This window comes from Marinobacterium lacunae, assembly GCF_000705555.1.
Taxonomy (GTDB): Bacteria; Pseudomonadota; Gammaproteobacteria; order Pseudomonadales; family Balneatricaceae; genus Marinobacterium_D; species Marinobacterium_D lacunae.
The window spans coordinates 57,672-171,382 of record NZ_JMQN01000011.1 but is presented as its reverse complement, the minus strand read 5'-3'; the positions used below and the strand labels follow the sequence as shown (position 1 = coordinate 171,382).

The following is a 113,711-nucleotide window of genomic DNA, read 5'->3' as shown; positions in this document are numbered from 1 at the left end:
CCGCTGCCTTTACGTGCTCCCGCCAGGTTGCCGTCAGGCATGCACGGCTCATAGATCAGGCCGATGTGGCAGCGGGTTGCGGCATCGTCTATCAGCGGGGCTGATCCAGGGGATCCGATCTCTTCGTCGGGGTTAAACAGGATTTCCCATCCGATATCGTTGGCAAAGGGGCTGCGCTCGAGTGCTTCGAGCGCTTTCAGCATTACCACTAGCCCCCCCTTGAGATCGGCAACGCCTGGGCCATTTAAGGTGTCGTTATCGAGCCAGCGTACTGTCTGAAAGGGGTGGTCGGCACTGAATACGGTGTCCAGATGGCCACAAAGAAACACCTGAATGGGGGCAGTAGGGCGTTTGTATATGCGTAGGGCGTTTCCCAGAGGTTGGGTGTGGGGTATGCCTTTTTCCGTGACCGCGGTGTAGGGCGATACGGCAATGCTTTCGCTAATTCCGCCAAGGCCTTCGGCGAGAATGCGAACCCTCTGATTGACGCAGTTCACGCCCTCCGTATTGAGACTGCCGGAGTTGATCTCGGCAAGTTCAATCGTGTGTTTCAGCATGGTCTCGCGCTGGGTGTCGATCCAGGCGAGCCAAGGTGCGTATCGCGGATCCTGTATCATCGGCCGATTGCTCCGGTTGCTGGGGCTATCAGGCTAAGTATTGTTGAATCCTTTAAAAAGCGGTAGGCAGGTATAGAGGGGGCCGTGCGCCGGATAGAGCACGGCTTGCTCAAGAGCTTTTATTGGTTGTTTGGTTTCAGTGTTTCGATTGCTCGCTCCAGACGATCCATTCCCTGCTGTATATCGTCTTCCGGGATGATCAACGAGGGGGTGAAGCGCAATACGTTAGGGCCGGCGATAAGAAGCATTAGGCCCTGTTCGCGGGCAGCGGCAAGAACGTCACCGCCTCTGCCCTGCCAGCGCGGCGAAAGCTCGGCACCAAGCAGCAGGCCTTTGCCGCGAATCTGGCTAAAGCAGTGGTGCTGTGCATTGATGGCTTCGAGTCGCTCAACGATCAGATCGTGTCTTCGTTGCACACCGTCAAGCGTTTCGGGAGTGTCGACCACATCGAGTACCGCCTTGGCAACCGAGCAGCCAAGCGGGTTGCCGCCGTAAGTTGTACCGTGTGAGCCAACGCCGAAGCTGGCGCCGACCTTTTTGGTGGTCAGCATCGCACCGATGGGGAAGCCTCCCCCGAGCCCTTTGGCGCTGGTCAGAATATCGGGCGTAACGCCGAGTGATTCATACGCGTACAGCGCCCCTGATCTGCCGACACCGGTTTGGACTTCGTCGAAAATCAATAATGCCTGATGTTCATCGCAGAGCGTACGCACGGCCTTGGCAAACTCGGGGTCGGCAGGAATAACGCCACCTTCACCTTGGATCGGTTCCATCACTACTGCGCATGTGTGCTCGGATATGGCAGCGCGCAGAGCTTCGATATCGTTGAATGGAACATGGCTGATGCCAGCGGGCACCGGCTCGAAACCCTCTCGGTACTTCGCTTGGCCGCCGACTGAAACAGTAAACAGGGTGCGGCCGTGGAAGGCTTGGTGAAAAGCGATGATTTCGTGCTTGTCGCCGCTGAAATTGTCGTGGGCGTATTTGCGTGCCAGTTTAAACGCTGCTTCGTTGGCTTCTGCGCCTGAGTTGCAGAAAAACACCTGTTCGGCGAAGGTGCGACCGGTCATCTTCTTGGCTAGCTCGAGCGCGGGTTCGTTTGTGAAAACGTTGCTCAGGTGCCAGACCTTGTCGGCCTGTGTCTTCAGTGCGTTTAGCAGTGCGGGATGGCAATGGCCGAGTGCGTTGACGGCGATGCCGGCCGCGAAATCGATATATTCACGTCCCTCCTGATCCCACAGGCGTGATCCTTTGCCACGCACCGGGATGATGGCCGGTGGGTTGTAGTTGGGCACCATTACAGCGTCAAAGGTGGCGCGGTTGACGGTGTTGTCGCTCATCTAATCTCTCCTGATGTATTAAGCAGGCCTCTATTCGTCCGCGAACGGCCTGTAAATGGGGCGCAGCCAGGCGGCGTCTTTATGGCAGAGACTATAAGGCAGTTGCTTTAGGAATGGGATAGAAAAGGCGTTGCTGGCGTGCAAGATAGTGTGCCAAGGCAACTCAGGAGTTGTGCATGTGAAAGCTATAACAAGAAATGGTCGGGGTGACAGGATTTGAACCTACGACCCCTGCCTCCCGAAGACAGTGCTCTACCAGGCTGAGCTACACCCCGACGTCCGTTGCTCCAATGAGATAGGAGGCAACACTGGTATCCACTTGAGCAACTTATGTTTTGCTAGGATTGGGTGTCCAAGTCGTTCAAGTGAGCGCGAATTATAAGGACTTATCTTTTTCTGTCAATAAGATGCGCAAGATTTTATTTATTGCAGGGAGTGGGGAGGAAGTCTGAGAGTAGAGCGTGCAAAGTCTGGAAGTTGAGCGCAATGATGTGTGAAGAATAGGGAGCGGGTGAAAGATATGCAGACGCTTGGTTGATTGATCGAATCGGTTTTTACAGCCGATGTAGGAGTGGTAATCCGTTATCGGAAAAACTCCTGAAATGTAATGGTCGGGGTGACAGGATTTGAACCTACGACCCCTGCCTCCCGAAGACAGTGCTCTACCAGGCTGAGCTACACCCCGACTCAAAGTGGAATTTCCAAGAAGGATCTTCCTGTCGTTGGGCTGTGGGTAGATACCCCTGTGCCTAAACGACGGGGCGCATTATAGTGAGGCGTTTTGAGCGTGCCAATAGGGATGAGTAAAAAATATGAAATCCTGGTTGGTTGCGGTTTCAAACCGTCAAAGGTAAAGCTAGATAAAACTGAGTTGTCCTTGGAGGGCGTTATGTTGCTGGGCGTCGTGGTGCTGTTGGGGTGTCAGCTGCTCGGAGAGTTGATGGTTGTTGCGCTGGGACTTCCTGTGCCGGGGCCTGTGATCGGTATGCTGTTGCTTGCGACGGTGCTGCTGATAATCAAACGCAAGGTGCCGGATGCATTGCGTAGAGTATCCGAGAATCTTCTTGGCCACCTTGCGCTGCTTTTTGTCCCCGCGGGAGTGGGGTTAATGTCCCATTTTCATCTGCTGCAGAGGGAGTGGTTGATACTGTTGGTGACGCTGGTGGTAAGTACCGCTGTGACCCTGGCCGTTACAGCATGGGTGCTCGGCTGGCTGATGCGGAATTTGGGAGGGGGTGAGTCGTGACCGACTTTTGGGTCTATTTCTCGGCTAAACCTCTACTATGGATTGTGCTGACGGTTGCAACATATATGTTCAGTTGTTGGCTTAATAAGCGTGTGGGGAGGAGTGCGTTGTTGCATCCGGTGCTGGTCTCCATGGCAGTTTTGATCGCACTGTTGGCGTTGACCGAGACCCGTTATGAGACATATTTCTCGGGTGCTCAGTTTATCCACTTCCTATTGGGTCCTGCGACGGTAGCCTTGGCGATCCCACTGTGCGATTACTTTGATCGAATCAGGCGCTTGTGGTTGCCGATACTGGTGGCGTTGCTTGTCGGTTCAAGTGTGGCGATCGTCAGCGCGACGGGGATCGCCTGGCTGCTCGGTGCTGACTCAGGCACCATTCTCACGCTCGCGCCCAAGTCGGTTACCTCGCCTATTGCCATCGGGATTGTGGAAAAGATAGGCGGTTATCCCTCCATGGCGGCGGGTCTTGTGCTGATTACCGGCGTGCTCGGTTGTCTAATGTCGCCCTACGTCTTTCGTCTATTGAAAGTACGTGATGAAGCGGTCAAGGGGTTTTCCATGGGGTTGTCTGCTCATGGTCTGGGAACTGCCCAAGCGCTTGGAATCAGTAGCCTAGCAGGCGCCTTTGCTGGAATGGCCATGGCTGTTAACGGTGTCGTAACGGCGTTTTTGGTACCGCTTTTGCTATCACTTGCTGGTATCTGAGCTGTTGTCACCGAATTGATAAAAATGTTGCACAGCAGTAAAGTTCGCAGCTGCAAATTTTGAGCATATTTTGTACCGAGGAAGCTAAGCCGCGATGACACCGCTTGAGCGTTATAAACAGGACCTGCTTAGGGATGACTTTTCATACGACCCAACCCAGGAAATGGCGGTCGGACATCTTCAGCGACTGTATGATGATCTGGTAGCGCTCGAAAAAGCTCCGCGTCCCGGCTTTATTCAGCGTCTGGGTGGAAAGTTGCGGCGGGATAAGGCTGAGCCGGTCAAAGGGCTCTATTTCTGGGGCGGAGTTGGCCGCGGAAAGACTTATCTGATGGATACCTTCTACGACAGTCTCCCGTTTGAGCGCAAAATGCGTACGCACTTCCATCGCTTTATGCAAAGGGTGCATCAGGAGCTGCGTTTGCTTGACGGTACCAAGAACCCGTTGGTCGAGATCGGCCGCAAATATGCTGACGAAACGCGTATCATCTGTTTCGACGAATTTTTTGTCTCCGATATTACCGATGCGATGATACTTGGCGGTTTAATGGAGCAGTTGTTTGCCAATGGCGTCGCCCTTGTGGCGACCTCCAATATCGTGCCGGATGGCCTGTATAAGGATGGCCTTCAGCGAGCACGCTTCTTGCCGGCTATTGACTTGATCAAGCGCTACACGGAAGTGGTCAATGTTGACGGTGGTATCGATTACCGTCTGCGCACACTTGAACAGGCAGAACTCTATCACTGGCCGCTTGACGGTAGCGCCGATGAGAGCCTTAACAAAAGCTTTGAGGGCTTGGCGCCTGATCTGAACGAAGTGGTTGAGGGTGAAGTGCTGGAAGTGAACGGGCGGGGTATTTCGACCCGTCGTATGTGCGAAGACATCGTCTGGTTTGATTTTGATGCGCTTTGCAACGGTCCGCGATCACAGAATGACTACATTGAGCTGTCCAAGATTTTTCATGCGGTCGTGCTGAGTAATGTGCCTCAGTTGGGGCGTAGCAATGATGACGCAGCTCGCCGATTCATCAATATGGTCGACGAATTTTATGATAGCGGTGTCAAACTGATCATATCGGCGGCCGTGCCCATTCATGAGATTTACACCGAGGGCCGGCTGGAGTTCGAGATTCAGCGTACGCAGAGCCGTTTGCTGGAGATGCAGTCCCACGATTATCTCGTGCGCGAACACCGTGCTGGATAAGCTGATTTTTGATGAGCGTTATGCTGGATTTTGGTATGGCGCTTGTCTATAATTCGCGCTCCTCTGCAAGGGGTAGAGGATAGTGTACGTTGTTGCTGCAGTTTTTCCGGTTATTCCGGGGGGGGCGCAACCAATAACTATAAGGTAAGTCGGAACCGCGGCTGTCCGGGTTCGAGACTTAAGGTCAAGGTATAGAAACAATGAGCACAACTGTTAGCGCTAAGCCAGCCGAAGTAAAACGCGACTGGTACGTTGTTGACGCCGAGGGTAAAACTCTGGGTCGTCTGGCGACTGAAATCGCACGCCGTCTGCGTGGTAAGCATAAGCCGGAATACACTCCGCACGTTGATACCGGTGACTACATCGTTGTCGTCAACGCTGAGAAGGTCAACGTGACCGGCAACAAGCGTAATGCCAAAATGTACTACCGTCACTCCGGTTTCCCGGGTGGCCTGAAGGAAGCCAACTTCAACAAGATGGTTCAGACCTTCCCTGAGCGCACCATCGAGCTCGCCGTTAAAGGCATGCTGCCGAAGGGTCCGCTGGGTCGCGCCATGTACACCAAGTTGAAAGTGTACGCTGGTGCCGAACACCCGCATCAGGCTCAGCAGCCGAAAGAACTGGATATCTAAGGGGAAGGCGAAAAATGGCTACTACTCAGTATTACGGCACTGGCCGTCGCAAAACGTCTACCGCGCGCGTCTTCCTGCGCCCGGGTACAGGCAAAATCACTATCAATCAGCGTTCCATCGAAGAGTACTTCGGTCGCGAAACTGCGCGCATGATCGTCATGCAGCCGCTGGAGCTGACTGAAACCAAAGAGAAGTTCGATGTGTACGTGACTGTCGCTGGTGGCGGCGGTTTCGGTCAGGCGGGTGCAATCCGTCACGGCATCACTCGTGCTCTGATGGAATACGACGAGACTCTGCGTCCGTCTCTGCGCAAGGCTGGTTACGTTACTCGCGATGCTCGTGAGGTTGAACGTAAGAAAGTCGGTCTGCGTAAAGCACGTAAGCGTCCGCAGTTCTCCAAGCGTTAATCTTTCTCTGCGGCTTTATTGCCGCAGCGCAAAAGATTGTGCGAAAGAAAGCCTGCAGCCCTTGTGGTTGCAGGCTTTTTTGTGTTCTGGCGCTGCCGGTTAAGCGGTTGATAATTGGTCGTGTAAGGGGATTTTACCTTGTATCTATGGGGTAATTTCTTTAAGATTTCCGCCATTTGAAAAATCCGGTTTCGTGGTTTTCATGACTGAAAGGACGTGCTGTCTTTTGTGTGTGTGTGCGAAAGCGGTTCGTCGATTGAGGGGAGATGAAGTTAATGAGCAATGACGGCGTGAATAAGGGTCGGCGCCGGCTTCTAATAGGCGCTACGTCTGCCGTTGGGGCAGTAGGCGCTGTAGGAGCAGCTGTCCCATTCGTGGCTTCCTGGAATCCGAGTGCCAAGGCTAAGGCTGCTGGCGCACCTGCAAAGGCGGATATCAGTAAGCTGGAACTCGGGCAGCAGATGATCGCTGAGTGGCGTGGTAAGCCGGTTTGGATTGTGCGTCGTGGTCCCGAGGCGCTTGCCAACCTGGAGAAGCTCAACGATAAGCTGGCTGATCCCAACTCTGAGAAGCCGGAGCAGCCGGATTACATTCCGCACACCCCGGCTCGGTCTCTGCGTCCCGAGTATGCGGTAATGGTTGGTATCTGTACTCACCTGGGCTGCTCTCCGTCTTATCGCCCGGAAGTGGCGCCGGAAGATCTGGGTCCTGAGTGGCTGGGTGGTTTCCACTGTCCGTGTCACGGCTCCAAGTTCGATCTTTCAGGTCGTGTTTACAAGGGCGTTCCCGCCCCGACAAACTTGGTGATTCCGCCGCACAAGTACGAAGACGATAACACCCTTGTTATTGGTGTCGATCAGGAGGCTGTGTAATGGCTGGCTATCGCAATAAAGGAAATCCCGGCTTCATGGGCTGGATCGACGACCGCTTCCCCGCGACAGCAATGTGGGAAGATCATCTCTCCAAATACTATGCACCGAAGAACTTCAACTTCTGGTATTTCTTCGGTTCTCTGGCTCTGCTGGTGTTGGTTAACCAGATCCTGACTGGCATCTGGCTGACTATGAGCTACAACCCGAGTGCTGAAGGTGCATTCGCCTCTGTTGAATACATCATGCGTGATGTTGAGTACGGCTGGATTCTTCGCTACCTGCATTCCACCGGCGCATCTGCGTTCTTCGTTGTTGTCTATCTGCATATGTTCCGCGGCATGATGTACGGTTCTTACCGTAACCCGCGTGAGCTGGTGTGGATCTTCGGTATGACAATTTATCTGGCGCTGATGGCAGAGGCCTTCATGGGCTACCTGCTGCCTTGGGGGCAGATGTCTTACTGGGGTGCGCAGGTAATTGTATCCCTGTTTGGTGCTATTCCGGCTATCGGTCCTGACCTGCAGCAGTGGATTCGTGGTGACTACCTGATCTCCGGCATTACCCTGAACCGCTTCTTTGCTCTGCACGTTATCGCACTGCCGATCGTACTGCTGGCGCTGGTCGTGCTGCACATTATTGCCCTGCACGAAGTGGGCTCCAACAACCCGGATGGCGTCGAAATCAAAGAGAAGAAGGATGAGAATGGCGTACCGCTGGACGGTATTCCTTTCCACCCGTACTACACCGTTAAAGATATTGTCGGTGTCGTCGTCTTCCTGTTTGTATTCTGTACCGTTGTGTTCTTTTTCCCGGAAGGTGGTGGTTACTTCCTCGAGAAGCCTAACTTCGAGCCTGCAAACGCGCTTAAGACGCCTGCACATATTGCGCCGGTATGGTACTTCACACCTTTCTACGCAATGCTGCGTGCGGTTACCTACCCGCTGTTCGGTGTTGATGCGAAGTTCTGGGGTGTTGTGGTGATGGGTGCGGCGATCGCGATCCTGTTCGTACTGCCCTGGCTGGATCGTAGTCCGGTTAAGTCCATCCGTTACAAGGGTCTGCTGAGCAAGCTGTGGCTGCTTATCTTTGCGGTCAGCTTCGTGATCCTGGGTGTACTGGGTGCGATCCCTGCTACCGAAGGTCGTACCACTGTGGCTCAGATCTGTACCGTCCTCTATTTCGCGTTCTTTATTCTGATGCCGTTCTACACACGGATGGAAAGGACTAAACCGGTTCCGGAGAGGGTTACAGGCTAATGAAAAAGTATCTTGTCGCTTTGATGATGGCGCTGGCGCCGTTGACTGCCGGTGCAGCGGGCAGCTCTGTACCGCTTGATTCGATGCAGGTCGATCTGGAAAACACGGCATCGCTGCAGCGTGGTATGGCGGCTTTCGTCAACCGCTGCATGGGGTGCCATACCGCGCAGTATCAGCGCTTCGAGCGTGCTGCCAATGATCTTGGTATTCCGAACGAGCTGGTTGAACAGTACTTGATCTTCGATCAGAACAAGAAGATCGGTGAGCACATGACCAATGCCATGCCAGCGGAGAGTTCCAAGGTATGGTTTGGTAACCCGCCGCCTGACTTGACGCTTGAATCACGCCTGCGTGGACCGGACTGGGTTTACACCTACCTGCGTAGCTTCTACAAGGATGAAGCGCGTCCTTGGGGTGTGAATAACGTGGTGTTCCCGGACGTCGGCATGCCCAACGTGCTTGAAGATTTGCAGGGTGTAGTGGTAAATCACTGTACACCGGAGGAGATGCATAGCGAGCATGGCAAAATCGATCCTCTGACTGGTCAGGAGATGGGTGGTTGCATGTCCGTCGAACCGAAGAGTGGTTCGATGAGCGAAGAGGAATTTGATCAGTACGTTTACGATCTGGTTAACTTCATGGCGTACATGGCAGAGCCCTCGAAGATGGTCTCTGGTAAGATTGGTACCTATGTTCTGATCTTCCTGGTGATTCTCTTCGTCTTCGCCTTCGCGCTGAAGAAAGAGTACTGGAAAGACATTCACTAACCACTCAGGTGTGTGTGAATGCTAAAACTACGCGGTTCGTAAGGGCCGCGTAGATTTTTTGTTTCTGCATCTGACTTTTTATGGGGATTTGTAAATGGGAGTTGTGGCTAAACGTTCTTCCATGACCTTTTATTCGAATGGTGATGACCATTACAGCCATCGTGTTCGTATCGTGTTGGCGGAGAAAGGTGTGGCAGTCGATATTGTTGACTGCAAGGAGAGCGAACTGCCGGAGGATGTGGCGGCGCTTAATCCTTACAACAGTTTGCCGACCCTGCTGGATCGTGAGCTCGTACTGTATGAACCGAATGTGATGATGGAGTACCTTGACGAGCGATTCCCGCATCCGCCTCTGCTTCCGGTATACCCCGTTGCACGCGCAGAAAGTCGATTGTTCATGCATCGTATCCAACGCGACTGGTGTGCTCAGGCTGATGTGATTCTCGGTGGCAAGGCGTCTGCCGAGCAGATCGAAAGCGCGCGTAAAGACCTGCGTGACAGTCTGGTGGCGGTGTCTCCAATCTTTACCGAGAAGCCGTTCTTCATGAGCGAAGAGTTCAGCTTGGTGGACTGCTGCATCGCACCGTTGCTGTGGCGTTTGCCGGTAATGGGTATCGAGTTGCCGGAAGCGCAATGTAAGCCGCTGGTCGGTTACATGAAGCGCTTGTTCGAGCGGGAGTCTTTCCAGGAAAGCCTTTCCGAAGCGGAACGAGAGATGCGCGACTGATCGCTTGGCGGTCAGAGTGCTCAAGGGATGAAGCGTCAGCTTCGTCCCTTTTTTATTAGGAGGTTTTGGTTATGTCTGTAACGCCCAGTCGCCCCTATCTGTTGCGCGCCCTTTACCAGTGGGTGAGCGACAACAATTTTACCCCGCATATTGTCGTTGATGCCGGCGTAAAAGGGGTGAGTGTTCCGCAAGAGTATGTTCAGGATGGCCAGATTACCCTGAATATTGCCATGGGGGCTGTACGTGACCTGCTGATAGACGACTCGGGAGTGAGCTTCAACGCGCGCTTCGGTGGGGTTCCGATGAACGTGTTCGTGCCAATTGCAGCAGTGCTGGCTATCTACGCACGTGAAAATGGTATGGGTATGGGGTTTGGGATGGAGCCGGGGGCGGATCTGTTGCTGGTGGATAACACTGAGCCACCCGAACCGCCAGAGCCAAGTCCGACGGGCGGGCGTCCCTCACTTCGAGTTGTGAAATAGCTCAGTCGATATACTCGAATACTTTAACGATCTTGCGCACGCCGGCTACGCTGCGCACGATCGCAACCGCGGTTTCGGCTTCACTGCGTTTTACCAATCCCATCATGTATACCACGCCATTTTCGGTGACAACCTTGATACGGCTGCCTGATACGTTCTTGTCGGCCAGAAGCTGAAGTTTTACGCGGCTGGTTAGATAGACGTCGTTGGTCCGCACAATGGTTGATGTCGGGCCTGCGACTTCAAGCTCGTTATGTATCTTGCGGACTTCGCGGGTGGCGCTGGTTATCCGTTCCGCTTCCTGTCGGATGCTGTCGTTGGGAACTTGTCCGGTCAGTAGAACCTGGCCATTGAAGCTGGTGACGTTGACGTGGGATTGTGCCAGTGCCGTTGAGCCTTTGCTGATGTTGACCAAAACCTTGGTCTCGATCATCTCATCTTCGACATAGTTGCCAAACGTACGGCTGCCGCGGTCTTCCTGGATAGGTTCTTCTCGTGTAGCGCTGACCAGACTTGCACAACCATTCAGCAGGCTGGCGGAGAGTACCAGTGCAGCGGGTAGGGCTATTTTTTTCACGTTCAGGCTCCAAACAGTTGGTAGTCGATCAAGTCGCACAGGCAATGCAGTACCAGCAGCTGGGCGTCGTACACCAATGCTTCATCGTCGCTAGGTACGCAGATTTCGATCTCATCACGGGCCAGTAGGGCTGTCATGTTGCCGCCATCGCCTCCGGTGAGCGCGATCACTTGCATCTCGCGGTCGTGGGCAGCCTGTATCGCCTGAACCAGACTCGTGCCCCGGCCATCTGGTGAGATGGCCAGCAGGATGTCGCCCGGTTGGCCCAGTGCGCGAATCTGCTTGGCATACACTTCGGCAAAACTGCTGTCCTCGGTGATGGCGCTCATGGCTGCGCTGTCGGCATTCAGGGCAAGCGCAGGCAGGCCAGGACGTTCATGCCTGAACCGGCTCAGCAGTAGCGCTGTAAAATGCTGTGACAGGGCGCCGGCACCGCCGTTGCCTACGCACAGGATCTTGCTTTCATTGACCAGGCAATGCAGCAGTAGTTCACCGGCCTCAGCGATCAGCGGCGTGTAGTGCTCGATGGTCTGAGCGTTGATCTCCATCGAGTTGTGAAACTGGCTGACAATTCGGTCTTCAAGTTCCATTAATTGATATATCCGGTGGTCTTGGACGAAAGGGGCCTTTATACCATATTGAGTGTGACTCAGCCGAGTCCGCTTCAAAATGATTTGTCGGCAAGACGCGCTGCATTACTCAAGGGCGAAAAGCATCTCTGAACCAGGCTGGCGGTTTGCCGCCCGGTTCATCGTCAAAGGCGATGACATCGAAACGGCATGGCTGGTTGTCCCACTGTGGGTGCCTAATCATAAGGTAGCGTGCGGCCTGTATCAGTTTGCGTTGCTTGCGATAGTCCACCGACTGCGCTGCTCCGCCGTAGCGGCTGTTTTTACGCTTTCGTACCTCGACAAAAACGATAGTGTCTTGATCCTGCATGACGATATCGATCTCGCCCATTCGGCAGTAAGCGTTCCTGAGTATTGTTCTGAGGCCTTGTTGATTGAGAAAGCGCTCTGCCGCTTTTTCGGCATCCTTGCCGGATTGTTTGCGATCCATCGCGTGCTCCTTAAGGGGTTGGTTGTACTCCGGGATCGGCTGTTTCCGGGAGTAGGGCGGGCGTTTGGTTTTCGGCGTCAGGCAAAAGCTGTGGCACGCCATTGTCAAAGACAGCCCAGGGTAACTCACGAATAACGCGCTGTTGTGACGAGAGCATCAGGCGCCCGGTCTCACCGTCAATGTAGGCCTGCGAGTTACTACTGAGGCCCGGGAGAAACGGATAGAGGTTGTAGGCGTCAATGCCAAGCGCGTACAGGCGGCCGAACCTGCCGTCGACGTCATTGCGCGAAGCGCGCAACGCGACATGGGCAGGGCTTGCCGGGTTAAGTGTCCATGGCAGATCGATAAAATGGATGCCGTTAAGGTCTACATCCCTGACCGGGTCGGGTGTGCCTTCGTACAGGTGAGAGGTCGCGTAGACGGGCAGGTTGCCAGCGAAGTGGAATGCCAGCATGGGTTTTATTTGACGGGCTTCCTGCGGCAGGGCGGTCATCAGGATGGCATCGATGTCGTCCCTTGGGTGTTCTTCGAACTCCAGACGCTGTCCGATGATCCGTCGTACCTCTTTGGCGCGGGCTTGGCTGCGGTTTGTCAGCAGCATGCCACCGATCTGTCCGGACAGCTCTTCGTTAGGCTGGTAGTTCAGTTGGGTGGCAACGGTGCCGCCAAGTGCATTGAAAGTTTGGCGGAAGGTGTCCGCCAGCCTCTCCCCCCACTCGGCCTGCGGCACGATGATGGCAACACGATGGTGTCCGTCTTGCCAGGCTCGCTGGGCAACGAGGGTTGCCTCCTGTTCAGATGCAAGATCGAGGTGATAGATGCCGGGAGAGGTCGTATTGGCCTGGTTCAGTGCGAGTATTGGCGCCGGCATGGCTGGGCTCTGACTCAGTTGGGCCACGTAGTCGCGTGACAAGGGGCCAACGACCAGATCCAGTTGCTGATTTGCTATCACGGTGGCCAGCTGTCCCGGTGTGGTGATAACGGTGCTGTCGATGGAAATGATGTCCGGATGCTGGTTGTGGGCGCCGCCGGCCATGACGGCTGCAAAAAATCCCTCGCTAATAGCGCGTGCAGGTTCTGCCAGATTGCCGCTGAGCGGCAACAGTAAACCGATCCGACGCACATCGAGAGGGGCAAGGGTGTGTCCAGCTAGGCCCTGCGGAGGCTGGGAGTACGCCGGATGCGACTCCCAGAGCGTCTTCCATTGCGCCAGAGCACTGCCGCCGACGGTCATGTCTACGCCGCTGCGAACCTGTTGGGCTAGCTCGAACCAACCCTGTTCGTAATAGTTGTTACCGGGTGTCCGGACCGCATCGCTGATCTCGTCATCTGAACTTTGCTTGAGGATCTGCCAGATCTGATTATGGATCTCTTGGCGTACATCCGGGGCGGTCTGAAGCTGGGCCGCCGCGATCAGTTCTCGCGCCGCCGCAATGGGTTGCATCTGCTGTACATAGGCTTGAGCCCTTAGCTCACCCAGTTCCGCTTGCTGGGGGGCAGGAAGCGAGGGAGGCAAAATCGCGCGATCCAGATAGCCCAGAGCGCGGGAGCTTTCTTGCACGCCCAGTGCCTGCGTGGCTCTCATGCGGGCAATGTCAAAAGCCAGGGCTGGCGGCAGAGACCGGGTATCAATCTGGTCGAGCAGTGCGCGGGCCTGCGCTTCGTTGCCCTGCTTGAACATCAGTTGTGCCGCCTGGTATTTCAGCTCGGCCGCCTGAATAGTGGGAGCGTTGTTCGCGGCTGCCAGAAGCTGATCAATTTGGCCACCGCGTTGCTGGGGAGCCTGAGTGGTGGTGGTTGGCGCTGCGCAGCCCCCCAAAATCGATATAAGCAGGATGCACAGAGGCAGTCTTGTTCTATTCATCATATACTCGGACACCCGGATGTATGGATGGAAAAAGATGTCGGAACCCGTTCTTTATATTGTGGCGACGCCCATAGGTAACCTTGGTGATTTGTCGCCAAGAGCTCAGGAAGTGTTGGCCGGCGCGGATCTTATCGCGGCGGAGGATACACGTCACACAGGTCGCCTGCTCGCGCACTTTAACATTAAAGCCGCGATGATTTCAGTGCATGATCATAACGAGCGTCAGCGTGCCGATCTGGTCATTCGCCATCTGCAGGAAGGGGATCAGGTTGTCCTGGTGTCCGATGCGGGTACGCCGTTGATATCTGATCCGGGATTCTTTCTGGTGCGGGCTGTGCGTGAAGCCGGTTTTAAGGTGTCTCCGGTGCCGGGGTGCTGTGCCTTTATCGCCGCGCTCAGCGTTTCAGGGCTGCCGTCGGACCGTTTTCTTTTCGAGGGTTTTTTACCTTCAAAAAGTGGTGCCAGGCGTCAGAGGCTTGAGGCGTTGCGTAATGAAACGCCCACTTTGGTGTTCTATGAGTCCACGCACCGTATTGCGTCGAGCCTTGATGACATGAGCAGCGTTTTCGGTGCAGAACGATACGCTGTGGTGGCGAGAGAGCTGACGAAAACGTTCGAAACCGTGCGCGGGGGGACGCTCGCTGAGTTGATCGATTGGATGGGGGCGGATGCCAACCAGCAAAAAGGCGAGTTTGTTGTATTGGTGCATGGTGCGCAGTCACAGGGTCCAGTTGATCTGGATCCAGAGGCCTTGCGTATCGTGCGTCTGTTGAATGAAGAGTTGCCTCCCAAAAAGGCGGCGGCCGTCGCTGAAAAAATTACGGGCGTCAAAAAGAGCAAGCTCTATCAGGTGTTGATTGAGCAGGCGTAAGTCTGGCGATTGCTCGTAATTGCTTGCTATGGGGCGCGCAGCCGTTATACTGCGCGCCGGGAGTCTGCCAGACAATCGCTGCTGCGTTCGCGCAGGGGAGGAAAGTCCGGGCTCTGCAGGGCAGGGTGCCAGATAACGTCTGGGCGGCGTGAGCCGACGGAAAGTGCAACAGAAAGTATACCGCCTAAGCAGTCTTCGGATTGCCGGTAAGGTTGAAATGGTGCGGTAAGAGCGCACCGCGTGGGTGGTAACACTCCACGGCGATGGAAAACCCCACCCGGAGCAAGACCAAATAGGGACCCTTAAGGCGTGGCCCGCGCTGGGTCCGGGTAGGTTGCTGGAGGCCTGTGGTGACGCAGGTCCTAGATGAATGATTGTCCACGACAAAACCCGGCTTATCGGCAGACTCCCTTCCTATCTGCCTTCAGCTAATCATCAACAGCCTTAAGTGCCTGTTGAGGTTGGTCTTTATTCGCGAATCATCCGGGTTGCATTAAGTACCCAGTTGAGCGCTTCCTGCTCAGCGTTACTCAGTGTGCTGTCGTCGAAGGAGCCGCTGAGCTTATCCCAGCGTGCTTCCAGACACGCCTCGCTCTCATTGATCAGCAGGCCCAGGTCGCCCTCGCGATGCAGAATGGCACTGCGCAACGTCTGGCTTAGTGGCAGATGCTCGATGATTGCATCCAGGGGCATGGCAAAAAGGGCATCAAGACCGGACAGCAGTCCTGCCATGAAAGCGGTGTCCGGGCGTATGCGCTGACTGGCAATCGCCAATTGTTCGCACATAGCCGCGCGGGTCAGTAGCTGCCGGGGCAGCTCGGGGGGCTGGGTTTCTTGCGGGGCGGTGAGGCTGATCAGAATTGTCCAGCGGCGAAGTTCCTCAAGTCCAAGCAGAGTGATCGCTTCAGATATGCTTGATACTTCGCGTCGAAGTGCAAACTGGGCCGAATTCAGCAGGCGCAAAATTTTTACGCAGAGCTGAGGATCCTGATTGATCACCTTTTCCAGTTCGGTTACCGAGATCTCCTCGTTGTTCAAGGCGGCTAGCAGCTCAAGCAGAATCATCCTGTTTGAGGATAGCTGGCGCCCCGAGACAAGCTGAGGGCGACTTAGGAAGAATCCTTGGAACAGCTTAAAACCGAGGTCTCTGCACTTTTCGAACTCCTCGGTGGTTTCCACCTTTTCGGCCAGCAATGTAGCAGAGTAGTAGGTGATTTTCTCGACCTGCTGTTCCAGCCCCTCCAGCCCGAGCTGACGAACATCCAGTTTTACGATGTGGGCCAGTTCCAGCATTGGTTCATAGCCTGGCTTTAGCACGAAGTCATCAAGCGCGAGCTTGAAGCCGGCTTTTCGCAGTGTTTTCAAGCGTGCGATGACGGGTGGCGAGGGCGGTACATCTTCCAGGATTTCGAGAACCAGATGCTCGCGTGGCAAGGATGGGAGTTGATTGTCGAGAAGCAGGCGTTCGCCAAAATTGATAAAGGCGGGCAGCAGTCGGTAACTTCCAGAGTCGAACACGCTGGTGTAGGTGTTCAGCAGGACCTCGCAGGTTGCTCGACATTCATCGTCAGAGGAGAGCACTGCCCGCGTGAAGTCTGGGGCGCTGCGATAGAGTAACTCGTAGCCGACAACTGTGAGATTGCGATCGAAGATCGGTTGGCGGGCAAGCAGTACGTCGAGTTTCATCTTGTCTATCATAGTCCGTTTCAGATAGAGGGGATTCTGATGTAATTCGGAGACGGATTCCAGAGTTCCTATTTATGCAACTGGCACCCAAGGAAAAAAATTCTTGAATTTGCCTACAATGATAGCGGGTTGCCAATCTTCTTGGTTACCAGTTTTTAGTTGAGTTCTCGAAGCGTCGGTTCAGAGAAGCCTCTTGGTTGTCAGGAAATTAACCAAAGCTTCACTTGGTTGAACGCTGATGCGAATCGATTGTCCACTGCATACTCTGGCAATTCTTGCTAGAGTTTAAAACGGACGTTTAGCTGGAGGTGTCCGATGGAACTTAAAAAACTTGCGGTATCTGTTTTAACCATTATGGGATTGTCCGTTGCGCCTGTGCTTGTTGATCAATTACCACAGATTGATCTGGGAGCTCAGGTGTACGCGAAAGGCGGCGACGGTGGTAATGGCGGTGGAAACGGCGGCGGCAATGGAGGCGGCAATGGAGGCGGCAATGGGGGTGGCAATGGAGGTGGAAACGGCGGCGGCAACGGCAGCGGGCAAGGTGGCGCGAGTGCTGCCGGTGGGCCGGGGCACGGTAATGCCTTTGGTCATGACAAGAGCGCGGCGGCCGGTGCACATGGGCTGGGCAATAATCGCGGGGCTCTGGCCAGTGCGATGGGGGCGTTGAATGCCGCTCATGCTTCGGCTACTGCTCGGGCTCATGCTGCTCCTAACTCACGTGTCGGCATGATCGCGGCTTATGAAGCTACGGTGCAGGCTGGTATCGATTTGGCGGCTGATATTGATGCGTTGGCCGAGGCGGTTGCCCAAGCTGAGCAGGCGTTGTCTCAAGCTCAGGATGACCTGACGGCCTCGCAGGAGAGTCTCGCATCTGCGCAGGACGATCTGACAGCGGCTCAGGATAATCTGGCCCAGGCGGAAACCGATCTGCAGTCAGCTGTGGATGCCCAGAATGCACTGGATGAGACAGCTACCGAGCAGGAGGTTGCTGATGCTCAGACAGCGGTCGATGATGCTCAGGCTGCCGTGACATCTGCTGAAACAGCTGTATCTGAAGCTGAAACTGCAGTTGCCGAGGCTGAAACATCGGTAGCCGAAGCGGAAGTGAGCGTGGCTGAAGCCGAAACGACTGCTGGGCAGGCGTCAGATGATTTGGCGGAGGCTGAAAGCATGCTGGGCGGTCAGGCGCAAAGCGAAGTGACCGCCTTGGCAGAAGCGGCCAATAAGTCGCTCTCGCCGGAGGTGGTGGCCGAAGTGAACAGTCTGTTGGGAATCACCTCATCAGTTGAAGATGAGGTGGCTGACCTGACTGCCGGCTCCGGCACCTGATACCCGGGTAGCGGGCAGTTAGATTTTTTCCGGCTGTCGGCGTAGCGCCTCGATGACCTCGGTGATCGGGGCGTTTCTTTTCATGAACTGCGAAGTGGCGTTGGCTGTTCTTTCGCCCCAAACCCCGTCGGTCGGCCCTGGGTTGTAGCCCAGTTTGCTCAGGCGGGTCTGTATAAAGCGAATCTGATAGCGCTTTTTAAGTGCGGTCAAATCGCTGGTGATGGCGGTAAACGAGTAGCGTCTTGGCTGTTGCTTGATCTGTTCCAGGAGTTCTTTTGCGCGCAGGCTGCCATTATTTGAGGCGATGCTGAGCCATCGAAGGCCCTGTGCTCGATTTTTGACGCTGCCGATACCTGTCAAATAGCTGGTTCCCAGCAGATACTGGGCTTCGGAATATCCGCGTTCCGCCGCTTGTCCTATCCAGTGGATACCCCATGAAGGCTCAGCCTGAGTTCCATAGCCGTTAAAGTAGATCTCCCCGAGATAGTGCATGGCTTCACGGTGGCCCTGGTATGCGGCCAGCTCCAGCCATTTTTTGGCCTCTGGGTAATCCTGGGCGGTACCGCGTCCCAGGTAGTAGCCCATTCCGAGCATGTATTGCGAATCTGCATGCCCTGCTTTTGCCGCATCTTCAAAGTAGCGAAGGCCCCGGGCGTAATCCTGTGAGGCATCAGCGCCGGTCGTGAAGTGGAGTCCCATCAGGTATTGAGAGTCTACATCCCCGTCACTGGCTTTTTCGGCGAGTTCCCGGGTTGAGTCGGTCGAGCCGATCAGCTGCAGTTGGGAGCATCCGCCCAGCATCAGGGTGCCGGTCAGTGCCAGAGCTAGGGTGAGTCTCATCTTGCGATCTCTCCTTGTGTTGGTTCGTGAACATCTGACGGCAGGTTAAGCCGTACACGAAGCTCTTTGAAGGCTCAGTCAAACAATAGTTTCAATTTTTTAACGGTTTGTATCGTTGCTGTGAGTGAAGTGTTTCATGCGTGCAAAAAATAACGGGCAGCGTGTGCTGTCCAGTGTTTCAAATGCGAGACAAAAAGCCTCATGTCTTAAGGAATCAAGCTGTTGCGATTCGCTTTTGGGGGCGGTGTATGAATGGCATTCAGTCACGCAGCAGACTCATGTTTCGCAACCCTGAGCTCGCTTGATTTGACTGGTCTTCCTACCTATAGTGTCGCATAGTGGTTGAAAGTGGGTAAAAGTGGGTAATTTTGGGGAGTCCCGATGGGGATCATGTTCCGCGGAGTCAATCCGATCAATCTCGATGGCAAGGGGCGCCTGGCGATTCCTGCACGCTATCGTGAGTCGATTTCGGATCACTGCGACGGACGCATGGTGGCGACCATCGACACGGAGTCAAAGTGCCTGCTGCTTTACCCACAGCCGGAATGGGATGAGATCCAGGCCAAGATAGAGGCTCTGCCAAGCTTCAATCCTGCAGCAAGACGAATTCAGCGACTGTTGATCGGTCATGCTACGGATTTGGATATGGATGCGGCGGGCCGTCTGTTAATGCCGGCTCCTTTGCGGGAGTACGCTGGGCTGGACAAAAAAATTGTCCTGCTCGGACAGGGGCGAAAATTCGAAATCTGGAGCGAAGAGCTCTGGAATATGACGCGGGATGAGTATTTGCAGGATGTAGAAGCCGGCATGACGATTCCCGAAGATATGCAAACACTTTCACTGTAGAAGAAGGGGCCTGGCATCATGCCGCAAGCGTTCAGCCACACAACGGTACTGCTGGAGGAGGCTGTAACGGCTCTTGTCGCGGATCCTGACGGGTTCTATGTCGATGGGACCTTCGGGCGCGGCGGTCACTCCGAGCATATACTGCGACGGCTTGGTGAGAACGGCCGTCTGATGGCTATCGACAAGGATCCTACAGCGATCCGTCATGCCCAGACGCGTTTTGCCGATGAGTCGCGATTCCAGATTCGCCACGGCTCCTTCGCGCAGTTGCAGCAGTTTGTCGAAGACGCGGGCATGTCTGGCAAGGTGTCGGGCATTTTGCTTGATCTGGGTGTTAGCTCCCCACAGTTAGATGATCCCGATAGAGGCTTCAGCTTCCTGAACGATGGTCCGCTGGATATGCGCATGGATACCAGTTCTGGAGAGAGTGCCGCGGACTGGATAAACCGTGCGGGTGAAGCCGAGATCGCGGATGTGCTTTACACCTACGGAGAGGAAAGATTCTCCCGTCGGATGGCCAAAGCGATCGTGAATGCCCGTCAGGAGGAACCAATCACACGGACAGCGCGTCTGGCATCGATTATTTCGGAAGCGAACCCTCGGTGGGAAAAAGGTAAGCATCCGGCGACGCGTGCTTTCCAAGGCATACGCATCCACATCAATCGTGAGCTTGACGATATAGAGCAGGTCCTTGAGCAGTCATTAAACGTGCTGGCTGTCGGAGGGCGTCTGGTGGTTATCAGTTTCCATTCGCTTGAGGATCGCTTGGTCAAGCGGTTTATCCGCAAGCATGTGAAAGGGGATGAGCATTTGCCGCCCGGTATTCCGGTGACCGAGGATATGCTCAGGCAACGCCTGAAGTCCGAAGGAAAAGCTGTGAAAGCCTCGGCCCAGGAAGTGGATGCGAACCCGCGTGCGCGCAGTGCGGTCATGAGAGTGGCGGTGAAAAAGGCATGAAACTGATCCGGCAGCAGCTGGAGCGGGTGAGGGTGCTGCTCCAGCGTCTGAAGGTGGAACCCGACGCTTCGTCAAAGGTTACGCCTGAGCGGGCTGAAACGGGACGGTTGTTGGGTGCGACAGAGTTGGCGCGTCCGGCAGGCGTGCTCTTCCTGATGGTCGCACTGGTTTTGGTGTCTGCGCTGATGGTGATCTATTCGGCCTATGAATACAGAAATCTGTTTAACCAGCATCAGGTGCTGAGCTCCCAGGGCGATGACCTCCAGGTTGAGTGGGGGCAATTGCTGCTGGAAGAGAGTGCGTGGAGCGCCAATAACCGTGTTGAGATGCAAGCTGAGAAAAAGTTGAAGATGAGAATCCCTGAGACTCAGGGAATAGAGATCGTACGCAATGAGCCGCGATAATTCCAAAGCGACCAGCAAAGGTGAACAGGTGGTACAGGCGATGGCCGCACGTGGCTGGCGGCTGTGGCTTGTGTTCGCTCTGTTGGTGCTGATTGCCGGCGTTATTCTGGCGAAAATGTTGTCCCTTTCAACCGAGGATCAGGCGTTTTTGCGCAGTCAGGGCGACGCCCGAACGCTGCGAACCATGTTGCTGCCGGCGCATCGAGGGTTGATTACCGATCGTAACGGCGAGCCTCTTGCCGTCAGTGCACCTGTTGCCACTATCTGGGCTGATCCAAAAATGGCTGACCTGCAAAACCCCCGCTTGCGGCAGCTCGCGCAGTTGCTCGATATGTCGCGGGAAGAGCTGCTGCGTGAGCTGGGTAGCGATCGGGAGCGCCGCTTCCTCTATCTCAAGCGCCAGGTCACACCGGAACTGGCCGAGAGTGTGTCGGCGCTCGATATCGGAGGGATTCATGTCGATCAGGAGTACAAACGGTACTATCCGGCGGCTGAGGTCACAACGCATCTGGTTGGCTTCACCAGTGTCGATGGCGAAGGGCAGGAGGGCTTGGAGCTGGCATTCAACGATTGGCTGCGTGGAGAGCCTGGCCGCAAGCTGGTAATGAAGGATCGGAGCGGGCGTACCATCAAACATATTCGTTCGCTTGCGCCCGCCGAGCCTGGAAAGGATCTGGCCTTGAGTATCGATTTGCGGCTGCAGTATCTGGCCTATCGTGAGCTCAAGGATGCGGTGAACACGCATCGCGCGGATTCGGGCTCAGTGGTCGTTATGGATGTCCGTACCGGTGAGGTACTGGCCATGGTGAATCAGCCCTCTTACAACCCCAATGATCGCAGCAATCTATTGACATCCGCCCTTCGCAACAGGGCCATGACGGACGTCTTTGAGCCGGGTTCAACCATGAAGCCGCTGACAGTGGCGACTGCTCTGATGACAGAGCGTTATAAACCGGAAACTGAGGTGGATGTGTCGCCGGGGTACATTCGTGTGCGCAGTGCGACCATACGTGATCACCGCAATTATGGCGTCCTGGATCTGACCGGCATCATCACCAAGTCGAGCAACGTGGGGGTGACCAGGCTTGCGCTGGATATGCCGCCAGACGCGATTCGAAACCTGATGCATAACGTGGGCCTGGGAGAGGTCAGCGGAACCGGATTTCCGGGTGAACGCAGCGGCACGCTGCCGTTTCTGAGTGAACGACAGACGGTTGAACGGGCCACGTTGTCATATGGTTACGGGTTGTCGGTAACGGCGCTTCAGTTGGCGCACTCTTATGTGCCTTTGGCGGCCGGAGGCGTGCAGAAGCCTGTTTCACTGCTGCGCGTCGACAGAGATGATCAGTTGGAAACCAAGCGGGTAATGCCCAAGCTGGTGGCCGATGAGGTGCTGGCGATGATGGAAACCGTTATCAGCCCGAAAGGGACAGGGCGGCAGGCGGCCGTGACGGGCTACAGGGTTGCGGGCAAAACCGGTACGGCACACAAAGCCAGCGGCGGTGGGTATGCGTCTGATCGATACACCTCCGTATTTGCCGGAATCGCGCCTGTCTCTCATCCGCGCATTGCAGTGGCGGTGATGGTGGATAACCCAAAAGGGCAGGAGTACTACGGCGGCGAAGTAGCTGCGCCGGTTTTTTCAAGGGTTACGGCCGATGCACTTAGGCTGCTCAATGTGCCCCCGGACAAATGGCCGGAATCGGATAAGCAGCAGGTGGTGACTAAATGATGACTGCCGCAGGAATTCAACTCAGTCAGTTACTCCCTCAGGTGCCGCAACGTCTTGCGGCGCTGCGCGTTTCAGGAATCTGTATCGACAGCCGCCGCGTGCAGCCGGGGGATCTGTTCTTCGCACGGTCAGGCGTCAATCATCGCGGCGTTGATTACATTGATCAGGCGGCAGCGAATGGTGCGGTTGTCGCTGTGGCAGATGAGAGTGAAATCGCCGAAGACGAACTACACCTGTTTGAAATACCTGTGTTGCGGGTTGCGGGGCTTAAGTCGCTTGTGGGATATGCCGCGAGTCGTTTCTTTGGGGAGCCCAGTCGAGAGATGCGGATTGTCGGTATTACCGGCACAAATGGAAAAACCTCTTGCGCACATTACTTAGCACAAGCGATGACGCATTGCGGCGTGCCGACCGCCCTGATCGGCACCGTCGGGAACGGCTTTCCGGGGCGCTTGAGAGAAGCAACCCATACAACGCCGGACCCTATAAGTCTGCATGCCGAGCTGGCACGGCTTCGTGATCAGGGCGCGCAAGCGGTTGTGATGGAGGTATCGAGTCACGCCCTTGATCAGGCACGTGTTGCCGGGGTGCAGTTTGATGCCGCTGCCTATACCAACCTGACACACGATCATCTTGATTATCATGGCGATATGGTGGGTTATGCCAAGGCCAAGGCGCGTCTTTTTACCGATTATGGAGCGCCTCTGCAGGTGCTGAATGCCGATGATCCAGAAGGTGAACGGCTGTTGGCACAGCCTTGCCCGGCGGGCGGAGAACGTATCGGCTTTTCGGTTTCCAATCCGTCCGCTCAGGTGTTCGCTCAAAACCTCGTACTGGGGCCGCAAGGCATGATGTTTGAACTGCATACCCCCTGGGGCGAGGTGGTCGTTACAGCACCGTTGTTGGGGCGTTTTAACGTCTCCAACCTGCTATTGGTCGCCTCGTTGATGGGGGGGATGGGGTACGAGTTGAGCAATATATCGACGGCATTGGCGCAGCTGGAGCCTGTAACCGGTCGCATGGAAAGGTTCGGTGCGCAGGGTGCCCCCACGGTTATCGTCGACTACGCCCATACACCTGATGCTCTGGATAAAGCGATTCAGGCGGCACGTGCTCATATGGTGGGTGATAGTCGCCTATGGGTCGTGTTTGGCTGCGGTGGTGATCGCGATAATGCCAAACGTTCGGTCATGGGAGAAATAGCGGCGCAGGGTGCTGACGAAATTGTTTTAACCAGCGATAATCCGCGCTCCGAAAACCCTCGCAGCATTATTCAGATGATTCAGCAAGGTATCCCAGCAGAGCGGGCCGCTCACGTAGAGCCGGACCGGGCGCAGGCTATTGCGTTCGCGGTGGCTCAGGCGTCCGCTGCCGATATGGTATTGGTGGCCGGTAAGGGGCATGAGACCTACCAGGAAATAAACGGTGTGCGTTCGGCGTTCAGTGATCAGGCGCATGTGAAGGACGCACTGATGAAACGATCCGGTTCAGAGGAGGCGCGTAGATGATGACCGATTTCAGTCTCGGCGCGCTGGTCGATCTGTTGGATGCGCGGGCTGTTAATGCAGATCAGGCAAAGCGGTGCTCGAGAGTGAGCACCGACACCCGCAATATAAGCAAAGGCGATCTTTTTGTAGCACTTAGAGGGCAGAGGTTTGATGCCCACGATTATGTCGGCGACGCCATAGGGAAGGGGGCTGTGGCAGCCGTGGTCGATCACGAGATCGATAGCGAGCTGCCTCAGTTGGTTGTCGCCGACACCTTAAAGGCGCTGGGAACTCTGGGGTGGAATAACCGCCAGGGGTTTTCCGGTCCGTTGATAGCCGTTACCGGGAGTAGCGGCAAGACAAGCGTGAAAGAGATGCTGGCATCGATGTTCGCAACGCTGGGTCCGACGCTGGCCACCAGGGGCAATCTCAATAATGAAATAGGTGTTCCGCTGACACTGCTTGAACTGCAGCAGGAGCACGAGTTTGCCGTGGTTGAACTGGGTGCCAGCGCGGTTGGTGAGATCGCGAGGACAACCCGACTCGCTCAACCGAAGGTGGCAGTGTTGACCAATGCGCTGGGCGCCCATTTGGAGGGTTTTGGCAGCCTTCAGAATATCGTCACGGCTAAAGGCGAGATTTTCGAAGGGCTCGTTGACGGAGGTGTCGGTGTGGTGAATGCCGACGATCCCAATGCATCTTATTGGCTGGAGAAGCTGCACTCGCTGGGGCATAGCGCCTGCCGGTTTTCAATCGACGGACGGGAAGCGGAACTTCAGGCCCGGAACCTGACTCTGACCGACGCCGGTACCTGGCGTTGCGAGTTGCACTACCGCAACCGGGCTGTGCAGTTGCAACTGGGTGTAATGGGACGCCACAACATCGCCAATGCGGCTGCGGCCGCGGCGGCCTGGGTTTCGGCCGGTTTTCCGCTTGAGGATGCGATCAAAGGGCTGGAGGCTTTCTCGGCGGTGCCGGGCCGGTTGTGCCCAATCAGCTTGCAGCAGGGGGCTTTGCTGATTGATGACAGCTATAACGCGAACCCAGGGTCAGTCAAGGCTGCAATTGATGTGTTGGCGTCTCTGCCAGGTCCGCGCACCCTGTTGCTGGGGGATATGGCCGAGTTGGGCGACGATGCGGCGGCGCTTCATGCCGATGTGGGGCGCCATGCTGCCGCACGGGGAATAGAGCAGCTGATGACTATTGGTGTTCTGTCTCAGCAAGCGGCGCTGGCTGCTGCCGAGAATGGATCCGCGGCGCGTCACTTTACCGACTTCGATGAGTATCTGGCGGCACTTAAAGAACTGGATCTGGGTGCGGGAACCTTGCTGGCCAAGGGATCTCGCAGCGCAGGTATGGAACGGGCTGTAAATGCCCTGAAAGGCGGGCAGCACCCGCGTAATGAGGAAATCTGACACATGCTGCTTTTACTGACCGAGCTCCTGTCGCACTTCTATAGTGGGTTTGCCGTTTTCGGCTACATCACGCTGCGCGGCATATTGGGGGTGTTGACGGCGCTCGGCCTGTCGCTGTTTATCGGCCCGCGGTTGATTGAGCAGCTCAAGGCAAAACAGATTGGTCAGGCGGTACGTAATGATGGCCCGCAGAGCCACTTGAGTAAGGCCGGTACCCCGACCATGGGCGGTGCGCTGATTATCCTGTCGATTGCTATCAGCACCCTGTTGTGGGCCGATTTGAGTAACCGCTATGTGTGGATAACGCTCGCCGTGTTGCTGATTTTCGGTGCTGTCGGCTGGGTTGATGACTGGCGCAAGGTGGTCGAAAAGAACCCGAGAGGACTGCCGGCTCGCTGGAAATATTTCTGGCAGTCCATCGGCGGCTTTGGGGCGGCTCTGCTGCTCTACTTTACGGCTCAAAGCCCTGTGGAGACCGAGCTTATTCTGCCTTTTGTTAAGGACTTTTCGTTGCAGCTGGGCCTCGGTTTCATCGTGTTCACCTACTTCGTCATTGTCGGCAGCTCCAACGCGGTGAATCTCACGGATGGGTTGGATGGGCTGGCAATCATGCCGACAGTCATGGTGGGCGGTGCGCTGGCCGTATTCGCTTACCTGAGTGGGCATGTTCAGTTTGCCAACTATCTCAATATCCCATACGTGGCCGGTGCAGGGGAGCTGATCATCTTTTGCGGTGCAATCGTGGGGGCGGGTCTTGGCTTTCTGTGGTTCAACACCTATCCGGCACAGGTGTTCATGGGCGATGTCGGTGCGTTGGCACTTGGTGCTGCGCTGGGCGTCGTGGCCGTGATCGTGCGTCAGGAGCTGGTGCTTGTGATCATGGGCGGTGTGTTCGTAATGGAAACCGTGTCGGTGATATTGCAGGTGGCATCGTTCAAATTGACAGGCCGCCGCATTTTTCGCATGGCGCCTATTCACCATCACTTCGAGCTGAAGGGATGGCCGGAGCCACGGGTTATTGTGCGCTTCTGGATTATAACCGTGGTGCTGGTGTTGATAGGTCTGGCGACCCTGAAGATTCGATAGGAAGGACACTAAGGTCATGAGTTTGATCGCGACAGATAAAAGCCGTGTAGTGATCGGTCTGGGCAAGACCGGGCTTGCTTGTGCACGCTATCTGGCGCGGCAGGGCCTGCCGTTCTTTGTCTGTGACACGCGGGAGAACCCTCCTGCAGCGGATGCCTTCCGGATGGAGTTCCCTAACGTACCTCTGTACTGCGGAGCGCTCGATGCGGAGCGTTTGAGTCGCTGCAATGAAATTATTCTCAGCCCCGGTGTTGCCCAAGCGGATCCGGCCATCCAGCAGACTGTTGCCAGCGGTGTGCGTTTAAGCGGTGACATCGACCTGTTTTGTGCCCAGGCTCGGGCACCCATCGTTGCGATTACAGGCTCCAATGCCAAGAGTACGGTCACGACCTTGGTTGGCAAAATGGCTGAAGCGGCGGGTGTGCGTGTACAGGTCGGCGGAAATCTCGGCACTCCGGTGCTGGACTTGCTGGACGAGCAGGCAGAGTTGTATGTGCTTGAGCTGTCGAGTTTTCAGCTGGAGACAACCAACGATCTGCGGGCCGCGGCCGCAACCGTTCTGAACGTGAGTCCTGATCATCTGGATCGGTACGATTCGATGCAGGCGTACTACATGGCCAAACACCGCGTCTACCGCGGGTGTGCCGTAGCTGTAGAAAACCGGGACGACGCACTGACTCGGCCGCTGTTACCCACAGGCGTAAAGCGGGTTGAATTTGGACTGGGCAAACCGGATCTCAAACAGTTTGGCGTGATTGATCACCAGGGTTCGAGCTGGCTCGCCAAGGGGCTGACACCGCTGATCGATAGTCGAGAGATGAAAATCCGCGGCAGTCATAACCAGGCTAATGCGCTCGCGGCGCTGGCGCTTGGTGAGGCAGTCGGGTTGCCGATGGAGGCGATGCTTGAGGCGCTACGCCAGTTCGGCGGGCTGGAGCATCGTTGCCAGTGGATTGCCGATCGCTGCGAGCGCAGCTGGTTTAACGACTCCAAGGGAACCAATGTGGGGGCGACGCTTGCCGCATTGAACGGGCTGGGCAACACCCTGGAAGCAGGGGCTCGCATCCTGCTGATCGCCGGTGGCGAAGGCAAGGGGCAGCGGTTTGACGAGCTCAATGCTCCGATGTCGGCCTACGGACGTGCGCTGATACTGATCGGGCGTGACGGTCCGCAGATTGCCGCTGCTGTTGGCTCGGTCGAACATCATTACGCGGCGGACATGAAGCAGGCTGTTGAGCTGGCCGCCAGTTACGGGCAACCGGGGGATGTTGTGCTGCTTTCGCCGGCCTGTGCAAGCTTCGATATGTTCACCGGTTATCCCGCCCGGGGGCAGGCGTTTGTTGACGCCGTGGAGGGGTTGCGATGCGACTGAGTCTCTCCATACCTCGACCCAAAATTACCAGCGAGTTTGCCGACCGCTTCATGGGCCGTGTCGGAGCCGGAGCAGTGCCCAAGGGTATTTTGCCGTTCGATCCCTGGCTTCTATTGGCAACCGTTGCATTGGTATTGGTCGGGTTCGTGATGATCACCTCCGCGTCGATGGATGTGGCGGCGAAAGACTTTGGTTCTGCGGGTTTCTTCATCGTCCGCCATGGCAGCTTCATGCTGTTGGCGCTGGTCGGTGCGGCGATTACCGTCAGAGTGCCAATCTATGTGTGGGAGAGATACAGCGTTCCGCTGCTTTTTGTTGGATTGTTGTTGCTGATTGTCGTTCTGATTCCGGGTATCGGGCGTGAAGTAAACGGCAGTCGGCGTTGGATCGGTTTGGGGCCGCTCAATCTGCAGGCTTCGGAAATAGCCAAAGTTTGTATGGTGTTGTTCATGGGCGGGTATCTGGTACGCCGTCTTAGCGAGGTGCGAAGCAGCTGGTGGGGGGTAATAAAACCGGCATTTCCGCTCGCGCTGTATATGTTCGTACTGATCATGGAACCCGATTACGGTGCCACGGTCGTATTGGTCGGCACCGTCATGGGAATGATATTTCTCGGGGGGATGCGTCCGCTGCAGTTCTTTATTCTTGTCGGTGTGGCCGGGTCTCTTGTCGCGGCTTTGGCCGGTTCTCAGTCCTACCGAATGGAGCGTCTGAAAAGCTTTACCGACCCTTGGGCGGACCCCTTCGGTAGCGGGTATCAGTTGTCCCAGGCTCAAATCGCTTTCGGTCGTGGCGATTGGTTCGGTACAGGGCTGGGTAACAGCGTACAGAAGCTCTTTTACCTGCCTGAAGCGCATACCGATTTTGTGTATTCGGTATTGGCCGAAGAGTTTGGCCTAATCGGAGCGCTGATCGTCTGTGGTCTATACGCGTTGCTGGTAGCGCGGATGTTCCTGATCGGGCGTCAGGCGGAAAAACAGAAGCAGTTCTTCATGGCCTACATCAGCTATGGCTTCGGTTTCATTATTGCCGGTCAGGCGATGATCAACATCGGCGTGAACGTCGGGGCGTTGCCGACCAAGGGCTTGACTCTACCGCTGCTGAGCTACGGCGGCAGTAGCTTGCTGGTCTGCTGTGGGATGATCGCCATTGTGCAGCGCATAGATTATGAGCTCAAGCGTCTTCGGCTGGGTAAGCCGGTACCGGGCCCCGTGAAAAAGGTGAAGACTAAAGTGCACGGCGAGGGGGGCGACAATGACTAAGCCGCGCCGTGTGCTGATTATGGCTGGGGGAACCGGTGGTCATGTGTTCCCGGCATTGGCAACCGCCGACGCGCTCAGGGCGCGGGGTGTCGAGGTCGAATGGTTGGGGACGGCTGCCGGAATAGAGGCTGATGTGGTACCGCGTGCCGGTATCACGTTGCACTGCATCGACGTGCGTGGTGTGCGTGGAAAGGGACGTTTGAAGCAGCTGTTGGCGCCGTTTGGGTTGTTGCTTGCGATTTGGCAGGCGTTCGGGGTGATGCGACACGTCAAGCCTGATGCTGTGCTCGGTATGGGGGGCTTCGCTTCCGGCCCCGGCGGCCTGGTGGCATGGCTCACTGGAAAGCCTCTTGTTATCCACGAGCAAAATGCGGTTGCGGGTACCACAAACCGGATTCTGGCGAGGTTTGCAAAGCAGATACTTCAGGCGTTTCCCGGTGCCTTTAAAGGCCAAGACAAGGGATCGGTTGTCGGCAACCCGGTGCGAGGCCCCATTCTGAAACTTGCTCAGCCGGAGCAGCGGTACGCGAACCGCGAGGGCGCATTGAGGTTGCTGGTGGTTGGAGGGAGTCTTGGAGCCAAGGCGATCAACGATCTGGTTCCAGAGGCGTTGTCCATTTTACCGCCGTCGGAGCGACCGGAGGTTTGGCACCAGACCGGGAAGCGCAATATTGATGAAGTGCGCAAGCGCTATGAGGCGTTCGGTGTAGAGGGGCGTGTGGTTCCCTTCATCGAACATATGGATGAAGCCTACGGTTGGGCAGACCTCGTGCTCTGTCGAGCCGGAGCGTTGACGGTCAGCGAGATCGCCATCGCTGGCGTGGCTTCGATTCTGGTTCCGCTTCCTCATGCTATCGACGACCACCAAACGGCCAATGCCGGATTTTTGAGTGAGTCCGATGCTGGTGTTCGGGTGGCGCAAAAGGATCTGGATGCCGAGAAGCTGGTGCAGCTGCTCAAGACCCTTGGCGATCGTGGAAACCTATTGAATATGGCCAGTGCTGCTCGTGCGCTGGCTGAACCTGAGGCCAGTGAACGTGTGGCTCAGGTTTGTTTGGAGGTCATGAAGTGAAGGCTGATAGCGCAGCGATCAAAGAGTATGAAGTGCCTGAGATGCGGCGCATTAGACAGATCCACTTTGTCGGGATCGGTGGCGTTGGCATGTGCGGCATAGCCGAGGTGCTGCTCAATCAGGGGTATCGCATCAGCGGATCCGACATGCGCGCATCGGCCGTCACCGCTCATCTTGAAAAGCTTGGGGCCAAGGTGTTCATTGGTCATGCCGCCGAAAACATTCGTGGTGTTGATGTGGTGGTGACCTCCTCTGCGGTAAATGAGGACAACCCGGAAGTGGCGGCCGCGCGTGAGCAGCTGACCCCGGTTGTTCGTCGTGCAGAGATGCTGGCAGAGTTGATGCGTTATCGTCACGGCATAGCGGTGGCAGGTACTCACGGTAAGACCACGACCACCAGTCTGGTGGCGTCCATTCTGGCAGAGGCCGGAAAGGATCCTACCTTTGTGATCGGTGGTCGCTTGACCAGTGCTGGCACGAATGCCCAGCTTGGTGGCAGCCGTTACTTGGTCGCCGAAGCTGACGAGAGCGATGCATCGTTTCTGCATCTGCAGCCGATGGTGGCAATCGTGACCAACATCGATGCCGATCACATGGATACCTATGAAGGCGACTTCAACAAGCTGAAGCAGACGTTTGTCAGTTTCCTGCACAATCTGCCGTTTTATGGATTGGCAGTGATGTGCATAGACGATCCAGTCGTACGTGAGTTGTTGCCTGAAGTGGGGCGGCCGGTGCTGACCTATGGCTTTGATGAGGCGGCTGATTATCGTGCGATCGAGCTGAAACAGGACGGTTTTCGCAGCCGGTTCCGGGTTATCCGTCCCGAAGGGCATGCCGATCTCGATGTGTCTCTCAACATGCCCGGGCGGCACAATGTGCTCAACGCCTTGGCGGCGATCGCTGTCGCCACCGACGAAGGCGTTGACGATCTCTCTATCTGTCGCGCGCTTGAGGGTTTTCAGGGCGTGGGACGCCGCTTTCAGGTGCTGGGTGAGGTGCCGGTGGATGGCGGTACCGCAACACTGGTGGACGATTATGGACATCATCCCCGCGAGGTGCAGGCTGTCATTCGCGCGGTTCGCGATGGTTGGCCGGGACGCCGTTTGGTGATGGTGTATCAGCCACATCGCTATACGCGAACCCGGGATCTTTACGAAGACTTTGTTCAGGTGCTTCAGGGCGTCGATCAGCTGGTGATGCTTGATGTGTACGCGGCAGGCGAAGCACCCATTCCGGGAGCGGATAGCCGAAGCCTGTGTCGCAGCATTCGTCAGCGCGGTAAAGAGCCCGTATTTATCGAGGACACGGCGGAACTCGCCGATGCACTGCGTAACCTTTTGCAGCCGGGCGACCTGCTTTTGACGCAGGGCGCCGGAAACGTGACGGCAATTTCCCACGATCTGGCACAGCAGGATCTGAGTAGCAGCGGGGCTGGCAATGGCTAATTTCACACTAGGAGCAGCAGAAGCGGCAACCTTGGGTCGAGTGGCGGTCATTTATGGCGGCCTGTCGGCTGAGCGCTCTGTATCGCTCAAAAGCGGGGCGGAGGTGCTTAAGGGCTTACGGGTTGCAGGCGTCGACGCTTTCGGTATCGATCTTGGTGTTGACGGGCAGGATCCACTGGCCCAATTGATGGCCGCTGATTTTGATCGTGCTTTCCTGATCCTGCACGGCCGCGGTGGTGAGGATGGCACCATTCAGGGCGTGCTCGAAATGATGGGTAAACCCTATACCGGCAGCGGTGTCGCCGCCTCAGCAGTGGGCATGGATAAGCTGCGCACCAAGCAGCTTTGGTCCGGTGGTGGGCTTTCGACGCCGGCCTTTGCAGTGATCGGAATGGAGAGCGACTTGAACACTGTCGCGGCCACATTGGGTTTCCCGATCATGATCAAGCCGATTCACGAGGGCTCCAGTATCGGTATGGCGAAGGTTCGGGATCAGGCTCAACTGGAAGCTGCTGTAGACGAGGCCAGGAAATTCGATTCGGTTGTTTTGGCTGAGCGCTGGATCAGTGGTCCTGAATATACGGTGGGGGTGCTCGACGGTAAGGCACTACCGATTATTCGCCTGGAAACGCCGCATGATTTTTACGACTTCAATGCCAAGTACGAAGCGAATGATACGCGCTACCTGTTTGACACTCAGCTCAGTAGTGAAGAGGAGGTTGAGCTGAAGGTGCTGGTCGAGGAAGCATTCGCGATGGTCGGGTGCCGCGGTTGGGGCCGAATCGACGTGATGCTGGATGAACAGGGGCAGTTTCAATTGCTGGAGGTGAATACGGCGCCAGGCATGACCGATCACAGTCTGGTGCCGATGGCCGCACGTGAGGCCGGTATCGCGTTTGAGCAGCTGGTTGTTGAGATCTTGCGTACAGCGACGCTTGATAGCGTCAAACCGGGAAGTGAGGGATAGCCTTCATGCTAATGACGTTGCCGTGGAGAAACCGAACTTCGGAGCCGGTGGAAACCGAGCCGAAGCGAGGTGCTGCGCGCGCGTCAGGTAGTGAGGCGCGTGAGCCGGATGCCGACTGGTATTGGCGACCGCTGGTATTGATTACGTTACTGGTGGTGTTCGCAGGTATTGCATCCTCTGCCGGACGGGATCTTTGGCGTTGGCTGGACAGACCCGTGGCGGAGATACAGATCGCCGGTGCTGTGCGTCATCTGGACAAACAGGCGATTGCTCAGGCGCTGGCGGCAAACGTGGATAGCACCTTGCTCGAGCTAGACCTTAAGCGGCTGCGCGATCAGGTGATCAGCGATCCGTGGGTGCATGATGCGGGCATCAGTCGTCAGTGGCCTCCGGCGCTCAGAGTCGATGTTGTTGAGGAAGTGCCGGTCGCACGTTGGGGAGACAAGGGCTTGTTGAACCATCAGGGCGATATCTTCTGGCCTGAGTTAAAGCCCGAGTACGCGAGTCTGCCGAAGTTGAGTGGACCTGCACATGAAACGGTGAAGATTATGGAACAGTTCCATGACCTGACCCCGATGTTTGCGGCAAACGGTCTCAAGCTTGCAGGGTTGACGCTGGAGCCTCGCGGGGCTTGGACAATTGATTTGAGCAACGGAATTCGCGTTGTCGCAGGAAGGGATCGACTGATACCGCGGTTGAAACGTTTTTTGACCGTATACCAGCTCAGACTCTCGGAACGAGCCGCTGAGATTGAGCAGATCGATATACGTTACACCAATGGCATCGCCGTCAAATGGCGTGCCGAAGAGACGAGTGAAAATGCAGGATAGAGGGTCAATGGGCCAAAGTAATATGATCGTCGCGCTGGATATCGGGACGTCCAAGGTGGTTTGCCTGGTGGGCGAGATCACCGAGAGCGGGGCGATCGAAATTGTCGGTGTCGGGTCACATCCCTCGCGAGGCCTGAAGCGGGGCGTTGTCGTGAATATCGAGTCCACCGTGCACTCGATTCAACGCGCGGTGGAAGAGGCTGAGCTGATGGCAGGCTGCAAGATCCATTCGGTGACCGTAGGCATAGCCGGAAGCCATATCAGCAGCCACAACTCCCACGGCATCGTTGCGGTGAAAGATCGCGAAGTGTCGGAATACGACCTTGAGCGTGTGATCGATGCGGCGCGTGCCGTTGCCATACCGGCGGATCAGAAAATTCTTCACATCCTGCCTCAGGAATACCTGATCGACCATCAGGAGGGGATCCGGGAACCCCTGGGTATGTCGGGTGTCCGTCTTGAAGCCAAAGTGCATCTGGTCTGTGGGGCAATCAACGCAGTACAGAATATCGAAAAGTGCATCCGTCGGTGCGGGCTCGAGGTGGACGCAGTCGTTCTTGAACAGCTGGCATCGAGTTACTCAGTGTTGACCGATGACGAAAAGGATTTGGGTGTCTGCATTGTCGATATTGGGGGTGGCACCACCGATATCGCGGTCTTTACCGGTGGTGCGATTCGCCATACGGCGGTTATCCCGGTTGCTGGTGATCAGGTGACCAACGATATCGCCATGGCGTTGCGCACGCCGACGATCAATGCCGAACAGCTCAAGATCAAGTACGCCTGCGCGCTGGCGCAGCTGGCGCGCCCGGAAGAGACGATCAAGGTCCCCAGCGTGGGTGACCGGCCGGCACGGGACCTCTCTCGTCAGGCGCTGGCCGAGGTGGTTGAGCCTCGTTACGAAGAGCTCTTCACTTTGGTGCAGGCCGAGCTGCGCCGCTCCGGCTTTGAAGATCTGGTGGCCGCGGGCGTCGTGCTGACAGGCGGCACATCGAAAATGGAGGGCGCGGTCGAGCTGGCTGAGGAGATATTCCATATGCCGGTGAGACTGGCGCGGCCTCAGGGGGTGCGAGGAATGGAGGATCTGCTGGGTAATCCGATTTATGCGACGGGAATAGGGCTTTTGCACTACGCCCGCGCCGATCATGGCCCGGCAGCTCCGGAATTAATACAACGGGAGGCGGATGTGACGAAAACGGTACGTACGGGGCCGGGCTTTTTGCACCGCATCAAGACCTGGTTGCAGGGTAACTTCTGAATTTTTGCACTAGCAGATGTCAGGCGCCGGAAGGTAGTCGCAGGCACTGACGGGGAGGATAAACGATGGAATTTGAACTGATCGAGAACGTCCAGCAGAACGCTGTAATTAAGGTTGTGGGTGTTGGCGGTGGCGGCGGTAATGCCGTGCAGCACATGGTTGATAATGTGGTCGAAGGGGTCGAGTTTATCTGTGCCAACACAGATGCTCAGGCGCTGAACCGCATGGCGTCACAAACCTCACTTCATATCGGTGGTGAACTCACCAAAGGCCTCGGCGCGGGTGCCAATCCGGAAGTGGGGCGCACCGCGGCCCTGGAGGATCGTGATCGCATCGCCGAGACCCTTAACGGTGCGGACATGGTCTTCATCACCGCTGGCATGGGTGGAGGTACCGGTACGGGGGCTGCTCCCATTGTCGCTGAAGTGGCGCGTGAACTTGGCATTCTGACGGTTGCCGTCGTCACCAAGCCCTTCCCCTTCGAGGGACGCAAGCGCATGAAAATCGCTGAGGAAGGGATCCGCGAACTGCGTGAGAACGTCGACTCGCTGATTATTATTCCCAACGAAAAGCTCATGCAGGTGCTGGGTAAAAACTGTTCTCTGATCAATGCGTTCAGCGCTGCGAATAACGTACTCAAAGGTGCGGTACAGGGTATAGCTGATCTGATTACGCGTCCGGGTATGATCAACGTCGACTTCGCAGACGTGCGCACTGTGATGTCCGAGATGGGTATGGCGATGATGGGTACAGCGGTCGCGCGTGGAGACAACCGTGCGCAGGAAGCGGCCGAAGCGGCCATCCGCAGTCCGTTGCTTGAGGATATCGATCTCAAGGGTGCCAGCGGTGTGCTGGTCAATATCGCGGCTGGCGAAGATCTGAGTCTGGGCGAGTTTACCGAGGTCGGTAACATCGTCGAGGAGTATGCGTCCGAAGATGCAACGATTGTGATCGGCACTGTCATCGATCCGGAACTGGGCGACGATATCAAGGTCACTGTAGTGGCCACGGGGTTGGATCGGGACAACGATCAGGAACTCCGCGTCGTACACTCCAAGGCTTCAAACGGTCGCAAGGCTGACGGTTCGCTGGATCTGGATCAGATCGAGCTGCCGACCATCCTGCGCCGTCAGCGCGAAGAGGCACTACTGGACAAGCCTGTCGAGAGAAAATCGGCAGATGCCAGCCGTACTGATAGCGACTACGGACTTTTGGATATACCCACTTTCCTGCGTCGGCAGGCGGATTGAGCCGTTTCAGCGCAGACAGGGCAGTGTGCAATAGGGGGGAGTTGGCCGTTGATTGATGGCGGCCAAATTCTCCGTGGTTATCTTGTGGTTGGCCTATCACAATTTTGTTAAGATGGGCCGTTATTTGACCGACTATTTTCACGGCAGGACGGATGATCAGACAGCGCACCCTGAAAAACAGCATTAAAGCCACCGGTATCGGTTTGCATACTGGGCAAAAGGTTTACCTGACGCTCAAGCCTGCTGACGAAAATACCGGGATTGTATTTCGCCGCACGGACCTGGATCCGGTCGCCGAGATAAAGGCGCATGCGCTGAATGTGGTGGATACCACTCTGTCGACAAACCTCTCCACAAATGGGGTTCGCGTCGCGACAGTCGAGCATCTTTTGTCGGCACTGGCGGGTCTGGGTATTGATAATGTGATTATCGAGCTCAGTGCCGAAGAGGTGCCTATCATGGATGGCAGTGCAGCGCCGTTCGTGTTTCTGGTTCAGTCGGCCGGTATTCTTGAACAGGATGCGCCCAAGCAGTTCATCCGGATCAAGAAAGAGGTCAGCGTAAGCAACGATGGCAAGACAGCAAGCTTCAAGCCGTTTAACGGTTTCAAGGTTGGCTTTCGCATCGATTTCGATCATCCGGCATTTATCAGCCGCAACAAGGAAGCGTCGCTGGATTTCTCCAGCACCTCTTTTGTAAAAGAGGTAAGCCGTGCGCGTACCTTTGGCTTCATGCGTGATATCGAATACCTGCGTTCACAGAATCTGGTACTTGGGGGCAGTTTCGACAACGCTATCGTGGTCGACGACTACCGCGTGCTGAATGACGAAGGTCTGCGCTATGACGATGAGTTCGTCAAGCACAAGATTCTTGATGCGGTGGGTGACCTCTACCTGCTGGGCAAGAGCCTGATTGGCGAGTTTTATGGCTATAAGTCAGGCCACTATCTGAACAATATGCTGTTGCGTAAGCTGCTCGAAACCGAGGACTCTTACGAAGTCGTCACCTTCGAGGACAGCGAAGAGATGGCTCCCATCTCTTATCAGCGCCCTGCTGCGGCGGTCTGACGAGCGATCAGCTGTTAGTGGAAACGGGATTCGCAGACGGGGCCTAACTCAAGTTCGGCCCCGTTTTCTTTTGCCTGAAGTCAAAAGCAGGCTGTCTCGGTTGCGTCACAGTTTTTTATTCAACACTTGGCATTCTAATATCCGGCCCAATATAGGTAGAATGTCCCGTTAATCCAGTCATGCAGACTCTGCTCGGGATGAGCCCGATCCGCTTTGCATTCAACCGGTTAAAAGTCGAATTATGCTGACATCACTACTCAAGAAAGTATTCGGAAGTAAAAACGAACGCGAACTGAAACGGATGGGGCGGATCGTTAAGCAGATCAATGCGCTCGAGCCGGAGTATGAAAAACTCTCTGATGAAGAACTCAAGGCGCTGACTGGAAGCTTCCGGAAACGTTTTGAGGACGGTGAGTCGCTGGATCAGTTGCTGCCGGAAGCCTTTGCCAATGCGCGAGAAGTGTCCAAGCGTGTGATGGGCATGCGCCACTTTGATGTTCAGATGATCGGTGGTATGTCATTGCATGACGGCAAGGTTGCAGAGATGCGCACCGGTGAGGGTAAAACGCTGGTGGCAACGCTGGCGGTATACCTGAACGCATTGCCGGGCAAGGGCGTTCATGTGGTCACCGTGAACGACTACCTCGCCAGCCGTGATGCCGAGTGGATGCGTCCGCTTTATGAAGCCCTGGGTCTTACGGTCGGCGTGATCCTTTCTGGCCAGAGTCAGGAGGAAAAGCGAGCTGCGTACAATTGTGATATCACCTACGGTACCAATAACGAATTCGGCTTCGACTACCTTCGCGATAACATGGCTTTCAGCGTTAGCGACAAGGTTCAGCGCGAATTCAACTACGCGGTTGTCGACGAAGTGGACTCCATCCTGATCGACGAAGCGCGTACGCCGTTGATCATCTCGGGCCCTGCCGAGGATAGCTCAGCGACCTATCAGGCGATCAATCAACTGATACCGCGTCTCAAGCAGTTCCACGGTGAAATAGACCCGAAAGACACCGAGCAGGTGGTTGAAGAGCATTTCGCGGTCGATGAAAAGAACCGCAGCGTCGAACTCACCGAGGCCGGTCATCAGCTGGTGGAAGACCTGCTGATCGAGGCCGGTCTGCTGCAAGAGGGCGAGAGCCTGTATGCGCCGCAAAACCTTAACCTTCTGCACCATGTGCTGGCAGGGCTGCGCGCCCATTATCTATTCCAGCGCGACAAGGATTACATCGTTCAGAATGGTCAGGTGGTGATCGTCGACGAGCACACCGGGCGTATCATGCCCGGACGTCGCTGGTCTGAAGGTCTGCATCAGGCCGTAGAAGCGAAAGAGGGTGTGGGTATCCAGCAGGAGAGTCAGACGCTGGCATCCACCACCTTCCAGAACTACTTCCGTTTGTACGAAAAGCTCTCCGGTATGACCGGTACCGCTGATACTGAGGCGTTCGAATTGCGTCAGATCTACGGTCTGGACGTGGTCGTGATTCCGACCAATCGACCGGTAGCGCGTATCGATTACAACGATCTGGTCTATCTGACCATGGAGGAGAAGTACCAGGCGATCGTCAAGGAGATCCGCCACTGCCAGGAAAACAATCGACCTGTGCTGGTGGGTACGGCATCGGTGGAGTCCTCTGAGTTGATCTCCGCGCTGCTCAAGCGAGAAGGCATTGCCCACAACGTGCTCAACGCCAAGAATCATGGCCGTGAAGCGGAGATTATCGCTGAAGCAGGGCGTCCGGGGGCGGTCACTATCGCGACCAACATGGCGGGACGCGGTACCGATATCAAGCTAGGCGGTAAGCTAGAGGCTGAACTTGAAGCGCTTGAGGATAGTGATTCTCAGGCTCAGGTGGATGAAGCGACTCAGGAGTGGCGCAAGCGCCACGATATCGTAATTGAGGCCGGTGGTTTGCATATCATCGGTACCGAACGTCATGAGTCACGCCGCATCGATAACCAGCTGCGTGGTCGTGCGGGGCGTCAGGGCGATCCAGGGTCATCCCGTTTCTTCCTCTCGCTCGAGGACGATCTGATGCGTATCTTCGCCTCCGATCGCGTGCGCCAGTTCATGCAGGCACTCGGCATGGAGAAGGGCGAAGCAATCGAGCACAAGATGGTCAGCAACGCGATCGAAAAAGCCCAGCGTAAAGTAGAAGGACGCAACTTCGATATTCGTAAAACGCTGCTTGAGTATGACGACGTATCCAACGACCAGCGTTCAGTGGTCTACGATCAGCGTAATCAGCTGATGGCGACCGATGATATATCCGACACTGTCGAAGCGGTCCGCACCGAAGTGATCGACAAGCTGATCGACGAATTCGTGCCGCCGCAGAGTCTGGAAGAGACCTGGGATATCGCTGGGCTGGAGAAGTCTCTTGAGGCTGACTTCGCCGTGAAGCTTCCCGTGCGGCAGTGGTTGGATGAGGACGACTCACTTCATGAGGAGCCGCTGCGGGAACGCATTCATGAGGCGATCGTGGGAGCGTATCGTGCCAAGGAGGAGCTTGTCGGCGCCGAAACCATGCGCATGTTCGAGAAACAGGTGATGTTGCAGGTGATCGACACACTCTGGAAAGAGCACCTGCAAACCATGGATCTGTTGCGTCAGGGGATTCATCTGCGCGGTTATGCCCAGAAAAATCCCAAGCAGGAGTACAAGCGCGAAGCATTCAACCTGTTCCAGAACCTGCTTGAGAATATCAAGCGCGACGTAATCCGTATTCTCAGCCATGTTCAGGTCCGTCAGCCTGAGGATGTCGAAGCGATGGAGCGTGAGCGTCGCGAGCAGGCCGAGCGTCAAAAGATGGATTTCCAGCATGCTCAGACGTCGGCAGTAGCCGATGAGCAGGGTGGGCAGGCGCAAGCCGCGGCTGCCGCCGAAGAATCAGGTGTAAGCACCGTTGTGCGCGACCAGCCAAAGGTGGGACGCAACGACCCCTGCCCCTGTGGCTCTGGTAAGAAATACAAACAGTGTCACGGCCGTCTCTGACCGCCGTGCACGGTTTTTTCACTACATTCTAAAGCAGCTCCGGCTGCTTTTTTGCCCTGAGAGGTATAGTTAGATGGCTGTAGGTCCCGATACTCTTCCTGAATTGAAACCTGTCGAGGGTTTTCGCATTGGTGTCGCCAGTGCCGGTATCAAAAAGCCGGGACGCCGCGATGTTGTGCTGATGGAGCTTTGTGAAGGCGCATCAGTCGCGGGCGTGTTTACCAAAAATGCCTTCTGTGCAGCGCCCGTCACTCTGTCCAAAAAGCACCTGGCGGCCGGCCCTGTTCGCTATCTCCTGGTGAATACCGGAAACGCAAATGCCGGTACCGGTGAAAAGGGTATGGCGGATGCGATTCGTTGTTGCGATGCTGTGGCGGCTAAGACGGGTGTTGATCGTGAAGCGGTGCTGCCTTTCTCGACCGGTGTCATCGGTGAGCCTCTGCCTGTGGATAAGATTGTTTCTGCACTTGATGCAGCCAAGGCTGACTTGAACGAGGAAAACTGGCTTAACGCTGCTCACGGCATTATGACCACCGATACGCGTGCAAAAGCGGCATGCGAGCAGTTCGAGTATCAGGGCAAAACGGTTACCTTGACCGGTATCTCCAAGGGTGCCGGCATGATTATGCCCAATATGGCGACCATGCTTGGATACGTCGCTACCGATGCGGCAGTGGAGCAATCACAGCTTCAGCAGTGGTTGTCTGAAGCGGCTGACAGGTCATTCAACCGCATCACCATCGACGGCGATACCTCCACCAACGACTCCTGTATTTTGGTGGCCACCGGACGAAGCGGTGTGCAGGTAGCGGCCGATAACGTTGAGCTGTCCGAGTTGTTTGTGTCTGCATTGAACCGAATCATGCTGACTCTGGCTCAGGCGATTGTGCGTGACGGTGAGGGTGCGACCAAGTTTGTCGAGGTGCGTGTCGAGCAGGCCGCAAGCGTTGACGAGGCGTTGCAGGTTGCTTATACCATTGCGCACTCTCCATTGGTCAAGACTGCGCTCTACGCCTCTGATCCGAACTGGGGACGTATTTTGGCCTGTGTCGGACGTGCGGGCGTGGAAAATCTCGACCTCGATGCACTGGAAATCTATCTGAACGATGTCTGTATCGTCGAAAAGGGTGGCCGTGCGGTGAGCTATACCGAGGAGCAGGGCCAGAAGGTCATGGATGGTGAAGAGATTCTGATCCATGTCGTGCTCAAGCGAGGTGATGTACGCGAGTCTGTCTGGACGACAGATCTGTCTACAGAGTATGTACACATCAATGCGGATTACCGCAGCTGATTGTTATGCCTGAGATGAAGTTGGTCCATGTCGCCGCGGCGATCATTGTCGACTCAGAAGGTCGTGTATTGATCGCCCGCCGCGATGCATCGCAGCATCAGGGCGGCCTGTGGGAGTTTCCCGGCGGCAAGGTTGAAAAGGGCGAAGCCGTTGAGAGCGCGCTTGCCCGGGAGCTGGATGAAGAGCTGGGTATTCAGGTCGAGAGTGCCCGTCCCCAGATCCGTATCACTCACCACTATGCTGACAAATCGGTTCTGCTGGATGTATGGCGCGTCGAGCGGTTTAGCGGCGAAGCTCATGGCCGGGAGGGGCAGCCCATACGTTGGGTGGCGCCTTCTGCGCTGGTCGATTTCGAGTTTCCAGCTGCAAATACGCCGATTGTCAGCGCCGCACGTCTGCCGGATCGGCTATTTATCACTGGTAATATCGCTGAACTTGGCGCTTCTTCCGATCAGTATGAAGCCGAGCTGGTAAGACGGATACGGCAACTGCCTGCTGATAGTCTGGTCATGTTGAGAGCGCCTGAGCTGGACGATGAGGCGTTTTCTCGTTGCTACTATCGCCTGCTCGATGTGTGTGAGGAGTGCGGTATAGCGCTGGTGCTGAATAGCTCTCTGGAACTGGCAAATACGCTGGGTGCTGACCGCTTACACTTGAGTGCACGTCGATTGAAATCGCTGCATACGCGGTCGCAGTTTTTCGGTCGTTGGCTCAGTGCATCCTGCCACAACCAGGAGGAACTGGATCGGGCAGCGCAGCTGGGGGCTGATTTTGTCACCCTGTCGCCTGTCGCTCCCACAGCCTCTCATCCGGGAGCACCAGTGTTAGGGTGGAATCAGTTCTGGCAGTTAACGGAGCAGTCCACAATGCCGATATACGCCCTTGGTGGCCTGTCCGATGAGGATCTTCAGGAAGCGTGGAATCATGGCGCTCAGGGCGTGGCGTCTATCTCTTCCTGGTGGGGCAGGTTTTAATGAGCGGCGTTTTGAAGGTAGGGCTGACAGGTGGTATAGGTAGTGGAAAAAGTGCGGCCGCTCGCCTGTTTGCCGAGATGGGGGTGCCCATTGTCGATGCTGACGTCGTGGCGCGAGAGGTGGTAGAGCCGGGCTCGGCAGCACTTTCGAGCATTGCCGACCATTTCGGTGCTGAACTGCTTTTGGATAATGGACAGCTCAATCGTGCCCGGCTGCGTGAGATTATCTTTGATGACGCCGAACAGAAGCGGTGGCTTGAAGCGCTGCTGCACCCGTTGATTCGGCAGCGTATCGTTGAGCAGTTATCGCAACAGGGGCATGACTACCTGATCCTGGTATCGCCACTGTTGATCGAGAGTGGTCAGTCGCAATTGGTTGATCTGATTGTGGTCGTTGATGTTGATGAGCAAACCCAGTTACAAAGAACCATCTCCAGGGACGGGGTCGACCGTCAACAGGTAGAGCGTATACTGGCGGCTCAGATGCCAAGACAGGAGCGGTGTGACCGCGCTGACTATCTGATCGACAATGGCGGTGATTTTGATCAGCTCAGGGCTCAGGTTGAGAGTGTGCATAAAGCCTTGCTTCAGAAGGCTGGAGATAAAATATGAGTGCTAAGTCAAAACCGATGGCCAAGGCCGTCGATTGTCCGCAGTGTGGTAAGCCCTCGCTGTACAGCCCCGAAAATCCCTTTCGTCCGTTCTGCAGCAAGCGCTGTCGGCTGATCGATCTCGGGGAGTGGGCCAGCGAAGGTTATCAGATCCCGGTAGAGCCCAGTATGGATGACTACAGTACGGGGCTGGACCTGGAAGAGCAGGTCTTCACGCCCAAGTTGCACTGAATCTAGGATGCACTGATTGCATTCAGATCAGCAGCATTCCCAGATACCAGTTATTGATCGGCTCTCCCCAGATCAATGCGATCCAGCCCGCTATCGCCAGATAGGGTCCGAAAGGCAGCGGGTTGGACGCTTGATGGCGTTTTGCAGCCATCAGTGTTAACGCGAGCACCACGCCGACAACGGAGGAGAGCAGAATTGTCAGGGGCAATACCTCGACACCTCCCCATGCGCCGATTGCGGCCAGCAGTTTGAAGTCGCCGTATCCCATACCCTCTTTGCCGGTGAGCAGCTTAAAGGCCCAGTACACACTCCATAACACCAGATAGCCGGCTGCGGCACCGAATACGGCATGTTCCAGCGAGGTAAAGGTGTCTTGGGTATTCAGCAGTAAACCAAGCCATAGCAACGGCAGTGTCAGGCGATCGGGCAGTAGCTGGTGGTCAATATCGATAAAGGTCAGCGCGATAAATGTCCATGTCAGGACTAGCAGGCCTGCGCCCTGCCAGCCCAACCCGAAATGCCAGCCGATGAAGCCACCGACTAGCCCCGTCAGCAACTCAATAGCAGGGTAGCGCAGGGATATGCTATTACCGCAACCGCTGCACCTGCCTTTAAGCATGATATAGCTGAGTATAGGAATATTTTCATACCAGCGAATCAGATGCCCGCAATGGTTGCAGCGCGAGGCGGGGGTCGCAAGGTTGAACGGTTCACTGTCGGAACCGGTGCCTTCAGCGGTCTGAGCTTTCCATTCCAACTCCATCATCACCGGTAAACGGTAGATGACGACGTTTAGAAAGCTGCCGACCATGAGGGATAAAATCAGGGCTGTCACGAAGGTGACAGCCCCGGGAAATGAAAGGATATCGATCAGTGAAGACAAGCTGACTTGAGCCTCTTAAACAACGTTACCCAGCTGGAAGATCGGCAGGTACATCGCGATTACCAAGCCGCCAACGAGAACGCCGAGAATCGCCATGATCATAGGCTCCAGTAGACTGGAGAGGTTATCGACAGCATTATCGACCGCTTCCTCGTAGAAGCTGGCAACCTTGTCAAGCATCATATCGAGAGAACCGGCTTCCTCCCCTATGGAAACCATTTGCACCACCATGACGGGGAATACACCGGTCATAGTTATGGCGTTTGTCAGAGATTGACCGGTGGAGACCCCGTTTCGTATCTGTAAGGTGGCGTTTCGGTATACCACGTTGCCCGCGGCACCTGCGGTAGAGTCCAGTGCCTGCACCAAGGGGACACCTGCTGCGAAGGTGGTGGCAAGGGTACGTGCAAAGCGGGCGATAATGGCCTCTTTAATAATGGGTCCGATAATAGGGATTTTGAGCATCGTTCGATCGACAAAGTCGGAAAACTTCTCCGATTTCTGGCGTGCCTTTATAAAAGCCACGGTTGCCGCAATCATCCCTAGCAGTACGAAAAACCAATACTGCTGTGCTATTTCAGAGAGTCCAATCACCCAGAGTGTAAAGGCAGGCAGTTCAGCACCGAAGCTACTGAAAACATCATCGAATACGGGGACTACCTTAACCAGCAGGATTGCGGTGACGATGATTGCTACGATGACAACGGCGGTCGGGTAGGTAAGCGCCTTCTTTATCTTAGCCTTGAGTGATTCAATCTTCTCTTTGTAGGTGGCAACGCGATCAAGCATGGTTTCCAGCTGACCGGAGGCTTCACCCGCTTGAACCAGGCTGCAGAACAGATCGTCAAAGTGTTCAGGGTGGCGGGACAGAGCGGTTGAGAAGTCGGTACCGCTGCTGACATCACTGCGGATTTTACCGATCATCTCCTTGAGTTTTACTTTTTCGGCGCCGTTACCCACGATTTCGAGGCCCTGAATCAGTGGCACACCCGCTTTCATCATGGTGGCCATCTGGCGGGTGAAAAATGCGATATCCAGTGCTTTGATTGGCTTGTTTCGTCCACCGCCGAACAAGCCGGCACGATCCTTGGCAACCTTCGACGGGCTGATGCCCTGTTTTCGCAGCAGAGTCTTGGCAGCTGAAATGCTCTCAGCATCTATTTTGCCTTTGCTCTTGTTGCCGCTTTTGTCTTTTCCCTGCCAGGCAAAGGTAATGCGCTTAGCTTCCTTGGTTTTCGTTGCCATAGTCGGTTGCCTTTTAATCTGCTTGGCTCGGTGATACTTGGTGTTTAGGGTTAAACCTTGATGACCCTGTTCATCTCTTCAAGGCTGGTAAGGCCATTGGCGACCTTCATCAGCCCTGACTGTCGTAGGGTTCTAAACCCCTGTTCACGTGCAACACGCAGTATATCCAGTGAGTTACCGTTTTCCATGATGCACTCGGCAATCTCGGTTGTCATCACCAGCATCTCGTAGATACCGACGCGGCCCTTGTAGCCGCGGTTGCATTTCACGCATCCGTCATGGTTCGCTTCGAACAGCTGGAGCGACTTGATCTGATCGGGCGTGAACCCCTCCTCTATCAGTGATGCCTCGGGAATAGATGCAGGTTTCTTGCACGCTTCACACAGACGTCTGGCTAGACGTTGCGCGATGATGAGGCTGACAGAGGTTGCGATGTTGAAGGAGGGCACACCCATGTTGCGCAGCCGGGTCAATGTCTCCGGGGCACTGTTGGTGTGCAGCGTTGATAACACCATATGGCCGGTTTGAGCCGCCTTGATCGCTATCTCGGCGGTTTCCAGATCTCGAATCTCACCCACCATGACCACATCCGGGTCCTGACGCAGGAAGGAGCGCAGCGCCTCGGCAAATGTCAGCCCCACCTTCGGGTTAACATGAACCTGGTTGATCCCCTCCATATTGATCTCGACCGGATCTTCGGCGGTGGATATGTTGCGCTCCTCGGTATTGAGAATGTTAAGGCCAGTGTAAAGGGTCACGGTTTTACCGGAACCCGTCGGGCCTGTTACCAGCACCATCCCCTGAGGGCGTTGCAGGGTGGCCATGTAAATCTCGCGCTGATCGGGCTCGAAGCCCAGTGCATCGACTCCGATGGTGGCGCTAGTCGGGTCAAGAATACGCAGTACGATCTTCTCGCCCCAAAGCGTTGGCAGGGTGTTGACACGGAAGTCGATTGAGCGCTTCTCCGAGACCTTCAGCTTGATACGACCATCCTGCGGCACCCGTCGCTCGGCGATATCCATATTGGACATAACCTTGAGTCGAGCAGAGAGTCTGGATGCCAGGTTGGTTGGTGGTTTACTGACCTCCTGCAGAATACCGTCGATACGGCAGCGGATACGATAGGTTTTCTCGTAGGGCTCAAAGTGGATATCGGATGCGCCATTCTTGATGGCGTCGAGCAAAACCTTGTTGATGAAGCGGACGATAGGTGCATCGGAGGCCGCTTCCTCTGCTGATTCTTCGTCCTTCTTTCGGCTGGTATCCTCAGTCTCGATATTGTCGAGATCCGCATCGTCTAGCTCTTCAAGCGCCTCGGATCCACCGTCCAGAAAAGCTTCGATGCGGCGGGCGAGTTTATCCTCCTCGACGATCACCGCTTCAGTGGTGATGCCGGTGTGGAACTTTATCTCATCGAGGGCCTGAAGGTTGGTTGGATCGGCGATTGCGACAAACAACCGGTTTTCACGCTGCATCAACGGCAATACGCGATGCGCCGAGATAAGGTTTTCGGCGATCAGCCCCTGGGGGATCGCATCAGCGCTGAAAGCATCGAGGTCGAGCAACGGCAGTCCGAACTCCTCCGACGCGGCGCAGGCGGCACGGTGTGCGCTGACAAGGCGTTGGGAGATGATGAAGCTGACAAAACTTTTATTGGCGTCACGGGCCTGATTAAGCGCGTCCATCGCCACTTCTGCCGAGAACGCACCGTCGTTGACCAAGCGTTTGGCGAGACCGCTAAGTGGTTGAAATCCTTTTGACAAGAGCCGTACCTTAAGTCTTTGCAAACAGGCCGAGGATAGGGTATGAGTCAATACTCTATAGTAGCCCCATGACTCTGGCAAATCCCATGAGCCAACTATTGTTCGCGGTCAATCAGTATGAGTGAAATTCTTGATTGGAGAGCCTTACGTCTCTTCAGTCTTTACCGGGTTATTCTCAGTGGATTACTGGTTTCACTGCAGGTTCTACCGGGAACCGGCGTTTTGCCACAGATATGGCAGCCCGACCTTTTCGGAGCGGCTTCGCTTCTGTATTTCGTATTCGCCATTGGCTCTGGCTTCAGCATCAGCCGTTGGGATGAGTTGCATTCAAAGCAGTTTTGCGTCCAGCTGGTTGTTGACCTGATTGCGCTCTCCTTTTTGGGTTTTTCCAGCGGCGACCCAACCGGCATATACGCCATTTTGATGCTGGTGCCCGTCTGCTTTGCCGGGTTCTGGCAGCCCGGAACCATGACTCAGTTATACGCGGCGATCGCGATTCTTGGCATGTTGGCCGGTGCGTTGGTGCACCAATGGCTGGGCGCGGAGCCCTATTCACTTGCTGAGCTGGGGGCACTATCGGCCACCCAGTTGGCCATCGCCCTGGTCAGTGGTGTGTTGGGGCGCAACGTGGCCGATACGCATCGCCTTGTGGGTCGAAGGGAGCTTGATCTTGCAAGCCTCACCGAACTCAACATGTTTATCGTGCAGCGCATGGAAGAGGGGGTAATCGTTGTCGATGACGAAGACGTCATACGCATGATGAATCCCGCGGCAGGCATATTGCTCGGTGTTTCGTTCAGCGAGTATATGCACACGCCGCTTGTTGAATTGTCGCGGGCGTTGTCGGTTGTGCTGCGTGACTGGCGAGAGGGCAGGGCAATTGAAGCGGAGGTGATGTCGCCTTTGCGAATACAGATAACCGCAACGGGCCCTGGGCGTGATCAGCGCGCGATGCTGATGATCGAGGACACAGGTGAACAAAACACCAGAATTCAGCGGGAAAAACTCGCCGCGCTCGGGCGCTTGACGGCGAGTCTTGCCCACGAAATTCGCAACCCGATAGGGGCAATCAGCCAGTCGGCTCAGTTGCTGGCCGAAACGCCCGAATTAGGAGGGCAGGAGAGTAAGTTGATTGCGATTATTCAAGGACAGTCGCAGCGGATGAACCGACTGATTGAAGAGATCCTGACCCTGTCCAGACGTAAAACGCCCATATGGACCGATCTGCCTTTGGGGGATTGGTTATATAAGCTACAAGATGAGTGGCGTCTGAGCTGGCCGGATCTGTATTCAAGACTCACGTTGAGTATTGACGGTGAAGGTGTGCCGATACAGGTGCGTGCCGATCCTGATCATCTGCGTCAATTGCTGACATTGCTGCTCGATAATGCGATCAAGCACGGTATACCTGAACAGGGCGATGCGCGTATCACGATCAGTGTTTCCCGTTCGGGGACAGCGTCAACACCCTGCATAGAGGTGTGCGATAACGGTCCGGGGATCGACAGTGAACTTGAACCACGAATTTACGAGCCGTTCTTTTCAACCCGTCATGGCGGCTCTGGTTTGGGATTGTATCTGGCGAGGGAGCTATGCGAAGCGAACTATTGTGAATTGCGTTATAGTGCGGTTAAAACCGGTGGTAGCTGTTTCAGTATCACCTTCCCGATGGAACGACCGATAACTGCGAACATTGATGACTGACGCACGTCGTACAAGTCCTGCTGCGGAGATCGCCCGTCAACCGACCGTTCTGGTTGTGGATGACGAGGAGGATTTGCGCACACTGCTTGAGATCACGCTTGGACGCATGGGGTTGGCGGTAGAGTCTGCCTCCTGTCTGGCTGATGCTCGCCGCCTATTGACCGAGCAACCCTTTGAACTCTGTCTGACCGACATGCGTCTGCCCGATGGTCGTGGCATGGAGCTGGTTGAAGAGATATCCCAGACATTCACAGGCTTGCCGGTGGCGGTCATTACGGCCTATGGCAATATGGAACTGGCGGTTGAGGCGATGAAGGCCGGCGCATTTGATTGCGTCAGCAAGCCTGTCGATCTTGAACAGCTAAGAGTCTTGGTGAAACACGCTATTCGACGCTCATCCGATTTTGCCGATGAAATAAGTGATGATGGGCTTGTGGGTGAGTCGCCCGCGATGCAGCGGGTGAAAGCGCGTATCAGTAAGCTGGCGATGACACAGGCGCCGGTCTGCATCAGTGGCGAGTCCGGTACCGGCAAGGAGGTCATCGCCCGCACCATTCACTCGCGCAGTAACCGGCGCGACCGCCCTTTTATTGCCGTGAACTGTGGCGCCATACCGGCCGAGTTGATGGAGTCGGAGTTTTTCGGCCATCTAAAGGGCAGTTTCACCGGTGCTCATGCCAACCGCAATGGCTTTTTTCAGGCGGCAGAGGGCGGCACCCTGTTTCTCGACGAGGTGGCGGATATGCCGCTTGCGATGCAGGTCAAGCTGCTGAGAGCCATTCAGGAGCGACGGGTGCGTCCGGTCGGTGCTGAAGATGAGCAAGCGGTCGATGTGCGCATACTCAGCGCCAGCCATAAGCGCCTGCACGAAGAGGTACAGGCAGGCCGCTTCCGCGAAGATCTCTACTACCGTATCAACGTTATCGAGCTTAAGGTGCCGCCGTTGCGAGAGCGGCGCCAGGATATTTCCTTATTGAGCCGGGCGCTGTTGCAGCGCATCGCAATGCGCAATGGTGATAGTGGCGTGGGGCTCCATATTGATGATGATGCGCAGTCGGCACTCATGGCCTACGGTTTTCCCGGCAACGTGCGGGAGCTTGAGAACATTCTTGAGCGAGCGGCGGCACTCTGTGAGCAGGGCCGGATTACCTGCGAGGATCTCGCGCTGGATGAGCGCCCGCAAACGCGCATGCAGATGGAGATGCGCATGGAGCCGATTGGCGATGACGAGCGCGACCAGTTGGTAGCCGTGCTTGAGATGCATCATTGGAATCGCACCGCTGCAGCGCGGGAGTTAGGTCTTACACTCAGGCAGCTGCGCTATCGCATCAAGAAGTACGAGCTGGAGTAGAATCTGTGTCAAATTTTCAAACGCCAGTTTGTCAAAATCTGACGCAGGGGGTGACAAAGTGTCAGACTTTGCCCTATGCTCTTCCCGGCTGGACCGCTGCAGGCCGCATGGATTAAGGCGTGGCCATATATGGCACCGCTCTTGCTTAGGTCTAGTGGTCTTGGAATAAGGACTTTAACTCGCTGGAGAGATGACGATGACTATGAAAAAACAACAGGGCTTCACCCTTATTGAATTGATGATCGTTGTTGCGATCATCGGTATTCTGGCTGCAATCGCGCTGCCGGCTTATCAGAACTACACGATTCGTTCAAAGCTGTCAGAAGCGCCGACTATCATGTCCGCGAATAAGTTGGCAGTTGAATCATACTTCAGCGAAATTGGCGCTGTTACTGCTTCTCTGGCTGCGCCGGCGCTGAGCAACTACGGTTTCAAAACGCAATTGAACGGTTCTCATTTGACAGGAGTTTCTAGCATTCAGAACCCGTCTAGCACAGCGGTAACCGTACGTCTGATTCTGGATAGTGAAGTAGACGTTGACGGAACAGCTGACCAGATTGACCTCGTGGGTACTATCCACTCCGACAGTGATAACATCACTTGGGATCTGCAGTGTACTGCGGGTATTAGTGCAGAGCGTTGTCCTGAGCGTTAATATCGGTTGAGTGAACTGTTTTAAAAGGGCTGTGTTCACAGCCCTTTTTGTTTTCAGGGAATCTATTTATTATTCGAGTTTTAGAGCACAGCCCGAATCGATTCGGTGCGGCAACTCTTGAATTTTACCCAATATAATTATTTTTGTTTAAGAGCATTGAGTGGTAAATACCAGAATTCTAATACTGTTTCTTGTGGTGCTGAGTGTCGTCGTCACTTGGTACATCGAATCAGGAAAAATCGAGGTGCCGTCAGATGTGCGTGCAAGAGTCGAAGCCGAGCTCTCCCAAGACTCTACCTTTCCTGCCCGTCCTGTTTGGTGGGATAAAGGCCACCGTTTGGGTGTGGGGGTGATTCCCGATGGCACCAACCGCGATTCAGCGGCACGTCGGGTATGCAACCTGATGCTCAAGCACGGTATTAGCCCAGCCGAGGTTGAGGTGTACGATGTGCTGCAGATTCAGAATGATGATGAGTGGGTGCAGGTTGGCGCTGCCCAGTGCGAGTAGTGATCTGACACTGTCGGCTTGAGTGGGCTGGGTGGGTATTCAAACCCACCCGCCGGCATAGTGAAGGGTGCTGAAGGCTCAGAGCAGGCGCATGGAAAGATCGATGGCGCGGCAGTGCTTGGTAAGTGCGCCGATCGAGATGTAATCCACACCGGTTTTCGCAAACTCCACCAGTGTCTCATCGGTAATGCCGCCCGAGGCTTCAAGCTTGGCGCGACCTGCCGTGAACTGCACCGCCTCTTTCATCTGCTCGGTGGAAAAGTTATCGAGCATAATGATATCGGCCCCGGCCTCCAGCGCCTCTTCCAGTTGGCCGCGGGTTTCCACCTCAACCTCAACAGGCTTGCCCGGGTGCAAGGTTTGCGCACTGCTGATCGCTTCCTTGATTCCCCCACAGGCCATGATGTGGTTCTCTTTGATCAGGAATGCATCATATAGGCCGATACGGTGATTGAAGCAGCCGCCGCAGGTAACGGCATATTTTTGCGCCATACGAAGGCCCGGCAGGGTTTTGCGGGTATCGAGCAGTTTAACGCCGGTGCCCGCTACACGATCGGCGTAAGCGCGGCTGACGGTCGCGGTGCCCGAGAGTGTCTGCAGGAAGTTAAGTGCCGCGCGCTCACCGGTCAGCAGCGAACGTGCTGAGCCTTTTAGTGTGAACAGCGTCTGGTCGGGTTTTACCTGCTCGCCATCGCTGACCTGCCACTCCACTACAACGCTGGGGTCAACCTGGCGAAACACCTCGTTAACCCAGGCTACGCCACTGATGGTGGCCGCTTCACGACTGATCACCCGGCCCGAGGCGTGCTGCTGTGCCGGAATGAGATCCGCTGTGATATCGCCACTGCCGATATCTTCGGCGAGGGCAGCACGCACATTCTCTTCAATGACGGCTTTGAGGTCGGCGAGGTTCAGCATCGGGATCTCCACTGTGTAGGCGGTGTAGGGCGCATTGCGACCCGGGTTCGGGGCCGATATTCTAGCCCTTTACGCTGTAGTTGAGTAACCCATGTCCGAGAATCATTATGTTGTGGAGAATCATCGGCTGATAGCGGCCGACTACTGCCCTTCACCGAACTGCAACGAACGGCCAAACGGCGAGATTTCGTTGCTGGTGATTCACAACATCAGCCTGCCGCCGGGGCAGTTTGGTGGCCTTGGCATTCGACAGCTATTCACCAACTGTCTCGACCCGCATGAGCATCCCTATTACCGGGAGATCCATCAACTGGAGGTCTCTGCGCATCTTTTGATTGACCGTGAAGGTCGGGTGACCCAGTTCGTCCCCTTCGATCAGCGAGCCTGGCATGCAGGCCGCTCATGCTTTGAGGGCAGGGAGGCGTGCAATGATTTCTCCATCGGGATCGAGCTGGAGGGGACGGATGACACCCCCTATACCGACCGGCAGTACGAGGTGCTGCTGGGTGTATCCAGAGCGCTGATGCGGGCTTATCCGGAGATTCAGCCGGATAGAATCTGCGGACACAGCGATATCGCGCCGGGGCGCAAGAGCGATCCGGGCCCTGCTTTCGATTGGAGGCGATATAGGGATACTCTGTCTGGTAATCAAGAATGATTTTCAATTATCATTCATAGTCTACTTGTGTGGTTATTTTGGCATGATCCGATCAGGGATCGATTCGAGGTTGTATGCGCGAGCTTCTTGCAGTTGATCAACTCCAGTGTGCCTATCAAGGGCAGCCTGTTTTACATTCGGTCAGTTTTTCAATCGAGCAGGGCGAAATCGCGTGTCTTCTTGGCCCCAGTGGTTGCGGCAAAACCACAGTGCTGCGTGCAATCGCCGGGTTCATTGAACCTGAGAGCGGGCAGATACGAATCGACGGCGAGGTTATCAGCAGTGCCGAAGCGGTTGTGCCCCCTGAACGGCGGGGCATGGGAATGGTCTTTCAGGATTATGCACTTTTTCCGCACCTGACCATCGCCGATAACATCGCCTTTGGGCTTAAAGGCCTGAGTCGCGCCGAGAAGCAGGCTCTGGTTGCCGAAGTGCTTGAACTGGTCGAGCTGCCGGATCTGGGTAAACGTTACCCTCATGAGCTCTCCGGCGGGCAGCAGCAGCGTGTGGCGCTGGCCCGTGCTTTGGCGCCCAAGCCCCGATTGCTGTTGATGGACGAGCCCTTCTCCAATCTGGATGCAGATCTGCGCCGTCAGCTGTCGGCCGAAATGCGCCGTATTCTGAAGCGACAGAAGATTGCGGCGATCATGGTCACCCACGATCAGCAGGAAGCGTTCACCATCAGCGATCGCCTGGGCGTACTGTCTGCCGGGCGCGTGCAGCAGTGGGGCACACCTGAAGAGCTATTTTACCAACCGGCAACGCCTGAGGTGGCCGCTTTCGTGGGTAAAGGGGTGCTTGTCGACGGGGTCTCCCTCGGCCCTGATCGCCTGAATTGCGAACTGGGCGAGCTGGAGTTTGCCGAGCCGTTCATGGTTGATGGTGAATCGAACCAGCCGCTCAAGCTGTTTTTGCGCCCGGGCGACATACAGCTGACGCGAGAGGGCGGGGTAGAGGCTGAAGTGCTGAGCTGCGAGTTTCAGGGCAGCCAGACACTGTATCGTCTTCAGTTGAACTCGGGATTGGTGCTCGAGGCGTGTGAGAGTGGCATGCATCGCTACCCGATTGGGGGGCGCTTAGGCGTGCATGTGGCGCCTCACCGCCCCATTGTCTTTTTTAACGCTTAATACGTTATCGCGATAGCCGGAAGGTTGGCCGTTGTTCACAGCCTTCCGGGATCTTACTTAGCGGCTCTTGCGAGTGGCTGTGATGGTGCGGCTCAACAAAATAACTGGGATGATACCGACCAGTACGATCAGCAGCGCAGCGGGTGAGCACTCTTCAATGCGCTCATCCGAGGCGTACTGATACACAAAGGTTGCCAGCGTATCGTAGTTGAACGGCCGCAGAATCAGTGTGGCCGGCAGCTCTTTCATACAGTCGACGAATACCACCAGCAGCGCTGTGAGCAACCCTCCTTTGATCAGGGGGAGATGCACTTCGCGCAGGGTGCGAAGGGTATTGGCGCCGAGCGATCGGGCCGCCATATCCATGTTGGGCGTCACCTTGCCAAGCGATGAATCCACCGAGCCGCCGGATACCGCCAGAAAGCGTACGCAGTAAGCAAATACCAGAGCAAACGGCGTTCCGCTTAACAGCAGCCCTGTACTGATATCGAAATGGCTGCGCATAAAAGCATCGACGCTATTATCAAAAGCCGCCAGCGGCACGATGACACCAATGGCCAGCACCGCTCCTGGAAGTGCGTAGCCAAGGTTGCTCATACGCGCGGCAAACTGCAGTGAACGGCGGTTGGCGTAGAGTCGCTTACTGTAGGCCAGTACGATCGCGATACTTAATGCCAGCAGCGCGCTACTGACGGAGAGTGAAAAACTGTTGCTCGCATAGCTGAGAAAGTCGTTATCGGTGAACTGATCCAGATGAGCCAGCGACATATCCACAAGACTTAAGAAGGGCACCAGAAAGCCGAATACGACTGGAGTGGTGCAGGCGAGGGTGCACGCCCATGCACGCCCCGTCGAGAGCCGGTAGCGCTCGATCGTGCGGTAGCGGTCGGCACTGCTGAACTGTCGTGACTTGGCGCGTGCCAGGCGCTCAAGCGTAATCAGCAGCACCACGAATATCATCATCAGGCTGGCGATCTGGGCGGCCGCGCCTACGTTGCCCATGTTCAGCCAGGCATCATAAATGCCGGCGGTCATGCTTTTGACCGCGAAGTAGTCGACCGTCCCGAAATCGTTGATTGTCTCCATTGAAACAAGCGAAAGCCCCACAGCGATGGCGGGGCGGGATATGGGCAGGGATACGCGTATAAAGCTTTGCCAGGGTGTGCACCCCAGCATACGACTGGCGTCACGAATACTCATCGACTGTTCAAGGAAGCTTGCCCTGGCCAGAAGATAGACATAGGGATACAGCACCAGTGTCAGCATCGCGATTGCGCCGCCCATGGAGCGTATTTCGGGGAACCAGTAATCCCGGGCGCTCTGCCAGCCAAACAGATCACGCAGCATGATCTGTATGGGGCCTGCGTATTCCAGCAGGTCGGTATAAATATAGGCGATGACATAGGCCGGGATCGCAAAGGGCAGCAACAGCGCCCATTCAAACAGGCGTCGGCCCGGAAAGTTGCAAAGCGTTACCAGCCACGCCGTGCCGACCCCAATGGCCACGGACAGCGCGCCAGTACCCACCATCAGAATCAGTGTGGATTTGATGTAAACCGGCAGGACAGTCGACGCCAGATGGGGCCAGATATTTTCGGTTGGGAACAGTGCCAGCCAGAGAATCGCCAGCACTGGGAGCATCACCAGCAACGCCGTGCCCCAGCCGACACCGTACCAGCCCGGCATGAGACCCCTGAGGCGGAGCCCTGTACCTGGATCGGCTACCACGGAATCGACTGCGGCATTCATCGTTTTACCCCGGATGATCAGTTATCGAAGCCGACCTTGTCGACCATCTTGGCTGCGGCGGCACGCTCTGCGGCTACCTTGCCGAGATTGATCTCATCACCCTTGAAGCCGCTCATCTTCTCCTCGAGCAGTTCGGACCAGGGCGTGTTCGGGCGTACCGGGAACTCGAAGTTTGCTTGCGCATAGAGTTCCTGTGCACTCTTCTGAGTCAGGTACTCAACCAGTTTGACCGCCGCTTCCGGGTGCGGTGCGTACTTGGTCAGTGCTGCACCTGAGATATTCATGTGAGTGCCGCGATCATCCTGATTCGGGAACACCAAGTTGGCGGAGGCGGCCCACTCTTTCTGTTCCGGCTGCTTCTCGTTGGTGGCCATCTTGCCGTAGTAATAGCTGTTGCCCAGGGCCAGATCGCACACGCCCTCTTTGATCGCCTTGACCTGTGAGCGGTCGTTGCCCTGAGGTTTACGTGCCAGATTCTCTTTCACGGCCATCAGCCATTTTTCGGTTTCCGCTTCACCGTGGTGGGCGATCATGGAACCGATCAGCGACAGGTTATAGGTGTGCTTGCCGCTGCGTGTGCAGATACGGCCTTTCCATTTGGGATCTGCCAGATCTTCGTAGCGGGTGATCTCGCCCTCTTTAACGCGCTCTTTTGAGGCGTAGATGATGCGGGCGCGGCTGGTCAGACCTACCCATTTGCCATCTTCGGCCCGGAAGTGGGCCGGAACATTGCGCTCGATAACATCGCTCTTGATCGGTACAACCAGATCGCGCTCCACGGCATCGTACAGCGGGCCGATATCGGCCGTGAGCAGCAGGTCAGCCGGTGTATTGCGGCCTTCGTGCTCGATACGCTCCAGGAGGCCCTTGTTGGCGAACACTACATTGACCTTGATGCCGGTATCGGCAGTAAACGCTTCCAGCAAGGGCTTGAGCAGAAACTCCTGACGGAAAGAGTAGACATTGACCTCTTCAGCCTGTGCGGCGGTGCCAAATGTAGAGCCAAGGATAGCGGCTGAAAGCAGGGCTTTTCGAATAGTCACGTTTTACTCTCCTGATCCGGTGAAACATTTCATAAGCCGTTTGGGCTACATGGAGTTTCCAAACGGTTAAAACCTAATGCGAATTGTTATCATTTTTAAGTCGGGAGTCAATGCAGGTGCATCTGATTCTTATTTACGTTCCAAGTTTAAGCGTTATCCGGTGTGGTTTTCGAGCCACAGATAGCGGTGCTTCTCTATCGTATGACTGAAATATTGATCTGGATCAATAGAATGTACTCCGGGTGAGCAGGCATCAGGTTGGTAATGGAAAGAGCTTTGCCAACAGAACCGGGACTGCCGTTTCAACACGCAGTATTCGAGGGCCCAGATGTATCGGCGACAGCCCCGCCTCAAGCATTTTTTCAACTTCGTATTGGATGAAGCCGCCCTCTGGACCGACTGCCAGCACAGTAGGTTCGTCAGCCGGTGCCGGGCAGGGGGATGCGTTATAGGGGTGGGCCAGCAGCGCGCGTTTGCCTGTGCAGATAGCGGGCAGTTCGTCTTCAACAAAGGGTTTGAAGCGCTTGCGCAGATGCACCTCGGGCAGGTGGGTATCACCGGCCTGTTCGAGCCCCAGCAACAGGTGTTCACGGATACTTTGTTCCGAAAGCAGGGGCGAGCTCCAGTAGCTTTTATCTACACGGTAGGAGTTGATCAGCCAGAGCTCTTTTACACCCATGGTGGCCACGGTCTGCAAGGTGCGCTTGAGCATTTTGGGACGTGGGAGCGCCAGTATCAACGTCAGAGGCAGAGGCGCCGGTGGTTCCCTGTCCAGTTCGACCTGAAGCTCGGCCTCATGAGCGGACAGAGAGAGGACCCGACCCAGTCCTATCGCGCCGTTCAGCAGGCCGACCCTTAGCTGCTCGCCGACTTCGGGCTTGTGAACCTCCAGCATATGGGTGAGACGCCTATCGTGCAGACGGACCCGGTCGGGGGCGATAAAGTCCTCGTCAAACAGCAGTATCAGGTTCATTTCGGATATTCGGTCGTCGGCGGGTGCAAAATGCAAAGGCGCAATTTTACGCCTCTTTGCTCACCACTGACAGCGGCCTTAGCTCTCCTCGAACTTTTTGATGCGGTAGGCGAGTTGCGGCCGGGTCATACCGAGCCGGCGTGCGGCGGCGGATATGTTGCCGGAGGATTGTGCCATCGCCTCCCGTATCAGCTTCTGTTCAAGCCCCTCCAGACTGAATCCCTCCTGCAGCAATTGGGCGGGCAGGTTGGAATCCCCCGCGACTGTTGTGCCGAGAGCGCCTTTGTCACAGGCCAGTTTTCCGCTCTTATTGATCACATTCAGCGGGTGGCTTGGTTCTGACAGGGAGGGGAAAAACGACTCCATGTCGATGGTGTGGTTGTTGTCGGTGAGTATTACGCCCCGCTCGATCATGTTTTCCAGTTCACGGATATTGCCCGGCCACTTGTAGTTCAGCAGCGAGTTCAGCGCCCGGTCGGAAACCCCCAGTGTGCGCTTGTGGTAGAGGTTGTTGTACTTGTTGAGAAAGTGGTTGATCAGCAGCGGGATATCTTCGGTGCGATCGCGCAGCGGCGGGATATGCACCGGATAGACATTGAGCCGGTAAAACAGGTCGGCGCGGAATTTACCCTTGCTGACCGCCTCCTCAAGATCCTCGTTGGCTGCCGCCACGACACGCACATCGATGCGACGGGTGCGGGTATCGCCGACGCGTTCAAACTCGCTTTCCTGCAATACCCGCAGTAGTGCGGCCTGAGCACGAGGGGGAAGTTCGACCACCTCATCAAGGAAAATAGTGCCGTGATTGGCGCGCTCGAATTTACCCTCGCGGGACTGGGTGGCGCCGGTATAGGCACCTTTTTCGACACCGAACAGTTCCGCCTCGATCAGCTCCGGGGGGATGCAGGCGCAGTTGACGGCGACGAACGGTTTGTCGGCGCGCTCCGAGCTTTCGTGTAGGCCGCGTGCAACGACCTCCTTGCCGACACCGGTCTCGCCCTGCAGCAATACGGTGACCCGGCTGGTGGAGGCGCGGCGGATCAGGTTGCAGACGTTGCGAAAGGCGCCCGAGCGTCCCACCGAGTTGATCAGCAGTGCATCGTCCTGATCCAGGTTGACGAAGTTCTCACGCAGTTCACTGAGCTCGGATCGAAGTGCAAACAGCTCCTCGGCAATCGGATCCGGCATCAGGTAACGCTCCAGTTCTGCGTGGTTGTCCCACTCCTCCAGTGGGCGTCCCTCAATGCGGCAATGATCAGCCCCGGCCGCGGCACATTGTGTCTCCTTGAAGATGATTCTCCGGCCCATGTAATAGGTTGTATATCCGCTGGCGTAACCGATCAGCGTCCAGCAGATCGGGTGGTCGGAGACACCGAAATCGTGCAGGTGTACCTCCGCTTCATATGAGTCGAACCAGTCAAAAACACCGTGGAACTTGCCGCTATCCACGTCGAAATCAAGCTCAACGGGTTCTACGCGGACCATCCCCTTGATGTTGTGCAGTTGGGGCCCGACAAAGAACGCCTCGTGGGGCGGTGCATTGGGGCGAACCTTTCTGACCAGCTCCGCATCTTTCCAGCCGGAGTGATATCCAAAACGGATCAGGAAACCACGGGCGCGCTCGACGCCGAGCGTCTCAACCAGCTCCTTGCGCAGCAGGCCCATGACGCTGGAATGGATCATCAGCATGCGCTGCTCGTTGAACCAGATTTTTCCGTGCTCGCTGTCGAAACGGATTTGCGAGAGTAGGTCTTCCTGCTCGGGAAGATGTAGATCGTTGTCTATAGCCATTGTTTGTTTTTATACCGGCCAGAGCTCCTGACGGAGCGTTTATCGGGACACCTTTTTATTCTTGAATGATTTTGGCGATTAATGGAAGGGGGCAGAGCGTTAGGCTTTGGTGGCACTGTTTTTTTCTGCCCGACATCTCAGCAAATGATCAAATTCCCCGTTTATAAATTTAATCATTTGCTTAGGTCGCACCTTATCTCACGACACCCCGAAATATGGTTTGGATCGCTAAAACTTGCCTGAAATAAAATAAAAGACATTTAAAAACAACGTGATATTCGGTTTTTGTTGCGATGTTGAGGGCGTTGTTGCGCGCGCTGGCATGGCCGTTGCGATAGGGAAAGCGAAAGCTGGAGTTTCAGCCCCATCGACAACGAGAACAAAAACGATGAGCCGACCAACACTACGCCCCGTCAACGGCAACGCCCCCCAACGCGATGCCTTCGATCCCCGGATCAAATATATCCGGGTCCGCAGCGAGCCCGATGCCCGCTTCGTCGAATTCGATTTCGCCATTGGCGATCCGAGCCTCTTTGTCGAACTGGTGCTGCCACACGGCGCATTTAAGAAGTTCTGTGAGATCAACGCTGTCGTGCACATGACGCTCGAACAGATCGCGGCAGTGGACAGCGAAATGCAGAAGTGGCGCTACGGCGAAGAGACGCTGATGGCGACCAACCACGCCCGCACCTGATCTTCAGGCTTAACCGACACGTTCCAAAACACGATCACCCCAATAACAACAAATCAGCTGGGATAGAGTTCAATGACCATTGAAATCAAAACCTCAACGCTGGAACCGGTACGCAATACCTTCGCGCATATCGAACAGCGCTTCGGTGACAAGCCGGCCACCCGCTATCAGGAAGCGACCTACGACGTTCAGGCCGAGACCAACTTCCACTACCGCCCCTATTGGGACCCCGAGCATGAGCTGAACGATCCGAGCCGCACGGCACTGGTGATGTCGGATTGGTATGCGTTCAAGGATCCACGCCAGTTCTACTACGGCACCTACGTGCAGCAGCGCGCCAAGATGCAGGAGGTGGCCGAGAGTAACTACGCCTTCTTCGACAAGCGCAATCTGGTGGCCAGCCTCAGTGATGAGGTGCGCGCCGAGGTGGTGCGTTATCTGGTGCCGCTACGCCATGTTGAGCATACCGCCAACCTCAACAACATGTACGGCACCGCCTATGGCTACGGCACCGCGATCACCCAGGCGCTGCTGTTCAACGGGATGGATCGTCTGGGTATCGCCCAGTACCTGTCGCGCATCGGCCTGATGCTGGATGGCAACAGTGGCGATGCGCTGAAACAGGCCAAGGCGCTGTGGATGGATGAGCCGGTCTGGCAGGGGATGCGTGCACTGTGTGAAGAAACTCTGGTGACTCAGGACTGGTTCGAGTTGTTCCTGGCCCAGGATCTGGTGATCGACACCCTGATCGGCGAGCTGTTTTACAACCAGCTCGACCAGAAGCTGACCGCTAAGGGCGGCCAGGATATCGCCATGCTCACCGAGTTCATGCAGGAGTGGAGCAAAGACACCACCCGCTGGGTCGATGCGGTGACCAAGACAGCTGCTGCCGAATCCGATGCCAACCGCACGCTGATGGCCGGATGGATCGAAAGCTGGCGCGGTAAGGCCGCCGAGGCGTTGGCCCCGTTGGCCGAGGAGATGCTGGGCGGCTCTCACAAGGGCGATGCGTTGAGTGAAGCGCTGGCTGTACTCGACAAACGTGTGGCGAAAGCCGGTATCCAGTGAGGAGCAACTCCATGTCAAAAGTTTATATCGCACTGCAGGACAACGACGTCTCCCGCTACATCGTCGAGGCGATCGAAGAGGACAACCCGGAGGTCACGGTTATACACAACCCGGCGATGATCCGCATTGAGGCCGAGGGCCATCTGGTGGTCAAGCGTGAAACGGTGGAGGAGAAGCTGGGGCGTGATTGGGAGGTACCGGAGTTGCACCTGAATCTGATCACGCTCGGTGGCAACGTCGACGAGGACGACGATCAGCTGAGCCTGACCTGGAACGTATAACCGGCGTTAAAACAGAATAAAAAGGTAAACCGCAATGGCCGCGAAAAAACTGAGTCTTAAAGACAAATACAGCCTGCTGACGCGCGATCTGGATTGGGAGTTCTCCTATCAGGATCGCAAAGCGGCGTTTCCGTTCGAAGAGTTCGAGGGGATCAAAATCACCGACTGGTCCAAGTGGGAAGACCCCTTCCGCCTGACTATGGATGCCTACTGGAAATACCAGTCCGAGAAGGAGAAGAAGCTCTACGCCATCTTCGACGCTTTTGCCCAGAACAACGGTCAGCTCAATGTCTCCGACCCGCGCTACGTTAACGCGATCAAACTGTTCCTGACCGGTATCTCACCGCAGGAGTATCAGGCCCATCAGGGCTTTGCCCATATCGGTCGCCAATACGGCGGCGTCGGTGCCCGAGTGGCCTGCCAGATGCAGTCGCTGGATGAGCTGCGTCACGTGCAGACCCAGGTTCATGCCATGAGCCACTACAACAAGTTCTTCGATGGCTTCCAGAACTGGTCGCACATGCAGGACCGCGTCTGGTACCTGTCGGTGCCCACCTCCTTCTTCCACGATGCGCGCAGTGCAGGCCCGTTCGAATTCCTCGTTGCTATCGGCTTCAGCTTCGAATACGTGCTGACCAACCTGCTGTTCGTACCCTTCATGTCCGGGGCCGCCTACAACGGCGATATGGCCACGGTGACCTTCGGCTTCTCCGCGCAGTCCGACGAGGCGCGCCATATGACGTTAGGGCTCGAGGTGATCAAATTCCTGCTCGAGCAGCATGAGGACAACGTGCCGATCGTGCAGAAGTGGATCGACAAGTGGTTCTGGCGTGGCACCCGCCTGCTCAGTCTGGTGGGGATGATGATGGACTACATGCTGCCCAACAAGGTGATGAGCTGGAAAGAGGCCTGGGAGGTCTACTTCGAAGAGGCCGGGGGCGCCCTGTTCAAGGATCTGGCCCGATATGGGATCACCATGCCCAAGTATGCCGAGCTGATCGACAAAGAGAAGGAGCATGTCTCTCATCAGACCTGGTGGACCTTCTATACCCACGGTCATGCCGCCGGTTTCCATACCTGGATCCCCACCGACGAAGAGATGGACTGGCTGAGCGAGAAGTACCCCGACACCTTCGACAAGTACTACCGCCCGCGCTGGGAGCTGGCGCGCAAGCTGGAGGCTGAGGGTAAGCGTTTCTACACCAAGGCGCTGCCGCAGCTGTGCACCACCTGCCAGATCCCGATGCTGTTCACCGAGATGAGCGATCCAACCCAGATCTCCTACCGCGACACCGTCTACAAGGGCGAGCGTTACCACTTCTGCTCGGATGGTTGCTGCGACATCTTCAAGGATGAACCGGAGAAGTTTGTGCAGTCCTGGCTGCCGGTACACCAGATCTTCCAAGGCAACTGCGGAGGTCCCGGTGTCGAGCAGGTCTTGGGCGAGTACTACAAGATGAATCTGGGCGCAGACAACCTGGATATCAAGGGATCGCCGGACGAGAAGCGGTGGAAGCAATGGAAGGGCGTAGCTTAAGCGCCCCCGGCCAACCGATTGCATGAGGGGGCGCTAACAGCCCCCGATATGAGGATAAAAACAATGCCAGTACATGCTTATACCCCCAACTATACCGGCGTGGTGCGTGACCGCGTCGAGAACTTCCACGGTAACCAGATTGTATATGCGGGCTGGGACCATCATCTGATGTTCTGCGCCGCCTTTGCCTTTCCGGTGCCGCCGACGATGACCTTTCGTCAGCTGCGCGACGAGGTGATGGCGGAAGGGTTTGAACCCCATCCCGAGTGGCCGCAGATCGACTGGGCGCACACCACCTGGCTGCTCAACGGTGAGTCATTTGTGCCGCAGCTGGATGTGGCGCTGATCGATCAGGGAATTGACCATAAATCCCTGCTGCGTTTTCAGACCCCGGACCTGAAAGGTTTTCAGGACGCAGGCGTCTGAGGGGGCATTTAGAGGTAAAGAGTATGAGCTATGAAGTCACCATCGAACCCACCGGCGATGTGATCGAGGTGGAGGAGGGGCAGACCATTCTGGACGCTGCCCTGCGCCAGGGGGTCTGGTTGCCCTTTGCCTGTGGTCACGGCACCTGTGCAACCTGCAAGGTACAGGTACTCGAAGGCGAAGCGGATGTGGGTAACGCTTCTCCCTTCGCGCTGATGGATATGGAACGGGACGAGGGCAAGGTGCTGGCCTGCTGCGCCATGCCGGAATCTGACATGACCATCGAGGCGGATATCGATGTGGACCCCGATTTTGAAGGGTTCCCGGTGCGGGATTTCGTCGGCACCGTTAGCGAAATCCGCGATCTCTCACCCACCATCAAGGGGATCTGGTTCAAGCTCGATCGTGGGATGGAGTTTCAGGCCGGACAGTACATCAACCTGCGCATCCCCGGCGTCGAAGGCACTCGTGCCTTCTCCATCGCCAATAAGCCCAGTGACAGCGACTGTCTTGAGCTGCATGTGCGCAAGGTGCCAGGTGGCGCCGGTACCACCTGGCTGCACGAGCAGCTGGGCGTTGGCGATACGCTGGATATCTCCGGCCCCTATGGCCAGTTTTTCGTGCGCAAGTCGGATGAACAGGATGCGATCTTCATTGCCGGCGGCTCTGGGCTTTCAAGCCCACAGTCGATGATTCTGGATATGCTGGAGCAGGGCGATACCCGGCAGATCTACCTGTTTCAGGGCGCGCGGAATGTGGCCGAGCTCTATAATCGGGAGATCTTCGAGGTGCTGGCGCAAGCGCACAGCAACTTCCACTATATACCGGCCCTGAACGCGCCATTGCCGGAAGATGAGTGGACGGGTTTTACCGGCTTCGTGCATGAGGCGGCCAAGGCGCACTTCGATAACCGCTTTAGCGGCCACAAGGCTTACCTGTGCGGGCCTCCGCCGATGATCGATGCGGCAATCACCACGCTGATGCAAGGACGTTTGTTCGAGCGTGATATCCACATGGAGCGGTTCTTCACAGCCGCCGATGGCAGTGAAGAGACCAGTCGCTCGGCGCTGTTCAAACGGATCTGATCTGCGTGATCGGCAATTAAAAACGGGGCTTTTAGCCCCGTTTTTAATTGCCGGAGTTGATATACCGGATCTTCGCTGTCAGGGGTAGAGCGCCTCTATCAATTCGCGGTTTAAGCAAATCGTTAACAGATAATATTCAGTTGATCATTTAGTGAATCAAATGCGGGAATTAATGATCCCATAAGTTGAATTTAACCACTGATCTATTCTTTTTAATTAAATAAAGTATTTATAAAACAATAAGATATAAATATTCATCTCTTGCTCTTCGAATTTTCCGTCGTTGGCATATGCGTTGCTCTCCAATTGGAAGAAAGCCGAAGATGCACAAGACTTCTGAACATAAACCCCAGATGTTCCTGTGCACGAAAAATAACAACAGGCAGTGAGATGAACAGTCATATGGCGAGTCAGGCAACGAAAGCCGAAACCTATCAAATCAGCGTTCATGACGGCGAGGCGCAGTTCACGGCGTCGTCAACGGTGAACCTGCTGGTGGCGATGGAGCAGGCGCGTGAGAGTGTAATCGGAGTCGGCTGTCGCGGCGGCGGTTGCGGTAAATGCCGTATCCGTGTGCTCGATGGCGACTATGAGAGCAAACGGATGAGCCGTGCCTGGATAAGCGAAGAGGATGAGGCCGAAGGCATAGTCCTGGCCTGTCGTATCTTCGCCCGTAGCGATCTGTGCATCCGCCCTGAGCCCCTCCCTTTGGCCACCGGTTACCAGCCGGCCCGGTCAGTCAGCCTTTCTCAGGCAGAATTAAAATAACGACAGGAATAGCAGAGATGAAAAAAGGTGTAATGCGTCCGGGCCACATCCAGTTGCGTGTGCTCGATATGGAGGAAGCCGTTGCCCACTACCGGGATCTGCTCGGCCTTATTGAGGTTGATCGTGACGATCAGGGCAGGGTTTACCTCAAAGGCTGGACCGAAGTGGACAAGTTCTCCGTAGTACTTCGCGAGGCGGATTCTGCAGGCATGGACTTTGTCGGCTACAAGTGTGTTAACGAAGGCGCCGTTGAGCAGCTGCGTCAGGAGCTGATCGAATACGGCTGCAAGGTGGAGGATATCCCCGAAGGTGAGCTCAAAGGCTGCGGCCGCCGTGTGCGTTTTGACTCCCCGACCGGGCACCTGTTCGAGATCTTCGCTACCAAGGAGCAGACCGGCAAGTGGGAGGTGGGCAACCACAACCCCGAGGCCTGGCCGCGCAACCTGACCGGCATGAAGGCGACCCGTTTCGACCACTGCCTGCTGTATGGACCAAACATCGCCGGCACCATCGATCTGTTCCGCGAAGTGCTGGGCTTTGATCTGGCCGAGCAGGTGCTCGATGGCGAAGGCACCCGTCTGGCGGGCTTCCTCACCGTCAGCATGAAGGCGCACGATGTGGCGTTTATTGAGCATCCGGAACCGGGCAAGCTCCACCACGCGTCTTTCTTTCTGGAAACCTGGGAGGATGTGCTGCGCGCGGCCGATCTGATCTCCATGACCGATACCTCCATCGATATTGGTCCTACCCGTCACGGCCTGACCCACGGCAAGACGATCTACTTCTTTGATCCGTCGGGTAACCGTTCAGAGGTGTTTGCTGGTGGTGACTACCACTATCCCGATCATGAGCCGGTCACCTGGGATGCCGACAAGCTGGGCAAGGCGATTTTCTACCACGATCGCGTGCTCAACGAGCGCTTCCTGACCGTACTGACCTGATCGGGTCAGGCTAAAACAAAACCCCACTCAGTTGCGGCTGAGCGGGGTTTGATTTTTTTTGAGGTGATGAGGTTTGTTAGCGAACGCCGCGCTCGCGCTTGGGGAACAACCAGAATGCAAACCAGCGGGTAAAACGGGGCATCAGCAGGTAGGACATCGCGACCATGACCACGGCGGTGACGATCATCGTGCGCAGCAATAATGGAATGTCGGCCAACAGATCCCCGAACAGGAAAAATATCAGTGTGACTGTCGGGTAGAGTGCCAGCCAACTGACGATGGTCATCTTGTATTTGGGCGGCGGCTGTACCGGGTTCTGGCCCGGCAGCGTAAACCAGGTGGTGATGCCTTCGAGCACTTCGCGCTGAGTGGGCGTGACCAGCAGCGGTTCGATCTGCTCGAGCATCTCGGCACGCGCCGGTGAGCGGTCCCAAGCCTCCAGGTCTTCTCGGCTTGCGAAGCGGAAGATGATGCGGTATTCCGGGTCCTGAGAGCTTGCCGGACGAAACATGTTGGTGCCCAGATGGCCGGGAAAGTGGGAGGCACGCTCGGTCATCTCGGAACTGAGGCGCTCGAACTCCGACTCCTGGCCTTTTACCACACGGCGGGAGATGACGACGGTCACCGCCCCGTCCCGATCTATTTCTGAAGACGCGGTATTCATCGATGGGCATCCTTTGGCTAAGGGGCGCAGGTGACGCGCTCTGTGATATAAATGTTGATTGCAACAATAATAAAAGTGGGCGCAGGTTTATCCACAGCGCCGCTGGAAAGCTGAAATTCCATTATTGAGGTGGGTGTGAACTATCAGGATCTGTATTACTTCATCAAGGTTGTGGAAAAGGGCAGCCTCGTCGCGGCGGCCAAGTATCTGGATATTCCTACCTCTACACTCAGCCGGCGTATGCAGGCGTTCGAGCAGGAGCTTGGCTATAAGCTGATCCATCGCAGCGCCAAGAAGTTCGGTCTGACCGAATCGGGGCAACGTTTCTACAGCACACTCTCGGGTGTGATCAACGATCTGGAAACCCGCGTTGAGGATGTGAACAGCGAGCTCTCCTCCCTGTCCGGCGATATCAAGGTGACGGCGCCGGTCAGCTTCGGCCACTACTACGTCAAGGAGTGGGTGTTCGAATTCATGGAACAGAACCCCAAAATCTCGGTGGAGATGTTCCTCAGCAACGAAAACGTTGATCTGGTCAAGAACAGCATCGATATCGCCTTCCGCCTGGGTGAAGTGACGCTGAACGACTGGGTGTCGAGGCCGTTGTTCGACAGTGCCATGGTGATGTGTGCCAACCCCAGCCTAGTTGAACAGTTTGGTGATCCCCAATCGCCGGAGGATCTGGCCAAGCTGCCGCTGATCGTGCTGAAACGCACCGCATTCTGGCGTTTCCATGACCGCGATGGACACGCGGTAACCTATACGCCCAAGGCTCATCTGCGCACAGATGAGATCATGTTCGCCAAGGAGGCGGTCAAGCGGGGTATCGGTGCTGCATGCCTGCCCCGTTATGTGGTGCAGAATGCACTGGAGAGTGGCGAGATTCGCTCTCTGCTCGACGACTGGTCGCTGCAGAGCAAGCCGGTGCATATCATGTATCCCCACCGCGAGAGTCTGCCGGTCAAGACGCGGGCCTTTATCGACTTTGTTATCAACAAGGTACGCGAGACGGGCGTGAGCAGCTAATCCTCCCTTGATGGTTTTTGTCCCATTTTTGTATGTCTTGCCCGCAGATACTCCCAAGGATGGGAACATCTGATCTCGTTTTTGTCCCTTCTTTCGTGAAAGTGCATCGTTATACTCGAAAGCATCAAGGCTGTATGACTTTTCGGGTGAAGAGGCACAACAATGAAAGAGTTCAAACATTTTATTAACGGCGAATACTCTGCGTCCCTCAGCGGCAAGACCTTTGAGAACCGCTGCCCGGTCGACAACAGTCTGATCGGACTGGTCCACGAAGCGGGCCGCGAAGAGGTGGACGCTGCCGTTAAAGCCGCCAAGGCTGCGCTGAAAGGTCCCTGGGGCAAGCTGACACAGGCACAGCGTATCGCACTGCTGAACAAGGTCGCCGATCGCATCAACGAGCGTTTTGACGAGTTCCTCGACGCCGAGTGCCGTGATACCGGCAAGCCGCACAGCATTGCCAGCCACATCGATATTCCCCGCGGCGCGGCGAACTTCAAGGCGTTCTCCGAGACGCTGGCGAACCATCCTACCGAAGCGTTCCGTCTCGATACGCCCGATGGCAAGGGGGCTATGAATATTGGCCACCGCACCCCGAAGGGCGTGATTGCGGTGATCTCCCCCTGGAACCTGCCGCTGCTGCTGATGACCTGGAAAGTCGGTCCTGCTCTGGCCTGCGGTAATACCGTGGTGGTGAAGCCCTCGGAAGAGACACCGGCAACGACCACGCTGCTCGGTGAGGTGATGAACGAGTGCGGCGTACCGCCGGGCGTATTCAACGTGGTGCATGGCTTCGGTCCCGATTCAGCCGGTGAATTCCTAACCACCCATCCGCTGGTGGATGCGATCACCTTTACAGGTGAGACCCGCACCGGCGAGGCGATCATGAAGGCCGCTTCCGTTGGTCTGCGCAACATCTCGCTTGAGTGCGGTGGCAAGAACCCCGGCATCGTCTTTGCCGATTGCGATATCGAAAAGGCGGTCGAGGGCACCATGCGTTCTGCCTTCGTCAACTGCGGTCAGGTGTGCCTGGGTACCGAGCGTGTCTATGTGGAACGCGCGATATTCGACCAGTTCCTTGCACGTATGAAGGAAGAGGTTGCCAAGCTGAAACTGGGTCGTCCTGAAGACAAGAGCGCCAACTTTGGTCCGCTGGTCAGCCAGGAACACCGCCAGAAGGTGAAGTACTACTACGATCTGGCAGTGGAAGAGGGCGCGACGGTCGAGATCGGCGGTGGTATTCCGGATATGGGCGCTGAGCTTAACGATGGCGCCTGGATCGAGCCGACCATCTGGACTGGACTCTCCGACGATGCCCGCGTTATCCGCGAAGAGATCTTCGGTCCTTGCTGTCACATCCGCCCCTTCGATTCCGAAGAGGAGGTGATCGCGCTGGCCAACGATACCAACTACGGTTTGGCGGCGGCGATCTGGACCGAAAACTCGGCACGTGCCGTGCGGGTAGCCGAGCAGATGGAAGCCGGTATCGTCTGGGTCAACTCCTGGTTCCTGCGTGACCTGCGCACCGCCTTCGGTGGCGCCAAGCAGTCCGGTATCGGTCGCGAAGGCGGGGTCCATGGCCTCGAGTTCTACACCGAGCTGAAGAACATCTGCATCAAGCTGTAACCCTAAACTCCCGGTTCCGGGTGCGTGGATACCACGCGCCCTGGCCAGACTCGGCCTGAATACAGGCCAATCGATCCATTAACGATAAAAGAAGAGCGCTTATGGATACCCAACAGATACAGGCTTGCGGTGATGAGCTCTACAACGCTCTGATCAATCGCACCACGCTGCGCCCGTTCACCGAGCGTTTCGATGACATCACGATCGAGGATGCCTACCACATCTCTCTGCGCATGATCGAACGCCGTGTCGAAGCGGGCGAGAAGATCATCGGCAAGAAGATCGGTCTCACCTCCAAGGCGGTGCAGAACATGCTGAAGGTTGGCCAGCCCGACTTTGGTTACCTGACCGACACCATGGCGTTCAGCCAGGGGCAGGAGATGCCGATCAGCGAGCGTCTTATCCAGCCTAAGGCGGAGGGCGAGATCGCCTTCATCCTGAAACGGGATCTGATGGGCCCGGGCGTTACCAACGCCGATGTACTGGCGGCTACCGAGTGCGTCATGCCCTGCTTCGAGGTTGTCGACTCCCGTATCGAGAACTGGCAGATCAAGATTCAGGACACCGTGGCGGACAACGCCTCCTGCGGCCTGTTCGTGCTGGGTGACTCAGCCGTTGACCCGCGCAAGGTGGATCTGACCACCTGCGGCATGGTGGTCGAGAAAAACGGCTCTCTGCTTTCAACCGGTGCCGGTGCTGCGGCGCTGGGCAGCCCTGTTAACTGTGTGGCCTGGTTGGCCAATATGCTGGGCCAGTTCGGTATTCCGCTGAAAGCGGGTGAGGTGATTCTCTCCGGATCGCTGGTGCCGCTGGAGCCGGTCAAGGCGGGTGACTTCATGAGCGTGTCCATCGGCGGCATCGGTTCCGCATCGGTGCGCTTCGTCTGATTCCTGAGGTAGAGACTATGAGCAAGAAACTGAACGCCGTGATTATCGGCCCGGGTAACATCGGCACCGATCTGCTGATGAAGATGAAACGTTCCGAGTGGATCGAGCCGGTCTGGATGGTCGGTATCGACCCCGAATCCGAAGGCCTGAAACGCGCCCGTGAGATGGGCATCAAAACCTGCGCCGAGGGCGTCGACGGCATCCTTAAGCATGTGGTCGAGGACGATATCCGCATCGCCTTCGATGCCACCTCCGCTTATGTTCACGCCGAGAACAGCCGCAAGCTGAATGAGCTGGGCGTGATCATGGTTGACCTGACCCCGGCGGCGATTGGCCCCTACTGCGTACCGCCGGTGAATCTGGCTGCCCATGCGCAGAACCTGGAGATGAACGTCAACATGGTCACCTGCGGTGGCCAGGCTACCATCCCGATGGTCGCGGCGGTTAGCCGTGTACAGCCGGTGAGCTACGGCGAAATCATCGCCACGGTTTCCTCCCGTTCGGTAGGACCGGGTACCCGTCAGAACATCGACGAGTTCACCCGTACCACGGCCGGTGCGGTGGAGAAGGTGGGTGGTGCCAAGAAAGGCAAGGCGATCATCATCATCAACCCGGCCGAGCCGCCGCTGATCATGCGTGACACCGTGCACTGCCTCACCGAGGGCGAGCCGAATCAGGACGCCATCACCGAGTCGGTCCACCAGATGGTGGCCGAGGTTCAGAAATACGTGCCGGGCTACCGTCTGGTCAATGGCCCGGTGTTCGATGGCAACCGTGTCTCCATGTTCATGGAGGTGGAAGGTCTGGGTGATTTCCTGCCCAAGTACGCCGGTAACCTGGACATCATGACCGCCGCGGGCCTGCGCACCGCTGAGATGTTCGCCGAAGAAGCGGCGAACGGCACCATTTCACTGCCGGAACGTGGCTGATAGGACGGGGGATAACACGATGAATCTGCAAGGTAAGAAAGTCCGTCTGCACGATATGAGCCTGCGTGACGGCATGCATGCCAAGCGCCACCAGATCAGTGTCGACGAGATGGTCAGCGTCGCGACGGCGATGGACGAAGCGGGTATGCCGCTGATCGAAGTAACCCACGGCGACGGTCTTGGCGGCGCCTCGGTGAACTACGGTTTCCCGGCCCACACCGACGAGGAGTACCTCGGTGCGGTGATCCCGAAGATGAAGCAGGCCAAGGTTTCGGCGCTGCTGCTGCCGGGGATAGGTACCGTCGATCACCTGAAGATGGCCAAAGAACTGGGCGTGTCCACCATCCGTGTGGCCACCCACTGCACCGAGGCCGATGTGTCTCAGCAGCACATCACCATGGCCCGCGAGATGAACATGGATACCGTCGGCTTTTTGATGATGGCGCACATGGTACCGGCGGCGAAGATTCTCGAGCAGGCCAAACTGATGGTCGGCTACGGCGCCAACTGCATCTACTGCACCGATTCGGCCGGTTATATGCTGCCGGATGAAGTCACCGAGAAGATCGGCCTGCTGCGTAACGAACTGCCGGAGAACGTGGAGATCGGTTTCCACGGTCACCACAACATGGCGATGGGTGTGGCCAACTCGCTGGCGGCGATTGAAGCTGGAGCTGCCCGTATCGACGGCTCTGTCGCAGGCCTTGGCGCCGGTGCCGGTAACACCCCGTTGGAGGTGCTCTGTGCGGTGCTTGATCGCATGGGCTGCGAGACCGGTATCGACCTGTACAAGATCATGGATGTGGCCGAAGACCTGATCGTGCCGATGATGGATCAGCCGATCCGTGTCGATCGCGATGCACTGACCCTCGGTTACGCCGGTGTCTACTCATCGTTCCTGCTGTTCGCTCAGCGTGCCGAGAAGAAGTACGGCATCTCTGCCCGCGACATTCTGGTCGAGCTTGGCCGTCGCGGCACCGTAGGCGGACAGGAAGACATGATTGAAGACCTGGCACTGACAATGGCTAAACAGAAGGGGCTGATCTGATGGGCACTCTGACAAAATCACAAATCGAAGAGCTGGCGATCCATCTGGAGAACGCCGAACTGGAAGCGTACGAAGTCACCAAGATTACCGATGACTTCCCCAACATGACCTACGAAGATGCGTTCGACATCCAGTGGGAGATCCGTCGCCGCAAAGAGGAACGCGGTAACAAGATCGTCGGCATGAAGATGGGGCTGACCTCCTGGGCCAAGATGGCACAGATGGGCGTCGAGCATCCGTGCTACGGCTTCCTGGCCGACTACTTCAGCGTGCCCGATGGCGGCGAGATCAAGCATGACGAACTGATCCACCCGAAGATTGAGGCGGAACTGGCGTTTGTGCTCAAGGATGAACTCAAGGGCCCGGGTATCCATATCGGCGATGTGCTGCGTGCCACCGATTTCGTGGTGCCGGCGGTTGAGGTGATCGACTCGCGCTACAAGGATTTCAAGTTCGATCTGAAGAGCGTCATCGCCGATAACTCATCGTCTACCCGTTTCGTCACCGGCGGTCGCATGGCCAATGTGGCCGATCTCGACCTCAAGACCCTCGGTGTGGTCATGGAGATCAACGGTGAAGTGGTTCAGACTGGTGCCGGGGCTGCGGTGCTCGGTCATCCGGCGGCGTCGGTTGCGATGCTGGCCAACATGCTGGCCGATCGCGGCGAGAGTCTGCCTGCGGGCAGTTTCATCATGATCGGTGCGATCACGGCAGCGGTACAGGTCAACAAGGGTGACAACTTTACCGTTCATTATCAGGGGCTTGGCAGCATCGGCGGCAAGTTCGTCTGATCTGACGTAACAAAAAGAGGGGTTTCCTATGCCTATCGCAGTCGTGCATATCATGGAGGGGCGTCCTGCAGAGAAAAAGGAGCGCCTTATCGCCGAGGTGAGCGAAGCGATTGCACGCTCGCTGGATGCGCCGCTTGAAAGTGTGCGTGTACTGATCACGGAGATGCCGAAGGAGCATTTCGGCATCGGTGGTGTATCGGCTAAAAAGCTGGGGCGCTAACGGGTCCCCGGTGAACGAAAAGCCCGCAGATAGCGGGCTTTTTTGCGTAGCAGAGGCCGCTTTGCCCGGTGACGCCAACCGGCGTGCGCGGCGGTGCTTATCAGTATGAAAGAGACTCTATCGTATTGCGGATTTGATTAAAAAATACGCATTGAACCCGATGGGTTTTTTACCTATGATGAATCGATTAACAATAAGTATAAAACAATAAGTATTACAGGTGGCTGCATGCTTCTCGATGTACTCAGCAACTCGACAGTATTCGAAAGTGCTCACCCTTTTCAGGTCTCGGAATATGTTAATCGCCATGTCGGGCGTCATCGTCTTGAGCTGAACGGATCCTCTTCAACCTCTGGCTCATCCGCTGCCAGTCTCAGTTACCGCGAGTTCGCGGATATCGGCTTGTCGCGCATCAGTTATGGCGACGAGGTGCGGGTACGCTGCCCCGATCTGGCCGAAATCTATCACTTCCAGGTGGTCACCCGTGGGCAATGCTGCTGGCATTACGATGACGATCAGCAGCTGCTGCTGAAGCCCGGACAGGCCCTGATGATGAACCCGAAGGAGCGCATCGATCTATCCTACTCAGGCGATTGCGAAAAGATCATCATCAAGGTGCCTGAAGAGGTGCTCAAGGGTGGTTGTCTGGAGCAGATGGGCATGGTGCCGCGAGAGGGCGTGCGGTTCGACCGTCGCGTCGTCGATCTCGAGAACGCGGCGTGTTTCCTGCGCTTTCTCGATGTGCTGCTGATTGAGGCCAACGAGAGCGAACTGGAACTGGAGGCACTGCAGCGTCCCTACCGCGACATCCTGATCAATAAACTGCTGCAACAGTTCGGCAGCAACATTCAGGAGCAGCAGGGCAGCGGTGCAACGATGGATCGCAGCTTCTCCGAGCTGATCGCCTTTATCGATGCCCATATCAAGGAGGAGATCGATGTGGAGGAGCTGGCGCTGACAGGCAATGTCAGTGTGCGCACCATCTACAATCAGTTCTCAAAGTACTTCGGACTGACGCCGCGTCTCTATATGAAAAACGCGAAGCTCAAAAGTCTGCGTCAGGAGCTGGTCAGCAATCCGAGGATCAGAAACGTGACCGAAGTCGCGCTTGATTACGGGTTTACCCATCTTGGACGCTTCTCGTCCGACTACCGGAAAATGTTTGGTGAACTGCCCTCGGAAACGCTCAAGCGCCGACGCTGATCAGGCGTCGTCGCCTTTACGCGGAGCACCGCAAATCTGATCGGTGACCTGTCGAGTACAGGCCATCAGCGCCCGGTGGTAGCGGCTGCCGGGCGTCACATCCACATCCCCTGACAAGCCCATGATCGAGATCACCGATAGCACGTTGCCGTTGATATCGTACACGGGGCTGCCCATCACGTTGATATCGGGCAGGTAGTCGCCGTAGAAGCAACAGTAGTGCTGCTCGCGGATCTGGGCCAGGTGATCCTGGAACATCGCCTTGTCCATCGGCTTGCCACAGTGTCGGGGCAGAGCCGGTGGCGCCTCGTAAAACGCGTCCACCATCTCCTGTCGGCGTGCCTTGGGCAGGTTGGCCAAATAAACCCGTCCAGCGGCCGAGAAGAAGGGCGAAAGCTCTATCCCCAGGCGCACGTTCACCGCCACGAGACGGCTGGCATCGAGCCACTTGATAACCAGGGGGGCATGGCCGTTCCAGATTGTCACCGAAGTGGTCACGTCGTAGGTGCGGTTGAAATGATCAACCGCCTCGAACGTCTGCTGGATAGGATCAATCCGGCGCAGTGCAGCCACACCGAGGGTGAGGCTTGCACGTGCCAGCGAATAACAGTTAGCGCTGTCCTGCACGATATAGTCGGTGCGCATCAGGCTGACCAGATATTTGTACAGGCGACTCGGCGATAGCTCCAGCTGCTTGGCCAGTTCCGTGAGGTTCAGCGGCTGAGGGGCATGGGCGATGGTGTCCAGAATCCTGAGGCCTATCTCAAGTGAGCCGATGCCCTGCCGGTTGGATGAAGACGCAGGTGTATCGATAGGGTCGTTGTCGAATGTGGGCATCATGTCTGGCTATCCCTAATAGCGGTGGTGCGCATGCCGAGGAGTTTACTGGAACGCCTTGGACAACAAAATGGCGCGCCCCAAACGGGGCGCTGTGCAGTCATACCCCGAGATAGGATTCCACTTCATCGAGCCGGTCTACAAGACCGCTGGAGCTGTCGCTGAACACCACCTGTCCTTTGACCAGAACGATGTGTTTATCGCACAGCTCCTTGAGCACCTTGATGTTCTTGTCGACGATAATGGTGGAGATCCCGCTCGCCTTGATGGTGCGTATGACATCCCAGATCTCTTTGCGAATAAGCGGTGCCAGACCCTCGGTGGCTTCATCGAGGATCAGCAGATCGGGGTTGGTCACCAGTGCGCGACCGATCGCCAGCATCTGCTGTTCACCGCCGGAGAGTTGGGTGCCCAGGTTGGTCAGCCGCTCCTGCAGGCGCGGAAAGGTGGCCAGCACCCGGTCATAGTCCCAGTTCTGTTCGCCCTTGCGGTTGGCGCGGGCGGCCATCTGCAGGTGCTCCTGTACCGTGAGGTTGTGGAACATGCCGCGCCCTTCCGGGACATAGGCGATATCCTTGCGCATCCGCTGCCAGGTGGGCAGGCCGGTGATCTCTTCGCCCTTGAAGAATACGTTGCCGCTGCGCGGCTGAACCAGCCCGAGAATGGATTTCAGCGTTGTCGTTTTGCCCATGCCGTTTCGCCCCATCAGGCTGACCGCCTGCCCGGGTTCGATATCGAAACCGACGCCGTGCAGCACATGGCTCTCGCCGTAGAGGGTATGCAGGCTTTTGACTTCCAGTAGTTTATTCATCGCTTAATACACCTCATCACCCTGTCCGAGATAGGCATCGCGTACCCGCGGATCGTCACGTACCTGATCGACAGTGCCGGTGGTCAGGTGCTGCCCATCGACCATCACGGTCAGTTTGTCCGAGAGCTCGAACACCGCGTCCATGTCATGCTCCACCAGCACGATGCAGTATTCGCGCTTGAGTGTTTTCAGTAGCTCGATGATCAGCTGTGACTCCTCATGGCCCATGCCGGCCATCGGCTCATCCAGCAGCAGTACGCAGGGCGATGTGGCCAGCACCATGGCAATCTCGAGTTGGCGCTGTTCGCCATAGCTGATCCGGGAGGCGACCTGATCGCGGCGCTGGCCAAGGCCCGCTTTCTCCAGCGCTTCGGTGGCGATCTCCTCCAGCACCTGCTGGCGGTATCGAGAGCGCAGGAAATTGAAGCTGCCGCCCATGCGTCGCTGAACCGCCACGCAGCAGTTTTCAAGGCAGGTGGCGCTTGGGTAGATATTGGTTTTCTGGAAGCTGCGGCCGATGCCGCGCCGGGCAAAGGCGTAGGGCTTGATCGCATCGATCGCCTCGCCCTTGTGGACAATTTTGCCGCTGGTCGGCTTGTAGTGGCCGCAGAGCAGATTCAGCAGTGTGCTCTTGCCGGCGCCATTGGGTCCGACGATGCCGTGCAGCTCTCGGTCATGAAACTTCAGCGAGATATCATCCAGTGCTTTAAGTCCGCCCCAGTGTTTGCACAACCCTTCGGTTTCGAGAATGACAGCGTTATTCATGAGCGTTTCTCCAGCAGCTTCTCCAGATAGCCGGCAATGCCGTTCTTGAACAGGATCACCATCAGGATGATCAGCGCGCCCATAAACAGCAGCCAGTGTTCGGTGAGGTGCTCAAGCACATAGTGCAGCCCCTCGTAGACGAGCGTACCGAGAATGGCGCCATAGATGCTGCCCATACCGCCGAGGATCGACATCACCAGCGCCGAGCCGGAGGTGGTCCAGGCCAGCATCGACGGATTCACGAAGCCGTATTGCAGGGTAAACAGGTAGCCTGCATAGGCTCCCAGCGCCGAGGCCATGGTGTAAGCCATCAGGCGGAATACAAACACGTTGTAGCCAAGCGCGGTGGTGCGTCCCGGATTCTCGTGAATCGAGTCGATCACGCGGCCAAAGCGCGAGCGAATCACCAATCGGAAGAAGAACAGCGTGTTGAACAGCGACAGCAGGCACAGATAGTAGAAGTGGATGGGGTTATCCAGATCGAACAGGCTGATGCCAAAGATGCTGGTATCGGGTTTTACGTAGATGAACACGCCATCGTTGCCGCCGAAATCGATGGAGTCGGAGAAGTAGTAAAAGGCCATCTGCGCGAACGCCAGGGTGATCATGATCATGTAGATACCGCTGGTGCGCAGCACCAGAAAGCCGATGATCAGCGCCACAAGCGCGGCGATGACACAGATATAGAAGGTGTATACCCAGAAGTTAACCGCCTCATACTCCGGCGCGATGATGACGAAGATATACCCGCCAAGGCCGTAAAACATCGCATGGCCCAGCGTGATCAGGCCACAGCGCCCGACCAGGTAATCCAGCGACATTACGAAGATCGCAAAGATCATCACCGTGGTGAGTTTGCTGACGTAAAAGGTGTTCTGCTCCAGAAACAGCGGCATCAGCAGTGCCAGCGGAAAGAACACCCAGACGAAATAACGTTCGGTGCGTTTATTGAACAACATGGCATGACCTCCGGATCAGGACGAGAACAAACCCTGAGGTTTGATCAGCAGAATGAATGCCATCAGGATGTAGATCATCATGCTTGAGAGCTGAGGCATGAGTACCGAGGCGAAGGTGTCCACAAGCCCCACCAGCAGCGCACCGATAAACGCGCCCTTGATTGAGCCCATGCCACCAATGACGACGACCACGAAGCAGGCGATCAGCACGTGTTCGCCCATGCCGGGTACGATGGAACTCATCGGGGCGGCAATGACGCCTGCGACGGTGGCGAGCATGACGCCGATGGCAAAGACGATGGTGTAGAGGCGGCTGATATCGATGCCCAGGCATTCCACCATCTCGCGATTCGACTCACCGGCACGGATCAGCATCCCTAATCGTGTGCGGTTGATCATGAAGTACATGACCGCTGCGATGGCGACGCACACCAGCGCTACGAAAATACGGTACACCGGGTACTCCACCACATCGGTCAGCGGGATTGCGGCAGACATCGCCTCAGGCACCTGAACGCCCAGCGGGTCGTCGCCCCAGAGGATGCTCTGCAATGCGTTGAAGACGAAGATCATGCCGATGGTCAGCAGCACCTGATCGAGGTGGTTTCGCCGGTAGAGGCGCTGGATAAGGAGGCGCTCGACAACAATGCCGATGGCCAGCGCGATCACCGCCGAGATGATGGCGCTGAGCGTGAAGCTGCCGGTTTGCTGGACGAAGTACCAGGCCAGGTAGGCACCGACCATATACATGGAGCCGTGGGCGAGGTTGAGGATGCCCATGACACCGAACACAAGTGTCAGCCCCGAGGCGATCAGGAACAGCAGCAAGCCGTATTGCAGGCCGTTGATCAGCTGGACGAAAAACAGTGAAGTAGTCATAACAGAACCCGGATAGTGCAGGTAGATAGACGTTGCAGGGCAGGGCTGAACCCTGTCAGGGGTTCAGCCGCCGCTGCGTGGTCGGTTAGAGCTTGCAACCGCGGGCTGGGTCTTCCAGTGCGGCGGCAGGAACATCGATCACCTTGTTCTGGCCGTTTTCGACCTGACGCAGATAGATGTTCTGCACCGGGTTGTGTGCGCGAGAGAAGGTGATTTCGCCACGGGGGCTGAACAGATGCGCGCCCTCCATCGCCTTGATCAGCGCGGCCTGATCACTGATGTCGCCACCGAGCTGGTCTACCGCGTTGGCAATCAGCAGCCCCGCGTCATAGCCCTGTACGGCATAGATGTCGGCCGGTTTGCCGAACATCTGCTCGTAGTCCTGACGGAACTTATTGTTCACCTCGTTATCGAGGCCATCGGCATAATGCAGCGTGGTGCGCACACCCTCGGCGGAGGGGCCCTGCGCCTCCAGAGTACCTTCGGTGAGGAAACCACTGCCAAGCAGAGGAATCTTGCCCTTCAGGCCCAGTGCGTCGTAATCCTTGACGAACTTGACCGCACCGCCACCGGCAAAGAAGACGAACACGGCATCCGGGTTAATCGAGCCGATCTCGGAGAGGTATGACTGAAACTCGGTTTTCGGGAAGGGGACCAGAATCTCTTTGACGATCTCGCCACCACCGGCGGTGAAGGACTCTCGGAAGGCATCGAGACTTTCGCGGCCCATGCCGTAGTTCCAGCTCATGGTCACCACGCGCTTGTAGGCATTATCCAGCGCGACCTTGCCCATCGGGTAGGAGGGCTGCCAGGAGGAGAACGAGGTGCGGAAAATATTGGGTGCGCAGAGCGGGCCCGTTGCTGCGGCAGCACCAGCGTTGGGGATAATCATCACCGTATCTTTGTCCTTGAGCACCTTGATCATGCCCATGGCAACGCCGGAGTGTACCGGGCCGATGATAAAGTTCGCGTGGTGCTGATCCAGCAGGGATGATGCGATCTCCGGTGCACGCTCGGGCCGGGCTTCGGTGTCCATCTCGATGAACTCGATCTGACGGCCGTGCAGCGCTTGTGCGTGTTCTTTAAGTGCCATCTTGAGACCGTTGCGACCGGCGTCGCCAAGGGCTGCATAGATGCCGCTGAACGGCAGCATGACGCCCACCTTGATCGGGTCTTCGTTAGCCGCCAGAGCCTGGGAGCAGAGCGTACCGGCAACGGCGCCCGCCAGTAGCGTGTGTAACAACTTCTTCGTATCCATCGTTAACCTCGCGTTTTGTATTTGTTGTTATTCAAGGTCGATTAGAAAGAAAGCTGATCTGGATCAATAGCCGCGGTATGCACACCACTGTCCAAAAACTGCAAATCGAGCGGGGAAGGTATTAATGAGTGCACATAGCGGATAGGGCTTGCAGAAAATGGATTTCAAACAAAGCGCGCCCGTTTAACTATCAATGTCATGCCCCGCTGCGGGAGTTTAATCTCCCTCGGCGATCCACCTGGTAAATAAAAAGAGTAAGAGGTGTGACAATGAAAAAAGGTGTAATGAGACCCGGTCATGTCCAGATCAGAGTGCTGGATATCGACGAGGCACTTGTTCATTACCGTGACCTGATGGGGCTGATCGAAACCGATCGTGATGCCGAGGGCCGGGTGTATCTGAAAGGCTGGACCGAGGTCGACAAGTTCTCTGTGGTGCTGCGCGAAGCCGACACGGCGGGTATGGATTTCATGGGCTTCAAATGCGTGAGCGAAGCGGTGGTGGATCAGCTGCGTGGCGAGCTGGCGGAGTTTGGTTGCGCCATCGAAGATGTACCCGCCGAAGAGTTGAAAGACTGTGGTCGTCGCGTGCGTTTTACCGCCCCCACCGGACACAACTTCGAGCTGTACGCGACCAAGAAACAGACCGGCCGCTACGGCGTCGGCAACCACAACCCGGAGGCCTGGCCGCGCGATCTGACGGGCATGAAGGCACAGCGTTTCGATCATTGTCTGCTGTACGGGCCGGAGCTCGACAAGACGCTTGATCTGTTCCGCACCGTACTCGGTTTCGATCTGTGCGAACAGGTGATGACGCCGGACGGCAAGCGTGTGGCGCAGTTCCTCACCGTTGGCATGAAAGCCCACGATATCGCCTTCATCGATCATCCGGAGCCGGGTAAATTTCACCATGCCTCCTTCTTCCTGGAGAGCTGGGAAGATGTGTTGAAAGCGGGCGACCTGATCTCCATGACCGATACTTCCATCGATATCGGCCCCACCCGTCACGGCATCACCCACGGTTCAACGATCTACTTCTTCGATCCATCCGGTAACCGTAACGAGGTGTTCTGCGGCGGTGATTACTTCTACCCCGATCATGAGCCGATCACCTGGGATGCGGACAAGCTCGGAAAGGCGATTTTCTATCACGACCGGGTGCTCAACGAGCGTTTCCTCACCGTACTGACCTAAGCGCCTCGGGCAATTCAGGCTACAGCGTTCCCTTGCCAAGACCTTCCCTGTGAAGGTCTTTTTTTTTAGGGCGATAAAACGCAATGGCCGTTTTTTGAGTATTGAATGTGCCGGGGATGGATAGTGCATCAAGGATTATCCAGCGATCGCAATAATCAGATCGATACGCGTGCAAACAGGGGATAAAGGATAGCGCTAGGTGGATAGTGGCATATGGCCGGTGGCCCTAAATTGGATGAAAAATAAGGAGGGCACCCCATGCATCACGATCTGATTACCAAGCTGAACAGCATGATGGAAGAGGATAAAGAGCAAGGTCTTTATCGCTGCCGTCGTGAGATGTTCACCGACGAAGAGCTGTTTGAACTCGAGATGAAACATATTTTCGAGGGCAACTGGATCTTCCTGGCCCATGAGAGCCAGATCCCCAACAAGAACGACTACTTCACCGGTTTTATCGGTCGTCAGCCGATCTTTATCTCGCGCAACAAAGAGGGCGTACTGAACTGCTACATCAACGCCTGTAGCCACCGCGGTGCTGTGCTGTGCCGCAAGAAGAAGGGCAACAAGGCCGTGCATACCTGCCCCTTCCACGGCTGGAGCTTCAACAACGACGGCAAGCTGGTGAAGGTCAAGGATCCCGAAGAGGCCGGTTATCCCGCCTCCTTCAATTGCGACGGCTCTCATGACCTGAAGAAGGTGCCCCGTTTTGAATCCTACCGTGGCTTCCTGTTCGGCAGTCTGCGTGAGGATGTGAAGCCGCTCAAGGAGCATCTGGGCGAGGCCGCCAAGATCATCGACATGATCGTCGATCAGTCTCCCGAAGGGCTGGAAGTGCTGCGCGGATCCTCTACCTACACCTACGACGGTAACTGGAAGGTGCAGGCCGAGAACGGCGCCGATGGCTACCACGTCTCCGCCACACACTGGAACTACGTTGCCACCACCGGCCGTCGCAAGGCGGGCATGTCGGTTGATGACGTCAAGGCGATGGATGCCTCCACCTGGAACAAGCAGAAGGGCGGTTTCTACGCCTTTGAGCAGGGCCATATTCTGCTCTGGATGCGCTGGCCCAACCCGCAGGACCGCCCGCTGTACGAGCGTCGCGACGAGCTGGTCGAGAAGTACGGTGAGGCACGCGCCGACTGGATGATCGGCAACCTGCGTAACCTATGTCTCTACCCGAACGTGTTCCTGATGGACCAGTTCAGCTCACAGATCCGCATGTGGCGTCCGATCTCCGTGGACAAGACCGAAGTCACCATCTACTGCATCGCGCCCAAGGGCGAGAGTGCCGAAGCACGCGCACATCGCATTCGCCAGTACGAGGACTTCTTCAACGCCTCGGGTATGGCAACACCGGACGATCTGGAGGAGTTCCGCGCCTGTCAGGAGGGCTTCAAGGCCAGCTCGCTGCCGTGGAACGACATGTGCCGTGGTGCCGAACACTGGATCGAAGGCCCGGACGAAGACGCCAAAGCTCTGAATATCAATCCGGTACTCAGCGGTGCCAAGTCCGAGGATGAAGGGTTGTACACCGTACAGCACCGTTACTGGACCCAGACACTGACCGAGGCGTTAAACAAAGAGCAGGACGAGGCATAAGGGGAGCGATATGAGCATTACATACGAAGAGGTCCGCAACTTCCTGTACTCAGAGAGTCGTGCGCTGGATGACAAGCAGTGGGATACCTGGCTTGGTCACTATGACAAAGAGGCCGAATTCTGGGTGCCGAGCTGGGATGACGATGGTGAACTGACCACCGATCCGCAGAGTGAAATCTCGTTGATCTACTACGCCCGTCGCGATGGCCTTGAAGATCGCGTGTTCCGTATCAAGACCGAGCGCTCCAGCGCATCGAGCCTGCCGGAGCCGCGCACTCAGCACATGATCAGCAACATCGAGCTGATCACCGCATCGGAACACGACGCTGAAGTTCGGTACAGCTGGCTGACCAACAGCTACCGCTACAAAACCACCGATACCTACTACGGCAGCGCTGAGCTAACGCTGGTGCGGGCCGACAGCGGCGAGCTGAAGATCAAGCGCAAGAAGGTTGTGATCAAGAACGACTGTATTCACCACGTCGTGGACGTTTACCACCTCTAATCGACAAACCCAATAATAAAGAGTGCTCTGGAGGGCTAGCCGGTATCGGCACCTCCAAGAGCGCCGAGGTAGCAAAGCATGCATAAAGTAGCACTCAACTTCGAAGATGGCGTAACCCGCTTCATTCAGACATTGCCGGGCGAGACGGTGGCTGACGCTGCATACCGCTCAGGCCTTAATATTCCTATGGACTGCCGTGACGGTGCCTGCGGTACCTGCAAGTGCCACTGCGAATCGGGCACCTACGAGATGGATGGCTATATCGATGATGCTCTCTCGGATCAGGAAGCCGAGCAGCAATATGTTCTGACCTGCTGCATGGTGCCGGCGTCCGATTGTGTGGTGACGGTTCCGGCATCATCCGAGGTGTGTGTGCGTAGCCAACAGGCCGACGTGCATGGCGAACTGAAAGAGGTCAGACGCCTATCCGAGTCCACCATCGGCTTCACCGTGGCCGGCGATCAGGTCAGGGCGATGCACTTCCTGCCGGGGCAGTACGTCAATGTTCAGGTGCCGGGCAGCGATCAGTCGCGGGCCTACTCCTTCAGCTCAATGGTTGACCCGGAGGCCGAATCGGTCTCGTTTCTGATCCGTGCCGTGCCCAACGGCCTGATGAGTACCTACATGGCCGAACAGGCACAGATCGGCGAAAAGCTGACGCTGCGCGGACCCTACGGCTCGTTCTACCTGCGTGATATCAAGCGTCCCGTGCTGATGCTGGCCGGCGGTACAGGCCTGGCGCCGTTTCTGGCGATGCTCGAGAAGATCCGCGATACCGGCACTGACTATCCGGTCCATCTGATCTATGGCGTCACCAACGACTGCGATCTGGTCGAACTCGACAAGCTTGAAGCCTTTGCCGATCAGATTGAGCACTTCACCTTCACCGCCTGTGTCGCCTCCGAGCAGAGCGAATGGCCGCACAAGGGTTATGTCACCCACCATATCGAGCCCGGTCATCTCAACGATGGCGAAGTGGATATCTACCTGTGCGGTCCGCCGCCGATGGTTGAAGCGGTCAACGGGTTTATGACCGAGAAACGCATCGAACCGGTCAGTTTCCACTATGAGAAATTCGCGGCCAGTCACTGAGGAGTAAAGGGTCATGAAAGGCTCACGATTTGAAAACAAGGTGGCCGTTGTCACGGGCGCGGCCCAGGGTATAGGGCAGGCGGTGGCACTACAGATGGCCGCGGAAGGGGCAACGCTGGTGCTGGTGGATCGCTCCGAGATCGTGCACGAGGTTGCGCAGCAGGCGCTGGCGGCAGGTGCTGCCGCCGTGCATGTGGAAACCGCGGATCTGGAGCGTTATCCCGACTGCTGCCGTGCGATAGAGGGTGCCCACACGACGTTCGGCCGTATCGACATACTGGTCAACAACGTGGGCGGCACCATCTGGGCCAAGCCGTACGAGGCGTATGAAGAGGATCAGATCGAGGCGGAGATCCGGCGCTCACTGTTCCCCACGCTCTGGTGCTGTCACGCCGTCCTGCCCTATATGCAGCAGCAGGGCGCGGGCAGCATTGTCAACGTCTCGTCCATTGCCACCCGCGGGCTTAATCGCGTGCCCTATGCCGCAGCCAAGGGTGGGGTAAATGCGATGACCGTCTGCATGGCGTTCGAGAATGCCCAGCAGGGCATACGGGTTAACGCCGTGGCGCCGGGCGGCACCGATGTCGGTGAACGGCGCATACCGCGCAATACCTCTCAGCAGAGCGAGCAGGAAAGGGTCTGGTATCAGCAGATTGTGGATCAGACCATCGACTCGACATTCATGAAGCGCTACAGCCAGCCGGATGAACAGGCCAATGCGATCCTGTTTCTGGCTTCTGACGAGGCGTCCTATATCACCGGTACGATACTGCCGGTGGGTGGGGGCGATCTGGGTTAATTGCTTTGCAGTGTATTGGGGGCTCAGTCGGCCCCCTTTTTTATGCGCAGGAGGTACCGCAGAAGAATTCCCTGAACAACACCGTTTTTTCATTCTTGACGACTAGGGAAAACCCTTATATTGTTGGGCGCTGAATCGCCTCATCCAGGCGATCGAGCAGTAGACGATCGGCTTAACCCAGCCGACACAATAAAAACAACAGGAAACCAACGCTGTGATCCAGCTGCGGTTGAAGGTACTTCGTTATGATGCTCAATCTCTGCGTTACAGCCACGCCCTTGGCGTGTTCTCTCCTACAGCCGGTCGTCTCCGGCGGCATATCAAGCTCCCGAACTGAACATTCACCGCGGCGCTAACGCGTCCGCCTAAGTTCACTCAATTTTTCATCGGCACGTCCTGCTTCAGGCGGCTTAACCGCTGCTGCTCGGGACCGGGAGCGATCTTATGCAAAATTCCGTGACTCTGGACTCAGCTACCTCTGAGCCAGTTACTCTCGATTCAGTGAGTCTCCAAGACAAGTGGGAGAAAACCGCAGGCCGGGTCTATATCACCGGCAGCCAGGCGCTGGCGCGTCTGCCGATGCTGCAGGCCGAGCGCGACCGCGCCGCCGGGCTTAATACCGCTGGCTTTATCTCCGGTTACCGCGGCTCGCCGCTGGGCGGGTTCGACAAGACCCTGTGGCAGGTACGCGACTACCTCAAACGCCACAACATCACTTTCCAACCCGGTGTGAACGAAGACCTGGGCGCTACCGCGGTCTGGGGTTCGCAGCAGGTCAACGTGTTCGAGGGCGCGAAATACGACGGCGTGTTCGGCCTTTGGTACGGCAAGGGACCGGGTGTGGACCGCACTGGCGACGTGTTCAAGCACGCCAATGCTTTTGGCACCTCGCCCTATGGCGGGGTGCTGGCGGTGGCCGGCGACGACCACGCCTGCAAATCCTCCACCTTGCCGCATCAGAGCGATTACGCCTTCGCCGATGCGATGATGCCGGTGTTGTACCCCTCCGGCATCCAGGAGATGCTCGATCTTGGCCTGTACGGCTGGGCCATGTCCCGTTTCAGCGGCTGCTGGGTCGGCTTCAAGGCACTGGCCGAGGTGATGGACTCGGCGATCTCGGCCAACCTGGATCAGCAGCGGCTGGAGATCATCTACCCTACCGAGTTCGAGCTGCCGGCCGATGGCCTCAACGCCCGCTGGCCGGATCGGCCACTGCAGCAGGAGGCGCGGCTGCTCAACTACAAGCTGGCGGCGGCGCAGGCGTTCTGCCGCGCCAACCGCCTCGACCGCATCGTGATTCAGCCCGCGCAACCCCGTTTAGGCATCGTCACCACCGGCAAATCCTACCTGGACGTGCTGCAGGCGCTGGAGGATCTCGGCATCAGCCACGAGCTGGCAGCATCGCTCGGGATCGGCCTGTACAAGGTGGCGATGACCTGGCCGCTGGAGCCGGAGGGGATCCGTGAGTTTGCACAGGGCCTCGATGAGATCCTGGTGATCGAGGAGAAGCGCGGCCTGATCGAGGATCAGCTGAAGACGCAGCTGTACGGCTGGCAGGATGCTAAACGTCCGCGCGTGGTCGGCAAGCGCGATGAGCGCTTCGCTGAACTGGTCACCCCGTTGTCGGAGCTGACCCCGGCGATGATCGCCCGCGCCATCGCGTCACGCATCCAGGGTTTCTACACCAGCGAGCAGATGCAGCAGCGCTTGGCTTTCCTCAACGATAAAGAGGCGGAGTTGGCGCAGCCGCGGGCGCTGCTGGAGCGCACTCCGCACTTCTGTTCCGGCTGTCCGCACAACACCTCGACCACCGTGCCGGAGGGCAGCCGCGCGCTGGGCGGCATCGGCTGCCACTACATGGCGACCTGGATGGATCGTGGCACCGATACCTTCACCCAGATGGGCGGGGAGGGCGCAACCTGGATCGGCCAGGCCCCCTTTACCGACAACAAGCATGTGTTCCAGAACCTGGGTGACGGCACCTACTTTCACTCCGGTCTGCTGGCGATCCGCGCTTCGGTGGCGGCGGGCGTCAACATCACCTACAAGATCCTCTACAACGATGCCGTGGCGATGACCGGCGGCCAGCCGATCGACGGCACCCTGACCGTGCAGCAGATCACCCACCAGCTTTATGGCGAGGGGGTGCGCCGCATCGCGCTGGTCAGCGACGAGCCGGACAAGTATCCGAGCCGCGCCGATTTTGCCGACGGTGTCACTTTCCACCACCGCGATGACCTCGCGGCGGTGCAGATGGAGCTGCGTGAGATCCCCGGCTGTACCGCGATGATCTACGACCAGACCTGTGCCGCCGAGAAGCGTCGTCGCCGCAAGCGCGGCAAGATGAGCGATCCCGAACAGCGCGTGGTGATCAACACCGAGGTGTGCGAAGGCTGCGGTGACTGCGGCGTGCAGTCCAACTGCCTGTCACTACTGCCGGAGGAGACCGAGCGCGGGCGCAAACGCAGTATCGACCAGTCCGCCTGTAACAAGGACTTCAGCTGTGTGCGCGGCTTCTGCCCCAGCTTCGTCACCATCAAGGGCGGCAAGCTGCGCAAGCCGGAGCTGGTCGGCACCAACGCCAGCTTCCCGGAGCTGCCGGAGCCGCAACTGCCGCAGACGACTCAGCCATACAACATCCTGCTCACCGGTGTCGGCGGCACCGGCGTGGTCACCGTCAGCGCCCTGCTGGGCATGGCGGCACACCTGGAGGGCAAAGGTGCCGGGGTGCTGGACCAGATCGGTCTGGCGCAGAAATTCGGCGCGGTGATGAGCCATATCCGCATCGCGCCGAGCCAGGAACAGATCCACACGGTGCGGATCCCGGCCGGTGAGACCGACCTGATGATCGGCTTCGACCTGATGGTCGGTGCCAGTGAAGAGGCACTCGGCAAGCTGGAGCGCCAGCGCAGCCGCGTGGTGGTGAACAACCATGAGACCATGCCCGCGGCGTTCACCCGCGACCCGGACCTGCAGGTGCCCACCGAGCAGATGCAGCAGGTGATCTGCGATACCGCCGTGGTCGGCGGCAGCTACTGTCTCGACGCCACCCGTCTGGCCACCCGACTGCTTGGCGATGGCATGGCGGTCAACCTGTTCTGCATCGGTTACGCCTGGCAGCGCGGGTTGATTCCGCTCAGCCGCCAGTCGATCGAACGCGCCATTGAGCTCAACGGCGCCTCGGTGGAGGCAAACAAGCAGGCGTTCCTCTGGGGCCGCCGTGCCGCGTTTGACCTGACCCGGGTGGAAACCCTGGTCGACCCGGACGCCAGTGTGCAGGCGTTGAAGTTGCTGCCCAGCCTCAACCAGCTGATCGAGCGCGAGATGCAGCATCTGCGCGAGTACCAGAATGAGGCGCTCGCGCAGCGTTATCTCGATCTGGTGAACCAGGTGCGCGAGGCGGAGCTGTCGCTGGGCAAGGGTAGTCGTCTGCCTCTCAGATTAACGGGGGCCGTGGCCGAGCACTACAGCAAGGTGCTGGCCTACAAGGATGAGTACGAGGTGGCGCGTCAGCTCGCCTCGGCCAGCTTCCGTCAGCAGCTGGCCGAGCAGTTCGAGGGTGAGTTCGAACTGGAGTTCCACCTGGCGCCGCCGCTGATCTCCCGCATCGACCCGGCCACCGGCCGGTCGCGCAAGCGCAAGTTCGCGGGCAAGCGCATGCTGCCGCTGTTCCGCCTGCTGGCCGGGCTGCGCGGCCTGCGTGGTACGGTACTGGATCCCTTCACCTACAGTGCCGACCGCCGCCTGGAGCTGCGCCTGATCGCCGAGTACGAGGCCGATATCCAGCTGATCCTGACCCAGCTCAGCGCGGCAAACTACGACGCCGCCTGTGAGCTGGCGCAGCTACCCGCCGCGATCCGCGGTTACGGCCCGGTGAAAGAGAAGGCCTACGCCAAGGCCCAGGCTAAGCGCGTTGAGCTGATCACGCGTATGAACGGCAGCACCGATGCCGGTCGGACCCTCGATCCCTACGTGCAGCTGCATGAGGTGAACGCATGAACGCCCCTATCAACAGCACTATCAATCAACCCCTGACCGATACCAACGAACAGAATAAAGAGCCGATGAACATGTCCGTATTCAGCCACCCGGAATTCGATAACCACGAACAGCTGACCTTCTTCAGTGACGAGAAGAGCGGCCTGAAGGCGATCATCGCCGTGCACAACACCAACCTGGGCCCGGCGCTGGGCGGCTGCCGCATGTGGCACTACGCCAGCGACGAGGAGGCACTGCGCGATGTGCTGCGCCTGTCCCGCGGCATGACCTACAAGTCGGCGCTTGCCAACCTGAAGCTGGGCGGCGGCAAGTCAGTGATCATCGGCGATCCGCGCCAGCACAAGTCAGAGGCGCTGCTGGAGATGATGGGGCGCTGCCTCGAGCGCACCGGTGGCCAGTACATCGCCGCCGAGGATTCCGGCACCAGCGTGCCCGACCTGCAGGTGATGAGCCGCTTTACCAACAACGTGGCCGGCATCACCGAGCGTACCGGCATTGATGGACTGCCCTGTAACGGCGATCCGTCACCGGCCACCGCCTATGGCTGTTTTGTCGGCCTGAAGGCGGCGGTCAAGCACCAGTTCGGCCGTGATGACCTGAGCGGTCTCAAGGTCGCGATCCAGGGTGTGGGCAACGTCGGTTACCGCCTGGCCAAACACCTGCGCCAGGCCGGTGCCGAGCTGTTTGTCACCGATATCCACGAGGAGCAGGTGCGCCTGGCAGTGACCGAGCTGGGCGCCACCGCGGTCGCGCAGGAGGAGATCCTGGGGCTGGATGTGGATGTGCTCTCGCCCTGCGCTCTGGGCGCGGTGCTGAACGATTTCAGCATCCCGCAGATCAAGGCGAAAGTGATCGCAGGGGCGGCCAACAACCAGCTGGCACTAGCCAAGCATGACCAGCTGCTGCAGCAGCGCGGCATCCTCTATGCGCCTGATTATGTGATCAATGCCGGCGGCATCATCGATATCTACTACGAGCGCGTCGGCCATGAACATACGAAAGTGCGCGCCCATATCGACACCATCGCCGATACGCTGCAGGAGATCTTCCGGCGTGCCGACGACAGTGGCCGTCCCACCGGTGAGATCGCCAACACGCTGGCGGAAGAACGCTTTATGACGCGATAACCCCTCGCAGTCCGCAAAAACCTTGCGGGCTGCATCCTCTCAAAACTTATCCAAAAGATAACAATAAGATGGAGAAGATTGATGACTGAGTTGACTCAGAGTCAAGCCGCGGGATCCGCCGCATCCGATACAGCCGGTACTCAAGCGGGCGCGAACGCGGCCCACCCGATGTGGTCCTCGCGGCTGGCGTTTATCCTCGCTGCCAGCGGTTCTGCCGTCGGCTTGGGCAATATCTGGAAGTTCCCCTATATCACCGGCGAGAACGGCGGTGGTGCGTTTGTGCTGGTTTATCTGGTTTGTATCGCACTGATCGGTATCCCGATCATGATGGCCGAGGTGGCGATTGGCCGGCGCGGCGGGCGTAGCCCGATCAACAGCATGCGTCAGTTGGCGCAGCGGGATGGCCGTTCCAAACGCTGGGCCTGGATTGGCGGCATGGGGATGCTCTCCTCCTACCTGATTCTGTCGTTCTACTCCGTTATCGGCGGTTGGGCGCTTGCCTATGTGGGCAAGTCCGCCGGTGGGCTGTTTGTCGGTGCGTCTACAGAGCAGATCGGTGCCCAATTCGGCGCCCTGTTATCCGACCCTTACAGCCTGTTGCTCTGGCATTCAGTGTTTATGGCGCTGGTGATCATGATCGTGGCACGAGGGGTCACCGCGGGGATGGAGAAGGCGATCAATATCCTGATGCCGCTACTGTTCGTGCTGCTGCTGGTGATGGTGGGCTACGCGCTGAGCACCGACCGCTTTGCCGACGGCATCAGCTTTCTGTTCACCCCGGACTTCTCCAAGCTCAGTACCGAAGGGGTACTGACCGCACTGGGCCACGCCTTTTTCACCCTGAGTCTGGGTATGGGCGTGATGATGGCCTATGGCTCCTATCTGCCCAAGCATGTTTCGATCGCGAAAACCGCGGTTACCGTATCCGTGGTCGACACCGTCGTTGCGCTGCTGGCGGGGATGGCGATCTTCCCGATCGTGTTCTCCAGCGGCCTGGAGCCGGGCGCTGGTCCGGGTTTGATCTTCAACACCCTGCCGATAGCCTTTGGTCAGATGCCGGGCGGCGTGCTGTTCGGCACGCTGTTCTTCATCCTGCTGGTGGTCGCGGCAGTCACCTCCGCGATCTCGTTACTGGAGCCGGTGGTGGAGTGGTTCGAGGAGCAGAAGGGTTACAGCCGCCTGCGCTGCACGCTGGTCGGCGGTATCAGCATCTGGGCGTTGGGTCTTCTGACCATCCTGTCGCTGAACGCATGGTCCGGCTTCCATCCGCTGGGCTTCATCGCCCGCTTTGCTGACAAGACCATCTTCGATCTGCTCGACTACGCCACCGCCAACCTGATGATGCCGCTGGGTGGTTTCTTTATCGCCTTGTTCGTTGGTTGGTTCATGTCCAAACAGGCGGCGGAGAACGAACTCTCCTTCGGCAATCCGCTGGCGTTCAAGCTGTTTATGTTCGTACTGCGCTTCATCACCCCGGCCGCCGTGCTGCTGGTGTTTGTGTATAACCTGATCTGAAGCGCTGAACGCGACGTTTTGACGAGCTCCTGTCAAAGCCGCTTTGGGGGACGAGTGTCCCCCTTTTTTCGGGCGAATACGCCTATTCTTTCTTGCCGCTGAAACGTGTTTTAACAGCGGGCATCGCCGTTAGTACGTCGATCCTCAAGGGCTTGTTCAACACCAGATAGGCGATCGAGCCGATCACGATGCCCCAGAAGGCCGAACCGAGCCCTAAAAAACTCATACCGGAGGCGGTGGCGAGAAAGGTAATGGTCGCCGCTTCACGGTGTTCCACTTCATCCAGTGCCGCCGCCAGGTTGTTGCTGATCGCGCCGATCAGCGCAAGACCTGCCAGCACCGCGATAAATGTTTTCGGCATGGCGCTGAACAGCAGGATGATCGTGCCCGAGAAGGTTCCGCCGATCAGGTAGAACAGGCCGTTGGCGATACCGGCTATATAGCGTTTGCCCGGATCTTCATGGGAATCCTTGCCGGTACACAGAGCGGCGGTGATCGCGGCGATAACGATGGTAATGCCGCCGAAACAGGCCAGTACCATCGAGGTGAGGCTGGTCAGCGTCAGAATCGGGCGTGCCGGTGTGTTGTATCCGGCGCCACGCAAGATCGCCATGCCGGGCAGAAACTGTCCGGTGATGCTGACCAGTACCAGCGGAATCGCGAGACTGAGTGTGGCGCCAATACTCCAGTGCGGCGTGATGAATGTCGGTGTGGTCAGCTGCAGCTTAACGCCGCTCAGATCGCTGCCCTCAAGCAGCACGGACAATCCGATACCGACCAGCAGCATCAGGATCAGGCTGTATCGGGGGAAGAGCCGCTTGAGCACGATGTAGGCCGCAATCATGGAAGCGGCCAGTGTCGGTGAGTGGCTCACCGAGGCAAAGGCGGCAATACCGAACTGGAACAGAATTCCGGCCATCATGCCGGCTGCGATGCCTTTGGGGATATGGCGCACCAGCCGGTCGAAGCCGCCGCTGAGGCCGATGATCATCATGATCACGGCGGCGGTGATGTACGCCCCTACCGCCTCGTTCAGGCTCAACTCGGGAAACAGCGTCACCAGCAGGGCGGTGCCGGGGGCCGACCAGGCTGTAATAACCGGTACTCTCAGCCACACGCTCAGCAGGATCCCGGTAAATGCCGCCCCTATAGAGACAGACCACACCCAACTGGCCAGCATGTCGCTGCCCACCTGTGCGCTCTGCGCGGCCTGAAAGAAGATCAGCAGGGGGCCGGAGTAGGAGACAAGGACCGCTAGAAAACCGGCGGTAATGGCTGAGAGTGAAAGGTCGTGACGCATGGTAAGAGGTACCGGAGATTGTTTGCAGGGAATGTACAGCCCTTCCACTTTAGTTGCGCAGATTGGATAGATTAAGCCCCGCTGGCCGGCAACACTGTTAAGAAATCCCGAACAATGGTGCAGGTGATGGATAGACTCAGAGCGATGCAGCTGTTCGTGCGCATTGTCGAGCTTGGCAGTTTCACGGCGGCCTCGGAACACCTTGATATGTCGCGCGCCTCGGCTACCGCGTTGATGCGACAGTTGGAGAGTCATCTTGGGGTCAGACTGCTTCAGCGCACCACGCGGCAGGTGAGCACCACGCCCGATGGCGAGGTGTATTACCGGCAGGTACAGTCCATTCTGCGTGATGTGGATGCGGTCGAGAACCGACTCTCACAGCAGGCGCAGTATCCAAAAGGGCGCTTAAGAGTCGATCTGCCCGCGTCATTGGCGCGCCTTGTGGTTATACCGGCGTTGCCGGCGTTCTATCGGCGCTATCCCGAGATCGTGCTTGAGCTCAGTGTGGCCGACAGGATGATCGACTTGGTGCGTGAGGGCGTGGACTGTGTGCTGAGAATCGGCGAGCTGGATGATTCATCGCTCATCGCACGACGGTTGGCGCTGTTGCCACAGGTAACCTGTGCCAGTTGCGACTATATCGAGCGACAGGGTCGCCCCGAATCGATTGGGTCTCTTGATCGACACTTTTGTGTCGAGTTTCTGTCAGCGACTACGGCGCGGGTGGACCCGCTGCATTTTATGGTCAACGGCAGAGCGGTTTCCAAAAGCCTGAGATCATCTTTGAGCGTTAATAACGGCACTGCCTATGTGGCAGGCTGCGAGGCGGGGTTGGGTATCGTGCAGGTACCACGCTACCACGTTGAGGCTCAGTTGAATGCGGGGCGGCTGATAGAGGTGCTGGTAGAGTGCGCGCCGCCTCCCATCCCCTTGTCGGTGCTCTATCCACAACATCGCCAGATGCCGCCACGCCTGCGCGTGTTCATCGATTGGCTGGTGGAGTTGTTTGAATAACGGGCTCTTGGGAGGGGGCTGAGTGATCGCGTGCAGATTTCTGCACTCAGTGGCTAGGTACTGCACGCATCGGAGCGCTGGTCATGATGTTTTGTCGCATTGTTAAACCAACAGAAAGGAAAAAATTCAATGTGCAGGAGCCAATAACAGAACAATCTCAGGGTGGCCATCATGACAGTTGAAACGCTCAGTCCGCTGGAACAGGAAAATATCGAATACCAACACACCGGCGGCATCAGTCAGAACAATGCTCAACACGCCTTTGTACCCGCCTTTCAGGACGCGTGCGATCAACGGGTCGAGCTGTCACGTTTCAGGGATGGCCGTGTGGCGTCTTTCCATACGCTGGATGGATTACCCGAGGAGTGGATCGTCAAACGTGATCGTGCTGGCCGGGTTGTCGAGATCAGAAGCAGTATTGTCTCCGGCTTCGTGCGTCATGGTCGCTTTTTCAGTCGTCAGGAGGCGGCTAATTATATCGATGAGATTGCGTAAAAAACTTGAGAGAACGTTATTCGGGTTTTGAATTAATTAGATCGGTGTTGTGAGTTAAAAAATAACCGGCCTCTTTTATAGAGTGGCCGGTTTTTATGTTGATTATATATTGCTGGGTTTACGCGATTTTAGTGTTCTGACAAGACCTGGTATTAAATCAGGTATTAGCACAGCTATATTTCAAGCCGTGCTCTATTTTGAGTATCCGATGGCGTCTCACCGAAGAGTTTCTTATATTCTGATGAGAAACGGCCTAAATGGCTAAACCCCCAGTTCATCGCAAGATTTGAAATGCTCTCATGACCGCAGCTCGCGATTATGTCATTGCGTACGCCTTCCAGCCTTACCCGTTTAAGGTAAGCCGTGGGTGGTTCACCAAAATGGGCCTTGAAATCAGCGTAGAGTTTATTGCGCGATACGCCTGCTACCCACTCGATATCCTCTATATGCAGGTCGTTCTTGGCGTTGTTGCGGATGTAGTCGATGGTCTTGATGATGTAGGCCGGTAGCTTGCGCTTGAACGCATCGCGCACTGCATCCGAGTAGTTATGCGGCTGAGAGGTCAGCAGCCCCTTGATCAGCGCTTGCTCTATATCGCGGATAAAAGGTGCGAAATTGTACAGGCTGCCAGATTGGGATAGCTCCTGCTCGATCAGCCTTATGGTGCGCCACCAGGCACTGGGTGCGCCCACGCGTGCATCCATTTTTGGCTCGAAAATCAAAGGCTTGTCGATCGGTTTGCCAATCATCGACTCCAGTGAAAGCTCCATTTCCCGACGTGAAATTCTGACCAGGCTCTTGCGGCAGTTGCCACTTATATTGAGCTCACAGGGGGCTGAAGGGGAGATGATGATGCCGCTGGTGATGTTGGACTCGGTCTTGTTGTCCGGCGTCGACAGCTCCTGAAACCCGCTGATCGGCAGGCTTATGCTGTAGCTGTTTTCCAGATCCTCGATTTTGACCGTGACGTCGGTACCGTACTCGATATGACCAATAGCGGTGGTGGTCGAGTTCAGAATATTACCCACGTGCCTGAAATGCATCTTACGTGCATTGTAGACGGTGAGATCATGAGGACCGCATATATTGGACATCCATGAGACTGCATCGGCAGTATCCTGGATATCGGCTGATATCTTCTTTGACGACTCAGCTTCAAACAGGCTTACGTTTTCCAGCATAGTGAAAACCGGATTATCCGGCCCTGTCTTTATGTAGACGTTATAATAATTGTTTTGGCTAACGTACGTTGAGCCGACCTTCAAACTAGCATGACCCATGATGTCGGTCAATGACTTAAAGTTTATATGGATGTGGGCTTTTCTGTCTTTCATTCATGATCAATACCGGGAAACCATCCATTTTTTCCGGTGAATGCGTCTGCTTCATACCCCTATCTGCATTGTGCAGGTGCAATAAAAAGAGGCAGTGTTTTATTTGTGGGATTACCATTTCCTGATTTAAGTACATGAATTGCAATCGCCTTTTGCAGGCATGAAAACGTGCACATATATATGGCGAGAATGACCCTGTTTGGTGCGTGGTGAAAAGGGGATAACGCTTCTAAAAAATCCGGATAGGCGAGCAGGGTGGTGGTTTGGTCTTATGAATCCATAAACCCACCGGCGGGGTACAAGGCCCCGTCTCTAACCGGAGGTCATCACGATGACAACAAATACAGAGATGCTGGAGATCTGGAGGGAGAAGATCGAATCTGCTCTCGATTTCCGTCCGGACGACAAGGTCTACAAGGTTGCACGTAGCGTATTCACCGACCGTGAACTGTTCGATCTGGAGATGGAGCTGATCTTCGAGAACACCTGGATCTACGCCTGCCACGAGAGCCAGATCGCTAACCCCAACGACTTCTTCACCATGCAGGCTGGCCGCCAGCCGATGATCATCACCCGCGACTCCAAGGGTGAGCTCAACGCGCTGCTTAACGCCTGTCAGCATCGCGGCGCCACACTGACCCGCGTCTGCAAGGGTAATCAGTCCACCTTCACCTGCCCGTTCCACGCCTGGTGCTACAAGTCGGACGGCAAGCTGGTCAAGGTCAAGGCACCGGACGAGTACCCGCAGGATTTTGACAAGTCCAGCCGCGGCCTGCGCAAGGCGCTGGTTAGCAGCTACAAGGGCTTCGTGTTCATCAACTTGAATACCGAATGCAAGCAGTCGCTGGAGGAGTTCCTGGGTGATGCCCGGATCGCTTTCGACATGATGGCGGCGCAGTCTCCGAACGGCGAGCTTGAAGTGCTACCCGGTTCCTCCAGCTACACCTTTGACGGCAACTGGAAGCTGCAGAACGAAAACGGCCTCGATGGCTATCACGTGAGCACCGTGCACTACAACTATGTGGCCACGGTGCAGCATCGTCAGCAGCAGGATGCGGCGAAAGAGGGCGGAGCCTCCAAAACCCTGGACTACAGCAAGCTCGGTGCCGGGGACAAGGAGACCGATGATGGCTGGTTCGCGTTTAAGAATGGCCACACCATTTTGTTCAGCGATATGCCCAATCCGGATGTGCGCCCCGGCTATGCCAGCGTGATGCCGCGCCTGGTCGAGGAGTATGGCCAGACCCGTGCCGAATGGATGATGCACCGCCTGCGCAACCTCAACATCTACCCCAGCCTGTTCTTCATGGATCAGATCAGCTCTCAGTTACGCGTGATCCGTCCGGTGGCCTGGAACAAGACCGAGATCCACAGCTTCTGTCTGGGCGTTAAGGGTGAGTCCGACGCTGATCGCGAAAATCGCATCCGCCAGTTTGAGGACTTTTTCAACGTCTCCGGCATGGGCACACCCGATGATCTGGTCGAGTTCCGTGAGGCTCAGAAGGGCTTTGAGGGCCGCGCCGAGCGTTGGAACGATATCTCCCGTGGCTGTGAAAACTGGGCCACAGGGCCTACCGCCAATACCGAGGCGCTGGATATCCAGCCTGTGCTGACCGGTACCGAGTTTACCCAGGAGGGGCTCTACGTGAACCAGCACTCGACCTGGCAGCGCTACATGCTGGAAGGGTTGGCAGCGAAGAAACGCAAGGCGCAGGAGGGTTGAGCCATGAGTAATGTACTTCAGAGCATCGAACAGTTTTTATACCGCAAGTCCGAGTACTGCGACCGCCAGCAGTGGGATGAGTACCTGGCGCTGTTCGATGAGAACGCCGAGTTCCATATCCCGCAGTGGGACTCCGAGCATGTCTACACCACCAACCCCAAGCGTGAGATGTCGCTGATCTACTACCCGAGCCGCGCAGGGCTAGAGGATCGTGTGTTCCGGATCCGTACCGGCAAGAGCGCGGCCTGCACGCCGATGCCGCGCACCATGCACCTGGTGGATAACGTTCAGGCGCAGCAGCAGGAAGATGGTAGCTGGCTGGTCAAGGCCAACTGGGCCACCCACTTCTTCCGCTTCGGCGAGGCGGAGTGTTTCTTTGGCTGGTCGGAATACCGCCTGCGTGCTGAGGGTGAGAGCTGGAAGATCCAGAGCAAGCGCTCGATTGTGCTCAACGACAAGATCCGCCATGTGCTCGATTTCTACCATGTCTGAGCCAATGACGTGCAATACGGTCTTCGGATCGGGAGGTAAGCAGTATGCATAAGGTTGCACTGAGTTTTAACGATGGCCGCACCCACTTTATCGGAGTCAACGGCAACGAGGTGTTGATCGATGCCGCCATGCGTCACGGGCTGACCCTGCCGGTGGATTGCCGAGAGGGTGTGTGCGCATCCTGCAAGGGCACCTGCCAGTCGGGTGATTACGATCTGGAGTATGTCGACGAGGACGCCCTCAGCGAGGATGACCTGGCCAAAGGCGGCATTCTGGCCTGCCAGATGCGGGTGAAAAGCGATTGTGCTGTGCGCTTCGATTTCGACTCGTCGCTCTGCACCAGTGCGGGCCCCGAAGAGGTTGAGGCACGGGTATCCAAAGTGGAGGTGCTGTCTGACTCAACGGCTGCGCTTCACCTCGATGCCAGCAGTCGCGCTGGCCAGCTGGACTTCCTGCCGGGGCAGTACGCGCATGTGCAGGTGCCGGGCACTGATGAGTGGCGATCCTACTCCTTTGCCTGCGAGCCCAACGAAGACAACCAGCTGCAGTTGCTGATCCGCCTGCTGCCGGATGGTGTCATGAGCAACTATCTGCGTGACCAGGCGCAACCGGGCGACCGGATCACGCTCAAGGCCCCACTGGGTGCGTTCTATCTGCAACAGGTCAAGCGCCCGTTGATCTTCGTGGCCGGTGGCACCGGCCTTGCCGCCTTCCTCGGCATGCTCGATCAGATGGCCTCCAATCCAGATAAGCAGGCGCAGCCGGTGCGGCTTTTCTACGGCGTAACCCGTCCGCAGGATCTGTGTGAGCTGGAGCGCCTCAAGGCCTACGAGCAGCGTATTCCCGAGTTCTCCTTCATGACGACGGTGATGAACCCGGATGCCGACTGGCAGGGCGCTACCGGTGTGGTGACCGACCTGTTCGAGGAGTCGCACTTCAACGGTGGTGAGGTGGATGCCTACCTGTGCGGGCCCCCACCGATGGTCGAAGCGGTCAAGAGCTGGCTGGATCAGCGCAACATGGAGAACAGCCGTATCTACTTCGAGAAGTTCTCCGCCAGCTAATACCTAACCCAACACGAAAACAGCACAAGAATAAAAAGAGGAAAGCACGATGAAAAAAGGTGTCATGCGACCTGGACATGTGCAGCTCCGGGTAATGGATATGGACGAAGCGGTTGCCCACTACCGTGATCTGATGGGCCTGATCGAGGTTGATAAGGACGCGCAGGGGCGTGTCTATCTCAAGGGTTGGACCGAGGTGGACAAGTTCTCGGTGGTACTGCGCGAGTCGGACACGCCGGGCATGGATTTCATGGCGTTCAAGGTGTTGAACGAATCGGTACTGGAGAGCCTGCACGGCGAACTGGTCGAGTTTGGCCTTGATGTCGAGCAGATTCCGGCCGGTGAGTTGAGCGGCTGCGGTCGTCGTATTCGTTTCGTTGCTCCGACCGGGCACAGCTTTGAGCTGTTCGCCGAGAAGGAGCAGCCGGGCCGTTACGGCATCGGCAACCACAATCCGGAGGCCTGGCCTCGCGATCTGCGCGGCATGAAGGCACAGCGCTTCGATCACTGTCTGCTCTACGGTGACGATCTGGATGAAACCTATCGTCTGTTCCGTGATGTGCTGGGCTTTGATCTGTGCGAACAGGTGGTGGATCCGGAGGGCACCCGTGTCGCTCAGTTCCTCACCTGCTCGATGAAGGCCCATGACGTGGCGTTCATCAAACACCCCGAAAAGGGGCGTTTCCACCATGCATCGTTCTTTCTTGAGACCTGGGAGGATGTGCTGCGCGCCGGCGATCTGATCTCGATGACCGATACCTCCATCGATATAGGGCCGACACGCCACGGTATAACCCACGGCCAGACAATCTATTTCTTTGACCCCTCGGGCAACCGAAACGAAGTGTTCTGTGGCGGCGACGTGTTCTATCCGGACCACGAGCCGATCACCTGGGATGCCGAAAAGCTCGGCAAGGCGATTTTCTACCATGATCGCCAGCTCAACGAACGCTTCCTGACGGTGTTGACGTGATAACGGATCGGTCGGGCCGAGCCCGGCCGGTTCTCGATATTTTTCAAACGAGTAGGAGTCATAACATGTCGATTATGAAACGCGTGGCGTCAATTCTGACCGTGGGTGTAGCGCTTGCTGTAGCACCGGTACAGGCAAAAGAGTTCAAGCTGGGGCTGATCACACCGCCAAGCCATGACTGGACCAAGGCCGCTTATGCCTTTGCCGATGAGGTCAAGGCCAAGTCAGACGGCGAGCACAGCGTAGCGGTGTATCCCGCCCGCCAGCTGGGCAACGAAGCGGAGATGGTGCAGCAGCTGCAGACCGGCGCGCTGGACATGGCGTTCCTCACGGTGGCGGAGATCTCTAACCGTGTACCCGATTTCGGTGCCCTCTATGCACCTTATCTGGTCGATAACATCGATCAGGCGGCGTCGCTCTTGAAATCCGATGCCGCGCGCTCACTGCTCGATCAGCTGCCTGCCGAAGTGGGGCTGGTCGGTATCGGCTATGGCATGGCCGGCATGCGCCAGGTCCTCAGTCGCGATACGGCGGCGGGCCCTGCGGACCTCTCCGGTCGCAAGTTGCGTATCACCCCGTTCGAGCCGATCCGTGACTTCTATCTGGATGTGGGTGCGGCGCCCGTTCCGCTGCCGCTGCCGGAAGTGTATGACGCGCTCGCCAACGGCCAGATCGATGCCATCGACATGGATTTCGATTCGATGCTTATCTTCAAGTTCTACGAGCGTGCCGACAACCTGCTGATCTCCAACCACATGATGTTCCCGATGGTTGGCGTGGTGTCCGGTCGTGTCTGGAAGGGGCTGACCCCGGCTGAGCGCGAGCTGCTGCAAACCAGCATGCGTGAACAGCTTGATGCGGTAATCGATCATTTCCAGGCCAAGGAGAAAGATCAGGAGAAGCAGCTGCGGGCGCAGAATATCAAGATTCGCGAAGCGGGCGAGCAGGATTTCGCCGAAGCGATCAACCAGTGGGAAGCGACCTGGTCGGAGAAAGCAAAATCGCTGGGCAAACTGCGTCAGGCAGCAGCCGAGATCAAAGGCAGCTGATTCAAAACCTATAGCATGAGGTCTTCGCGGTTCAGGCCGCGAAGACCGGGAGTACGCTATGTTGCAAAAGTTGTCCGATGGGCTGGCCCGTCTCGAGATAGGGTTGGCGGCGGTGCTGGCTGCAGCCGTCACGCTGCTGATTCTGCTCAATATACTGACCCGAGCGGTCGGCATGGCGATCTACTGGGTCGACGAGCTGGCGATCTACGCCATGATCTGGTCCACCTTTCTGGCCACCTCGGTGGTGCTCAAGCAACGTGATGCGATTACGGTCACGATTCTGATCGATAAGCTTGGTGAGCGCGGGCGTTACTGGATGAGCCTGTTTGCAGACCTGATGGTTTTGCTCTTCGCACTGATTCTGCTGGTGCTTTGCTGGCGCTGGATGGACCCGCCGACGCTGATCGCGAACGGCTTCAATATCAAGGCGTTTCAGGCCGAAACGTTTAACTTTATATACTCGGAAAAAACGAACACGCTAGGGATGCTTAAAATATGGCCCTGGCTAATCGTTCCGTTATTTTCGATCTCGCTTACTGTTCATTCATTAAATAATTTGGCGCTTAAAATTTTCAGTATACCTATATACAGGAGTGCCAGAGCATGACGTTTATACCCTTTTTTATTCTGCTGTTTTGTGCAGTTCCAATTGCACTGGTATTGGCACTGACATCTCTCTGGTACATCTGGACCTCCGGCAATGCCGTGCTGTTCGACTCCTATCCCCAGCAGCTGTTCAGCGCCATCGACAGCTACGGCCTGATGGCGATTCCGCTGTTTATGCTGGCCGGCGAGTTGATGAACGAGGGTGGTCTGACGTCACGCCTGATCAACATGTCACGCATTCTGGTCGGTGGTTTCCGAGGGGGGCTTGCCTATATCAATCTGGTGGCCAACATGATGATGGCCGCGATCATGGGCTCTGCCGCTTCACAGATTGCGATCATGTCTCGCGCCATGGTGCCCGCCATGGAAAAAGAGGGGTATGACAGTGCCTATGCTGCAGCGATTACCGCCGCCGGTGGGTTGCTCTCGCCGATCATTCCGCCCTCCATGCTGTTCGTGCTCTATGGTGTGTTGGCGCAGGTGCCGATCGCCGAGATGTTTATCGCCGGTATCTTGCCGGGCATCATCATGTCGTTTCTCTTCTTTTTGGTGATCGCCGTGATCGGACTGGTCCAGCAATACCCGAAAGGGGAGTGGCCCAGCCGTAAGCAGTCGGTAGAGTTTTTCCTCATGGGGTTACCGGCCGGGTTGATTCCGGTGGTGATTATTGGCGGCATCCTCACCGGCCTTGCAACACCGACGGAATCCGCGGCATTGGCCTCCCTCGGCGCGCTGCTGATCGGCAAGTACGTGTACAAGGATCTGGAGCTGAACCATCTACCTGAGATCCTAAAGCGCACGGCGCTTAACTCCGGCATGGTGGTGATGCTGATCTCCGCCGCGGGTGTCTTCGGTTGGGTGGTTGTCTATGAACAGCTGCCGCAGGCCGCCGCCGGCTGGATAGCCCAGCAGACCAGCGATCCGTTCACCTTTCTGTTGATGGTGATCGGTGTGCTGATACTGATCGGCATGGTACTTGATGGCATCGCGGCACTGATTCTGGTGGTGCCAATTCTTCTGCCGATTGCACAGCAGCAGTTCGGTATCAGCCCCTATCAGTTTGGTGTTGTCGTCTGTCTGACACTGGTGATGGGATTATTAACGCCGCCGGTGGGGGCGGGTTTGTTCATTGGCAGCTCCATGACCGGCGTGCCGCCAATGAAGATATTCCGTTCGCTGATGCCTTTCCTGTTTGCAACGCTGGTGACATTGGTTTTGCTGGCGGCAATACCCGAGCTGGTCACGGCGCTGATTTAATAAATACCCCCCAATAGGCGCAAGGCGGGGCTTAGGCCTGCGCCTTGCGCAACGTCTCGCTGGGCTTTTCACCATAGAGCTGCTGATATGCCTGACTGAACCGACCCATGTGACTGAACCCCCATTTCATCGCGGCCTCGGTGACCGAGAGCGTGTTGTCGGGGGCGAGCAGGTTTTCCCGGACACGCTGCAGGCGCACACTGCGTAGATATTCCATCGGGCCTGTCTGGCGAAACTCGTGAAATCCGGAGTAGAGCGTGCGCAGGCTCACCCCTGCAATTTCCGCAAGCTGCGACGGGGTCAGGGTTTCATGGGCGTGGGCGTCGATATACTCCTCTACGCGCTTGACGTGCCGCGGGGCCAAAGCACGGCCATCCTGTGCTAGCTGGTCAGAGTAGTTGTGCGGTTGCTGGCTCAGTAGTGTGGCGATCAGCAGCTCTTCGAGTTGCTGCAGTATCAGGCGCTCATGCAGGCTCTCGGGGGCTTCTTTCTGAATTCGGATGATGTACTCGAGTGCGTAGTGCCAGGCCGGCAGTCCGCGCCAGTCAAAGGCGTTGCTGAAGGTCAGCGGTTGTTTTAGAGGATGGCCCAGATAGCGGCTGCAGAGCTGTTCAAGCTCGGCTCTGTCGATGCGCAGCATCAGCTGGTCGCAATCCGGGTGGTAGCGCATACGCAGCCGTTGGGTCGGGCTGATGATCACCCCTGTCTGGGCGGAGGTCAGGATGGTGTCGCTGTCGCAGCTGATCTCGGCACTGCCGGCAAGTGGCATCTGGACGAGGAAAAAATCCTCCAGTTTGTCCGGATCGACACTGACCTCTCCACCGTATTTGAGGCGGTGGAGCGAGAGCTTTCCCAGCGCGAACTGATGCAGGCGCGAGTGCAGATCCTCCGGGCTGCGGAGCAGCTCGAACTGATGCGGTTTGAACGACTGACCTACCTTGTCTTTTACCTCATCGGCATCGTCTGAATCGACAACCAGCAGATCCGGCTGGTCCAAGAGTACGCCCGCCAGAAACGGCGGCGGTGCGTCTTTGCGTGACATCGGCTACTTCTCAACTGTTGGGGCATTTTTATTGTTTATGTAGCAGTCTCTGCTGCTATTTAACCCAACGCCATCATAAACAAGTTTATACCGGTTATTTAATCGGCGTGTTGAATTTTTCGCACTAAGTGGATAGTGGCTGCCATATTCGGCGCGTAAGTCTGAAATGCCTTTGCAAGTATGAATCGACGGTTCTGAATAAATTCTATGCAGAGGCACGCAATGAAAAGATCAATAACAATATCGGCTAAAGACGGCAGCGGAAATTTCGGTGCATATGTATCGGTGCCGGCGTCAGGAAAAGGTCCGGGTCTGGTTCTGTTGCAGGAGATTTTTGGCGTCAACGACACCATGCGTCAGGTCGCCGATTACTACGCGGAAGAGGGCTATGTTGTGGTGGTGCCGGATCTGTTCTGGCGTCAGGAGCCCAATGTGGAGCTCGACTACGATGTCGAATCCTGGAAAAAGGCGTTCGGCTTCTATCAGGGCTTCGATCAGGACAAGGGTATCGAAGATATCGCCGCCACCATCGACGCCCTCAAGGGGCTTGATGAGTTCACTGCCGGCGTTGGTGTGCTGGGCTTCTGCCTCGGTGGCCGTCTGGCCTACCTGAGCGCCTGCCGCTGCGATGTAGATGCCGCCATCGGCTACTACGGCATGGGGATGGAAAACCATCTCGATGAGGCGGACAACATCAAGGGCAAACTGGTACTGCATTTCGCCGAGCTGGATGAGTACTGCCCGGCCGAGGCGCGCGACCAGCTGTTTGCCGCGCTGCAGGGGCGCGACAACATGGAGCTCTATCTCTACCCGGAAGCGGATCACGCCTTTGCCCGCGCAGGGTCCGAGCACTACCACAAGCCCTCGGCGCTGATGGCGCATCAGCGCTCGGTGACCGCGCTGCGCCGCACCATCGGCCCGAACTACGACCTGTCCTATCTCTGGGATAAGCACTGCGAATATGAGTTTTCCACCCGCAACGTGGATGACACCATGGCGACCATGGTCGCTCAGCCCTACGTTAACCACATTCCGACCCTGACAGGCGGTGTCGGTTACAAGGACCTGTACCGCTTCTACAAGCATCACTTCGTGGACTCCAATCCGCCGGATACCAAGCTGATTCCGATCTCCCGCACCATCGGTGACACCCAGATCGTTGACGAGTTGCTGTTCTGCTTTACCCACGACCGCGAGATCGACTGGCTGGTGCCGGGCATCGCGCCGACCGGTAAGTACGTGGAGATCCCGCTGGTAGCGGTGGTGAAGTTCCGCGGCGACAAGCTCTACCACGAGCACATCTACTGGGATCAGGCCACGGTGCTGGTACAGCTCGGTGTGCTGGACCCTGAAGGGCTGCCGGTGGCCGGGCGCGAAACAGCGGCGAAGCTGCTGGATGAAACCCTGCCCTCCAATGAGCTGATGGCGAACTGGGCCAGCAGCGCGAACAAGGCTTGAGGGGGTGAATCATGACGGGTGTGAATAACTCTGCTGCGCTTAACGGCGTGGCGCTGATTACCGGTGGTGCAACCCTGATCGGTGCCGAAGTGGCCAAAGCCTTCGTGGCCGAGGGCGGCAAGGTGGCGATCCTGGATCTGGACGCGGTCGGTGGAGCGAAGCTGGCTGACGAGCTGGGCGCTTCGGCCCTGTTCATCGAGACCGACATCACCGATGACGACCAGCTGCAGGCTGCGGTATCCCGTAGCGCCGAGCATTTCGGCGGTATCGATTATCTGGTCAATCTGGCGTGCAGCTACATCGATGACGGGGCGGACTCCCCCCGTGCCGACTGGCTCAAGGCGCTGGATATCAATCTGGTCAGCGCCGTGATGGCAGCGAAGATGGCCAGACCCTGGCTCAAGGCCAGCCAGCGCGGTGCCATCGTCAACTTTACCAGCATCTCGGCTCAGGCCGCCCAAACCGGTCGCTGGATCTATCCGGCGAGCAAGGCCGCAATGAAGCATCTGACCCGCAGCATGGCACTGGATTTCGCGCCGGATGGCATCCGCGTCAACTCCGTATCGCCGGGCTGGACCTGGTCCCGTGTAATCGGTGAGGTCAGCGGCGGCAACCGTGAAAAGGCTGATCGTGTTGCTGCGCCGTTCCACATACTGGGCCGTCTGGGCGATCCGCAGGAGGTTGCACAGGTGGTGACCTTCCTCTGCTCGTCGAAGGCAAGTTTCGTCACCGGCGCTGATTACGCCGTCGACGGCGGCTACTCCGCGCTTGGGCCGGAGCAGCAGGAGCCCGCTATCCCGAAGCTGGCCGAATAACCCAACGCCTAGGTCTTCGGGCCATTACAAGAAAAACAGTTCAGGAGAGTCATCCCATGACACGCAAAATTGCAATCGTCGGCGCAGGCCAGTCAGGCCTGCAGACCGGAATCGGCCTGCTCAAGGCGGGCTATGAAGTATCCATTCTGTCCAACCGCACCGGCGAGCAGATCAAGGCTGGCAAGGTGATGTCCAGCCAGTGCATGTTCGACATGGCGCTGCAGAACGAACGCGATCTGGGAATCAATTTCTGGGAGAACGACTGCCCGCCGGTTGAAGGTATCGGCCTGCGCGTGCCGGACCCGGCCAACGCGGGTAGCAACCTCATCGAGTGGGCGGCGCGTCTGGATAAGCCGGCCCAGTCGGTGGATCAGCGTGTGAAGATGCCGGTATGGATGGACGAATTTGTCCGTCTCGGCGGCGATCTTCAGATCCGTGATGTGGACGTGGATGTGCTGGAAGAGCTGGCCAAAGCCTACGATCTGGTACTGCTGGCGGCAGGCAAGGGCGACATAGTTGGCCTGTTCGAACGTGACGCTGAGCGTTCCACCTTCGACAAACCCCAGCGTGCACTGGCGCTGACTTACGTGCACGGCATGAAGCCGATGGAGCCGTTCTCCCGCGTGGCGTTCAACCTGATCCCCGGTGTCGGCGAGTACTTCTGCTTCCCGGCGCTGACCAATAGCGGCCCGTGCGAAATTATGGTGTTCGAAGGGATCCCCGGTGGCCCGATGGACTGCTGGCAGGATGTCAAAACACCCCAAGAGCACCTGGCGCGCAGCCTGGAGATCGTCAAAAACTTTGCTCCGGCCGAAGTGGAGCGCTGTCGCGGTATCGAGCTGACCGACGACAACGGCATCATCGCCGGCCGTTTCCCGCCGACAGTGCGCAAGCCGATTGCAACGCTGCCCTCCGGTCGCAAGATCATGGGGATTGCCGATGCGCTGGTGGTCAACGACCCGATCACCGGTCAGGGCTCCAACAACGCCTCCAAATGCAGCCGGATCTACCTCGATGCCATTCAGGCGCGGGGCGATCAGCCGTTCGATGACGAGTGGATGAATGCCACCTTCGAGGCTTACTGGTCATATGCCAATGGTGTGGTGGATTGGACCAACAGCCTGCTGGTCCCGCCACAGCCGCACACCCTTGAGTTGCTCGGCGCCGCCCAACAATCACCGTCTCTGGCGGCGCGTATCGCCAACGGCTTCAACGATCCGACCCAATTCATGCCCTGGTGGAAGGATGCCGCTGCCACTCAGGACGTGGTTCAGACCCATATAGCATCAGGAGCCTGATATGACGACTTCAAACCTGGCTGTGGCCGAGCGTGATACCTTCACGCCGACCAACGAGATAGACCCGCGCGAGCTGCGTAACACCCTGGGCCTCTTTGCCACCGGTGTCACCGTGGTGACAGCCCCCGGCCTTGACGGCAAGCCGGTGGGTATTACCGCCAATTCCTTTTCATCCCTGTCGCTGGACCCGCCGCTGGTGCTGTGGAGTCTGGCGCTGAAGTCCAGCAACGTGGGGCTGTTCAAAGAGGGCAACCCCTTTGCGATCAACATACTCGGTGCTCATCACCAGGAGCTGGCGTTGCAGTTCGCCCGCCCGATGCCGGACAAGTTTCAGGATGTGGAGTTTGAAACCAATACGCATGGCGTACCGCTGCTCAAGGGGGCTCAGGGCCATCTCGAGTGCACGGTGAGCTTCACGCAAGAGCTGGGCGATCACCTGCTGATCGTCGGGCGGGTCGATGCCATCGCTTCCGAACCCTGTGATCCGCTGCTGTTTTACCGGGGTACATTCGCCCGTTTGCTGAGCGAGTGATTCTGACGGCTCCGCCGACAATGGCGGAGCCTGCCTGATATAAACATAAGGAAAACAATCGATGACAGTTTGCACACCAACCAAGCTGACGCTTGCCGCAACGATTGCCATGCTGTGTTCCACCCACGTACTGGCGACGGAGGGGGGCGGTTCCAACTATCCGATGGGGGCCGAGAACTACCTGATGGGCGCCTTGCCGCCACCGGGGGTCTATCCGCTGATCTATGCCGAGCACTACAGTGCCGACGAGTTCAAGGATGGCTCGGGTGACAGCCTGCCGATCGACTTCGATCTGGAGGCGAATGTGTTGGCGCCACGTCTGGTCTGGGTGACCGACAAGACAATACTAGGTGGCCAGCTATTTGGTGCCGCGCTGCTGCCGCTGGTGGATCTGGATGTATCCGTGAACGGCTTCAGCCAGAGCAACAAAGGGGTGGGGGATCTCGACCTGACCGCTGCGCTGTCCTATCACCACAGCCCCAACCTGCACAGCGCCGTGGGCTTCGACCTGTTCGTGCCCACCGGTGAGTACGACAAGAACGATCTGGCTAATATCGGTCGTAACTACTGGGCGCTGCAGGCGGTGTATGCAGCCTCTCTGGTGAACCCGACCGGTCTGAACGCCGATGTGAAGTTCATGTATGACTACAACTTCGAGAACGATGACACCCACTATAAGTCGGGTCAGGAGTTCCACTTCGATTATGCCGTCGGTTGGGGGGTAACCCCGAACTGGACCGTCGGTGTGGGCGGTTACGGCTACAAGCAGGTAACCGGCGATGAGGTGAACGGTGTGGATATCGGCAACAAGGGTCAGGCGTTCGCCTTTGGCCCAAGCGTCAAGTATGACAACGGTAAAGGGTTCTTCTTCTCCATGAAGTACCAGAAAGAGTTTGCCGTGGAAAACCGTCCGGAGGGCGATGCGCTCTGGATCAAGACTATCATCCCCTTCTGATAGCCGAGCTTGACCGGCCCAGGCGGCCGGTCTTTTTCTTTTGGCGTCTAATCTTTCCCTCTTTCCCTCTTTCCCTCTTTCCCTCTTTCCCTCTTTCCCTCTTTCACTCTGTACCGTTCTCTTTCTTTTATTCCCGGCTCCTATCCACCCCAGTCACACTTCGCTATTGGGGTTGATGTGCGGTGATCGAGCGGGGCGCTCAGGCCCCGCGCTGGACGCGGTCACTTGAGCTCAAGCAGTTTCTCCGGCTTGAACGCGACGCAGAAGTTGCCCCAGTGACGCCCTTTGACATGCAGCGGGATAGAGATGGAGTTCATGATCTCGCCGGTATCGCGCACGAACGTAAGCAGCAGGAAGGGGGCGGCGTTGGCTGCACGGCGTTTCTCGGCGCGGTTGGCCGCATAGATCCGCTGGTGGCGGCTATTGGCCGTGTCGATATCGGGATTGCCGGTCAATGGCTTCGATATTTTAGCGTTGGTGACCGGCATATAGCCGTTCAGATCGAAAGCGGTGATCAGCCAGTCAGGGTGCTCACGCTCGATCTGGTCAAATAGCGGTTGAATGCGGCTTTTGCAGGCACTGAGGTAACCGGTACTGAATTTGGCCGGTTCCTGGTTCGGATTGTCGCGGCGATAGTCAGTGTCGAACAGGTTTTGTCCGCCTTGTGCCAGATCGTTCAGCGCCTGCTCGGTTTCCCGTGCCCAGCGTCGGGCGCTACCTAAAATCTCTTCGAAGCCGCCATAGCCGATCTGGAACCGCGACAGCAGCTCCTGCATCTCCTCGGTGGCGCTTTCCAGCGCCTGTGCATGTTCAGCCGAGACCTGAACCTCGTCGCGGATGCCGTCGGAGAGTTCGGTGATCGAGCTGATGTTGTCGTGTGTCGCGCTGTTGGTGCAGGAGAGCTCCTCAATGGCGGCGCTGATCTCGGTCAGCTGGCCATTGAGCAGCTCGAAATCCTTCAGCATCAGCGAGAACTTGTCGCGGGTGCGGGCGATAAAACCATCGGTTTCGCTGACATGGTGCAGAATGCGTTCAGAGGCACTGCGCGTACTGCCCACCAATGTTGTCATCGTGGAGATATTGCTGTCGATCTCCTGGGTCGCATCGCTGACCTTCAATGACAGCGCCCGAACCTCATCGGCCACCACGGCAAAGCCGCGGCCGGCTTCTCCGGCGCGGGCCGCTTCGATCGAGGCGTTCAGGGCCAGCAGATTGGTCTGCTGGGAGAAACCCTGCACCATCGACAGCACGCTGATGATGCTTTCCGAGTTGTGCTCCAGCTGCTGCACCATGCCCTGAAACTCGCGTACCTGCGCTTCAATTGCAGAGACCTGCTCGCGGATGCGCTGGATCTCCTCGTTGGATTGATGCACCTCCTGCAGATTGTGCTCATTGCGCGCGGCAATGTTCTGGGTATGGCGTGAGATATCACTGATCGCGTCAGTGGATTCACGGCTTGACTGGAACACCAGTTGCGCCGCTTCCACCTGCTGTTCAGCGGCCTGATTGACCCGGGTAATGCTTTTCTGCATCTGCGCCGAGCAGATCGACACATGAACGCTGCGTTGGCGGGCGTTGGCGATCATCTGTTTCAGACTGGTGGAAAAGTCGTTGTAGGCATGGCTGATCTGCGAAAGCTCGGCGTGGGAGCTTGGCGGCAGGGTAAAGGAGATATCACCTTCGCGTTTTCGGATCTCATCGAAGCCGAGCCTTAAGCGCGTCACAGGTGTGACCAGAAAGCGCCAGAGCAGCAGGGCGGCCACACCTGAACTGATCAGCGCGATCACACAGGCCGCTGTACTCCATAACCGTAGTTGGGGGGCCATAGGGGCTGGTTGTGGGTCTAGCTGCAAGGTGCCCGCCAGCAGCACCAGAAATGGCAAAAGCAGAAGGGCAATAACCGAGCCTATCCTTGTGTAGAGCGAACGGCGCGGTGGCGTGCGCAGCACTGTGGGTTGAGTGGTCATGGGTGTCTCTCTCGAACTGAATTGGAGGGGTGGGGAGCGTCGATGTTCGAGAGTAACGAGGCGGCTTTCGGTGCCACTATCCGAATAGTGCTGTGCGTATCCGGATAGTGCGGGAATGTCGTGTAAAACGCTCAAAATTTCATTTCAGGCCGGTATACTGAATCAAAAATATTTCAAGCCCCTCGTACCTATAAGTTGATCCAACGCAATAAAAAAACGGGAGGTCTGTATGTTATCAGGCAAGGCTTTGTCTCCCTGTATACAGAAGGCTTTGAAGGACGACACAAATCGGTTGCTGTTTCATTCTGTCTCCCTTGATGAGGTGAGAGAGGAGGTGGCCGCCGCGTATAAACCGCATCGCCTGGATATGGACGCCGATAAAGGGCTGGATGCGCGCATGCACTCACTTTCGCTGGGGCAGGTGAAGTTCAACCGGCTCAAGTACGGCGCGAATGTGCGAATAGATCCCAAGCATCTGGAGCAGTTCTACCTGATCCAGATGCCGGTCTGCGGCCGGGCGGATATCATCAGTGGCGAGCACCATATCGCCCTTGATGCGAATCTGGCCTCGGTGCTCAACCCCACCGATCCACTGAGCATGTGGTGGAGTGGCGACTGCGACATGTTGATGTTCAGGATCGAGCGTGACGCGGTTGAACGTGCCTGCGGGCAACAGCTGGGCCGGCCACTGGGTGCGCCGCTGAGCTTCAAATCTGAGCTTTCCTGGCGGGCCAATCCGATCTGGAGCAACATGATGCTCTACCTCACGCAGTTGTTGGCGGAGTGCCCCTCGGCTACCGATCAGGTACTGATTCGTCATCAGCTAGAGCAGCTGGTTATCAACACCCTGCTTGCGATTCAAACCCACAGTTATACCGATGCCATGAATCAACCGGGACAGACGCTGGCGCCTCGATACGTCAAGCGGGTCGAGGAGTATATCGAGGAACACGCCTCCGAGGCGCTGACGCCGGGGCAGCTTGCCGAGCTTGCCGGTGTCAGCATTCGTACCCTGTATGCGGGCTTTCATGACTTCCGCCAGACCAGCCCCATGGAACATCTGCGCCAGATCCGCCTGAAGAAGGTCAAAGCGGCGCTTGAGCAGCAGGCTGTGTCGGTCACCGACGCGGCGTTGAGCTGGGGATTCACCCACATGGGGCGTTTCAGCCGGGAGTATCAGAAAGTCTTCGGTGAAAAGCCCAGCGACACCCGTCGGCGGTGTCAGGGCTAAGCAAACCATTCGCCGCGACTAAAGCCCACTTTAAGCTTCATTTCAGACTCCTCCTTTCATACTGGCCTCCTACTTATATAGGAGGCCGTTTATGGAAAGTCTCACACATACCGATACAGCCACCGACAGGGCCACTGCCACCGGCAGCGTCAAGGTCTGGGACCCGTTGGTGCGTATCTTTCACTGGTCGTTGGTGGGGTTCTTCACCCTTGCCTGGATCACCGCAGATGAAGTTCAGGTGCTACATGAGTGGAGCGGTTATGCCATTGCGGCACTGGTGGGCTTTCGGCTGGTCTGGGGGCTGATCGGTACACGCCACGCCCGCTTTGCCAGCTTCGTTCACGGGCCTGAACGGGTCAAAGACTATCTCAAGCGTCTCTTCAGTGGACGTCCACGCCATTACGTCGGCCACAATCCAGCCGGTGGCTGGATGGTACTGGCGCTGTTGCTGGGGCTCTCGATGCTCACGTTGAGCGGTATGGCACTGGTCGCGACGGAGGGGGATGGGCCGTTGGCGGCAACCTGGGTGGCGGGTCTATCCGAACATCTGGTGAAAGAGGTCCATGAGTTTTTCGCCAACCTGCTACTGGCAATGGTGGCTGTACATCTGGCCGGTGTGTTGGTCAGCAGTCTGCTGCACCGGGAGAACCTGGTCAGGGCGATGATCACCGGACGTAAATCCGTTGCCGAGCATGCATCGCCGGAGGAGGAGAAATGAGCGGGTTTAAAGGTATTGCGATGGCAGCGCTGATCATTGGCTCCCTGCAAGGGGTGGCTCAGGCGTCCGAAGCGACTGACCGCTTGCTGAAGGAGTATCTCCAGCAGGGCGTGTCGACGTTTGATGCCTCAGCAGGTGAGGCGTTCTGGAATCGGGAGTTTGAGGGTGGCAGCTGTGCGGGCTGCCATACGAAAGATCCCAAACAGCTTGGGCGTCACCAGCGTACCCGTAAGCCGATAGAGCCGATGGCGCCATCGGTCAATTCGCAGCGGTTGACCGATGTGAAACAGATCAACAAATGGTTTCTGCGCAATTGCAAAGGCGTGTTGGGGCGTGAATGCAGCGCACAGGAAAAGGGCGATGTGTTGACCTGGTTACAGGCGCAGTAAAGATCTCTCGCGTACAGTAGGAGTATGGCGTTATGAACAAGTGGATGAATGGT

General features: G+C 56.9%; 108 protein-coding genes, 2 tRNA genes, 1 other RNA gene and 1 pseudogene (2 of these 112 cut by a window edge). 82 read left to right on the top strand and 30 right to left on the bottom strand.

The window, feature by feature from the left end; genetic code table 11:
• The 4 genes from ADIMK_RS01910 to ADIMK_RS01895 all read right to left on the bottom strand — a co-directional run.
• Positions 1-617, bottom strand: partial view of a hydrolase gene (locus ADIMK_RS01910; RefSeq protein ID WP_036182867.1) — the 5' portion only. 634 nt of this gene lie to the left of the window's left edge; 617 of the gene's 1,251 nt are visible here — the first part of the coding sequence; it begins with the start codon at positions 615-617; its stop codon lies off the left edge, out of view.
• 119 nt (positions 618-736) lie between these two features.
• Complete coding sequence (locus ADIMK_RS01905; protein ID WP_036182865.1) at positions 737-1,957, bottom strand: aspartate aminotransferase family protein; 1,221 nt, start codon at positions 1,955-1,957, stop codon at positions 737-739.
• A 198-nt stretch (positions 1,958-2,155) separates the two neighbouring features.
• Positions 2,156-2,232: transfer RNA gene (locus tag ADIMK_RS01900), tRNA-Pro, on the bottom strand.
• A 333-nt stretch (positions 2,233-2,565) separates the two neighbouring features.
• A tRNA-Pro gene (locus ADIMK_RS01895) sits at positions 2,566-2,642 on the bottom strand.
• Between the two features lie 204 nt (positions 2,643-2,846).
• Here ADIMK_RS01895 and ADIMK_RS01890 point away from each other — a divergent pair.
• The 5 genes from ADIMK_RS01890 to rpsI all read left to right on the top strand — a co-directional run bounded on the left by ADIMK_RS01890 (position 2,847) and on the right by rpsI (position 6,153).
• Positions 2,847-3,203 carry a CidA/LrgA family protein gene (locus ADIMK_RS01890; RefSeq protein WP_036182863.1) on the top strand — a complete coding sequence of 119 codons (357 nt, stop codon included), beginning with the start codon at positions 2,847-2,849 and terminating at the stop codon, positions 3,201-3,203.
• Positions 3,200-3,910: an LrgB family protein gene (locus ADIMK_RS01885; protein ID WP_036182861.1), complete on the top strand. Its 711-nt coding sequence runs from the start codon at positions 3,200-3,202 to the stop codon at positions 3,908-3,910. The genes ADIMK_RS01890 and ADIMK_RS01885 overlap by 4 nt, the downstream gene beginning before the upstream one ends.
• Before the next feature lie 94 nt (positions 3,911-4,004).
• Positions 4,005-5,114, top strand: coding sequence for a cell division protein ZapE (gene zapE, locus ADIMK_RS01880; RefSeq protein ID WP_036182859.1), 1,110 nt, complete (start codon positions 4,005-4,007; stop codon positions 5,112-5,114).
• A gap of 200 nt (positions 5,115-5,314) precedes the next feature.
• Entirely contained in the window at positions 5,315-5,746 is a 432-nt protein-coding gene (rplM, locus tag ADIMK_RS01875) for a 50S ribosomal protein L13 (RefSeq protein WP_036182857.1), read from the top strand.
• A gap of 14 nt (positions 5,747-5,760) precedes the next feature.
• Positions 5,761-6,153, top strand: a complete 393-nt coding sequence (gene rpsI, locus ADIMK_RS01870) for a 30S ribosomal protein S9 (RefSeq protein WP_036182855.1) — start codon at positions 5,761-5,763, stop codon at positions 6,151-6,153.
• Here rpsI and ADIMK_RS21895 read toward each other — a convergent pair.
• Positions 6,150-6,329, bottom strand: coding sequence for a hypothetical protein (locus tag ADIMK_RS21895; RefSeq protein ID WP_156042746.1), 180 nt, complete (start codon positions 6,327-6,329; stop codon positions 6,150-6,152). The genes rpsI and ADIMK_RS21895 overlap by 4 nt on opposite strands.
• 99 nt (positions 6,330-6,428) lie before the next feature.
• Between ADIMK_RS21895 and petA the strand changes: the two genes are divergently transcribed.
• The 5 genes from petA (at position 6,429) to ADIMK_RS01845 (ending at position 10,257) form a co-directional block, all read left to right on the top strand.
• Positions 6,429-7,025, top strand: coding sequence for a ubiquinol-cytochrome c reductase iron-sulfur subunit (petA, locus tag ADIMK_RS01865; protein WP_036182853.1), 597 nt, complete (start codon positions 6,429-6,431; stop codon positions 7,023-7,025).
• Entirely contained in the window at positions 7,025-8,281 is a 1,257-nt protein-coding gene (locus ADIMK_RS01860; RefSeq protein WP_036182851.1) for a cytochrome b, read from the top strand. The genes petA and ADIMK_RS01860 overlap by 1 nt, the downstream gene beginning before the upstream one ends.
• A complete protein-coding gene (locus tag ADIMK_RS01855; protein WP_036182849.1) occupies positions 8,281-9,048 on the top strand; it encodes a cytochrome c1 in 768 nt (255 codons plus the stop codon). The genes ADIMK_RS01860 and ADIMK_RS01855 overlap by 1 nt, the downstream gene beginning before the upstream one ends.
• Before the next feature lie 94 nt (positions 9,049-9,142).
• The gene (locus tag ADIMK_RS01850) at positions 9,143-9,775 is read left to right on the top strand and encodes a glutathione S-transferase N-terminal domain-containing protein (RefSeq protein WP_036182847.1); all 633 of its coding nucleotides are present in this window, start codon (positions 9,143-9,145) and stop codon (positions 9,773-9,775) included.
• A 71-nt stretch (positions 9,776-9,846) separates the two neighbouring features.
• A complete protein-coding gene (locus ADIMK_RS01845; protein WP_036182845.1) occupies positions 9,847-10,257 on the top strand; it encodes a ClpXP protease specificity-enhancing factor in 411 nt (136 codons plus the stop codon).
• Position 10,258: 1 nt separating this feature from the next.
• Here ADIMK_RS01845 and ADIMK_RS01840 read toward each other — a convergent pair whose 3' ends face one another.
• From ADIMK_RS01840 to ADIMK_RS01825, 4 genes are all read right to left on the bottom strand, one after another.
• A complete protein-coding gene (locus ADIMK_RS01840; protein WP_036182843.1) occupies positions 10,259-10,834 on the bottom strand; it encodes a BON domain-containing protein in 576 nt (191 codons plus the stop codon).
• Between the two features lie 2 nt (positions 10,835-10,836).
• Entirely contained in the window at positions 10,837-11,424 is a 588-nt protein-coding gene (locus tag ADIMK_RS01835; RefSeq protein ID WP_036182841.1) for an SIS domain-containing protein, read from the bottom strand.
• Between the two features lie 109 nt (positions 11,425-11,533).
• Entirely contained in the window at positions 11,534-11,893 is a 360-nt protein-coding gene (locus ADIMK_RS01830; RefSeq protein ID WP_036182839.1) for a YraN family protein, read from the bottom strand.
• A 10-nt stretch (positions 11,894-11,903) separates the two neighbouring features.
• A complete protein-coding gene (locus ADIMK_RS01825) occupies positions 11,904-13,757 on the bottom strand; it encodes a penicillin-binding protein activator (protein WP_197027451.1) in 1,854 nt (617 codons plus the stop codon).
• 37 nt (positions 13,758-13,794) lie between these two features.
• Between ADIMK_RS01825 and rsmI the strand changes: the two genes are divergently transcribed.
• A complete protein-coding gene (gene rsmI / locus ADIMK_RS01820) occupies positions 13,795-14,631 on the top strand; it encodes a 16S rRNA (cytidine(1402)-2'-O)-methyltransferase (RefSeq protein ID WP_036182835.1) in 837 nt (278 codons plus the stop codon).
• Between the two features lie 59 nt (positions 14,632-14,690).
• Positions 14,691-15,045: RNase P RNA component class A (gene rnpB / locus ADIMK_RS21190), an RNA gene on the top strand.
• Between the two features lie 54 nt (positions 15,046-15,099).
• Here the strand turns inward: rnpB and ADIMK_RS01815 are convergent.
• Entirely contained in the window at positions 15,100-16,317 is a 1,218-nt protein-coding gene (locus tag ADIMK_RS01815; RefSeq protein WP_051692320.1) for an EAL and HDOD domain-containing protein, read from the bottom strand.
• A gap of 315 nt (positions 16,318-16,632) precedes the next feature.
• On the opposite strand from ADIMK_RS01815, the gene ADIMK_RS21890 reads away from it, so the two are divergent.
• Entirely contained in the window at positions 16,633-17,649 is a 1,017-nt protein-coding gene (locus ADIMK_RS21890) for a hypothetical protein (protein ID WP_051692318.1), read from the top strand.
• An 18-nt stretch (positions 17,650-17,667) separates the two neighbouring features.
• Here the strand turns inward: ADIMK_RS21890 and ADIMK_RS01805 are convergent, their stop codons facing one another.
• The gene (locus ADIMK_RS01805; RefSeq protein ID WP_036182831.1) at positions 17,668-18,489 is read right to left on the bottom strand and encodes an SEL1-like repeat protein; all 822 of its coding nucleotides are present in this window, start codon (positions 18,487-18,489) and stop codon (positions 17,668-17,670) included.
• A 390-nt stretch (positions 18,490-18,879) separates the two neighbouring features.
• Between ADIMK_RS01805 and mraZ the strand changes: the two genes are divergently transcribed.
• From mraZ to ADIMK_RS01700, 21 genes are all read left to right on the top strand, one after another.
• On the top strand, positions 18,880-19,335 hold the full coding sequence (mraZ, locus tag ADIMK_RS01800) for a division/cell wall cluster transcriptional repressor MraZ (protein ID WP_036183210.1): 456 nt from the start codon (positions 18,880-18,882) through the stop codon (positions 19,333-19,335).
• Positions 19,336-19,353: 18 nt separating this feature from the next.
• Entirely contained in the window at positions 19,354-20,292 is a 939-nt protein-coding gene (rsmH, locus tag ADIMK_RS01795) for a 16S rRNA (cytosine(1402)-N(4))-methyltransferase RsmH (protein WP_036182829.1), read from the top strand.
• Positions 20,289-20,696 (top strand): cell division protein FtsL, encoded by a 408-nt coding sequence (ftsL, locus tag ADIMK_RS01790; RefSeq protein WP_081849619.1) that lies wholly within the window; start codon positions 20,289-20,291, stop codon positions 20,694-20,696. Before rsmH ends, ftsL begins: the two co-directional genes overlap by 4 nt.
• Positions 20,683-22,428 (top strand): peptidoglycan D,D-transpeptidase FtsI family protein, encoded by a 1,746-nt coding sequence (locus tag ADIMK_RS01785; RefSeq protein ID WP_036182827.1) that lies wholly within the window; start codon positions 20,683-20,685, stop codon positions 22,426-22,428. The genes ftsL and ADIMK_RS01785 overlap by 14 nt, the downstream gene beginning before the upstream one ends.
• A complete protein-coding gene (locus ADIMK_RS01780; protein WP_231516979.1) occupies positions 22,425-23,936 on the top strand; it encodes a UDP-N-acetylmuramoyl-L-alanyl-D-glutamate--2,6-diaminopimelate ligase in 1,512 nt (503 codons plus the stop codon). Before ADIMK_RS01785 ends, ADIMK_RS01780 begins: the two co-directional genes overlap by 4 nt.
• Positions 23,933-25,330 (top strand): UDP-N-acetylmuramoyl-tripeptide--D-alanyl-D-alanine ligase, encoded by a 1,398-nt coding sequence (locus ADIMK_RS01775; RefSeq protein WP_036182825.1) that lies wholly within the window; start codon positions 23,933-23,935, stop codon positions 25,328-25,330. The genes ADIMK_RS01780 and ADIMK_RS01775 overlap by 4 nt, the downstream gene beginning before the upstream one ends.
• Before the next feature lie 3 nt (positions 25,331-25,333).
• On the top strand, positions 25,334-26,416 hold the full coding sequence (gene mraY, locus ADIMK_RS01770; protein ID WP_036182823.1) for a phospho-N-acetylmuramoyl-pentapeptide-transferase: 1,083 nt from the start codon (positions 25,334-25,336) through the stop codon (positions 26,414-26,416).
• 16 nt (positions 26,417-26,432) lie between these two features.
• Positions 26,433-27,788, top strand: coding sequence for a UDP-N-acetylmuramoyl-L-alanine--D-glutamate ligase (murD, locus tag ADIMK_RS01765; protein ID WP_036182821.1), 1,356 nt, complete (start codon positions 26,433-26,435; stop codon positions 27,786-27,788).
• A 50-nt stretch (positions 27,789-27,838) separates the two neighbouring features.
• Entirely contained in the window at positions 27,839-29,050 is a 1,212-nt protein-coding gene (gene ftsW / locus ADIMK_RS01760; RefSeq protein ID WP_036183201.1) for a putative lipid II flippase FtsW, read from the top strand.
• Positions 29,043-30,122, top strand: coding sequence for an undecaprenyldiphospho-muramoylpentapeptide beta-N-acetylglucosaminyltransferase (gene murG / locus ADIMK_RS01755; RefSeq protein ID WP_036182819.1), 1,080 nt, complete (start codon positions 29,043-29,045; stop codon positions 30,120-30,122). Before ftsW ends, murG begins: the two co-directional genes overlap by 8 nt.
• 41 nt (positions 30,123-30,163) lie before the next feature.
• On the top strand, positions 30,164-31,570 hold the full coding sequence (gene murC / locus ADIMK_RS01750; protein WP_051692367.1) for a UDP-N-acetylmuramate--L-alanine ligase: 1,407 nt from the start codon (positions 30,164-30,166) through the stop codon (positions 31,568-31,570).
• Positions 31,563-32,537 carry a D-alanine--D-alanine ligase gene (locus tag ADIMK_RS01745; RefSeq protein WP_036182815.1) on the top strand — a complete coding sequence of 325 codons (975 nt, stop codon included), beginning with the start codon at positions 31,563-31,565 and terminating at the stop codon, positions 32,535-32,537. The genes murC and ADIMK_RS01745 overlap by 8 nt, the downstream gene beginning before the upstream one ends.
• Positions 32,538-32,542: 5 nt before the next feature.
• Positions 32,543-33,367 (top strand): cell division protein FtsQ/DivIB, encoded by an 825-nt coding sequence (locus tag ADIMK_RS01740; protein ID WP_231516978.1) that lies wholly within the window; start codon positions 32,543-32,545, stop codon positions 33,365-33,367.
• Positions 33,368-33,374: 7 nt separating this feature from the next.
• Complete coding sequence (ftsA, locus tag ADIMK_RS01735) at positions 33,375-34,625, top strand: cell division protein FtsA (protein WP_036182813.1); 1,251 nt, start codon at positions 33,375-33,377, stop codon at positions 34,623-34,625.
• Between the two features lie 65 nt (positions 34,626-34,690).
• Positions 34,691-35,875 carry a cell division protein FtsZ gene (ftsZ, locus tag ADIMK_RS01730; protein ID WP_036182811.1) on the top strand — a complete coding sequence of 395 codons (1,185 nt, stop codon included), beginning with the start codon at positions 34,691-34,693 and terminating at the stop codon, positions 35,873-35,875.
• A gap of 152 nt (positions 35,876-36,027) precedes the next feature.
• Entirely contained in the window at positions 36,028-36,942 is a 915-nt protein-coding gene (gene lpxC, locus ADIMK_RS01725) for a UDP-3-O-acyl-N-acetylglucosamine deacetylase (RefSeq protein ID WP_036182809.1), read from the top strand.
• Positions 36,943-37,183: 241 nt separating this feature from the next.
• On the top strand, positions 37,184-39,937 hold the full coding sequence (secA, locus tag ADIMK_RS01720) for a preprotein translocase subunit SecA (RefSeq protein WP_036182807.1): 2,754 nt from the start codon (positions 37,184-37,186) through the stop codon (positions 39,935-39,937).
• Positions 39,938-40,010: 73 nt separating this feature from the next.
• Positions 40,011-41,228 carry a bifunctional glutamate N-acetyltransferase/amino-acid acetyltransferase ArgJ gene (gene argJ, locus ADIMK_RS01715; RefSeq protein ID WP_036182805.1) on the top strand — a complete coding sequence of 406 codons (1,218 nt, stop codon included), beginning with the start codon at positions 40,011-40,013 and terminating at the stop codon, positions 41,226-41,228.
• Positions 41,229-41,233: 5 nt separating this feature from the next.
• On the top strand, positions 41,234-42,202 hold the full coding sequence (locus ADIMK_RS01710; RefSeq protein WP_231516977.1) for a Nudix family hydrolase: 969 nt from the start codon (positions 41,234-41,236) through the stop codon (positions 42,200-42,202).
• Complete coding sequence (gene coaE, locus ADIMK_RS01705; protein ID WP_036182803.1) at positions 42,202-42,813, top strand: dephospho-CoA kinase; 612 nt, start codon at positions 42,202-42,204, stop codon at positions 42,811-42,813. The genes ADIMK_RS01710 and coaE overlap by 1 nt, the downstream gene beginning before the upstream one ends.
• A complete protein-coding gene (locus ADIMK_RS01700) occupies positions 42,810-43,043 on the top strand; it encodes a DNA gyrase inhibitor YacG (protein ID WP_036182801.1) in 234 nt (77 codons plus the stop codon). Before coaE ends, ADIMK_RS01700 begins: the two co-directional genes overlap by 4 nt.
• A 22-nt stretch (positions 43,044-43,065) precedes the next feature.
• Here ADIMK_RS01700 and ADIMK_RS01695 read toward each other — a convergent pair whose 3' ends face one another.
• Genes ADIMK_RS01695 through pilB form a run of 3 tightly spaced genes read right to left on the bottom strand, consistent with a single transcriptional unit; the run spans position 43,066 to position 46,934 of the window.
• Complete coding sequence (locus tag ADIMK_RS01695) at positions 43,066-43,926, bottom strand: prepilin peptidase (protein WP_303645113.1); 861 nt, start codon at positions 43,924-43,926, stop codon at positions 43,066-43,068.
• 15 nt (positions 43,927-43,941) lie between these two features.
• Positions 43,942-45,171, bottom strand: coding sequence for a type II secretion system F family protein (locus ADIMK_RS01690; RefSeq protein WP_036182799.1), 1,230 nt, complete (start codon positions 45,169-45,171; stop codon positions 43,942-43,944).
• 50 nt (positions 45,172-45,221) lie between these two features.
• A complete protein-coding gene (gene pilB, locus ADIMK_RS01685) occupies positions 45,222-46,934 on the bottom strand; it encodes a type IV-A pilus assembly ATPase PilB (RefSeq protein WP_156042744.1) in 1,713 nt (570 codons plus the stop codon).
• Between the two features lie 117 nt (positions 46,935-47,051).
• Here pilB and ADIMK_RS21170 point away from each other — a divergent pair, with 117 nt between their 5' ends.
• The 4 genes and pseudogenes from ADIMK_RS21170 (at position 47,052) to ADIMK_RS01665 (ending at position 51,152) form a co-directional block, all read left to right on the top strand.
• Positions 47,052-48,638 (top strand): sensor histidine kinase, encoded by a 1,587-nt coding sequence (locus ADIMK_RS21170; protein ID WP_051692315.1) that lies wholly within the window; start codon positions 47,052-47,054, stop codon positions 48,636-48,638.
• A complete protein-coding gene (locus ADIMK_RS01675) occupies positions 48,631-49,989 on the top strand; it encodes a sigma-54-dependent transcriptional regulator (protein ID WP_156042742.1) in 1,359 nt (452 codons plus the stop codon). The genes ADIMK_RS21170 and ADIMK_RS01675 overlap by 8 nt, the downstream gene beginning before the upstream one ends.
• Before the next feature lie 202 nt (positions 49,990-50,191).
• Positions 50,192-50,294: pseudogene (locus tag ADIMK_RS22395) on the top strand (prepilin-type N-terminal cleavage/methylation domain-containing protein); the annotation flags it as partial.
• Positions 50,295-50,804: 510 nt separating this feature from the next.
• Positions 50,805-51,152, top strand: a complete 348-nt coding sequence (locus tag ADIMK_RS01665; protein WP_036182795.1) for a hypothetical protein — start codon at positions 50,805-50,807, stop codon at positions 51,150-51,152.
• A 78-nt stretch (positions 51,153-51,230) separates the two neighbouring features.
• Here the strand turns inward: ADIMK_RS01665 and nadC are convergent, their stop codons facing one another.
• Positions 51,231-52,070, bottom strand: a complete 840-nt coding sequence (gene nadC / locus ADIMK_RS01660; protein ID WP_197027450.1) for a carboxylating nicotinate-nucleotide diphosphorylase — start codon at positions 52,068-52,070, stop codon at positions 51,231-51,233.
• A gap of 91 nt (positions 52,071-52,161) precedes the next feature.
• On the opposite strand from nadC, the gene ampD reads away from it, so the two are divergent.
• Positions 52,162-52,728, top strand: a complete 567-nt coding sequence (gene ampD, locus ADIMK_RS01655) for a 1,6-anhydro-N-acetylmuramyl-L-alanine amidase AmpD (protein WP_051692311.1) — start codon at positions 52,162-52,164, stop codon at positions 52,726-52,728.
• Positions 52,729-52,802: 74 nt separating this feature from the next.
• Positions 52,803-53,855: an ABC transporter ATP-binding protein gene (locus ADIMK_RS01650; RefSeq protein WP_036182793.1), complete on the top strand. Its 1,053-nt coding sequence runs from the start codon at positions 52,803-52,805 to the stop codon at positions 53,853-53,855.
• Positions 53,856-53,912: 57 nt separating this feature from the next.
• On the opposite strand, the gene ADIMK_RS01645 is transcribed toward ADIMK_RS01650, so the two are convergent.
• From ADIMK_RS01645 to ADIMK_RS01630, 4 genes are all read right to left on the bottom strand, one after another.
• Entirely contained in the window at positions 53,913-55,541 is a 1,629-nt protein-coding gene (locus ADIMK_RS01645; RefSeq protein WP_231516976.1) for an ABC transporter permease, read from the bottom strand.
• Between the two features lie 80 nt (positions 55,542-55,621).
• Positions 55,622-56,647 (bottom strand): Fe(3+) ABC transporter substrate-binding protein, encoded by a 1,026-nt coding sequence (locus ADIMK_RS01640; protein WP_036182789.1) that lies wholly within the window; start codon positions 56,645-56,647, stop codon positions 55,622-55,624.
• A 253-nt stretch (positions 56,648-56,900) separates the two neighbouring features.
• The gene (locus tag ADIMK_RS01635) at positions 56,901-57,620 is read right to left on the bottom strand and encodes a 16S rRNA (uracil(1498)-N(3))-methyltransferase (protein WP_036183179.1); all 720 of its coding nucleotides are present in this window, start codon (positions 57,618-57,620) and stop codon (positions 56,901-56,903) included.
• A 78-nt stretch (positions 57,621-57,698) separates the two neighbouring features.
• A complete protein-coding gene (locus ADIMK_RS01630; RefSeq protein ID WP_036182787.1) occupies positions 57,699-59,411 on the bottom strand; it encodes a sigma-54-dependent Fis family transcriptional regulator in 1,713 nt (570 codons plus the stop codon).
• Positions 59,412-59,799: 388 nt separating this feature from the next.
• Between ADIMK_RS01630 and ADIMK_RS01625 the strand changes: the two genes are divergently transcribed.
• The 8 genes from ADIMK_RS01625 (at position 59,800) to ADIMK_RS01590 (ending at position 66,211) form a co-directional block, all read left to right on the top strand.
• The gene (locus ADIMK_RS01625; protein WP_051692309.1) at positions 59,800-60,105 is read left to right on the top strand and encodes a phenol hydroxylase subunit; all 306 of its coding nucleotides are present in this window, start codon (positions 59,800-59,802) and stop codon (positions 60,103-60,105) included.
• A 72-nt stretch (positions 60,106-60,177) separates the two neighbouring features.
• Positions 60,178-61,173 carry an aromatic/alkene monooxygenase hydroxylase subunit beta gene (locus ADIMK_RS01620; protein WP_036182785.1) on the top strand — a complete coding sequence of 332 codons (996 nt, stop codon included), beginning with the start codon at positions 60,178-60,180 and terminating at the stop codon, positions 61,171-61,173.
• 11 nt (positions 61,174-61,184) lie between these two features.
• Complete coding sequence (locus tag ADIMK_RS01615; protein ID WP_036182784.1) at positions 61,185-61,454, top strand: MmoB/DmpM family protein; 270 nt, start codon at positions 61,185-61,187, stop codon at positions 61,452-61,454.
• Positions 61,455-61,488: 34 nt separating this feature from the next.
• Positions 61,489-62,991 (top strand): aromatic/alkene/methane monooxygenase hydroxylase/oxygenase subunit alpha, encoded by a 1,503-nt coding sequence (locus ADIMK_RS01610; protein WP_036182783.1) that lies wholly within the window; start codon positions 61,489-61,491, stop codon positions 62,989-62,991.
• Positions 62,992-63,054: 63 nt separating this feature from the next.
• Positions 63,055-63,417 carry a phenol hydroxylase subunit P4 gene (locus tag ADIMK_RS01605; RefSeq protein ID WP_036182782.1) on the top strand — a complete coding sequence of 121 codons (363 nt, stop codon included), beginning with the start codon at positions 63,055-63,057 and terminating at the stop codon, positions 63,415-63,417.
• A 23-nt stretch (positions 63,418-63,440) separates the two neighbouring features.
• Positions 63,441-64,502, top strand: a complete 1,062-nt coding sequence (locus tag ADIMK_RS01600; protein ID WP_036182781.1) for an NADH:ubiquinone reductase (Na(+)-transporting) subunit F — start codon at positions 63,441-63,443, stop codon at positions 64,500-64,502.
• Positions 64,503-64,892: 390 nt separating this feature from the next.
• The gene (locus ADIMK_RS01595; RefSeq protein ID WP_197027449.1) at positions 64,893-65,270 is read left to right on the top strand and encodes a 2Fe-2S iron-sulfur cluster-binding protein; all 378 of its coding nucleotides are present in this window, start codon (positions 64,893-64,895) and stop codon (positions 65,268-65,270) included.
• A gap of 17 nt (positions 65,271-65,287) precedes the next feature.
• Positions 65,288-66,211 (top strand): catechol 2,3-dioxygenase, encoded by a 924-nt coding sequence (locus ADIMK_RS01590; protein WP_036182780.1) that lies wholly within the window; start codon positions 65,288-65,290, stop codon positions 66,209-66,211.
• Between the two features lie 76 nt (positions 66,212-66,287).
• Here ADIMK_RS01590 and ADIMK_RS01585 read toward each other — a convergent pair whose 3' ends face one another.
• Positions 66,288-66,875 carry an antibiotic biosynthesis monooxygenase gene (locus ADIMK_RS01585; protein WP_051692308.1) on the bottom strand — a complete coding sequence of 196 codons (588 nt, stop codon included), beginning with the start codon at positions 66,873-66,875 and terminating at the stop codon, positions 66,288-66,290.
• A 135-nt stretch (positions 66,876-67,010) separates the two neighbouring features.
• Between ADIMK_RS01585 and ADIMK_RS01580 the strand changes: the two genes are divergently transcribed.
• From ADIMK_RS01580 to ADIMK_RS01545, 8 genes are all read left to right on the top strand, one after another.
• Positions 67,011-67,901, top strand: coding sequence for a LysR family transcriptional regulator (locus ADIMK_RS01580; RefSeq protein WP_036182778.1), 891 nt, complete (start codon positions 67,011-67,013; stop codon positions 67,899-67,901).
• A 162-nt stretch (positions 67,902-68,063) separates the two neighbouring features.
• Positions 68,064-69,524, top strand: coding sequence for a 2-hydroxymuconic semialdehyde dehydrogenase (locus ADIMK_RS01575; protein ID WP_036182776.1), 1,461 nt, complete (start codon positions 68,064-68,066; stop codon positions 69,522-69,524).
• A 101-nt stretch (positions 69,525-69,625) separates the two neighbouring features.
• Positions 69,626-70,411: a 2-oxopent-4-enoate hydratase gene (gene dmpE / locus ADIMK_RS01570; protein WP_036182774.1), complete on the top strand. Its 786-nt coding sequence runs from the start codon at positions 69,626-69,628 to the stop codon at positions 70,409-70,411.
• Between the two features lie 17 nt (positions 70,412-70,428).
• Positions 70,429-71,340 (top strand): acetaldehyde dehydrogenase (acetylating), encoded by a 912-nt coding sequence (locus ADIMK_RS01565; RefSeq protein WP_036182772.1) that lies wholly within the window; start codon positions 70,429-70,431, stop codon positions 71,338-71,340.
• Between the two features lie 19 nt (positions 71,341-71,359).
• Entirely contained in the window at positions 71,360-72,388 is a 1,029-nt protein-coding gene (gene dmpG, locus ADIMK_RS01560) for a 4-hydroxy-2-oxovalerate aldolase (protein WP_036182770.1), read from the top strand.
• Positions 72,388-73,179, top strand: a complete 792-nt coding sequence (dmpH, locus tag ADIMK_RS01555) for a 2-oxo-3-hexenedioate decarboxylase (protein WP_036182768.1) — start codon at positions 72,388-72,390, stop codon at positions 73,177-73,179. Before dmpG ends, dmpH begins: the two co-directional genes overlap by 1 nt.
• A 28-nt stretch (positions 73,180-73,207) precedes the next feature.
• Positions 73,208-73,399 carry a 4-oxalocrotonate tautomerase family protein gene (locus ADIMK_RS01550; RefSeq protein WP_036182766.1) on the top strand — a complete coding sequence of 64 codons (192 nt, stop codon included), beginning with the start codon at positions 73,208-73,210 and terminating at the stop codon, positions 73,397-73,399.
• Positions 73,400-73,627: 228 nt separating this feature from the next.
• Positions 73,628-74,602 carry an AraC family transcriptional regulator gene (locus tag ADIMK_RS01545; RefSeq protein WP_036182764.1) on the top strand — a complete coding sequence of 325 codons (975 nt, stop codon included), beginning with the start codon at positions 73,628-73,630 and terminating at the stop codon, positions 74,600-74,602.
• Here the strand turns inward: ADIMK_RS01545 and ADIMK_RS01540 are convergent, their stop codons facing one another.
• The 6 genes from ADIMK_RS01540 to ADIMK_RS01515 form a co-directional block, all read right to left on the bottom strand.
• The gene (locus tag ADIMK_RS01540; protein ID WP_231516975.1) at positions 74,603-75,442 is read right to left on the bottom strand and encodes an IclR family transcriptional regulator; all 840 of its coding nucleotides are present in this window, start codon (positions 75,440-75,442) and stop codon (positions 74,603-74,605) included.
• Between the two features lie 97 nt (positions 75,443-75,539).
• Positions 75,540-76,250, bottom strand: a complete 711-nt coding sequence (locus ADIMK_RS01535; RefSeq protein ID WP_036182762.1) for an ABC transporter ATP-binding protein — start codon at positions 76,248-76,250, stop codon at positions 75,540-75,542.
• Between the two features lie 3 nt (positions 76,251-76,253).
• Positions 76,254-77,015, bottom strand: coding sequence for an ABC transporter ATP-binding protein (locus ADIMK_RS01530; RefSeq protein ID WP_036182760.1), 762 nt, complete (start codon positions 77,013-77,015; stop codon positions 76,254-76,256).
• Positions 77,012-77,974, bottom strand: a complete 963-nt coding sequence (locus tag ADIMK_RS01525) for a branched-chain amino acid ABC transporter permease (protein WP_036182758.1) — start codon at positions 77,972-77,974, stop codon at positions 77,012-77,014. Before ADIMK_RS01525 ends, ADIMK_RS01530 begins: the two co-directional genes overlap by 4 nt.
• Before the next feature lie 15 nt (positions 77,975-77,989).
• Positions 77,990-78,853 carry a branched-chain amino acid ABC transporter permease gene (locus ADIMK_RS01520; protein WP_036182756.1) on the bottom strand — a complete coding sequence of 288 codons (864 nt, stop codon included), beginning with the start codon at positions 78,851-78,853 and terminating at the stop codon, positions 77,990-77,992.
• A gap of 85 nt (positions 78,854-78,938) precedes the next feature.
• Positions 78,939-80,111, bottom strand: coding sequence for an ABC transporter substrate-binding protein (locus tag ADIMK_RS01515; RefSeq protein WP_036182754.1), 1,173 nt, complete (start codon positions 80,109-80,111; stop codon positions 78,939-78,941).
• Between the two features lie 269 nt (positions 80,112-80,380).
• On the opposite strand from ADIMK_RS01515, the gene ADIMK_RS01510 reads away from it, so the two are divergent.
• The 8 genes from ADIMK_RS01510 (at position 80,381) to ADIMK_RS01475 (ending at position 91,946) form a co-directional block, all read left to right on the top strand.
• Complete coding sequence (locus ADIMK_RS01510; RefSeq protein ID WP_036182752.1) at positions 80,381-81,304, top strand: catechol 2,3-dioxygenase; 924 nt, start codon at positions 80,381-80,383, stop codon at positions 81,302-81,304.
• 258 nt (positions 81,305-81,562) lie between these two features.
• The gene (benA, locus tag ADIMK_RS01505; protein ID WP_036182750.1) at positions 81,563-82,909 is read left to right on the top strand and encodes a benzoate 1,2-dioxygenase large subunit; all 1,347 of its coding nucleotides are present in this window, start codon (positions 81,563-81,565) and stop codon (positions 82,907-82,909) included.
• A gap of 10 nt (positions 82,910-82,919) precedes the next feature.
• Positions 82,920-83,414: an aromatic-ring-hydroxylating dioxygenase subunit beta gene (locus ADIMK_RS01500; protein WP_036182748.1), complete on the top strand. Its 495-nt coding sequence runs from the start codon at positions 82,920-82,922 to the stop codon at positions 83,412-83,414.
• Between the two features lie 78 nt (positions 83,415-83,492).
• Positions 83,493-84,506 carry a benzoate 1,2-dioxygenase electron transfer component BenC gene (gene benC / locus ADIMK_RS01495; RefSeq protein WP_036182746.1) on the top strand — a complete coding sequence of 338 codons (1,014 nt, stop codon included), beginning with the start codon at positions 83,493-83,495 and terminating at the stop codon, positions 84,504-84,506.
• Between the two features lie 13 nt (positions 84,507-84,519).
• The gene (locus ADIMK_RS01490; protein ID WP_036182744.1) at positions 84,520-85,305 is read left to right on the top strand and encodes a 1,6-dihydroxycyclohexa-2,4-diene-1-carboxylate dehydrogenase; all 786 of its coding nucleotides are present in this window, start codon (positions 84,520-84,522) and stop codon (positions 85,303-85,305) included.
• Positions 85,306-85,749: 444 nt separating this feature from the next.
• Entirely contained in the window at positions 85,750-89,304 is a 3,555-nt protein-coding gene (locus tag ADIMK_RS01485; RefSeq protein WP_051692306.1) for an indolepyruvate ferredoxin oxidoreductase family protein, read from the top strand.
• Between the two features lie 71 nt (positions 89,305-89,375).
• Positions 89,376-90,431 (top strand): Leu/Phe/Val dehydrogenase, encoded by a 1,056-nt coding sequence (locus ADIMK_RS01480; protein WP_036183167.1) that lies wholly within the window; start codon positions 89,376-89,378, stop codon positions 90,429-90,431.
• An 81-nt stretch (positions 90,432-90,512) separates the two neighbouring features.
• Positions 90,513-91,946: a sodium-dependent transporter gene (locus ADIMK_RS01475; RefSeq protein ID WP_036182742.1), complete on the top strand. Its 1,434-nt coding sequence runs from the start codon at positions 90,513-90,515 to the stop codon at positions 91,944-91,946.
• An 82-nt stretch (positions 91,947-92,028) separates the two neighbouring features.
• Here the strand turns inward: ADIMK_RS01475 and ADIMK_RS01470 are convergent, their stop codons facing one another.
• Positions 92,029-93,246, bottom strand: coding sequence for a benzoate/H(+) symporter BenE family transporter (locus tag ADIMK_RS01470; RefSeq protein WP_036182740.1), 1,218 nt, complete (start codon positions 93,244-93,246; stop codon positions 92,029-92,031).
• Between the two features lie 126 nt (positions 93,247-93,372).
• On the opposite strand from ADIMK_RS01470, the gene ADIMK_RS01465 reads away from it, so the two are divergent.
• Positions 93,373-94,260 (top strand): LysR family transcriptional regulator, encoded by an 888-nt coding sequence (locus ADIMK_RS01465; protein ID WP_036183164.1) that lies wholly within the window; start codon positions 93,373-93,375, stop codon positions 94,258-94,260.
• A 171-nt stretch (positions 94,261-94,431) separates the two neighbouring features.
• The gene (locus ADIMK_RS01460; protein ID WP_051692304.1) at positions 94,432-94,755 is read left to right on the top strand and encodes a hypothetical protein; all 324 of its coding nucleotides are present in this window, start codon (positions 94,432-94,434) and stop codon (positions 94,753-94,755) included.
• Between the two features lie 173 nt (positions 94,756-94,928).
• On the opposite strand, the gene ADIMK_RS01455 is transcribed toward ADIMK_RS01460, so the two are convergent.
• On the bottom strand, positions 94,929-95,936 hold the full coding sequence (locus ADIMK_RS01455) for an AraC family transcriptional regulator (RefSeq protein ID WP_081849616.1): 1,008 nt from the start codon (positions 95,934-95,936) through the stop codon (positions 94,929-94,931).
• A 484-nt stretch (positions 95,937-96,420) separates the two neighbouring features.
• Here ADIMK_RS01455 and antA point away from each other — a divergent pair, with 484 nt between their 5' ends.
• The 7 genes from antA to ADIMK_RS01420 all read left to right on the top strand — a co-directional run bounded on the left by antA (position 96,421) and on the right by ADIMK_RS01420 (position 103,253).
• Positions 96,421-97,812, top strand: coding sequence for an anthranilate 1,2-dioxygenase large subunit (antA, locus tag ADIMK_RS01450; RefSeq protein ID WP_036182738.1), 1,392 nt, complete (start codon positions 96,421-96,423; stop codon positions 97,810-97,812).
• Positions 97,813-97,815: 3 nt separating this feature from the next.
• Positions 97,816-98,304, top strand: a complete 489-nt coding sequence (antB, locus tag ADIMK_RS01445; RefSeq protein ID WP_036182736.1) for an anthranilate 1,2-dioxygenase small subunit — start codon at positions 97,816-97,818, stop codon at positions 98,302-98,304.
• A gap of 44 nt (positions 98,305-98,348) precedes the next feature.
• A complete protein-coding gene (gene antC, locus ADIMK_RS01440) occupies positions 98,349-99,368 on the top strand; it encodes an anthranilate 1,2-dioxygenase electron transfer component AntC (protein ID WP_036182734.1) in 1,020 nt (339 codons plus the stop codon).
• 49 nt (positions 99,369-99,417) lie between these two features.
• Positions 99,418-100,341: a catechol 2,3-dioxygenase gene (locus tag ADIMK_RS01435; RefSeq protein WP_036182733.1), complete on the top strand. Its 924-nt coding sequence runs from the start codon at positions 99,418-99,420 to the stop codon at positions 100,339-100,341.
• Positions 100,342-100,406: 65 nt separating this feature from the next.
• On the top strand, positions 100,407-101,390 hold the full coding sequence (locus ADIMK_RS01430; protein WP_156042740.1) for a TRAP transporter substrate-binding protein: 984 nt from the start codon (positions 100,407-100,409) through the stop codon (positions 101,388-101,390).
• 58 nt (positions 101,391-101,448) lie between these two features.
• Positions 101,449-101,997, top strand: coding sequence for a TRAP transporter small permease (locus ADIMK_RS01425; RefSeq protein WP_036182731.1), 549 nt, complete (start codon positions 101,449-101,451; stop codon positions 101,995-101,997).
• Complete coding sequence (locus ADIMK_RS01420; RefSeq protein WP_036182729.1) at positions 101,994-103,253, top strand: TRAP transporter large permease; 1,260 nt, start codon at positions 101,994-101,996, stop codon at positions 103,251-103,253. The genes ADIMK_RS01425 and ADIMK_RS01420 overlap by 4 nt, the downstream gene beginning before the upstream one ends.
• A gap of 31 nt (positions 103,254-103,284) precedes the next feature.
• On the opposite strand, the gene ADIMK_RS01415 is transcribed toward ADIMK_RS01420, so the two are convergent.
• The gene (locus ADIMK_RS01415; protein ID WP_036182727.1) at positions 103,285-104,295 is read right to left on the bottom strand and encodes an AraC family transcriptional regulator; all 1,011 of its coding nucleotides are present in this window, start codon (positions 104,293-104,295) and stop codon (positions 103,285-103,287) included.
• Positions 104,296-104,517: 222 nt separating this feature from the next.
• Between ADIMK_RS01415 and ADIMK_RS01410 the strand changes: the two genes are divergently transcribed.
• The 5 genes from ADIMK_RS01410 to ADIMK_RS01390 all read left to right on the top strand — a co-directional run bounded on the left by ADIMK_RS01410 (position 104,518) and on the right by ADIMK_RS01390 (position 109,353).
• A complete protein-coding gene (locus ADIMK_RS01410) occupies positions 104,518-105,753 on the top strand; it encodes a dienelactone hydrolase family protein (protein WP_156042738.1) in 1,236 nt (411 codons plus the stop codon).
• Positions 105,754-105,764: 11 nt separating this feature from the next.
• Positions 105,765-106,568 (top strand): SDR family oxidoreductase, encoded by an 804-nt coding sequence (locus ADIMK_RS01405; protein WP_036182723.1) that lies wholly within the window; start codon positions 105,765-105,767, stop codon positions 106,566-106,568.
• 56 nt (positions 106,569-106,624) lie between these two features.
• Positions 106,625-107,866: a styrene monooxygenase/indole monooxygenase family protein gene (locus tag ADIMK_RS01400; RefSeq protein ID WP_036182721.1), complete on the top strand. Its 1,242-nt coding sequence runs from the start codon at positions 106,625-106,627 to the stop codon at positions 107,864-107,866.
• A gap of 1 nt (position 107,867) precedes the next feature.
• Positions 107,868-108,398, top strand: a complete 531-nt coding sequence (locus ADIMK_RS01395) for a flavin reductase family protein (protein WP_051692302.1) — start codon at positions 107,868-107,870, stop codon at positions 108,396-108,398.
• A gap of 61 nt (positions 108,399-108,459) precedes the next feature.
• Positions 108,460-109,353, top strand: a complete 894-nt coding sequence (locus ADIMK_RS01390; protein ID WP_051692300.1) for a SphA family protein — start codon at positions 108,460-108,462, stop codon at positions 109,351-109,353.
• Between the two features lie 221 nt (positions 109,354-109,574).
• Here ADIMK_RS01390 and ADIMK_RS01385 read toward each other — a convergent pair whose 3' ends face one another.
• Positions 109,575-111,320, bottom strand: coding sequence for a methyl-accepting chemotaxis protein (locus ADIMK_RS01385; protein ID WP_051692298.1), 1,746 nt, complete (start codon positions 111,318-111,320; stop codon positions 109,575-109,577).
• Between the two features lie 292 nt (positions 111,321-111,612).
• On the opposite strand from ADIMK_RS01385, the gene ADIMK_RS01380 reads away from it, so the two are divergent.
• The 4 genes from ADIMK_RS01380 to ADIMK_RS01365 form a co-directional block, all read left to right on the top strand.
• Complete coding sequence (locus ADIMK_RS01380; protein WP_197027448.1) at positions 111,613-112,551, top strand: AraC family transcriptional regulator; 939 nt, start codon at positions 111,613-111,615, stop codon at positions 112,549-112,551.
• Between the two features lie 91 nt (positions 112,552-112,642).
• Positions 112,643-113,269 carry a cytochrome b/b6 domain-containing protein gene (locus ADIMK_RS01375; protein ID WP_051692294.1) on the top strand — a complete coding sequence of 209 codons (627 nt, stop codon included), beginning with the start codon at positions 112,643-112,645 and terminating at the stop codon, positions 113,267-113,269.
• A complete protein-coding gene (locus ADIMK_RS01370) occupies positions 113,266-113,658 on the top strand; it encodes a DUF1924 domain-containing protein (RefSeq protein WP_036182719.1) in 393 nt (130 codons plus the stop codon). The genes ADIMK_RS01375 and ADIMK_RS01370 overlap by 4 nt, the downstream gene beginning before the upstream one ends.
• Positions 113,659-113,690: 32 nt before the next feature.
• Positions 113,691-113,711, top strand: the beginning of a protein-coding gene (locus tag ADIMK_RS01365; RefSeq protein WP_036182717.1) for a diheme cytochrome c. 597 nt of this gene lie beyond the right edge of the window; the window shows 21 of its 618 coding nt (coding positions 1-21); it begins with the start codon at positions 113,691-113,693; its stop codon lies beyond the right edge, outside the window.

Excerpts from the sequence above, each read along its gene's own strand:
- argJ (WP_036182805.1), top strand. The coding sequence starts at position 40,011 with ATGGCTGTAGGTCCCGATACTCTTCCTGAATTGAAACCTGTCGAGGGT.
- ADIMK_RS01410 (WP_156042738.1), top strand. The coding sequence starts at position 104,518 with ATGAAAAGATCAATAACAATATCGGCTAAAGACGGCAGCGGAAATTTC.
- ADIMK_RS01490 (WP_036182744.1), top strand. The coding sequence starts at position 84,520 with ATGAAAGGCTCACGATTTGAAAACAAGGTGGCCGTTGTCACGGGCGCG.
- ADIMK_RS01675 (WP_156042742.1), top strand. The coding sequence starts at position 48,631 with ATGACTGACGCACGTCGTACAAGTCCTGCTGCGGAGATCGCCCGTCAA.
- antB (WP_036182736.1), top strand. The coding sequence starts at position 97,816 with ATGAGTAATGTACTTCAGAGCATCGAACAGTTTTTATACCGCAAGTCC.
- rsmI (WP_036182835.1), top strand. The coding sequence starts at position 13,795 with ATGTCGGAACCCGTTCTTTATATTGTGGCGACGCCCATAGGTAACCTT.
- ADIMK_RS01650 (WP_036182793.1), top strand. The coding sequence starts at position 52,803 with ATGCGCGAGCTTCTTGCAGTTGATCAACTCCAGTGTGCCTATCAAGGG.
- coaE (WP_036182803.1), top strand. The coding sequence starts at position 42,202 with ATGAGCGGCGTTTTGAAGGTAGGGCTGACAGGTGGTATAGGTAGTGGA.
- ADIMK_RS01830 (WP_036182839.1), bottom strand. The coding sequence starts at position 11,893 with ATGGATCGCAAACAATCCGGCAAGGATGCCGAAAAAGCGGCAGAGCGC.
- ADIMK_RS01390 (WP_051692300.1), top strand. The coding sequence starts at position 108,460 with ATGACAGTTTGCACACCAACCAAGCTGACGCTTGCCGCAACGATTGCC.
- ADIMK_RS01395 (WP_051692302.1), top strand. The coding sequence starts at position 107,868 with ATGACGACTTCAAACCTGGCTGTGGCCGAGCGTGATACCTTCACGCCG.
- petA (WP_036182853.1), top strand. The coding sequence starts at position 6,429 with ATGAGCAATGACGGCGTGAATAAGGGTCGGCGCCGGCTTCTAATAGGC.
- benC (WP_036182746.1), top strand. The coding sequence starts at position 83,493 with ATGCATAAAGTAGCACTCAACTTCGAAGATGGCGTAACCCGCTTCATT.
- ADIMK_RS01775 (WP_036182825.1), top strand. The coding sequence starts at position 23,933 with ATGATGACCGATTTCAGTCTCGGCGCGCTGGTCGATCTGTTGGATGCG.
- ADIMK_RS01805 (WP_036182831.1), bottom strand. The coding sequence starts at position 18,489 with ATGAGACTCACCCTAGCTCTGGCACTGACCGGCACCCTGATGCTGGGC.
- ADIMK_RS01635 (WP_036183179.1), bottom strand. The coding sequence starts at position 57,620 with ATGAACCTGATACTGCTGTTTGACGAGGACTTTATCGCCCCCGACCGG.
- ADIMK_RS01690 (WP_036182799.1), bottom strand. The coding sequence starts at position 45,171 with ATGGCAACGAAAACCAAGGAAGCTAAGCGCATTACCTTTGCCTGGCAG.
- ADIMK_RS01710 (WP_231516977.1), top strand. The coding sequence starts at position 41,234 with ATGCCTGAGATGAAGTTGGTCCATGTCGCCGCGGCGATCATTGTCGAC.
- ADIMK_RS01500 (WP_036182748.1), top strand. The coding sequence starts at position 82,920 with ATGAGCATTACATACGAAGAGGTCCGCAACTTCCTGTACTCAGAGAGT.
- ampD (WP_051692311.1), top strand. The coding sequence starts at position 52,162 with ATGTCCGAGAATCATTATGTTGTGGAGAATCATCGGCTGATAGCGGCC.
- ADIMK_RS01855 (WP_036182849.1), top strand. The coding sequence starts at position 8,281 with ATGAAAAAGTATCTTGTCGCTTTGATGATGGCGCTGGCGCCGTTGACT.
- ADIMK_RS01620 (WP_036182785.1), top strand. The coding sequence starts at position 60,178 with ATGACCATTGAAATCAAAACCTCAACGCTGGAACCGGTACGCAATACC.
- ADIMK_RS01545 (WP_036182764.1), top strand. The coding sequence starts at position 73,628 with ATGCTTCTCGATGTACTCAGCAACTCGACAGTATTCGAAAGTGCTCAC.
- ADIMK_RS21170 (WP_051692315.1), top strand. The coding sequence starts at position 47,052 with ATGAGTGAAATTCTTGATTGGAGAGCCTTACGTCTCTTCAGTCTTTAC.
- lpxC (WP_036182809.1), top strand. The coding sequence starts at position 36,028 with ATGATCAGACAGCGCACCCTGAAAAACAGCATTAAAGCCACCGGTATC.
- ADIMK_RS01465 (WP_036183164.1), top strand. The coding sequence starts at position 93,373 with ATGGATAGACTCAGAGCGATGCAGCTGTTCGTGCGCATTGTCGAGCTT.
- antC (WP_036182734.1), top strand. The coding sequence starts at position 98,349 with ATGCATAAGGTTGCACTGAGTTTTAACGATGGCCGCACCCACTTTATC.
- ADIMK_RS01435 (WP_036182733.1), top strand. The coding sequence starts at position 99,418 with ATGAAAAAAGGTGTCATGCGACCTGGACATGTGCAGCTCCGGGTAATG.
- ADIMK_RS01485 (WP_051692306.1), top strand. The coding sequence starts at position 85,750 with ATGCAAAATTCCGTGACTCTGGACTCAGCTACCTCTGAGCCAGTTACT.
- ADIMK_RS01385 (WP_051692298.1), bottom strand. The coding sequence starts at position 111,320 with ATGACCACTCAACCCACAGTGCTGCGCACGCCACCGCGCCGTTCGCTC.
- ADIMK_RS01700 (WP_036182801.1), top strand. The coding sequence starts at position 42,810 with ATGAGTGCTAAGTCAAAACCGATGGCCAAGGCCGTCGATTGTCCGCAG.
- ADIMK_RS01740 (WP_231516978.1), top strand. The coding sequence starts at position 32,543 with ATGCTAATGACGTTGCCGTGGAGAAACCGAACTTCGGAGCCGGTGGAA.
- ADIMK_RS01850 (WP_036182847.1), top strand. The coding sequence starts at position 9,143 with ATGGGAGTTGTGGCTAAACGTTCTTCCATGACCTTTTATTCGAATGGT.
- murC (WP_051692367.1), top strand. The coding sequence starts at position 30,164 with ATGCGGCGCATTAGACAGATCCACTTTGTCGGGATCGGTGGCGTTGGC.
- secA (WP_036182807.1), top strand. The coding sequence starts at position 37,184 with ATGCTGACATCACTACTCAAGAAAGTATTCGGAAGTAAAAACGAACGC.
- ADIMK_RS01595 (WP_197027449.1), top strand. The coding sequence starts at position 64,893 with ATGAACAGTCATATGGCGAGTCAGGCAACGAAAGCCGAAACCTATCAA.
- ftsZ (WP_036182811.1), top strand. The coding sequence starts at position 34,691 with ATGGAATTTGAACTGATCGAGAACGTCCAGCAGAACGCTGTAATTAAG.
- rsmH (WP_036182829.1), top strand. The coding sequence starts at position 19,354 with ATGCCGCAAGCGTTCAGCCACACAACGGTACTGCTGGAGGAGGCTGTA.
- mraZ (WP_036183210.1), top strand. The coding sequence starts at position 18,880 with ATGTTCCGCGGAGTCAATCCGATCAATCTCGATGGCAAGGGGCGCCTG.
- ADIMK_RS01585 (WP_051692308.1), bottom strand. The coding sequence starts at position 66,875 with ATGAATACCGCGTCTTCAGAAATAGATCGGGACGGGGCGGTGACCGTC.
- ADIMK_RS01420 (WP_036182729.1), top strand. The coding sequence starts at position 101,994 with ATGACGTTTATACCCTTTTTTATTCTGCTGTTTTGTGCAGTTCCAATT.
- ADIMK_RS01535 (WP_036182762.1), bottom strand. The coding sequence starts at position 76,250 with ATGAATAAACTACTGGAAGTCAAAAGCCTGCATACCCTCTACGGCGAG.
- ADIMK_RS01530 (WP_036182760.1), bottom strand. The coding sequence starts at position 77,015 with ATGAATAACGCTGTCATTCTCGAAACCGAAGGGTTGTGCAAACACTGG.
- ftsA (WP_036182813.1), top strand. The coding sequence starts at position 33,375 with ATGGGCCAAAGTAATATGATCGTCGCGCTGGATATCGGGACGTCCAAG.
- ADIMK_RS01460 (WP_051692304.1), top strand. The coding sequence starts at position 94,432 with ATGACAGTTGAAACGCTCAGTCCGCTGGAACAGGAAAATATCGAATAC.
- zapE (WP_036182859.1), top strand. The coding sequence starts at position 4,005 with ATGACACCGCTTGAGCGTTATAAACAGGACCTGCTTAGGGATGACTTT.
- antA (WP_036182738.1), top strand. The coding sequence starts at position 96,421 with ATGACAACAAATACAGAGATGCTGGAGATCTGGAGGGAGAAGATCGAA.
- ADIMK_RS01825 (WP_197027451.1), bottom strand. The coding sequence starts at position 13,757 with ATGAATAGAACAAGACTGCCTCTGTGCATCCTGCTTATATCGATTTTG.
- ADIMK_RS01405 (WP_036182723.1), top strand. The coding sequence starts at position 105,765 with ATGACGGGTGTGAATAACTCTGCTGCGCTTAACGGCGTGGCGCTGATT.
- ADIMK_RS01745 (WP_036182815.1), top strand. The coding sequence starts at position 31,563 with ATGGCTAATTTCACACTAGGAGCAGCAGAAGCGGCAACCTTGGGTCGA.
- murD (WP_036182821.1), top strand. The coding sequence starts at position 26,433 with ATGAGTTTGATCGCGACAGATAAAAGCCGTGTAGTGATCGGTCTGGGC.
- ADIMK_RS01520 (WP_036182756.1), bottom strand. The coding sequence starts at position 78,853 with ATGACTACTTCACTGTTTTTCGTCCAGCTGATCAACGGCCTGCAATAC.
- ADIMK_RS01550 (WP_036182766.1), top strand. The coding sequence starts at position 73,208 with ATGCCTATCGCAGTCGTGCATATCATGGAGGGGCGTCCTGCAGAGAAA.
- dmpE (WP_036182774.1), top strand. The coding sequence starts at position 69,626 with ATGGATACCCAACAGATACAGGCTTGCGGTGATGAGCTCTACAACGCT.
- nadC (WP_197027450.1), bottom strand. The coding sequence starts at position 52,070 with ATGCTGAACCTCGCCGACCTCAAAGCCGTCATTGAAGAGAATGTGCGT.
- ftsW (WP_036183201.1), top strand. The coding sequence starts at position 27,839 with ATGGGCCGTGTCGGAGCCGGAGCAGTGCCCAAGGGTATTTTGCCGTTC.
- ADIMK_RS01515 (WP_036182754.1), bottom strand. The coding sequence starts at position 80,111 with ATGGATACGAAGAAGTTGTTACACACGCTACTGGCGGGCGCCGTTGCC.
- ADIMK_RS01375 (WP_051692294.1), top strand. The coding sequence starts at position 112,643 with ATGGAAAGTCTCACACATACCGATACAGCCACCGACAGGGCCACTGCC.
- dmpG (WP_036182770.1), top strand. The coding sequence starts at position 71,360 with ATGAATCTGCAAGGTAAGAAAGTCCGTCTGCACGATATGAGCCTGCGT.
- mraY (WP_036182823.1), top strand. The coding sequence starts at position 25,334 with ATGCTGCTTTTACTGACCGAGCTCCTGTCGCACTTCTATAGTGGGTTT.
- ADIMK_RS01835 (WP_036182841.1), bottom strand. The coding sequence starts at position 11,424 with ATGGAACTTGAAGACCGAATTGTCAGCCAGTTTCACAACTCGATGGAG.
- murG (WP_036182819.1), top strand. The coding sequence starts at position 29,043 with ATGACTAAGCCGCGCCGTGTGCTGATTATGGCTGGGGGAACCGGTGGT.
- ftsL (WP_081849619.1), top strand. The coding sequence starts at position 20,289 with ATGAAACTGATCCGGCAGCAGCTGGAGCGGGTGAGGGTGCTGCTCCAG.
- ADIMK_RS01430 (WP_156042740.1), top strand. The coding sequence starts at position 100,407 with ATGTCGATTATGAAACGCGTGGCGTCAATTCTGACCGTGGGTGTAGCG.
- ADIMK_RS01860 (WP_036182851.1), top strand. The coding sequence starts at position 7,025 with ATGGCTGGCTATCGCAATAAAGGAAATCCCGGCTTCATGGGCTGGATC.
- ADIMK_RS01590 (WP_036182780.1), top strand. The coding sequence starts at position 65,288 with ATGAAAAAAGGTGTAATGCGTCCGGGCCACATCCAGTTGCGTGTGCTC.
- ADIMK_RS01905 (WP_036182865.1), bottom strand. The coding sequence starts at position 1,957 with ATGAGCGACAACACCGTCAACCGCGCCACCTTTGACGCTGTAATGGTG.
- ADIMK_RS01470 (WP_036182740.1), bottom strand. The coding sequence starts at position 93,246 with ATGCGTCACGACCTTTCACTCTCAGCCATTACCGCCGGTTTTCTAGCG.
- ADIMK_RS01630 (WP_036182787.1), bottom strand. The coding sequence starts at position 59,411 with ATGGCTATAGACAACGATCTACATCTTCCCGAGCAGGAAGACCTACTC.
- benA (WP_036182750.1), top strand. The coding sequence starts at position 81,563 with ATGCATCACGATCTGATTACCAAGCTGAACAGCATGATGGAAGAGGAT.
- ADIMK_RS01370 (WP_036182719.1), top strand. The coding sequence starts at position 113,266 with ATGAGCGGGTTTAAAGGTATTGCGATGGCAGCGCTGATCATTGGCTCC.
- ADIMK_RS01625 (WP_051692309.1), top strand. The coding sequence starts at position 59,800 with ATGAGCCGACCAACACTACGCCCCGTCAACGGCAACGCCCCCCAACGC.
- ADIMK_RS01605 (WP_036182782.1), top strand. The coding sequence starts at position 63,055 with ATGCCAGTACATGCTTATACCCCCAACTATACCGGCGTGGTGCGTGAC.
- ADIMK_RS01890 (WP_036182863.1), top strand. The coding sequence starts at position 2,847 with ATGTTGCTGGGCGTCGTGGTGCTGTTGGGGTGTCAGCTGCTCGGAGAG.
- dmpH (WP_036182768.1), top strand. The coding sequence starts at position 72,388 with ATGGGCACTCTGACAAAATCACAAATCGAAGAGCTGGCGATCCATCTG.
- ADIMK_RS01525 (WP_036182758.1), bottom strand. The coding sequence starts at position 77,974 with ATGTTGTTCAATAAACGCACCGAACGTTATTTCGTCTGGGTGTTCTTT.
- ADIMK_RS01575 (WP_036182776.1), top strand. The coding sequence starts at position 68,064 with ATGAAAGAGTTCAAACATTTTATTAACGGCGAATACTCTGCGTCCCTC.
- ADIMK_RS01400 (WP_036182721.1), top strand. The coding sequence starts at position 106,625 with ATGACACGCAAAATTGCAATCGTCGGCGCAGGCCAGTCAGGCCTGCAG.
- ADIMK_RS01475 (WP_036182742.1), top strand. The coding sequence starts at position 90,513 with ATGACTGAGTTGACTCAGAGTCAAGCCGCGGGATCCGCCGCATCCGAT.
- ADIMK_RS21895 (WP_156042746.1), bottom strand. The coding sequence starts at position 6,329 with ATGGCGGAAATCTTAAAGAAATTACCCCATAGATACAAGGTAAAATCC.
- ADIMK_RS01785 (WP_036182827.1), top strand. The coding sequence starts at position 20,683 with ATGAGCCGCGATAATTCCAAAGCGACCAGCAAAGGTGAACAGGTGGTA.
- ADIMK_RS01600 (WP_036182781.1), top strand. The coding sequence starts at position 63,441 with ATGAGCTATGAAGTCACCATCGAACCCACCGGCGATGTGATCGAGGTG.
- ADIMK_RS01425 (WP_036182731.1), top strand. The coding sequence starts at position 101,449 with ATGTTGCAAAAGTTGTCCGATGGGCTGGCCCGTCTCGAGATAGGGTTG.
- ADIMK_RS01645 (WP_231516976.1), bottom strand. The coding sequence starts at position 55,541 with ATGCCGGGCTGGTACGGTGTCGGCTGGGGCACGGCGTTGCTGGTGATG.
- ADIMK_RS01615 (WP_036182784.1), top strand. The coding sequence starts at position 61,185 with ATGTCAAAAGTTTATATCGCACTGCAGGACAACGACGTCTCCCGCTAC.
- ADIMK_RS01510 (WP_036182752.1), top strand. The coding sequence starts at position 80,381 with ATGAAAAAAGGTGTAATGAGACCCGGTCATGTCCAGATCAGAGTGCTG.
- ADIMK_RS01480 (WP_036183167.1), top strand. The coding sequence starts at position 89,376 with ATGTCCGTATTCAGCCACCCGGAATTCGATAACCACGAACAGCTGACC.
- ADIMK_RS01610 (WP_036182783.1), top strand. The coding sequence starts at position 61,489 with ATGGCCGCGAAAAAACTGAGTCTTAAAGACAAATACAGCCTGCTGACG.
- ADIMK_RS01780 (WP_231516979.1), top strand. The coding sequence starts at position 22,425 with ATGATGACTGCCGCAGGAATTCAACTCAGTCAGTTACTCCCTCAGGTG.
- ADIMK_RS01415 (WP_036182727.1), bottom strand. The coding sequence starts at position 104,295 with ATGTCACGCAAAGACGCACCGCCGCCGTTTCTGGCGGGCGTACTCTTG.
- rpsI (WP_036182855.1), top strand. The coding sequence starts at position 5,761 with ATGGCTACTACTCAGTATTACGGCACTGGCCGTCGCAAAACGTCTACC.
- ADIMK_RS01540 (WP_231516975.1), bottom strand. The coding sequence starts at position 75,442 with ATGATGCCCACATTCGACAACGACCCTATCGATACACCTGCGTCTTCA.
- rplM (WP_036182857.1), top strand. The coding sequence starts at position 5,315 with ATGAGCACAACTGTTAGCGCTAAGCCAGCCGAAGTAAAACGCGACTGG.
- ADIMK_RS01845 (WP_036182845.1), top strand. The coding sequence starts at position 9,847 with ATGTCTGTAACGCCCAGTCGCCCCTATCTGTTGCGCGCCCTTTACCAG.
- ADIMK_RS01565 (WP_036182772.1), top strand. The coding sequence starts at position 70,429 with ATGAGCAAGAAACTGAACGCCGTGATTATCGGCCCGGGTAACATCGGC.
- ADIMK_RS01455 (WP_081849616.1), bottom strand. The coding sequence starts at position 95,936 with ATGCTGGAAAACGTAAGCCTGTTTGAAGCTGAGTCGTCAAAGAAGATA.
- ADIMK_RS21890 (WP_051692318.1), top strand. The coding sequence starts at position 16,633 with ATGGAACTTAAAAAACTTGCGGTATCTGTTTTAACCATTATGGGATTG.
- ADIMK_RS01815 (WP_051692320.1), bottom strand. The coding sequence starts at position 16,317 with ATGAAACTCGACGTACTGCTTGCCCGCCAACCGATCTTCGATCGCAAT.